This window comes from Psychrobacter sp. CCUG 69069 (genome assembly GCF_021023115.1).
Classification (GTDB): Bacteria; Pseudomonadota; Gammaproteobacteria; order Pseudomonadales; family Moraxellaceae; genus Psychrobacter; species Psychrobacter namhaensis.
Window position 1 is genome coordinate 173,015 of sequence record NZ_QQAI01000002.1, and the last position, 100,629, is coordinate 273,643.

The 100,629-nt window shown below is 45.6% G+C and carries 86 protein-coding genes, 2 tRNA genes and 1 riboswitch; of the genes, 30 read left to right on the forward strand and 58 right to left on the reverse strand.

The features are described 5' to 3' along the window. Positions 1-232: 232 nt before the first annotated feature. Positions 233-853, forward strand: a complete 621-nt coding sequence (locus DVY93_RS02650) for a thiol:disulfide interchange protein DsbA/DsbL (protein ID WP_193005844.1) — start codon at positions 233-235, stop codon at positions 851-853. A gap of 166 nt (positions 854-1,019) precedes the next feature. Here DVY93_RS02650 and yjgA read toward each other — a convergent pair whose 3' ends face one another. The 8 genes from yjgA to mazG all read right to left on the reverse strand — a co-directional run bounded on the left by yjgA (position 1,020) and on the right by mazG (position 8,738). After that, on the reverse strand, positions 1,020-1,532 hold the full coding sequence (yjgA, locus tag DVY93_RS02655; RefSeq protein WP_198334561.1) for a ribosome biogenesis factor YjgA: 513 nt from the start codon (positions 1,530-1,532) through the stop codon (positions 1,020-1,022). A 57-nt stretch (positions 1,533-1,589) separates the two neighbouring features. Then, positions 1,590-2,558, reverse strand: a complete 969-nt coding sequence (rapZ, locus tag DVY93_RS02660) for an RNase adapter RapZ (protein WP_230708871.1) — start codon at positions 2,556-2,558, stop codon at positions 1,590-1,592. A gap of 58 nt (positions 2,559-2,616) precedes the next feature. Continuing rightward, positions 2,617-3,516, reverse strand: a complete 900-nt coding sequence (gene panC / locus DVY93_RS02665) for a pantoate--beta-alanine ligase (protein WP_230708873.1) — start codon at positions 3,514-3,516, stop codon at positions 2,617-2,619. Positions 3,517-3,552: 36 nt separating this feature from the next. After that, positions 3,553-4,353 (reverse strand): 3-methyl-2-oxobutanoate hydroxymethyltransferase, encoded by an 801-nt coding sequence (gene panB, locus DVY93_RS02670; protein ID WP_230708876.1) that lies wholly within the window; start codon positions 4,351-4,353, stop codon positions 3,553-3,555. Positions 4,354-4,543: 190 nt separating this feature from the next. After that, positions 4,544-5,095 carry a 2-amino-4-hydroxy-6-hydroxymethyldihydropteridine diphosphokinase gene (gene folK, locus DVY93_RS02675; RefSeq protein ID WP_230708995.1) on the reverse strand — a complete coding sequence of 184 codons (552 nt, stop codon included), beginning with the start codon at positions 5,093-5,095 and terminating at the stop codon, positions 4,544-4,546. A gap of 69 nt (positions 5,096-5,164) precedes the next feature. Continuing rightward, positions 5,165-7,327, reverse strand: coding sequence for a polynucleotide adenylyltransferase PcnB (pcnB, locus tag DVY93_RS02680; protein ID WP_230708878.1), 2,163 nt, complete (start codon positions 7,325-7,327; stop codon positions 5,165-5,167). Between the two features lie 165 nt (positions 7,328-7,492). Further along, positions 7,493-7,888, reverse strand: a complete 396-nt coding sequence (locus tag DVY93_RS02685) for a ComEA family DNA-binding protein (RefSeq protein WP_226949466.1) — start codon at positions 7,886-7,888, stop codon at positions 7,493-7,495. Then, on the reverse strand, positions 7,872-8,738 hold the full coding sequence (gene mazG, locus DVY93_RS02690) for a nucleoside triphosphate pyrophosphohydrolase (protein WP_230708880.1): 867 nt from the start codon (positions 8,736-8,738) through the stop codon (positions 7,872-7,874). The genes DVY93_RS02685 and mazG overlap by 17 nt, the downstream gene beginning before the upstream one ends. Positions 8,739-8,870: 132 nt before the next feature. Between mazG and DVY93_RS02695 the strand changes: the two genes are divergently transcribed. Then, positions 8,871-10,358 (forward strand): phosphomannomutase CpsG, encoded by a 1,488-nt coding sequence (locus DVY93_RS02695; RefSeq protein ID WP_193005837.1) that lies wholly within the window; start codon positions 8,871-8,873, stop codon positions 10,356-10,358. 157 nt (positions 10,359-10,515) lie between these two features. Here the strand turns inward: DVY93_RS02695 and DVY93_RS02700 are convergent, their stop codons facing one another. The 13 genes from DVY93_RS02700 to sdhC all read right to left on the reverse strand — a co-directional run bounded on the left by DVY93_RS02700 (position 10,516) and on the right by sdhC (position 28,805). Continuing rightward, complete coding sequence (locus DVY93_RS02700; protein ID WP_230708882.1) at positions 10,516-11,928, reverse strand: UDP-glucose/GDP-mannose dehydrogenase family protein; 1,413 nt, start codon at positions 11,926-11,928, stop codon at positions 10,516-10,518. A gap of 53 nt (positions 11,929-11,981) precedes the next feature. After that, entirely contained in the window at positions 11,982-13,658 is a 1,677-nt protein-coding gene (gene pgi, locus DVY93_RS02705) for a glucose-6-phosphate isomerase (protein ID WP_230708884.1), read from the reverse strand. Between the two features lie 3 nt (positions 13,659-13,661). After that, positions 13,662-14,534: a UTP--glucose-1-phosphate uridylyltransferase gene (locus tag DVY93_RS02710; protein WP_230708886.1), complete on the reverse strand. Its 873-nt coding sequence runs from the start codon at positions 14,532-14,534 to the stop codon at positions 13,662-13,664. 57 nt (positions 14,535-14,591) lie between these two features. Then, the gene (gene galE, locus DVY93_RS02715; protein ID WP_230708888.1) at positions 14,592-15,668 is read right to left on the reverse strand and encodes a UDP-glucose 4-epimerase GalE; all 1,077 of its coding nucleotides are present in this window, start codon (positions 15,666-15,668) and stop codon (positions 14,592-14,594) included. Positions 15,669-15,763: 95 nt separating this feature from the next. Next, entirely contained in the window at positions 15,764-16,639 is an 876-nt protein-coding gene (sucD, locus tag DVY93_RS02720) for a succinate--CoA ligase subunit alpha (protein WP_198334571.1), read from the reverse strand. Positions 16,640-16,775: 136 nt separating this feature from the next. Further along, positions 16,776-17,942, reverse strand: coding sequence for an ADP-forming succinate--CoA ligase subunit beta (gene sucC, locus DVY93_RS02725; protein ID WP_193005831.1), 1,167 nt, complete (start codon positions 17,940-17,942; stop codon positions 16,776-16,778). A gap of 157 nt (positions 17,943-18,099) precedes the next feature. Next, positions 18,100-19,554, reverse strand: coding sequence for a dihydrolipoyl dehydrogenase (lpdA, locus tag DVY93_RS02730; RefSeq protein ID WP_230708890.1), 1,455 nt, complete (start codon positions 19,552-19,554; stop codon positions 18,100-18,102). A 256-nt stretch (positions 19,555-19,810) separates the two neighbouring features. Further along, entirely contained in the window at positions 19,811-21,052 is a 1,242-nt protein-coding gene (odhB, locus tag DVY93_RS02735; RefSeq protein ID WP_198334573.1) for a 2-oxoglutarate dehydrogenase complex dihydrolipoyllysine-residue succinyltransferase, read from the reverse strand. A 140-nt stretch (positions 21,053-21,192) separates the two neighbouring features. After that, a complete protein-coding gene (locus DVY93_RS02740) occupies positions 21,193-24,078 on the reverse strand; it encodes a 2-oxoglutarate dehydrogenase E1 component (RefSeq protein WP_230708892.1) in 2,886 nt (961 codons plus the stop codon). 855 nt (positions 24,079-24,933) lie between these two features. Further along, on the reverse strand, positions 24,934-25,644 hold the full coding sequence (locus DVY93_RS02745) for a succinate dehydrogenase iron-sulfur subunit (protein WP_193005827.1): 711 nt from the start codon (positions 25,642-25,644) through the stop codon (positions 24,934-24,936). Between the two features lie 211 nt (positions 25,645-25,855). Further along, entirely contained in the window at positions 25,856-27,706 is a 1,851-nt protein-coding gene (gene sdhA / locus DVY93_RS02750; RefSeq protein ID WP_193005826.1) for a succinate dehydrogenase flavoprotein subunit, read from the reverse strand. A gap of 305 nt (positions 27,707-28,011) precedes the next feature. Then, positions 28,012-28,416: a succinate dehydrogenase, hydrophobic membrane anchor protein gene (gene sdhD / locus DVY93_RS02755; protein ID WP_227670216.1), complete on the reverse strand. Its 405-nt coding sequence runs from the start codon at positions 28,414-28,416 to the stop codon at positions 28,012-28,014. 2 nt (positions 28,417-28,418) lie between these two features. Beyond that, complete coding sequence (gene sdhC / locus DVY93_RS02760; RefSeq protein ID WP_193005824.1) at positions 28,419-28,805, reverse strand: succinate dehydrogenase, cytochrome b556 subunit; 387 nt, start codon at positions 28,803-28,805, stop codon at positions 28,419-28,421. A 1,015-nt stretch (positions 28,806-29,820) separates the two neighbouring features. Here sdhC and gltA point away from each other — a divergent pair. Then, positions 29,821-31,101: a citrate synthase gene (gene gltA, locus DVY93_RS02765; RefSeq protein ID WP_230708894.1), complete on the forward strand. Its 1,281-nt coding sequence runs from the start codon at positions 29,821-29,823 to the stop codon at positions 31,099-31,101. A gap of 152 nt (positions 31,102-31,253) precedes the next feature. Here gltA and DVY93_RS02770 read toward each other — a convergent pair whose 3' ends face one another. Continuing rightward, positions 31,254-32,207, reverse strand: a complete 954-nt coding sequence (locus DVY93_RS02770) for a hypothetical protein (protein WP_230708896.1) — start codon at positions 32,205-32,207, stop codon at positions 31,254-31,256. Between the two features lie 63 nt (positions 32,208-32,270). Further along, positions 32,271-32,792, reverse strand: coding sequence for a type IV secretion protein Rhs (locus DVY93_RS02775; RefSeq protein ID WP_230708898.1), 522 nt, complete (start codon positions 32,790-32,792; stop codon positions 32,271-32,273). Positions 32,793-33,221: 429 nt separating this feature from the next. Between DVY93_RS02775 and DVY93_RS02780 the strand changes: the two genes are divergently transcribed. Both DVY93_RS02780 and ribBA read left to right on the forward strand, forming a co-directional pair. Further along, positions 33,222-34,511 carry a replication-associated recombination protein A gene (locus DVY93_RS02780; RefSeq protein ID WP_230708900.1) on the forward strand — a complete coding sequence of 430 codons (1,290 nt, stop codon included), beginning with the start codon at positions 33,222-33,224 and terminating at the stop codon, positions 34,509-34,511. Positions 34,512-34,855: 344 nt separating this feature from the next. After that, on the forward strand, positions 34,856-35,968 hold the full coding sequence (gene ribBA / locus DVY93_RS02785; protein WP_230708910.1) for a bifunctional 3,4-dihydroxy-2-butanone-4-phosphate synthase/GTP cyclohydrolase II: 1,113 nt from the start codon (positions 34,856-34,858) through the stop codon (positions 35,966-35,968). Positions 35,969-36,096: 128 nt separating this feature from the next. Here ribBA and DVY93_RS02790 read toward each other — a convergent pair whose 3' ends face one another. The 6 genes from DVY93_RS02790 to DVY93_RS02815 all read right to left on the reverse strand — a co-directional run bounded on the left by DVY93_RS02790 (position 36,097) and on the right by DVY93_RS02815 (position 41,855). Continuing rightward, a complete protein-coding gene (locus DVY93_RS02790) occupies positions 36,097-36,588 on the reverse strand; it encodes an acyl-CoA thioesterase (protein WP_230708912.1) in 492 nt (163 codons plus the stop codon). 51 nt (positions 36,589-36,639) lie between these two features. Beyond that, positions 36,640-37,617, reverse strand: a complete 978-nt coding sequence (locus DVY93_RS02795; RefSeq protein ID WP_230708914.1) for a hypothetical protein — start codon at positions 37,615-37,617, stop codon at positions 36,640-36,642. Positions 37,618-37,673: 56 nt separating this feature from the next. Beyond that, positions 37,674-38,618: a uroporphyrinogen-III synthase gene (locus DVY93_RS02800; RefSeq protein ID WP_230708916.1), complete on the reverse strand. Its 945-nt coding sequence runs from the start codon at positions 38,616-38,618 to the stop codon at positions 37,674-37,676. A 141-nt stretch (positions 38,619-38,759) separates the two neighbouring features. Next, complete coding sequence (gene hemC, locus DVY93_RS02805; RefSeq protein WP_230708918.1) at positions 38,760-39,794, reverse strand: hydroxymethylbilane synthase; 1,035 nt, start codon at positions 39,792-39,794, stop codon at positions 38,760-38,762. A gap of 191 nt (positions 39,795-39,985) precedes the next feature. Beyond that, positions 39,986-40,723 carry a LytR/AlgR family response regulator transcription factor gene (locus DVY93_RS02810; RefSeq protein ID WP_193005815.1) on the reverse strand — a complete coding sequence of 246 codons (738 nt, stop codon included), beginning with the start codon at positions 40,721-40,723 and terminating at the stop codon, positions 39,986-39,988. Between the two features lie 244 nt (positions 40,724-40,967). After that, a complete protein-coding gene (locus tag DVY93_RS02815; RefSeq protein WP_230708920.1) occupies positions 40,968-41,855 on the reverse strand; it encodes a histidine kinase in 888 nt (295 codons plus the stop codon). A 377-nt stretch (positions 41,856-42,232) separates the two neighbouring features. On the opposite strand from DVY93_RS02815, the gene argH reads away from it, so the two are divergent. Both argH and DVY93_RS02825 read left to right on the forward strand, forming a co-directional pair. Then, complete coding sequence (argH, locus tag DVY93_RS02820) at positions 42,233-43,606, forward strand: argininosuccinate lyase (RefSeq protein ID WP_230708996.1); 1,374 nt, start codon at positions 42,233-42,235, stop codon at positions 43,604-43,606. A gap of 188 nt (positions 43,607-43,794) precedes the next feature. Further along, positions 43,795-44,085, forward strand: coding sequence for an oxidative damage protection protein (locus tag DVY93_RS02825; RefSeq protein WP_230708922.1), 291 nt, complete (start codon positions 43,795-43,797; stop codon positions 44,083-44,085). A gap of 106 nt (positions 44,086-44,191) precedes the next feature. Here the strand turns inward: DVY93_RS02825 and phoU are convergent, their stop codons facing one another. The 5 genes from phoU to pstS form a co-directional block, all read right to left on the reverse strand. Then, a complete protein-coding gene (phoU, locus tag DVY93_RS02830) occupies positions 44,192-44,974 on the reverse strand; it encodes a phosphate signaling complex protein PhoU (RefSeq protein WP_193005812.1) in 783 nt (260 codons plus the stop codon). A 101-nt stretch (positions 44,975-45,075) separates the two neighbouring features. Next, positions 45,076-46,011 carry a phosphate ABC transporter ATP-binding protein PstB gene (pstB, locus tag DVY93_RS02835; RefSeq protein WP_404671911.1) on the reverse strand — a complete coding sequence of 312 codons (936 nt, stop codon included), beginning with the start codon at positions 46,009-46,011 and terminating at the stop codon, positions 45,076-45,078. A 94-nt stretch (positions 46,012-46,105) separates the two neighbouring features. Beyond that, the gene (gene pstA / locus DVY93_RS02840; RefSeq protein ID WP_226949471.1) at positions 46,106-47,020 is read right to left on the reverse strand and encodes a phosphate ABC transporter permease PstA; all 915 of its coding nucleotides are present in this window, start codon (positions 47,018-47,020) and stop codon (positions 46,106-46,108) included. 81 nt (positions 47,021-47,101) lie between these two features. Further along, a complete protein-coding gene (gene pstC / locus DVY93_RS02845) occupies positions 47,102-48,055 on the reverse strand; it encodes a phosphate ABC transporter permease subunit PstC (protein ID WP_230708924.1) in 954 nt (317 codons plus the stop codon). 177 nt (positions 48,056-48,232) lie between these two features. Continuing rightward, entirely contained in the window at positions 48,233-49,402 is a 1,170-nt protein-coding gene (gene pstS, locus DVY93_RS02850) for a phosphate ABC transporter substrate-binding protein PstS (RefSeq protein WP_230708926.1), read from the reverse strand. Between the two features lie 302 nt (positions 49,403-49,704). Next, positions 49,705-49,849, forward strand: a riboswitch (TPP riboswitch). Positions 49,850-50,096: 247 nt separating this feature from the next. On the opposite strand from pstS, the gene thiC reads away from it, so the two are divergent. Further along, positions 50,097-52,223 (forward strand): phosphomethylpyrimidine synthase ThiC, encoded by a 2,127-nt coding sequence (thiC, locus tag DVY93_RS02855; RefSeq protein ID WP_230708928.1) that lies wholly within the window; start codon positions 50,097-50,099, stop codon positions 52,221-52,223. A gap of 98 nt (positions 52,224-52,321) precedes the next feature. Here the strand turns inward: thiC and DVY93_RS02860 are convergent, their stop codons facing one another. Both DVY93_RS02860 and DVY93_RS02865 read right to left on the reverse strand, forming a co-directional pair. Further along, the gene (locus DVY93_RS02860; protein WP_193005638.1) at positions 52,322-53,212 is read right to left on the reverse strand and encodes a fructose bisphosphate aldolase; all 891 of its coding nucleotides are present in this window, start codon (positions 53,210-53,212) and stop codon (positions 52,322-52,324) included. Positions 53,213-53,395: 183 nt separating this feature from the next. Next, complete coding sequence (locus DVY93_RS02865) at positions 53,396-54,250, reverse strand: EamA/RhaT family transporter (RefSeq protein WP_230708930.1); 855 nt, start codon at positions 54,248-54,250, stop codon at positions 53,396-53,398. Between the two features lie 382 nt (positions 54,251-54,632). On the opposite strand from DVY93_RS02865, the gene DVY93_RS02870 reads away from it, so the two are divergent. Genes DVY93_RS02870 through DVY93_RS02880 form a run of 3 tightly spaced genes read left to right on the forward strand, consistent with a single transcriptional unit; the run spans position 54,633 to position 58,118 of the window. Next, the gene (locus tag DVY93_RS02870) at positions 54,633-56,537 is read left to right on the forward strand and encodes an ABC transporter ATP-binding protein (protein ID WP_198334588.1); all 1,905 of its coding nucleotides are present in this window, start codon (positions 54,633-54,635) and stop codon (positions 56,535-56,537) included. 54 nt (positions 56,538-56,591) lie between these two features. Next, positions 56,592-57,482, forward strand: a complete 891-nt coding sequence (locus DVY93_RS02875; RefSeq protein WP_230708932.1) for an alpha/beta fold hydrolase — start codon at positions 56,592-56,594, stop codon at positions 57,480-57,482. Between the two features lie 18 nt (positions 57,483-57,500). Beyond that, the gene (locus DVY93_RS02880) at positions 57,501-58,118 is read left to right on the forward strand and encodes an alpha-ketoglutarate-dependent dioxygenase AlkB family protein (protein ID WP_230708934.1); all 618 of its coding nucleotides are present in this window, start codon (positions 57,501-57,503) and stop codon (positions 58,116-58,118) included. On the opposite strand, the gene DVY93_RS02885 is transcribed toward DVY93_RS02880, so the two are convergent. The 3 genes from DVY93_RS02885 to DVY93_RS02895 all read right to left on the reverse strand — a co-directional run bounded on the left by DVY93_RS02885 (position 58,111) and on the right by DVY93_RS02895 (position 61,275). Continuing rightward, positions 58,111-59,115, reverse strand: coding sequence for an NADP-dependent oxidoreductase (locus tag DVY93_RS02885; protein WP_230708936.1), 1,005 nt, complete (start codon positions 59,113-59,115; stop codon positions 58,111-58,113). The two genes, DVY93_RS02880 and DVY93_RS02885, sit on opposite strands and share 8 nt — an antisense overlap. An 87-nt stretch (positions 59,116-59,202) precedes the next feature. After that, positions 59,203-59,961, reverse strand: coding sequence for an endonuclease/exonuclease/phosphatase family protein (locus DVY93_RS02890; RefSeq protein ID WP_193005644.1), 759 nt, complete (start codon positions 59,959-59,961; stop codon positions 59,203-59,205). Positions 59,962-60,162: 201 nt separating this feature from the next. Continuing rightward, complete coding sequence (locus DVY93_RS02895; RefSeq protein ID WP_198334591.1) at positions 60,163-61,275, reverse strand: AOC03_06830 family ribosome hibernation factor; 1,113 nt, start codon at positions 61,273-61,275, stop codon at positions 60,163-60,165. Between the two features lie 804 nt (positions 61,276-62,079). Here DVY93_RS02895 and DVY93_RS02900 point away from each other — a divergent pair. From DVY93_RS02900 to DVY93_RS02920, 5 genes are all read left to right on the forward strand, one after another. After that, the gene (locus DVY93_RS02900) at positions 62,080-64,281 is read left to right on the forward strand and encodes a M3 family metallopeptidase (protein ID WP_230708938.1); all 2,202 of its coding nucleotides are present in this window, start codon (positions 62,080-62,082) and stop codon (positions 64,279-64,281) included. Then, complete coding sequence (locus DVY93_RS02905) at positions 64,282-64,539, forward strand: YheV family putative metal-binding protein (protein ID WP_230708940.1); 258 nt, start codon at positions 64,282-64,284, stop codon at positions 64,537-64,539. 140 nt (positions 64,540-64,679) lie between these two features. Further along, positions 64,680-65,228 (forward strand): hypothetical protein, encoded by a 549-nt coding sequence (locus DVY93_RS02910; RefSeq protein WP_230708942.1) that lies wholly within the window; start codon positions 64,680-64,682, stop codon positions 65,226-65,228. 27 nt (positions 65,229-65,255) lie between these two features. Beyond that, positions 65,256-65,819: a hypothetical protein gene (locus DVY93_RS02915; protein ID WP_230708944.1), complete on the forward strand. Its 564-nt coding sequence runs from the start codon at positions 65,256-65,258 to the stop codon at positions 65,817-65,819. 146 nt (positions 65,820-65,965) lie between these two features. After that, positions 65,966-66,880, forward strand: coding sequence for a haloalkane dehalogenase (locus DVY93_RS02920; RefSeq protein ID WP_230708948.1), 915 nt, complete (start codon positions 65,966-65,968; stop codon positions 66,878-66,880). A 122-nt stretch (positions 66,881-67,002) separates the two neighbouring features. Here the strand turns inward: DVY93_RS02920 and pnp are convergent, their stop codons facing one another. The 14 genes from pnp to tpiA form a co-directional block, all read right to left on the reverse strand. Then, entirely contained in the window at positions 67,003-69,105 is a 2,103-nt protein-coding gene (gene pnp, locus DVY93_RS02925; protein ID WP_198334597.1) for a polyribonucleotide nucleotidyltransferase, read from the reverse strand. A gap of 707 nt (positions 69,106-69,812) precedes the next feature. Further along, positions 69,813-70,079, reverse strand: coding sequence for a 30S ribosomal protein S15 (gene rpsO / locus DVY93_RS02930; protein ID WP_045443035.1), 267 nt, complete (start codon positions 70,077-70,079; stop codon positions 69,813-69,815). Positions 70,080-70,445: 366 nt separating this feature from the next. Next, on the reverse strand, positions 70,446-70,619 hold the full coding sequence (locus DVY93_RS02935; protein ID WP_230708950.1) for a hypothetical protein: 174 nt from the start codon (positions 70,617-70,619) through the stop codon (positions 70,446-70,448). 157 nt (positions 70,620-70,776) lie between these two features. Further along, on the reverse strand, positions 70,777-70,938 hold the full coding sequence (locus tag DVY93_RS02940) for a hypothetical protein (RefSeq protein ID WP_230708952.1): 162 nt from the start codon (positions 70,936-70,938) through the stop codon (positions 70,777-70,779). Positions 70,939-71,017: 79 nt separating this feature from the next. Continuing rightward, positions 71,018-71,542, reverse strand: a complete 525-nt coding sequence (locus DVY93_RS02945) for a type 1 glutamine amidotransferase domain-containing protein (protein WP_230708954.1) — start codon at positions 71,540-71,542, stop codon at positions 71,018-71,020. A 351-nt stretch (positions 71,543-71,893) separates the two neighbouring features. Continuing rightward, positions 71,894-72,979 (reverse strand): tRNA pseudouridine(55) synthase TruB, encoded by a 1,086-nt coding sequence (gene truB / locus DVY93_RS02950; protein ID WP_230708957.1) that lies wholly within the window; start codon positions 72,977-72,979, stop codon positions 71,894-71,896. 9 nt (positions 72,980-72,988) lie between these two features. Continuing rightward, entirely contained in the window at positions 72,989-73,378 is a 390-nt protein-coding gene (locus DVY93_RS02955) for a ribosome-binding factor A (RefSeq protein ID WP_230708960.1), read from the reverse strand. Between the two features lie 202 nt (positions 73,379-73,580). Next, positions 73,581-76,307 (reverse strand): translation initiation factor IF-2, encoded by a 2,727-nt coding sequence (gene infB / locus DVY93_RS02960; RefSeq protein ID WP_198334602.1) that lies wholly within the window; start codon positions 76,305-76,307, stop codon positions 73,581-73,583. 151 nt (positions 76,308-76,458) lie between these two features. Then, positions 76,459-77,943, reverse strand: a complete 1,485-nt coding sequence (gene nusA, locus DVY93_RS02965) for a transcription termination factor NusA (RefSeq protein WP_193005658.1) — start codon at positions 77,941-77,943, stop codon at positions 76,459-76,461. Positions 77,944-78,047: 104 nt separating this feature from the next. Beyond that, positions 78,048-78,548 (reverse strand): ribosome maturation factor RimP, encoded by a 501-nt coding sequence (gene rimP, locus DVY93_RS02970; protein ID WP_193005659.1) that lies wholly within the window; start codon positions 78,546-78,548, stop codon positions 78,048-78,050. Positions 78,549-78,993: 445 nt separating this feature from the next. After that, positions 78,994-79,070 (reverse strand) — tRNA-Met (locus DVY93_RS02975). Between the two features lie 123 nt (positions 79,071-79,193). Continuing rightward, positions 79,194-79,278 (reverse strand) — tRNA-Leu (locus DVY93_RS02980). A 142-nt stretch (positions 79,279-79,420) separates the two neighbouring features. Then, on the reverse strand, positions 79,421-79,729 hold the full coding sequence (gene secG, locus DVY93_RS02985; RefSeq protein WP_025652589.1) for a preprotein translocase subunit SecG: 309 nt from the start codon (positions 79,727-79,729) through the stop codon (positions 79,421-79,423). Between the two features lie 180 nt (positions 79,730-79,909). Beyond that, on the reverse strand, positions 79,910-80,722 hold the full coding sequence (gene tpiA, locus DVY93_RS02990; protein WP_230708962.1) for a triose-phosphate isomerase: 813 nt from the start codon (positions 80,720-80,722) through the stop codon (positions 79,910-79,912). A 318-nt stretch (positions 80,723-81,040) separates the two neighbouring features. Between tpiA and pilB the strand changes: the two genes are divergently transcribed. The 4 genes from pilB (at position 81,041) to coaE (ending at position 85,921) form a co-directional block, all read left to right on the forward strand. After that, a complete protein-coding gene (gene pilB, locus DVY93_RS02995; RefSeq protein ID WP_230708966.1) occupies positions 81,041-82,750 on the forward strand; it encodes a type IV-A pilus assembly ATPase PilB in 1,710 nt (569 codons plus the stop codon). A gap of 222 nt (positions 82,751-82,972) precedes the next feature. Beyond that, entirely contained in the window at positions 82,973-84,196 is a 1,224-nt protein-coding gene (locus DVY93_RS03000; RefSeq protein WP_230708969.1) for a type II secretion system F family protein, read from the forward strand. Between the two features lie 7 nt (positions 84,197-84,203). Next, positions 84,204-85,106, forward strand: a complete 903-nt coding sequence (locus DVY93_RS03005) for a prepilin peptidase (protein ID WP_230709000.1) — start codon at positions 84,204-84,206, stop codon at positions 85,104-85,106. Positions 85,107-85,234: 128 nt separating this feature from the next. Continuing rightward, on the forward strand, positions 85,235-85,921 hold the full coding sequence (gene coaE / locus DVY93_RS03010) for a dephospho-CoA kinase (protein ID WP_230708971.1): 687 nt from the start codon (positions 85,235-85,237) through the stop codon (positions 85,919-85,921). Here the strand turns inward: coaE and rlmB are convergent. Both rlmB and ppnP read right to left on the reverse strand, forming a co-directional pair. Beyond that, complete coding sequence (rlmB, locus tag DVY93_RS03015) at positions 85,884-86,654, reverse strand: 23S rRNA (guanosine(2251)-2'-O)-methyltransferase RlmB (RefSeq protein WP_193005664.1); 771 nt, start codon at positions 86,652-86,654, stop codon at positions 85,884-85,886. The two genes, coaE and rlmB, sit on opposite strands and share 38 nt — an antisense overlap. 223 nt (positions 86,655-86,877) lie before the next feature. Further along, complete coding sequence (ppnP, locus tag DVY93_RS03020) at positions 86,878-87,213, reverse strand: pyrimidine/purine nucleoside phosphorylase (RefSeq protein ID WP_193005665.1); 336 nt, start codon at positions 87,211-87,213, stop codon at positions 86,878-86,880. Between the two features lie 686 nt (positions 87,214-87,899). On the opposite strand from ppnP, the gene recN reads away from it, so the two are divergent. From recN to DVY93_RS03055, 7 genes are all read left to right on the forward strand, one after another. Continuing rightward, positions 87,900-89,579 (forward strand): DNA repair protein RecN, encoded by a 1,680-nt coding sequence (gene recN, locus DVY93_RS03025; protein WP_193005666.1) that lies wholly within the window; start codon positions 87,900-87,902, stop codon positions 89,577-89,579. A gap of 118 nt (positions 89,580-89,697) precedes the next feature. Beyond that, the gene (locus DVY93_RS03030) at positions 89,698-90,261 is read left to right on the forward strand and encodes a YqgE/AlgH family protein (protein ID WP_230708973.1); all 564 of its coding nucleotides are present in this window, start codon (positions 89,698-89,700) and stop codon (positions 90,259-90,261) included. Positions 90,262-90,311: 50 nt separating this feature from the next. After that, entirely contained in the window at positions 90,312-90,851 is a 540-nt protein-coding gene (gene ruvX, locus DVY93_RS03035) for a Holliday junction resolvase RuvX (protein ID WP_230709006.1), read from the forward strand. An 87-nt stretch (positions 90,852-90,938) separates the two neighbouring features. Further along, positions 90,939-91,418, forward strand: a complete 480-nt coding sequence (locus DVY93_RS03040) for a hypothetical protein (protein WP_230708974.1) — start codon at positions 90,939-90,941, stop codon at positions 91,416-91,418. A gap of 75 nt (positions 91,419-91,493) precedes the next feature. Further along, positions 91,494-91,820: a sulfurtransferase TusA gene (gene tusA, locus DVY93_RS03045; RefSeq protein WP_230708976.1), complete on the forward strand. Its 327-nt coding sequence runs from the start codon at positions 91,494-91,496 to the stop codon at positions 91,818-91,820. A gap of 59 nt (positions 91,821-91,879) precedes the next feature. Further along, positions 91,880-92,818, forward strand: coding sequence for a site-specific tyrosine recombinase XerD (gene xerD, locus DVY93_RS03050; protein WP_230708979.1), 939 nt, complete (start codon positions 91,880-91,882; stop codon positions 92,816-92,818). Positions 92,819-93,103: 285 nt separating this feature from the next. Continuing rightward, complete coding sequence (locus DVY93_RS03055) at positions 93,104-93,712, forward strand: class I SAM-dependent methyltransferase (RefSeq protein ID WP_230708981.1); 609 nt, start codon at positions 93,104-93,106, stop codon at positions 93,710-93,712. 84 nt (positions 93,713-93,796) lie between these two features. On the opposite strand, the gene lptG is transcribed toward DVY93_RS03055, so the two are convergent. Together lptG and DVY93_RS03065 are read right to left on the reverse strand one after the other, a co-directional pair. After that, positions 93,797-95,005, reverse strand: coding sequence for an LPS export ABC transporter permease LptG (gene lptG, locus DVY93_RS03060; RefSeq protein ID WP_230708984.1), 1,209 nt, complete (start codon positions 95,003-95,005; stop codon positions 93,797-93,799). Continuing rightward, positions 95,005-96,282 carry an LPS export ABC transporter permease LptF gene (locus DVY93_RS03065; RefSeq protein WP_230708987.1) on the reverse strand — a complete coding sequence of 426 codons (1,278 nt, stop codon included), beginning with the start codon at positions 96,280-96,282 and terminating at the stop codon, positions 95,005-95,007. Before DVY93_RS03065 ends, lptG begins: the two co-directional genes overlap by 1 nt. Positions 96,283-96,886: 604 nt before the next feature. Between DVY93_RS03065 and DVY93_RS03070 the strand changes: the two genes are divergently transcribed. The 3 genes from DVY93_RS03070 (at position 96,887) to sstT (ending at position 100,468) form a co-directional block, all read left to right on the forward strand. Beyond that, positions 96,887-98,545 carry a leucyl aminopeptidase gene (locus DVY93_RS03070; RefSeq protein ID WP_198334615.1) on the forward strand — a complete coding sequence of 553 codons (1,659 nt, stop codon included), beginning with the start codon at positions 96,887-96,889 and terminating at the stop codon, positions 98,543-98,545. A gap of 36 nt (positions 98,546-98,581) precedes the next feature. Further along, positions 98,582-99,058 (forward strand): DNA polymerase III subunit chi, encoded by a 477-nt coding sequence (locus tag DVY93_RS03075; RefSeq protein WP_230708988.1) that lies wholly within the window; start codon positions 98,582-98,584, stop codon positions 99,056-99,058. Between the two features lie 207 nt (positions 99,059-99,265). Next, a complete protein-coding gene (sstT, locus tag DVY93_RS03080) occupies positions 99,266-100,468 on the forward strand; it encodes a serine/threonine transporter SstT (RefSeq protein WP_193005676.1) in 1,203 nt (400 codons plus the stop codon). 67 nt (positions 100,469-100,535) lie between these two features. Here the strand turns inward: sstT and DVY93_RS03085 are convergent. Further along, the coding region (locus DVY93_RS03085) for an IS3 family transposase (RefSeq protein WP_230709008.1) at positions 100,536-100,629 on the reverse strand (94 nt) is incomplete at its 5' end.

Here is a 100,629-nt window from a genome sequence, read left to right on the forward strand (position 1 = left end):
CAGGCTTAATCAAGGCAAGAGACCGTAAGAAATGTACCTTAAATAATAGCTCACAGCTTTACAACCATCAGTTAAGAATCGGATTCACAAGCGCATAGGTTTTACGTTATCATAGGCAGCACACTATTATCGTTTTGATACGCTGTTTATCGCTCGATAATACTTGACGCTCTATCGTTTATGCATTTAAAACCCTAACGAACCCTAAGTCTTCACACCTCAAGGATAAAGTATGAAACGTGTCATCACACTGACTGGTCTGGCCATGGCCATTGGACTTGCCACTATGGGCGCACAAGCTGCGGACTATGTCGCTGGAAAAGACTATCGCGTGCTAGACAATCCAGAAAAAATCAGCGGTGATGCTATCATTGTTCGTGAGTTTTTCTGGTACGGTTGCCCCCATTGTAATGTTCTTAATCCGCATATGGAAAAATGGGCAAAAACCAAAGACAAAGATGTGGCATTTTTTAAAACGCCAGCCGCGCTTAATCCTGTTTGGGAAGCCAACGCTCGTGGCTTTTATGCCGCTCAGCTACTAGGGTATGAAGACAAAACGCATGACGCCCTATTTGATGCCATTCACAAAGATGGCAAAAAGCTGTTTGATCAATCCTCATTAAGCAAATGGTACGCATCAAAGGGGGTTAATGAAAAGAAATTTAACAGTCTTTATAACTCATTTGCTGTGGGGACAAAGATCGGCCGCTCACAAGCAGGGGCTAAACGCTACCAGCTTTCTGGCGTACCAGCAGTAGTCGTCCAAGGCAAATACGTGGTGACTGGTGAAAGTGCTAAAGTACCCAAAGTCGTTGATTATTTAGTCGATAAAGCCCGCGCTGAAAAGAAATAATCCAGCCTTCCTCAAGTACTTGAGACGCGTTTATCAGCCAAGGTCAAAAAAGCCAATCATTCAATGATTGGCTTTTCGTATTTTAGTACACCAGCAACAGTCATGAGGTCATTTGGCTAAATCGCAAACCAAACCACCGTATCATCTAATCACTGCCGTTTTATCGCTACTTCTTTAATTGCGATAAAATAGCCACTTCACGAATATAACTCGCCAAATCTTCTTTTGACTCTGCCATGAGCTCATCATCTTGCGTGTGTTTGGCGTATTCAATCCATAGCAGCAATTGATACATACTGTTGTGCTCAGAGGCTTTGTACTGCTTGACAAACTGTTTGAGCGTTCCTTCATCATTGATGTTGAGGCGCTCATACCAGCTTTCTATCTTTGAGATTTGCTCTTTTGGAAAATACGCATCAAACAACGCTTTTACCAATTCGTGGCGATTTTCTTCGCTGATAAGCTTGCCGACCCGCTTGGTCTGGCGATTACGCGCATTGGCACTGGTAATATCAGCCAACGCCATCAACTCTGCCATAAAATAATCACTAGCTGGCAAGTTTTTTAGCTGTTTTTTCGATAAGCTGGCAAGCGGTATCGATAATTGCTGCAAGCGCTCATGGGCTTTTTTGAGTTCTGTGCGCGAAACGCGCATATCCTGTTCTGACCAGTCAATCATAAAAGCTTTCCAAAATAATAAATAATAAAATTAATAGTTTTTGATGACTACCAATAACTACCAACGATCTTTTTCACGGTGCTTTGCCAATACTTTTATACCTTGCGGCATAGCATCGGCAAGACGACGTTGTAAATTATCGGTGATGAATACTGAACGATGCTTACCACCTGTGCAACCAATCGCCACTGTCACCGTGTGACGATTATTGTGTAAAAACTCTGGTAACCAGCGTGTTAAAAATTTATCGATATCATCCGTCATCTCCGCCACTTCTGGGCAATCTGCAAAAAAGGCGGCAACTTCTGCATCCAGACCTGTCGCCGTGCGTAGCTCAGGATTCCAATGCGGGTTGGGCAAAATCCTCACATCGAACACAAAATCAGCATCGATAGGACTGCCGTATTTAAAGCCAAAAGACAGCAAGTTAATGACAATCTGATTGTCGACGCCGACATATTCACGCAAGTTATTTTTTAACTGGTGGATATTGAGATTGCTGGTGTCAATTCTGATATCGGCGTATCCGGCGATCGGTTCTAACAGCTCACTCTCTTTTTTGATCGCCGCAGGAAGATTAAAAGCCACATACTTTGCGATGTCGCTATTCTCCTCTTGCAACATCAAAGGATGTACACGGCGAGTTGCACTAAAGCGTGCTATCAACGTACTCTCTTGTGCCGTCACGTATATCATATTTACCGCATGTGTCCCATATGTCTGTCTTAGGGACTCATGCATCTCTGCAAAGCTGGACAGATCAGCACGTGGTGTGCGGATATCGACGCCGAGTGCCACACGCCGAATCCCACTTTCATTGACCAGTTTATGGGCAGCGCTGAGTAATAAAGATAACGGCAGATTATCAATAGAGTAATAGCCTAGATCTTCTAACACATTCAGTACTGAGGTCTTACCTGATCCTGACAGACCGGATACGACTAAAATACTGAGCGTATCGGCAGGTGCGGATGTGTTTGCGACCTGCCTGTCCTGATCGTTACTGTTATCCTGACTTACGTCCATGATCCACCCACCCTAGTCCATTGCATCCTGCAAGTTACTCTGTCACAACGACTGATTTTTACCACTCACTGACTAACTGGTTATCTAACAAGCGTGCCCGACCTAACCAAGCAGCAACCAGAATAATCAAATTCTTATTTTCTGCATTAAACATCGCACCAGTATTAACCAGCGAATCTAGCGCGTCGGTTTTTATGTCTAGATAATCAATCGTAAAGCCTGCATCAGTGATACGGTTGCGAGTTTCTGTTAATAAGGATTCAACGGCTTGCTGACTGTGCGCATTATTTTTTAACTGCTGGGCCAAATGTTGTAGCTCTTGATGTAACACAGGTGCTATTTGACGCTCAGCTGCACTTAAGTACTGGTTGCGCGATGATAACGCCAATCCATCAGCAGCACGAACAATAGGGGCGCCAATAATCTCAATGGGATAGCTCAAATCACGCACTAATTGCTTGATAATCGCTAACTGCTGATAATCTTTTTGTCCAAAAACAGCAACATCCGGTTGGACGATATTAAACAACTTAGAGACCACAATACCAACGCCATCAAAATGTCCAGGACGCGACTGACCACATAACTGTGTCGTAATAGCACCAGCCAGCACAGACGTCGGTGGTGGCAAGACAGGATACATCTCATCGACAGTGGGAGCAAAAACATAGTCGGCATCTACCGTTGCCAGTTTTGCGACATCCTCATCTAGCGTACGTGGATAGCTATCAAAGTCTTCGCCCACGCCAAACTGAGTGGGATTGACAAAGATACTGACCACCACGATATCAGCCTGCTGCTTGGCAATTTTGACCAGCTCAAGATGGCCATCATGCAGATTACCCATCGTTGGCACTAAAGCGATACGCGTAGGGCTAGCCTGTCTGTCATTTTGTATACCACGATAAGACTGCAAGGCTGTGCGCAGTGCTGAGATGTGCTGATAAATCATTGGCATGGTTCAATATTCTTCTATTTCAAATCTTGCATCAGATTAGCTAAATTGGTGCTGTTCAGTGGGAAAAGAGCCTTCGCGTACGGACTGCTGATAAAGCATGAAGGCACCCTCGATGCTGCCTTCAGCATTACGCTCATCCGTCAAAAAATCATGTACAAAGCGTGGGACACGGCCATGGACCATGCCCAGCATGTCATGCATCACCAGTACTTGACCATCTGTGTCTGCGCCAGCGCCAATCCCAATCACAGGTACGGCTACCGCCTCTGTCACTACTTTAGCAAGCTCAGCTGGCACGCATTCTAGTACCAGTAATGCTGCACCAGCAGCGACGACCGCTTTGGCATCCGCTAGTAACTTATCAGCCGCTTCGTCACCGCGACCTTGGATTTTATAACCGCCAAAGACATTGACCGACTGCGGCGTCAAGCCTAAATGCACACAAGTTGGCGTGCCCGCTTGTGCTAAGGTCGTGACGAGTTCACAAAGCTCACTACCACCCTCGACTTTAATCACATGGGCGCCGGCTTGCATCAACCGGCGACTATTGGTCACGGCTTCTGGCAGCGTCACATAACTCATAAAGGGCAGGTCCGCTAAAATCAATGCGTGCTTATTACTACGGGCAATATTGGCAGTGTGATAAGCCATATCGTCGACGGTCACGGGCAACGTTGAATCGTGACCTTGTACCACCATGCCCAAACTATCACCAATTAAAATCGTATCAATCTGCGCCTTGTCCATCATTCGTGCAAACATTGAGTCATAGCACGTCAAGCAAGTAAACTTGGTACCGTCTTTTTTAAATTTGTTTAAAGTAGATAACGTCGTCATATGACCCTCAATTAATCTGTGCTGCCTTAAACTATCAATATCCTAACTGTAGGCGGCTTACTTTAAAACCGATACAGCGCGACTGGAATGTATTTTCTGTCGCTTCTGTGATAGCAGTCGAGCGTGGCTACTAACATATCGATTTTATTTCGAACGGACTATAGCATTTTTCCTACGATTAAAAATCTGATCAGAGGCTTGATAACCGTTTTAAGTCTGTCCAATCTGTACTCTTTGGATATTCATCTATTGGCTTTCCTGCGATGGTTAGAGTTGGCGCCAATTCTAAGAGCGGTATCAATACAAAATTACGCTCAGGCAATCCAGCATGCGGTATCGTTAGCTTAGGATCCATCATTTGTGTGTCGCCGTACAACAAAATATCCACATCAAGACTACGCTCGCCCCAACGTCTCAAGCGCGCACGCTTTGCTTGTTGTTCTAACTGCTGGCAAAACGCAAGTAACTCAAACGCTGTCAGCGTCGTCTCAAAACCAGTCACTGCATTGATAAAATCAGGCTGATCTTGCGGCCCCATAGGTGCTGATGCATAAAATGAAGACACGCTCACTTTTCGTATCTGCTTATGGTCTTGCATGCCTGCCACTGCTTGCTGCAAGTGCTCTATAGGTGAACCCAGCTCATTAGATAGATTACTACCCAAGCCGACATAGCAGGTTACCCAAGTACCATTAACCGCACTACTACCGCTAACGGAAGCGGGTTTTTTGTTGCCAGGCATGGCACTATTATCGAAGCTACTCATCGTTTTACCACCTTACTCACCTATCTGTACTCTACACTAATAACATTACGCCTTATCAGTGCTGGGTTGGCGACGGCGACGCTTTGATGGCACAGGGCCTTTATTGCCGTTCGCCTTTATAGCCGCAGTCTGAGTACGAGCCGCTTGATTGGTTTTAGCAGATTTTGCGGTGGTTGCTTTGGCGGATTTTTTAGCGTCAGCTTTATCAGTCGGTTGCACCGCGGGCTTAGGTTGCTTTTTTGCATACTTCGTAGGCGTTTGCGCTTGCTTGTCATCACCTGGCGTCTCGACACTGCTCGTACTATCGACAGAGGGCTGACGACGGCGGCGCTTATGCGGAATCGGCTCGTTATTCATGCTGACTAGTGCAGGCGATCTTGCTACCGAACGCGTCGTAGGTGCCGGTTTAGCCGCTGACTGCTGGTCGTTAGACAACTGGGCAGTATTTGAGCGTTCACTTTTAGTAGCAGATTTTGCCATCTGACTATTTGGCTCTTTTTCAGCCGGTGCCTGCTGAGTGGCTGCTTTTTTCTGCGTGGCCGCCTGATTACGCTTGGGCTGTGAGTCTTTGTCATTAGGTAGTTGCTTTTGCAGCGGTGGTACGACTTTTTCATGCTCTATGACAAACAAGGGCGCAGGCTTTGCATCACGGCGTTTGTTTGCCGATTGGTTACTGCTAGCTAGAGACAACTGCTGTAGCTGAGCAAGCTCACTACTGTCTTGTTTTACCTGCTGCGTCATATGCGCTTTGCTATCATTACGACTAGCGTTAGATTGGCTTGCAGCGCGGCGACGGCGTGCTGGGACATTTGCTGGATCGTTTAGCATTGTCTGTTTATTCCCACTCTTCTCCATACTATCCTTAACTTGGTTTGGCTTTGTACTGCTTTGATGAGAGGTGGAATTATCAGTGGTATTTACTTCTGGTTTTTGCCGATTGCGACCACGACCACGCTGCCCCTTTTTATAAGCGCCTCGGCGAATATTTTCATCAAACTCATCAATCGCTTGCTGTTGTTCTTGTTCAGACAAGGTCTGATACGTTTGCCACCAGTCGCCCATGCCATTGGTCGACTCTGACAGGGGATGCTCGGCATCACCGCACTGCTCACGCAATAACAAAAAGTCAAAACCCGCTCGGAAGCGTGGGTGCTCAGAGAGTTGGACAATTTGTTTGCTACGCGGGGCGGCAAGTCTCGGCTGCAATATCCAGATATCACGAATAAACTGCTCAGCAAATTTAGGAATCGCCGTCTTAATACGTTGACGATCAATGACTTTGGTAGCGGCATGCATCTGTGCTTCAGCGAACGGCATATTGCGCTTTTTGGCTTTTGCCAATTGATGCAAGTAATTTTCCCACAATAGCGCCGCATAAAAGAACGCAGGATTGATGCTCTTGCCCGCCGCAATACGTTTGTCGGTATTAATCGCTACTTGGTTCACTAAGGCGCTTGGCTCAGACGGGGGATAAATGATTAAGCTATCAATCGCACCCGACTCAAACAATAATGGCAATAACGGCACCAGATAGCCGCCCGTAAACATTTTTTGCGTCTCATCATAGAGACGATGCGGCGATATCTGCTCAAGCAGCGCCCAATTACCATCATGAAACTGCGATGCCAGCGCGTCATCAAATTCAAAGCCCAACTTGGCTTTAAAACGTAGCGCACGTAACAACCGTACTGGATCTTCTTCAATCCGTACAGGCGCGTTGCCCAACAGACGAATGATTTTATTATCAATGTCTTCAAGCGCACCGCAAAAATCGTGAACCACCCCTTTGAGCGGCTGATAATAAAGCGCATTGATAGAAAAGTCGCGACGAGAGAAATCTTGTTTGATGTCCCCCCAAACGTTGTCACGCAGGATCATACCGTCTCGATTGGTATTGGCATCACTGGTTGGTGGGCCACGAAAAGTCGCCACTTCAATCAATTCTCTGCCTGAATACACATGCGCTAATTGAAAGCGGCGACCGATAATACGGCAACGCTTACCAAAAACATCTTTGATTTCATGCGGCTTGGCGTCGGTGACGGCATCAAAGTCTTTCGGGCGTAGACCCAATAAGGTATCGCGCACACCACCACCGACGATATAGGCATCAAACCCAGCTCGGGTCAATGTGGCAATCACTTCAGTAATGGAATTGGGTAATTCAGATTTATTCAGTTCTAACTGCTTGGCGGCACGCTCGGCCATGCATCTACTCCTCGCCGGTATTCTTTGACCACCTCTGACGAACACAGCGTTTATCAGGCGGATGTACCTGCTAGTTTAACAAATTTTGGGCGTGCTGGGTGTGTTATGACATCTACTTACGTGCTATTTTGTCAATATTGGGCTGATTGCTGCAAAATAGGGCGATCAATCCTGCACGCTTAAACGTTCTCGATTTTTCTCGACGGTTTTTGTACCGATCCCTTTGACTTTTGTTAATTCATCGACGGTTTTAAAATCGCCAAACATCTCACGGTATAAAACAATTGCCTGTGCTTTACTGCTGCCAATACCGTTTAAAGACACCAACTCACCTTCGCTAGCACGATTGATGTTGATGATCTTTTGCTCACGCGCTTGTATGGCTGACGCTTCTTTTGCGAGCAAATAGTCATAGGCACGCTGAGGACTATCGAAACAGGGCGCAGCGTTAGCACTAATAGGCATCATAGTGACGCATATGAGTCCCACAAGACCAAGAGCCATGGTGAGTGTCACCGTCGTTGTTGAGCTAACAGACGAGGCTTTATGATGAACGTTCATGTCGTTTGGCCGCTTCCCACAATGCATCCATCTCTGTGATATCGCTGTCCTCTAAACCCTTGCCAGCCACTGCTAGCTGCTCTTCGATGTAACCAAAACGTGATTTAAACTTATGCACGCAGGTCAAGGTGGCGGTTTCTGCATCTAGGTTCAGTTTACGAGCGACATTGACGAGCGCGAACATACAATCGCCCAGCTCTTTTTCTATTTCTCTGATGTTGGCTTTGATTTCAACGTTGGACTTATTTGTGAGCTCAGCCTTTAACTCAGCAACCTCTTCATCCAACTTATCAAAAGCCCCGCTGACACCGTCCCAATCAAAACCCAATGCTGATGCCTGCTTTTGTACATCCTGTGCTTGCATCAAAGCGCTACCTGCTTTGACTTCATCTAAACGGCGTGGCGTTTTGCCGCGTGCTAGGCGGGCTTGCTGCTCCTCTGCTTTAATCTCATCCCAGCGTACTTTTACCGCAGCATCATCTTTGAGCGTTTCGGCTTCAAACACATGCGGATGCCGGCGAATCAGCTTCTCTTGTAAAGTGGTAATGACGTCCTTCATATCAAAGCGGCCTTGCTCAGCGTACATCTGACAATGAAAAACCACTTGCAGTAGCACATCACCAAGCTCACCTTTGATATCCTCATCGTCATCGCTCTGGACAGCCTCGCCCAACTCATAGGCCTCTTCAATGGCATACGGAATTAAGCTATGATTGGTCTGTTTTTTATCCCATGGGCAATCGGCACGCAGCCGCGCCATCAACGCTAGAAGATCTGCCAGTTGCCCGCTTGCGTCTGGCGTCCCTTGCGCGGGTTTGGGTGCTTTAGTGGTATTGTCTATTGTACTCATAAGGGTTGCTCTTATAATTTAACGTTTTTTCAGACAGTTAATGATAGTGTATCATTGAACCCTGATAGACTTATCATTGTGCTATTTACTTCTTCATTTTACCATTGCTCACACGCAAGGAAACTTATCATTATGTCCACTTCAGCGAACACTGGCTATCAACCAGCAGCGGAATTCAGTCCCATTACTATCGATTCGTTTAAGGCTTATGATATACGCGGTGAGCTTGGGGTCAATCTCGATGAAGACATTGCTTATCGTATAGGACGAGCCTTTGCACAGATATTGTCTAGGCGCTATGACACCATGGCTGACACCCAAGCCAGCGACATGAGCAGTCTACAGCCTGTTATCGTTATTGGTAGCGATATTCGCCATTCAAGTGAACCATTAAAACAGGCCACTATTACTGGTATGCTAGACGCTGGCGTTGATGTCATCGATTTGGGTATGACCGGTACAGAAGAGGTGTACTTTGCCACCAGTCATTATAAAGCGTTAGGCGGCATTGAAGTCACAGCAAGTCACAATCCCATTAATTACAATGGCTTAAAGTTGGTGAAAGAGTATTCAAAACCAATCAGCGCCGATGATGGTTTGGCAGAGATTCAAGCACTGGCAGAGTCTGGATTGTTTACTACGGATAAGCCATCCGGCAACTTGCAGCTATTGACAGATAAAAGCCCTTATATCAATCACGTGATGAGCTTTATCGATACTGATAAACTCAAACCGCTAAAACTGGTGATTAATTCAGGCAATGGCAGCGCGGGTCCCGTGGTTGATTTATTGACCGACAAGCTGAGACAAGCGGACGCACCAATTGAGATCATTAAACTCCATCATACCCCTGATGGTAGCTTCCCTAACGGTATTCCCAATCCAATGATTGCAGCCAATAGAATCGCAACTCAGCAAGCCGTGTTAAAAAACAATGCCGATCTTGGTATTGCCTTCGATGGCGATTTTGACCGTTGTTTCTTGTTTGATGAAAATGGCGAGTTTATTGATGGCAGCTACGTGGTGGGTATGCTGGCACAAGCATTTTTGAATAAATACCCAGCTGAGTCGATCGTCTATGACCCAAGAGTGATCTACAATACCGAGGCGGTGGTTAAAGAATACAAGGGTAAGGCCGTTATCAGTAAGTCTGGACACTCCTTTATCAAGCAAGTCATGCGTGATTCTGGGGCGGTGTATGGGGGCGAGATGTCCGCTCATCACTATTTTCGCGACTTCTTCTATTGCGACAGCGGTATGATTCCATGGCTACTCACCATTGAGTTATTGTCTATTACAGGTAAAACATTGTCTGAGTTGGTCACAGGCTATATCCAAGCTTACCCCAGCTCGGGCGAGCGAAACTTTCGCCTCACCACTCACGATGCGCCCACCATTATTAGCGCTATTGAAAGTAAGTTTGGCCCAGAAAACCCCACTAAATCGACACTGGATGGCCTCAGTCTCAATTTCGGTGATTGGCGCTTTAACTTACGCGCGTCGAATACTGAACCGCTTATCAGGCTCAATATAGAGAGTCGCGGCGATGCAGCATTGTTAGCCACCAAGACTCAAGAGATTGAGCAGTGGTTGGCAGCACAAGGAGCCATACCAGCTTAAAGTTATACAGTCAGTTCAAGATAAAAACCCTTTAAACAGTATTTTTAAGATGAATTGGCTAACTAAATTATTAAACGGCTATGTTTAGTTGCAAATAAAAAAGGCTCGCTAACGGTTATTAGCGAGCCTTTCTCAATCAAAGCAGGGTTTGACGGGATTATTTAGACCGACCAATCCCCATATAGTCGCCTACTAGGTGATTAATTTGCCGCCGCGTCAACGCATTTCTCGCATCAAATATTGGCATCGCTTGCTGATTGATTTTTGCAATATCCAACTGCTCTTGTGGTGCCCAGCTCATAATAAAAATGGCCTGCGCCTCATTAAGCTGCTGGTAAGGGCTGGCAATCAATTCAAGCAGGGGTTGCTGCGGATAGAGCGCTGCAAGTTCAGGTTGTGCTTTATCACTATAAACCAAAGTACGAATATTATAAGACCATAATAACGCTAATAATGGATGAATGGCGGAGCCCGCCGTACGCCCTGAGCCTGTCTTATAACTACCACCCCAGATCATCACTGTTCTGTTGTCAATAAAACCATTAAAATACTGCCAAAACTTACGGAATATCAGCTCTTTTTGGTCTTCATTGATGTGCATAATCGAGTGCAATAGCGGCATGTCTAAACTGTGAGAGGCGCTTGATTGCTGTAGTTTAGACAACTCAGTCGGTAGCGTGTTACCACCAAACCCCCAACCCGCTTGTAGGTAACTGCTGCCCACCCGCTCATCTAAGCCCATGATATGGCTCACTTGCTTGATATCCACCTGTTGGCTATCCGCCAAACGTGACATCTCGTTCATAAAGCTCACGCGCGTCGCCAGCATCGCCATAATACTACTACGAGCAAACTCTATCGTGGCGATATCAGTGTAATGAGCAGCGCGCGCATGCTGCATGATAGGCTTCAATACCTCTAAGTGCTGGCTACTGTCCGCTGTTTTTTCACCAAGTAACCACAATGAAGGGTTTAACATCGAGCTATAAGCATCGCCATCTTGTAGGAATACAAATGGTATATAGTATACCCACGCACGCTGCAGGCGCTGAGCCAGTGCTGTGACACGGCCCAGCTGCTCAATACCGCTCATAATTAGCGGTGTTGCTTGCTGATGACTGTGGTTAAAAGCAGTAACCCAGCTATCTTCCGTCCATACTGACTGAATACTGTTTAAAAATAACCAGTACAGCGCAACGGTTTGCGGCTCATCACTATCACTATTTTCGTCAACATCACCGCTGTTATCACAATTTGGCTTTTCATAGCGCTGTATGAGCTTGTCGGCATTATCTGGCAACGCGTGACTAACAATAATATGCTGTTGCTCGTACATTTGCCATAGTGCTTGTAAATGATGCTCAAAGCCATACTGCTGTATCTGTTGCTTTAACAAAGCGCTATCTGCATACAAATGAATACGCTGACCCAAGCTTGCCAGTACGACCGCACTGGTAATGGCTTCAATACTATGTCCGACGAGTACGCAGACGCTAGCGTTCATAATAGAGTTGTTAAGCGGATTCGCTTTAGATTCGTCGTTTTGTTTGTCTGTGACATCAGCGCTCATGCGGTTACCTTTTAATATTATTCACGTATCAGCATCACTACTCAGCATCACCACTAGGAGAGCCGTTTAATGTGCCGTAGCAACTGATCGGTGGAGGTATCAAACCGTCCTTCGTCAACCTCATACTGCATGGCATCATGCACAGACTCCGCCATTTGTTTGCCCATCTCAACGCCCCATTGATCAAATGGATTGATATCCCAGACACTGGCCATGACATACACCTTATGCTCATAAAGCGCAATCAGCGCCCCTAAACTATGCGGGGTGAGCTCATCGATCAGTAATGTGGTTGACGGCTGATTACCTCGGTAGTACTTATACTTGTCTGCCTCAGAATCCGCTTTAGCACAAGCGATATCTGCAACGGCAGTATTACCAAAGGCCAATACTCGGCTTTGTGCCAGACAGTTGGCTAAGGACAATTCATGTTGCTGCTGTAATGGCGCGTTTGGTACCTTATCACTATAACGGCGTACACAAGCGATAAAATCACAAGAAACCTGCTGTGTGCCTTGGTGTAGCAGTTGATAAAAGGCATGCTGGGCGTTTGAGCCAATCTCACCCCACAGAATTGGGCAAGTATCGTAGTCAATGTGATTGCCATGCTGGGTAACCGACTTACCGTTACTCTCCATCTCAAGCTGGGTTAAGTAGCTCGGTAAATAGCTTAAACGGCCATCATAAGGCAACACGGTATGAGCATTCACCTGTAAAAAGGTACTGTTCCATACGGCAAGTAAACCCAAAAGCACGGGTAAGTTCTCTGCAAAATCGGCCTTAGCAAAATGCTCATCCATACTGTGAGCACCGCTTAATAGCTCCTTGAACCTAGGCATGCCAATCCGAATGGCAATCGCCAGTCCAATCGCTGACCATAAAGAAAAGCGACCACCGACCCACTCCCAAAGCTGCAACTGATGCTCAGGATGAATACCCCACGCATTCATTTTTTCACTATTGGCCGAAATACCAATGAAGTGCCGACGTAATACGCTGTCTTCAGTACCCGCCCGCAGCTTGGCAGTAGCAAGCAACCAGGATAATGCTGTCTTAGCATTGGATAACGTATCCACCGTACCAAAAGACTTGGATGAGATAATAAATAAGGTCGTCTCAGGATTGAGATATCTGAGCAGGTTATCAAGCTGGGTGCCATCCATGTTAGAAACAAAATGCACCTCAATCTCTGTATCCGCCCATTCATCTAGGGCCCTAGTCGCCATGAGCGGTCCAAGGTCAGAGCCACCAACTCCAATGTTCACCACATCCGTAACGGCTTTACCTGAAAATCCACGCCACGTACCATGACGAACACGCTCGGACAATCTTGCTACCTGCGCCAAGCTATGATGCACGTCAGCCACTACATCTTGACCCTCGACCTTCAGGGTTGCTGTGTCTGGTAGACGCAGCGCCGTATGGAGCGCCGCACGCTGCTCACTGGTATTTACCATAGCGCCTTGCATAAGCGCCTCAACCCGCACTGACAGCTCACAGCTCACAGCTAGCTGCAACAGAGTGTCTAGTACCTGCTCATCGATACACTGTTTACTATAGTCCATATAGAGCGCGCCTGCCTGCGTACTAAAGCGCGTAGCACGATTGGCGTCTTGTGCGAACAAGGAGGCCAGTGACCATTGCTGCTTAGCCAGCATTTGTAATTGCTGCCAGTGTTTAGAGCTGCGAGCGCTGATAAATCCTTTTTTGTTATCCTTTAACTCATCCATCAGCTACTCTTCATCCGCTAATTGCTGCTCGGCAAAGTAAATAAAGGCTTGCATATAAGAGCGCATATCACCTGCATCATAGCTATCACCGCGCATGGTTGTTACGTTTACGCCATACTTACTAATCAGTGCATCAATGGCATCGGTGAGCTGTATCTCGCCGCCGACTGAGGCAGTCGTATTGGCCAAATAATCAAAGATCTGGTTGCTAAACACATAGCGCCCTACCACTGCCAGCTTTGAGGGTGCCTCTGCTAAGCTGGGCTTTTCGACAAAGCCTGCCACTTTAAAGCTGACATTCACATCCGCTTGGTCATCCACATCGCTAGCACCGCTCAGCTTGGCAATACCGTATTTATGGACATCCTCATCTGCTACTTTATCCACCAATATTTGTGAATGGTTGTCTTTATGAAAAGCCTCAATCATAAAGGCCAAATTATCGGTCGCAGCATCGGTCGTAAATGGATCGAGTACCACATCCGGTAATAGCACGGCAAAGTCATGCTCACCAATGATGGGGCGCGCTGCCAGCACCGCATGCCCTAAACCTAACGCTTTACCTTGACGTATCATGGACACCGTCACATCATCTGGTAGCCAATTTAAACTACCCGCCAGCTCGTTTTTGCCTTTATGACGCAGCTGGTTATCCAGCTCAGCATTGACATCAAAGTAGTTTTCAATCGCGCTTTTTTGCGCGTGACCGACCAAGACAATGTGCTTAATACCAGCAGCAATCGCCTCTTCAACCACATAGTGTATGGCAGGACGATTGCCTAATGGCAGCAGCTCTTTGGGCACTGATTTAGACAGTGGCAACATACGGGTGCCAAAGCCTGCGACGGGGATGACAGCGTGCGTGATTTTTTTCATAGTGTTTAGGCTGTTTTAAAGTAATAGTGAGATAAGTTTATATCTTATAAAGCTATACTAAATAGTGGCATAACCATTCGGATTCATACTCTGCCAACGCCAAGTATCTTGACACATATCAGTAATAGAGAGATTTGCTTGCCACCCTAATAATGTTTTCGCTTTATCAGCACTGGCATAACAGCTGGCAATATCACCTGCACGGCGATCGACAAACTGATAAGGAATAGGCTTGCCAGTCACTTCAGTAAATACCTGCAATAACTCTAGTACAGAGGTGCCTTTGCCAGTTCCTAGGTTAATCGGTAAGAAACCTACTGAGCCTTTTTTATTTACACTGGTTTTATCTATATTGTTTTTTTCTGGACTTCTTGCTTGCTCTAGATAATTCAACGCAGCCACATGACCTTGAGCCAAATCAGTAACATGAATAAAGTCACGGACACCGGTTCCATCTACAGTAGAATAATCATTACCGAAGATACTGAGCTTATCAAGTTTACCAACGGCTACTTGGGAGATATAAGGCATTAAATTGTTCGGGATATCATTAGGGTCTTCACCAATCTGCCCTGAGGGGTGCGCACCTACTGGATTAAAGTATCTGAGAGCAATTAAATTCCACTCATCATCGGAGACTGCTAGGTCTTCTAAGATATGCTCGACTGCAAGTTTGCTTTGCCCGTAAGGATTGGTACAAGAACGCGGGGCAGTCTCATCGATAGGCAAGGTATCAGGATCGCCGTAGACCGTAGCGGAGGAAGAAAAAACGAGGTTTTTGACATTATGAGCTGCCATGACTTCTAATAAATTAATGGTACCACTGACATTATTGTTATAGTAAAGCAGCGGCTTGGCTACTGATTCGCCAACGGCCTTTAACCCTGCAAAGTGTATGACACCAAAGAAATTATGGGTAGAAAACACTTGTTTCAATGACTCTGTATCGCGGATATCCCCTTTGATGAAGGAGATAGGCTGTCCAATCAGAGTAGAGACACGGTTGATCGCTTCACGGCTACTATTAGATAAGTTATCGTAGACTACGATATCATATCCTGCTTCATGCAATGCGATACAGGTGTGGGAGCCAATATAGCCTGCGCCACCAGTAACTAATATCTTGTTTTTCATAATATTATTTTCAGTACAAAAAAAGACACCCCATTGTAGAGGTGCCTTCTTAATATTTCAATAGAGTTTTGGTAGTTAATCGGCTTTTGCCTATCTTACCAGCCTGTCACTTCTTTTAGCTTGTCGCCAAGCTTAGATGGGTCACGCGTGTATGCAATACCTGCATCTTCAAAGGCTTTGAATTTTTCTTCAGCAGTACCTTGACCACCAGAAATGATCGCGCCAGCATGGCCCATACGCTTACCTTCTGGAGCAGTGACACCTGCGATATAACCAACCACTGGCTTAGTGACATGATCTTTGATGTAAGCAGCAGCTTCCTCTTCAGCCGTACCACCGATCTCACCGATTAAGATAATCGCTTCGGTTTGTGGATCGTCTTGGAACAATTTTAACGCGTCGATCTGGTTCATGCCAGGGATAGGATCACCACCGATACCGATACAAGTAGACTGACCAAAGCCAAGCTTAGTGGTTTGTGCAACGGCTTCATACGTCAATGTACCAGAGCGTGAGATGATACCCACTTTACCTGGCTGATGGATGTGGCCTGGCATGATGCCGATTTTGCATTCGCCTGGCGTGATAACACCTGGGCAGTTAGGACCAACAAGACGCACGTCGCCTGCAGCTTCAAGATAGCGTTTGGCTTTTAGCATATCGAGAGTAGGTACGCCCTCAGTGATCACAACGATCAATTTGACGCCTGCATCGATTGCTTCAACGATAGAGTCTAGTACAAATGGTGCTGGTACATAGATAACTGAAGCGTCAGCTTGAGTGGCTTCCATGGCCTCACTCATAGTGTTGAACACTGGCAGACCTAGGTGCGTTTGACCGCCTTTACCTGGGGTCACACCGCCAACAACTTTGGTACCGTATTCGATGGCTTGTTCAGAATGGAACGTACCGTTTTTACCAGTGAAACCTTGTACCAATACTTTGGTATCTTTATCGATTAATACACTCATTATTTTTTCCTTTATTCGGTTGTCTTGTGATAGCAACTTGATGGCGTATCGATCATTTATGAATGACGATTCATTTTTTGCCAAAAAGTTGCTATTACGCTTTGACTACTAGGCTTAAGCAACTATTTTTATAGATTTACGCTTTAACAGCATCGACAATTTTTTGAGCCGCATCAGACAAGCCTTGAGCTGAAATCAATTTCAGACCAGACTCTTCTAGAATTTGCGCGCCTTTCTCAGCGTTGTTACCTTCTAAACGGACAACAACAGGTACTTTTACGTCAACTTCTTTGATAGCAGCAATAATGGCTTCTGCAATCATGTCACAACGTACGATACCACCGAAGATGTTGATAAGAACGCCTTCAACGCTGCTGTCTTCTAAGATAATTTTGAACGCTTCAACAACGCGATCTTTAGTTGCCCCGCCGCCAACGTCCAAGAAGTTAGCAGGCTTGCCGCCGTACAATTTGATGATGTCCATCGTCGCCATTGCAAGACCAGCGCCGTTTACCATACAACCGATGTTACCTTCTAGAGCAACGTAGTTTAGGTCAAACTCAGCCGCTTTAAGCTCACGCTCATTTTCTTGGGTCTTGTCTTGTAGCGCTGCGATTTTTGGCAGACGATAAAGGGCGTTTGAGTCGATACCGATTTTGCCATCAACACAAACAATCTCGCCATTTTCACGAACCGCTAGTGGGTTGATTTCCATTAGCGCAAAGTCGTTTTCGACAAAGGCTTTATAAGCGCCAGTCATCAATTTAACGAACTGGTTGATTTGCTTGCCTTCTAAGCCTAGTTTGAACGCGACATCACGCGCTTGGAAAGGCATCAAACCAACTAAAGGATCAACATTTACTTTAAAGATTTTTTCTGGCGTGTTGTGCGCCACTTCTTCGATATCCACACCACCTTCAGTCGATGCCATGAAAGTCACGCGACGAGTCGCCCGATCAACCACTGCGCCAAGATACAGCTCAGTTTGTACTGGGTACATATCTTCTGCAACCAACACAAAGTTCACTGGCTGACCATCAGCGTCAGTTTGGAAAGTTACTAGGTTAGTACCGATAAGCTCTTCAGCAACTTGCTTCGCTTCTTCACGAGTTTTAACCAGTTTTACACCACCAGCTTTACCACGACCACCTGCATGTACTTGCGCTTTGATAACCGCAATATCAGTTGGCGTTTTATCAAAAGCCGCTGCAGCTTCGTCGCCATTATGGGCAATGATGCCTTCTTGAATAGGCAATCCGTAGCTTTTTAATAGCTCTTTTGCTTGATACTCATGTAAATTCATTGATTGTATCCTTTATTTTTTACAATTAATAAAAAGTGAAAACAAATGCGCCGTCTATACATGCTAGCTATACATCTGGCGCACTTATGACCGTAGCGATGACTTTGATAGCGACGCTACGATCAGGTTATAAGTCGGTACTTATTACAATAACTACTTATTTCTTACGCTTTTTACGCTGGATGGCGTGAATAGCACGGCCATCTGCAGATAGTGCGGCTTCATGCACGGCTTCTGAAATGGTTGGATGGGCAAACGTCATAAGCTGTAAATCTTCGATACTAGAGACAAACTCCATCGCGATCATACCTTGATGGACGATGTCACCTGCGCCCGCAGAGATAGCGTGCATACCTAATAGGCGATCTGTCTTGGCATCGGCAACGACTTTGATAGAACCTTGCGCTTCGCTTTGAGCGAGTGCACGGCCGTTAGCCGCTAAGTTAAACGAGCCTGTTTTAACTTCATAGCCAGCATCGCTAGCTTCTTGCTCAGTCAAACCAACCCATGCAATCTCTGGATGCGTATAGATAACGTTGATGATCGTATCATAATTCACTTGGGCTTTTTCGCCATGAATACGTTCCACCGCCATCATGCCCTCTTCCATCGCTTTATGCGCAAGCATCGGACCACGTACCAAATCACCAATGGCGTAAACACCATCAAGGTTGGTTTTGCATTGATCATTCACATCGATAAGACCACGTTCAGTCAACGTGATACCACTGTCATCGCCAAGCAGTTTTTCAGAATAAGCACGGCGGCCAACACAAACGATCAGCTTATCAAAGCTCTCCTCGCTCGACTCACCTTTATTTTCGCTAGTGACAACCACTTGATCGCCTTTGACTTCAGCGTTGGTGACTTTGGTATCGACACGGATATCGAGACCTTGCTTTTTCAGCATTTTGCCAGCTTCTTTTGAGATGTCTTTGTCAGCGGCGGCCAAGAAGCTTGGAAGCGCTTCATATACAACAACTTCCGCCCCTAAACGACGCCATACTGAACCAAGCTCAAGACCGATCACGCCCGCACCGATCACGCCTAAACGCTTAGGTACTTCTGTGAAATCAAGCGCGCCTGTAGAGTCAACGATGCGATCGCCGTCAGTTTTGGCCACAGGAATCTCGATTGGTACAGAACCTGCCGCTAAAATCACGTTTTTAGCAGTGATGGTGGTTTCGCTTTCGTCTTCTAGAGCGGTAAACTTCACTTTTTTGTCAGTGCCTTTACCGTCAACCAATGTGCCCCAGCCTTGTAGCCAGTCAACGCCATTGCCTTTTAATAACGCTGCAACGCCGCCAGTCAATTGCTTAACAATACCTTCTTTACGCGCAATCATCTGCTCGATATCAATGGCGACATCGCCTGTGCTGATACCATGTTCAGCAAGGTCATGCTTAGTCGCTTCATAACGATGCGAGCTGTCAAGTAGGGCTTTTGATGGGATACAGCCAACGTTCAAACAAGTACCGCCAAGTGCAGGCTCGCCTTTATAAACACGTTTTTCGATACAAGCAACGCTCATACCCAACTGACCTGCACGGATAGCCGCTTCATAACCACCAGGACCGCCGCCGATGACGACTAGATCATAATTGTCTTTCATAGTACGTTCCTATTTCAAATTTTACTTATTATTGACACTGAGGTTTGTCTCATTCATGAATAGATAATCTCTGCAGTTAGTAGTTAATACACTACCTTAGCAAGAGACGCTTTTTCATTCAAAAATGACTACCCACAACAGTGACCAAATTAATTTAATACGCCAACTAACTCATTGACTGTTAAATGGCTAGAACTCACACCTATACCAAAGTTAAAAAGCTTGTATCAGCGATTGCCAATACAAGCTTAACAGCTTACAGGTCTAGTAGTAACATGGCTGGATCTTCAACCAGCTCTTTGATCGTTACTAGGAACTGTACGGCTTCTTTACCATCAATCATACGATGGTCATAAGAGAGTGCAAGATACATCATTGGTAAGATTTCAACTTTACCATCGACTGCCATTGGGCGGTCATTGATAGCATGCATCCCTAGAATAGCCGTTTGGGGTGGATTCAAGATAGGCGTTGACATCAATGAGCCAAATACACCGCCGTTTGAAATGGTGAATGTGCCACCAGTCATATCTTCTAGTCCAAGCTTGCCTTTTTGCGCCAAGCCACCAAGCTCACGGATACGGCTTTCGACATCTGCCATGCTCATGCGATCGGTATCACGCAATACAGGAACTACTAAGCCGCGATCTGATGATACGGCAACACCGATGTCATAAAAACCATGATAAACAATGTCATCGCCGTCTAGTGAAGCATTCACTGCTGGGAAGCGTTTTAGTGCTTCTGTCGCCGCTTTCACAAACAATGACATAAAGCCTAGACGGACGCCATGACGCTTCTCAAACTGCTCTTTATACTTAGCACGCATGTCCATCAATGGCTTCATGTTAACTTCGTTAAACGTTGTTAACATCGCTGTATCTTGTGACGCTGACAATAAACGCTCAGCAACACGCTTACGCAGACGAGTCATTGGTACACGTTTTTCAGTACGCTCACCCATTGATTCAGCCACTGGGCGGCCGCTATCAGACTTAATGCTACTGTCCGCTTTCAATGTTGGGTTTGCCATATCAGTCTTAGTGACACGACCACCGCGACCGCTACCTTCAACTTCTTTAGGATCTACGCCGCTTTCTTTCGCCGCTTTACGTACTGCTGGGCTTTGATCTTTGTGATCGGCTTCGTCTTTTTTATCTGTTGCTTGTACAGGCTCGCCACCATCGGCTGCTTGTTTTGCTTGTACAGGCGCTGCTGGTTGGTCTGGATCTACAGCAGGCGCAGAATCTGCACTGGCGCTGGCACCCGCTTCAAATTCAGCGATAAGCTCATCAGACAAAACCGTATCATCAACTTGCTTAACGATTTTGGTCACGACACCATCATCCGGTGCAACCACTTCTAATACAACTTTATCAGTTTCAATTTCAGCCAATAGGTCATCACGATTTACTTGTTGACCTTCAGTGACATGCCATTCAACGATCGTGCCATCGGCAACCGATTCTGGAAAAACGGGGGCTTTGATATCAGCCATCGATATACTCCTTAGATTTGGATATTCATATGTATATTATTAAGTCGTGATAGGCAGTCAGTACCATTTTAAGGGGTCATTCTTAGATGGTTAAAGGATACTGACTGTCATCGCCTGATTCATTTATCTTGTATAGCCTGTTACTTAGACAACTCATCGACACTAATGCCAAGACCACCAGCGATCAACGCTTGCTGCTGCTGTGCGTGTAGTTTTGGTGAGCCTGTCGCAGGTGCTGCACTAGGAGGACGTGCCACCGGCTCCATGACTTTTGCCTTGGTTGGATGCGGTACGACGATACGGAACATGTGCGGTGCCAAATAATACCAAGCGCCTTGGTTCAGCGGCTCTTCTTGCGTCCAGACGATCTCAGCTAAGTTACTGTATTTCTCAATCTCAGCAATCAAACGCTTCTCTGGCAACGGATAGAGCTGCTCGATACGAACGATAGCGACATGGTCTAAACCTAAGGCACGACGCTGCTCCAATAAATCATAATAAACTTTACCGCCACATAGCACCATGCGAGTTACTTTGTCTGCGTTGTGCTCATCCATCTCTGGCAACACGGTTTCAAATTTACCGTTAGCCAATTCTTCTAGATTCGATGTTGCCAATTTATGACGTAACAAGCTCTTCGGTGACATAACAATCAACGGTTTACGAATTGGGCGTACCGCTTGACGACGCAGGGCATGATAAATTTGCGCCGGCGTGGTTGGCGTAATCACTTGCATATTGTCTTCAGCACACAGCTGTAAGAAGCGCTCAAGACGGGCAGAAGAATGCTCAGGACCTTGACCTTCAAAGCCATGTGGCAATAGCATGGTCAGACCACAAACACGTTGCCATTTGGTTTCGCCACTTGAGATAAACTGGTCAATAACTACCTGTGCGCCGTTAACAAAGTCACCAAACTGCGCTTCCCAAACGATCAATGCGTTTGGTACTGTGGTGGCATAACCATATTCAAAGGCTAACACCGCTTCTTCTGACAACAATGAGTTATAAGTCGCAAAGCGCGCTTGCGTCTCACTCATATGAGCCAATGGCACATACATGCTGCCATCATTCACATTGTAGATTTCACTATGACGATGTGAGAACGTACCACGGCCGACATCTTCACCAGTAATACGTACTAGCACCTCATCGTTATCTACGAGTGACGCATAAGCTAACGTTTCAGCTGCACCCCAGTTTAAAGGCTCTTCGCCAGTTTGCATGGCCAAACGCTGCTCTACCATCTTCTGGACTTGACGTTGCAGCTTATAGCCTTCTGGCATTTCCGCCATACGACGTCCATAACCTTTTAGCGTCTCGATATCGACACTGGTATCCCATTCATCGACTAAATCATGACCTAGATAAGGCTTCCAATCGACAAACAGGGCTTCATTAGGCTCACTGACTAGCGAATTGGCCACATAATCACCGCGGTCTAACGATTCGCGATATTCATCTTCGTACCGTTTTTCTTCTTCTGCATTCAATACACCATCTTCAATAAGCTTTTGTGCGTAGATAGTGCGGGCAGTCGGTAATTTTTTAATGACCGCATACATTAGGGGCTGAGTCGCTGATGGCTCATCCGCTTCGTTATGGCCATTACGGCGATAACAGAACAGATCAATAATAATATCTTTACCAAACTCATGACGGTAGTCTAACGCCAATTGAGCGGCGAACACGACGGACTCAGGGTCATCACTGTTTACATGCAAGATAGGGGCGTGAACCATTTTTGCCACATCAGTACAGTACTCAGTTGAACGAGCATCGTCTTGACGGCTGGTGGTAAAGCCAACTTGGTTGTTAATAACAATATGTACCGTACCGCCTGTGGTATAAGCGCGGGTTTGTGACATCTGGAAAGTTTCTTGAACCACGCCTTGACCAGCAAAGGCGGCATCGCCATGAATGACGATTGGCAATACTGAATTGCCATCAGTCTTGTCCATTAAACGATCATCATTACGACGAACCTGACGTGCGCGCACTGACCCCTGCAATACGGGAGCGACAATCTCAAGATGTGATGGGTTAAATGCCAACGCTAAATGCACCTCACCGCCTGGTGTCATCACATTAGACGAAAAACCGTTATGGTATTTTACATCGCCTGAGCCTTTTTCTGGCTGTACTTTACCGTCGAACTCATCAAACAAATCCGCTGGATTTTTGCCTAAAATATTTACCAACAGGTTGAGGCGTCCACGGTGGGCCATACCAATGACCATCTCTTTGGTACCATAACCGCCAGCACGTTGAATGATTTCATTGATAGCAGGGATAAAGCTTTCGCCACCCTCTAGACCAAAACGCTTAACACCTGTGTACTTACGCGCCAGATATTTCTCTAAGCCTTCTGCTGCTGTGAGACGCTCTAGAATAGATAAACGTTTTTCTTTATCAAACTTGATATACCCTAAATTGCTTTCTAGATACTTTTCCATCCAGCGTTTTTCGGTGCTGGTGGTGACGTGCATGTACTCGACGCCAATATGACGGCAGTATACCCGCTCCATGATTTCGATAATTTCACGTAACGGCGCTTCATCCTTACCAATATTTAAATCATTGGTCGGAAACACGGTATCAAGGTCGGCTTCTGAGAGATTATGATAAGCAAGGGTCAAATCTTCCACTTCTGCCCGTGGATGTAGATCTAACGGATCCAGCTGGGCGCGGCGGTGACCACGGCGACGATAGGCGGATATTAGCTGTTGTACGCCCATTTGCTTGGGATCAGCACAGTCAGCGGCATGGCTAACAGTGGCGTCCGTATTTTGCACACCACCCTTATTGGCGGTCTGGTTACGGGCAAGCAATAAAAACTGGTCTTTAATAGCATTATGCTGAGCATCGTTTGGCGATTTGTACTGTTCAAAATACGCTTGCCAATCTGTATCAACGCTATTAGGATCGTTTAAGTATTGCTCATAAAGAGCTTCTACATAGCTGGCGTTATCAGCAGCCAACTCTGTATGTCCTAGGCTCGCGGCTTCTTTAGTTATACTATTCATAATAATCGTCTATTTGATAGATAAATGAATGGAATCGTGCTTATTCTTGAGTAATCTGTTGTATGTTGACCGGTACTATTAATCACTATTCGATAAAAAGGGCTTACTTCTATCGATAACTGACTACGATAATAAATTATGCTGAACCGTATTCAGTAAGCGTTATTGCCATACTTCTACAAAAAATACTGCTATTTGTGAACGTTCAGTTTTCTAGTCAGACTCGTTTCACAACATTAATTTATATATACTACCGTCAGTCATAACCAAGTTATTCATAATGCGTTATGAGCAAATGAGCAACGATGTCAGCTAGCCTATAAATTGGCTATTTTTGCTGAAATTCTTTGTCATTTCTGAGACATTACTACTTTTTAGTCAAGCATACATTGCTGTATAGAATAGCACGCCTAGCTTTTGTGCCATAGTTTGTTTGTTCAATACTAGGTATTTACGTAATGAATATCTACTATCATTCTAATCGCATTATCACACACTTGGCTATTTTGGTGCTGTTATTTCGTTCAATAACAAGGACTGAGTCATCAAAGTATCGCGTTCGCATAACTGGGCGGTATTCTAACATTTAACGTGGTCAATATCTCTTGGTGAATCATATTTTCTCATGCAAGTATATCGCTTGCTTGATCATATATCATGTGTTCTTACATACGACCAACGTATTGTTAGTACAGCATTACCTACGCTACTGGGCATTGTTTTCATCTATAAACCCTGCCCCAAGCGAATGAAAAGATTTGAACCCTCTTAAAATTTTGCTAATAAAAAACACCACCCAATCACTAGGTGGTGTTTTTATATAGTATCTGCAAAAAATGCTGCAACTATAAACGATTAACCCGCTTGATCAATAAGCAGGCTGCGTAGATGGCCAATTGCTTTGGTTGGGTTCAAGCCTTTTGGACAAACTGATACACAGTTCATGATACCGCGGCAACGGAACAAACTAAACGGATCGTCTAAACGAGCCAAGCGCGCTTGCGTGTCGCCATCACGGCTATCAGCAACGAAGCGATAAGCATGCAATAGCGCTGATGGACCTAAGAATTTATCAGGGTTCCACCAGAACGATGGGCAGCTGGTTGAACAACATGCACACAAAATACATTCGTACAGACCGTTTAGCTTTTCACGCTGTTCAGGTGATTGCAAACGCTCGGTTGGCGGTGCTGGCTGATCATTGATTAAGTACGGATGTACTTTTTCATACTGCTCATAGAATTGGTTCATGTCGACAACCAAATCACGAACCACTGGCAAACCCGGCAGGGGACGCACGGTTACCTTTTCTGGCAAGGTATTCATGTTGATTAGACATGCCAAACCATTTTTACCATTGATGTTCATGCCATCAGAACCACAGATGCCTTCACGGCAAGAGCGACGGAAAGTGAGTGTTTCATCTTCCTTTTTTAGGCGTAATAACACGTCAAGCAACATACGATCTGACTCAAGAAGCTCAATCGTATACGTTTGCATGCGTGGCGCTGCGTCCAGATCAGGATCGTAGCGATAGATTTCGATGGTGCGAGTACCTCGGCTCATAATGCTAAACTCCACACGTAGGTGATGGCGGGCATACAAAGATTGCAACATAGTGACGCTGACTATCCATCAATACTGATAACCAGTACCAAATACTGATGAGTAGTCTAAAAGCGCTGGCATGAGCATGTAGCTGGCGGTCACCTTTTTAATAAATTAATTAGGGATAAAACGTTTACGCTGTCTTATATATCAGGCGTACAGTCTAGAATTAATAGACGCGAACTTTTGGCTCGATATAATCAACAGTCAATGGCACTTTGCGAACTGGCTTATAAATAATCTTGTTGCCTTCAGAATACCATAAGGTATGCTTCATCCAATCGTGATCATTACGGCCATTTGGTGCATAGTCGTCATCTTCTGGGCGATCGTAATCAGACACACTATGAGCGCCGCGGCTTTCATGACGCTTCGCGGCAGAGATCATTGTCGCTTTTGCTACTTCATATAAGTTAGCAACTTCAAAAGCTTCAATACGTGCTGTGTTAAACACTTGTGATTTATCTGCCAAGTGGATTTTTTCGATTTTTTCACCCAGCGCTAAAATCTTCTCAACGCCTTCGTCCATCATCGCTTGCGTACGGAACACACTAGCATGTGCCTGCATGGTCGCACGGATCTCGTCTGCGACGTCTTGCGCATTGTAGCCTTCAGTTGACTGCTGCAGCTTGTCTAAACGGCGCACGGTAAAATCAAGTACGCGAGGATCTAGGGGCTTGTAGTTATGATCCGCATGGTGGAATTCATCAACGATGTGTTTACCAGCCGCGCGGCCAAACACCAATAAATCCAGCAGTGAGTTGGTACCTAAACGGTTGGCACCGTGAACACTCACGCAAGCACACTCACCAATAGCATAAAGTCCTTTGATGACCGTTCCTTCTGCATACAACCCGTCTTCATCAGTGCCAGCTTCTAGATTTGGCACAACCACTTGGCCATGAATCGTCGTTGGAATACCGCCCATCATATAATGAATGGTTGGAATAACAGGGATAGGCTCTTTTGTGATATCGACATTGGCAAAGTTTTTACCAATCTCAAATACTGATGGCAGGCGCTTCATGATGGTCTCTACCCCTAAATGGGTCATATCCATTACGATATGATCGGCATTAGGACCACAACCACGGCCTTCTTTAATTTCTTGGTCCATAGAACGTGAAACCAAATCACGTGGTGCCAAGTCTTTTACCGTTGGCGCATAACGCTCCATGAAAGCTTCGCCATCTTTATTACGTAAGATCGCGCCTTCACCGCGGCACCCTTCCGTTAATAGGACGCCAGCTCCGTGAACACCCGTAGGATGGAACTGCCAGAACTCCATATCTTGCAATGGAATCCCTGCGCGAACCGCCATACCAATACCGTCACCAGTATTAATATAAGCGTTGGTAGAGGCAGCAAAGATACGACCTGCACCACCTGTCGCTAGGACAGTGATCGGCGACTGGAACACAGCAATCGTACCCGTTTCTTGCTCAATCGCCACAACGCCATTGATGTTACCAGCTTCGTCTTTGATCAAATCAAGTGCAATCCACTCGATAAAGAACTCAGTACCTTGCTCAAGGTTCTTTTGATATAGCGTATGTAAGAGTGCATGGCCAGTACGGTCAGCAGCAGCGCAAGCACGTTGTACGGCTTTTTCGCCATAGTTTGACGTGTGACCACCAAACGGACGCTGATAAATCGTCCCATCTTCATTGCGGTCAAACGGCATGCCCATGTGCTCAAGCTCATAGACCACTTTTGGCGCTTCACGGCACATATATTCAATGGCGTCTTGGTCACCTAACCAATCTGACCCTTTAACAGTGTCATAAAAGTGAAAGTGCCAGTTATCATTGCTCATATTACCCAAACTTGCACCGATACCACCCTGAGCTGCGACGGTGTGCGAACGCGTTGGGAATACTTTGGTCAGGACTGCAACCTTCATGCCCGCTTCAGCCAAATGTAGTGAAGCACGCATACCTGAGCCGCCACCACCAACGATGACAGCATCATAGTTGAGGGTTTTGATATTGCTAATGGTATTATCTTGTCTTGTTGCCATTACGGTTTTCCTAATGCCTGTGAAGTAAATACAAGAGTTGCCTAAACCAGTCTTTCTGCTAACGTAGCGACGTACGGCTGCTACCACCCACACAGCTTAACTGTTCTTATTCAGACAACCTGCAACCACTTACTAAAATTTGCATATTCATCATGATGTTGTGGTGAATCTATTACCCAGCACGATCGGATGAATCTTATATGACTGTTGACCAACTGCATTTAAAGACCTAAGCCATAAATAAAGCGGACTTAACAGTCGGTCATTAAAAAGATAAAAGTATCACGTTTAGGGTAGTCAACTCGTTAAATAGCAACGACACTGAAGCCTGTACCCCAAAAAATCATGATGCCCCAAAATAGAAACACTAAGACGGCGATAATCATTAAGGTCTGTAGCACCAAACGTAGTCTTGGTGCGCTTTCACCCATCTTGCCAGACGTAATGTAATCGGTAAATACCGTCCACATACCAACCCAAGCGTGACCAGCTAATGCCAGTACAGCCACTAAGCTAAACAGACGCATTGGCAGACTGGTCATAAACGATGCCCACTCAAGATAAGTGACATCACCATGGGTCAAAAAGAAACCCAGCAACACCACACTATAAACGGCTAAAACGACAGCACTAATGCGCTGGACAATCCAATCGCGTGAGCCTGAGCCTGTCAGACCAGTCGCACTTTTGATTCCTGAATCATTTTTAATCATTAGAACATCACCCATACAAATGACGCGACAATTAGTATCGCTGAAATCACAAAACTGGCCATAGAGGCAGCGCGGCCAGATTTTAGCTCTTCAGTCATGCCCATATCAGCAAATAAGTGCTTGATACCCATCACAAAGTGATAAGCAATCGCTGCAACAAAAATCCATGCTAAAAAGCGCACAAGTACGTTGTCAAATACGGTTGCAAAACTCTCAGGCGATGCCAATGAGTTTTGTAGTAACCACAACATGACAGGAATCAATAAAAATAAAATAATGCCAGAGATACGATGCAGAATTGAGGCGATCGCAATCGGTGATCGGTTAACGCTAATCACTTGGCTTAGAGGCAGATCAATAGGTCGGTTGCTTTTCACAGCGGGCATCCTTTTTGCGGTTATACTCCTGTATCTGCTATCAACGCTTAATATCAATGGTGTCAATTAAGCATTGAGCAACACACGAGACGAATAAAGTAAGGAAGAGCTAGCTGACTTCGTTTAGTTTGCGCTAAATATGAAGAAACGATCAGGGGATACAGAGTATTGATAAACTGTTTAATATTGCTCGTCAAATTGACAGGTCAATAAAACAACCCATCTATTATACAACAAAGAAAATAAACATGAGTAAGATCGATTAACTAGTCTATTTTTACTGGTGATATCAAAAAAGATAACGTTACGCTGTCATCTGTATCGACATCAACCTTAGGCTAAGTACTTAAAAATAGAACAGTTAACAAGAACATTCGAACCTGAAATAAAGGTTTTTATCTATCAAGACATCATTGAGTCGTAACCCAGTACGAATAGTGAAGGCTCTAAACGACACTATATCATGACCACTTATCAATTCGCACAAAGCTAGTGCCAGTTAAGTGCCTCTAATTATAAAATGACTGGACGATAATTACAAATTTATCCCTTAAGTAGTAAAAGACAAACACTGAGTCAACAAATAAATAGAAATAGGCAAGCCTGCGGGCCTAAAAACCCTTAGGATTGCTAGAATTTACCCCCTATTTGTTTTGTCCGCTACTCATGCTCTGTCTGTTTTTGCCACACATTTTCGTAAAAACTGTCTTCTTATTCTGGGAAAATCCTTCAAAGACACCCTCAATAATGTAGTCTCACTTACTGCTACAAAAAGCAGGTTTTTTAGTAAAATAACCAAACAGACATATTTTGATACAAAAATTACAGTGAATAAACACGACTAAACCGTGCCAATAAGCGGCATTGTGATGAAAAGTCTTTTCAAATCATAAGGAATTACTGCTAATATACCCTGCGTATCAAATGTGTTAAACACTTTTTGACCATTTGACGAATGCTGACGCGAGGGTATGCGTCTATAGCAATTTTATTCTAACAAGCTAAAACCAATGGAGAGCAATTTATGGCTGACACTAATGCCAAACTAACCGTAAATGGGGAAGCGTACGAACTTCCTATTATTAAAGGTACTTTAGGGCGCCCAGTTATCGATATTGCTGCTTTACAAGATTCAGGATTTTGGTCTTATGACCCTGGTTTTAAAGTAACGGCTCCTGTTGAATCAAAGATTACCTACATTGATGGCGGTAAAGGCGAGTTACTACACCGTGGCTACCCTATCGATCAGCTAGCAAACAATGCTGAATATCTAGAAGTTGCTTATGCGCTGATTCATGGTGACCTGCCTAACAGTGAGCAAAAAGCAGACTTTTTTGAAAAAATCCGTAAGCATACTGGTGTTCATGACCAACTGCGTAAGTTCTTTGAAGGCTTCCGCCGTGATGCGCATCCAATGGCGATTATGGTTGGTGTCGTTGGTGCCTTATCCGCGTTTTATCATGAAGACCTAGATGTGAGTAACGAAGAGCATCGTGAAATCACTGCTATTCGTCTAATTGCTAAGATGCCAACGCTTGCTGCGATGAGTTATAAATACTCACAGGGCGAACCGTTCATGTACCCACGCAATGACTTTAGCTATGCTGAAAACTTCTTATACATGATGTTTGCGACGCCTGCTGATGTGGATTACAAGACCAACGATGTCATCACCCGCGCAATGGATAAAATCTTCACCTTGCACGCTGACCATGAGCAAAACGCATCAACGTCTACTGTCCGCCTAGCGGGCTCTACTGGCGCCAACCCTTACGCTTGTATCGCTGCTGGTATCGCAGCCCTTTGGGGACCATCACATGGCGGCGCTAACGAAGCCGTTCTTGAGATGCTAGATGAAATCGGCTCTGTTGAAAATGTGCCTGAGTTCATGGAAAAAGTGAAGAGCCGCGAAGTGAAGCTCATGGGCTTTGGTCACCGTGTTTATAAGAACTTTGATCCACGTGCTCAAGTCATGAAAGAAACTTGTGACGAAGTACTCGCTGCTCTCGGCATCAATGATCCTAAGCTTGAACTTGCGATGGAACTTGAAAAAATCGCTTTAGAAGATCCGTTCTTCATCGAGCGTAACTTGTATCCAAACGTTGATTTTTACTCTGGCATCATCCTAAAAGCCATCGGTATTCCAACGTCAATGTTTACGGTAATCTTCTCACTAGCCCGTACGTCTGGTTGGATCAGCCATTGGTTGGAGATGCACAGTGCACCGTTCAAAATCGGTCGCCCACGTCAGCTATACACTGGTGAAACGCGTCGCGATTTTGTAAAAACTGAAGATCGTAAATAAGCAAAAATAATCCTCGCTTAATAAAAAATCCCGCCAATGTGCGGGATTTTTTATTGTCTGATTTTTAATGCTTTAGCGCTTTGACCATCATAGTCTTTGCTCAAACACAGTTTCTATTCAACTGTGGCTGGTCCAAGCTTTATCTTGATGAACTATTGAAACGTTCTTAACGTCTGCTCATATTTAGCGATTTGCTCATCATAGTCTTCAATCGTGTCGTTAAATTTTGCCATAAGCGCTTCAAACTCTTTTTGTTGATCTACTTTCATCTGCTGCATATCAATCACTTGCTGAGCCTGTATTTGCTCCCAGACTTGATGCTGAATAATCAGCCGTGCCAACGCAGGACTCTTGGCACTCACCCGTCCAGCAATTTCTGCATGTTCAAACAGTTGCGGCACTAATGTCGCGATATTAAGCAAGGTGTCGACATCTTCTGCACTAAGCGGGGTCGTCACCGGTTGATAGAGCGCTTCCATTGCTTGCTGGTAGCGATCAATAATTTGATCTTCCGTTCGCATAATGGGTTTGCGCGGCTCTAGGCTAATACGCTTTAATACAGTTAAATCACGCTCTCCAACTTCCGTACTGGTATTGATATCAACCTCAGGAGCAGCGTTAGCGTCACTGTCTGTAGCAACAGCCTCTTCTGCATTCGCGGGCGCTATTTCCGCCACCTGCTCCGAATTGCTACTATCAGCATCGACAGTGGCCTCAGTTGTTAACAACAAATTCTCACTGTCTGACGCATCAGCGGCTTGCAGCGATTCATACTCTGCTTGTAGACGGCGCTGTAATCCTTGTACTTGCGCGACGTATAAAGGCTGAAACTGCTCAATACGCGCTGCAGCCGAATCACTTTGCGGCATAGGCTTGCTGTCCTCAGCACTCGTTTTTTCCGTGCTCTGACTGTCCTCTGGCACAGGCTGAGTGTCTGACTGCTGCTGACAGCCGGTCAAAAACAGTATTCCGGTTAGTGTGACTGCAAGCCAAGTCGGTGATTGACGAAAACTGGCAGCTTGATTGAGACGCAGGTTATTGACCACACCTTTATTCGCTTTATGGCTAGCGTCAAGCGCAGACTTTGCTGGCGAAAATTTAAACATGAGAGTAGCTATCCTTGTTAAGGCAAATTATTAAACACTAAAATGATCGCGACCACGCATTGCTCATTGGTTTGACACCGCCTTATCGACAGCGTTTACCCTTAAAAACGGTATGCAGGCCTCTAAGTCTTGACAGTCCTGTCCCCGCTGACGACGGATAAAATAGTCCTGTACCATGCGTGCTTGCTGCTCAACACCATATTTAAAAAACGACTTTCCTGTCTCGAGCACATAGTCATAACGGCGATCAATAAGCGCGCCACGCACTACTTTTATACCTTGCTGCAACTGCCACACATGGGTTAATTCATGTATCAGCCAACTTTTTTTGCTAAGAGACGCGTGGCTAAAATCCACAAGCCAATCTGCTGGATGAAAGTAAATATTGCCATTCGGACTAACCGCATAGTTTTTCAGTACCCACCACGCGGTTTTTAGCTGCACTTCATCAAGGTGAATACTGTCACCGAACACCGAACGTGCCAACGCTTTTTCACCATCACTAAGTAACCGTGAGTGCTGCTTTGCACCTTTTGACGGTAAACAACGATGCGCCAAGCGTTTAAAAATCGTTTGAGACTTCATTCACAAAACACCTTATGCTTAATGGACTGTTTGCAAGTCGTTACGCTTATTAAAGGACGTTTAGTAGTAGCAGTAGAGCATTAATAGGGATAAAACTTAAAAACCAAAGTGTTTGCTACATAAAAAATATTTGGGACATAAGCTGTACACTTTGCTGATTTTTAATAACGTAAATCTGCGTTAGCCTAGCCTGTACAGTATTGATAACCGTGATTGGAGATGGTGATTGATACAAATTAGCGTACTTTTCCTACTGATGTCTAATGTTATTATTGACCATTCTGTTTTTACCAGTGCCGCTTTTTTGACCCAAAAATCTGTTTTTTAGTATAAATAACAAACTTAGTGGGCAGCTTATTTATAAAAATGCTGCTCAAGCCCCGCTGTTAGAATGATGGCGCGCTGTTTTATTTCATAATAGAGAGTCCTATGCCCCCTAACTTTCATGCCGACACGCCCCTTGCCCAACGTATGCGCCCTACGACGCTTGATGCCATCATTGGCCAAACGCACCTTTTAGCCGCTGGCGCACCCCTACGACGGTTGGTCGAACAAGGACATTTGCCCTCTATTATTTTGCATGGCGAAGCAGGCATCGGTAAAACAACCATTGCCATGCTATTGGCTGACGCGGTTGGCAGACCTTTTCATGCGCTCTCTGCCTTAAATACTGGGGTTAAGCAGTTGCGTGAGGTGTTAGACCATAAAGATTCATTGAGCTTTGAATCTCCTGTGGTCTTTATCGATGAGATTCACCGTTTTAATAAAGCTCAGCAGGATGCGCTATTGGGTGCGGTAGAGTCTGGCGATATTACCTTAATAGGCGCGACCACTGAAAACCCTTCCTTTAGCGTCAATAATGCGCTGTTATCACGCTGCCAAGTGTATCGTCTCGAACCGTTAACGTCTGAGCAAATCAGTGCGGTGTTACAACGAGCACTATCAGAAGACAATGTGCTTAAAAAACTGAAAATCGATTTACAAGCCCAAGATACCATCAGTCAGTTGGCTCATGGCGATGCGCGAAAAGCACTGAATGTGTTAGAGCTTGCGGTGCAAACCGCTGATGCGCAGCACTCACCGCTTGTCATTGATAATGAGCTGGTCGGCCGCGTCGCACAGACCGCGTTGGTTCGCTATGACAAAGATGGCGAGCAGCATTACGATATCATCTCGGCCATGATAAAGTCCGTACGCGGCTCCGATCCAGATGCTGCGCTATATTGGATGGCGCGGATGCTGGTTGGCGGTGAGCCTGCTGATTTTATCGCGCGGCGCTTGGTGATTTTGGCCAGTGAAGATATTGGCAATGCCAACCCCAACGCTCTACTTCTCGCCGATGCCGCATTGCGTAGTGTACAGTCCATTGGTATGCCAGAAGCGCGTATCATTTTAGGGCAAGTGGTGGTCTATCTTGCCACCAGCGCCAAAAGCAATAGCACTTATAAAGCCATTAATGCCGCGATGGCGTTGGCAGAAAAAGACGCATCGCCCGTTCCCCTCCATCTGCGTAATGGCGTGACCAAGCTCATGCGCACTCAAGGCTACGGTCAGGGCTATGCCTACCCACACGATTATCCCAATCATTACTATCCCCAAACGTACTTACCTGATAATTTATTAGGGACAAGCTTTTACACATTTGCGGACAATCAGCGGGAGCAACACAGCAAGCAATTTATGAATTGGCTAAAAAACCAAGCCGCAAGTAATGACTAATGTATTAGGACGTGTTGAACATTCACAAATGAGCACTACTGATTGCTAAAACTGGGGCTTAAGACAGCTGTACCGATCATTGATAAAACTTATGACGATTTTTTAGCGTCTAACCCTTATAGTTTAGAGATGAAGCAGCACGCTTGGGTAAAAAGCGTTAAAATGTCACCACAGAGGTATAGACAAGTAATGAGCGATGAGCGTCGGCAGTTGCTTGCTTTCATTACCACGCGCTTTGCTTAACCATAACAGCGCTTTTTGCCATCTACTGCTACAATAGGCAGATAACGCTTTATATTCCAAATCACACCTATCTATAAATAATAAAATATTGAGACTTACCTATGAGTTTACATACGATTCCTGAAATTATCGAAGACATTCGTGCTGGTAAAATGGTCATCTTGATGGATGATGAAGACCGCGAAAACGAAGGCGACATCATCATGGCAGCGACCCATGTGCGCCCAGACGACATCAACTTTATGATTACCCACGCGCGCGGCTTGGTCTGTTTGACCTTATCGCAAGCACGTTGCCAGCAGTTGGCATTACCACTGATGTCTGATCGCAATGAAGCAAAATTTAGCACCAACTTTACCGTGTCCATTGAGGCGGCGGAAGGCGTCACGACTGGTATCTCTGCCGCCGATCGCGCGCGCACCATTCAAGCTGCGGTTTCTTCTTCAGCAAAACCTGAAGACATCGTGCAGCCTGGGCATATCTTTCCCATCATGGCTCAAAATGGGGGCGTCCTACATCGTGCCGGTCATACGGAAGCCGGTTGCGACTTGGCACGACTAGCAGGCCTTGAGCCCGCAGCGGTGATTGTAGAAATCATCAACGCTGATGGTACGATGGCACGCCGTGATGATCTTGAAGTATTTGCACAAGAGCATGGTATCAAAATGGGCACGATTGCTGACCTTATTAACTATCGTATTGCCAATGAGCAAACGGTAGAAGAGATTGAGACCCGTCCTTTTGAAACTGAGTATGGCACCTTTACCTTGCATCGTTTCCGTGAGTTTGGCGCTGATGAGACGCATTTGGCCTTGGTCAAAGGTGATGTGAGCGAAGGTGTCAGTACTGTACGTGTACATGGCTTCCATCCGCTGCGCGATTTATTCGCTGCCAAAAACGATACGACAGGCCGTAGCGGCTGGAGTGTGCAATCCGCGTTAGAAGAGATTAGCGCGTCAGATCGCGGTGTCCTCGTATGGATTGGTAGTCATCAACCAGTGGATCTGGGCGATGCGCTAGATAAAGCCTCAGACAATCAATCACTGTCCACCATTACACAGCAGCCGTATCGCAGTATTGGTGTGGGCGCACAAATATTACGCCACCTTGGGGTACGTGATATGCGCTTACTATCATCTCCGATGAAGTTTTATGCGTTATCAGGCTTTGATCTAAACGTGGTCGATTTTGTTCATGCGCCAAAGCAGGATTAATATTTAAACCGCTGGCTGATTCAGTGCCAGCGTTAGTAGTATCACTGACATAAAAAAGGCACGCTAGCATAAGGTTAGCGTGCCTTTATATTGTTAGGTGAATACTGTTAAGTGATAAATACTTCTTTTTAACCCTTAGGCGTGTGCTCGACTGTCGCCTCTAATGCCAGTAACCGTTCACGTTCATCCTCTGTCCACGGCAGCTTACTTTTTCCATCACTGTCTAAACGCACCACCACCGCTTCAGCCGTTGCGACGATGGCTTTTTGGGCGCTGCTATAGTAGCCATACTCCATCACAATGCTAGTATTGCCTAAACGCTGACAACGCACCCCTAATAACAAAGTATCAGGATAAGTCACTGGGCGTAAATATTGGCAACTTGATTGCGCCAACACTGTGACCATACTGCCATCAAACATGCCAAGTGCCTGCAAATAGCTAATACGTGCTGATTCTGCATAACGATAATAGACCACGTTATTTAAATGATTAAAGGCATCCATCTCACCCCAATGAATGGGCTGGGGATGAATAACAGGGAAATGCGCCAATTCGTTAGGGCAATGACTGCTTGAGACAGCAGTGGTTGCATTTTCTGACTGTTTAGGACTCTCCATAACTTAATCTCTCTTATTTTTTGGGTCAATAAATCTGGCAAACAACGACCATTAACGTTGAGGTTTGTCTAAAATCTGAGTAGTTAACAGTGGCGTTGGTTTTGGCGCATTGGCAATCAGTCGATCTAACCAATCTATGACTTCTGAGATGTCAGTGGGAGCAGCTTTGGTTGATAAATTATTATCATGAGATTTGTTCGCTATGCCCGCCGACGTTGAACGAGATGTTTTTTCACTATTAGCCGTAGCGGCTTTTGACCCAGTTACTGCTGATGTTGATTCTTGGGTAACTAAGGTTTGCAGCTGTTTTCGCGCTTGTCTCAAATAACCAATTAACGGCTCTCGTTCGCGCATATTGCTGGCTTGACTGGCCAGATTCAATGTCATAATAACTTCATGAATCATCAGTTGCCTGCGCGTTAGGCTCACATCACTGTCAGTGTTTTGAGACTGTGTCGCAGCATGAGTAAAACGCTCGTGACTGTGCAAAAAATCTTGAATATTTTGTATGGCGAGGTTGTGTAGTTGCCAAGGACTGGGCTGCGCGCTTTTTGCCTGCAAGCGCTCAATGTCTTTTGTTAAGCTTTGTTTAATCACGACGGTTAGCGCTGGGGCGATCTCATTACTGCTTTGTGACAGCTGCCAATGTAGTCCTCGCAACAAATCTATCGCTGCACTATGGTTATTATCGGCCAGTAATCTATCAGCGGCTTGTATTTGAATACGCAATAAATCCAACTGGTTTTGCGCTTGACTGCTGGCCGCCGCTCTAGGCTCTGGCAACGTCTGCTGACTCATAGCAAACAGTCGATCATCCATCTCATTGAGTCGGCTGACGACTTGTTCATTACTTTGCAAACGCTCATTAACATGATGCTCAAAACGCTGTTGGCTGATGTATAGCCATAATAACGCGGCGATAAGCAAAAAAATAACCAACCACTGCAGCCGCAACAAAAACACCGTTGCTTGCCGGCGCTGCTGAACAGCAGACGGATCCTTAGATAACGATTCAGAGTTTATTGGCATAAGACAGTACCGTTATGGATAGGTTTAAACATAGTGAAGTCAATAATGGGAAAATGTTAGTTTGTAGCATTAATAGCAGCGAGAATGGTTTCTGGCGCCAAATCTTCTACCCGCCAGTGACTTAACTGCTGCTCTGCCACCATGTTGGCTAAGCGCTCCCCTAACACTACGTAGGCAAAATCTGACAACGTAAGTACCTTATGTGGTTCTACACTACTCGCAGCCACACTATCTGACTGCGGGGTTAAAGGTGTTGCCGCGGCTGTAACAATCGCTGTCCAATGCTCAAAGGCCGTACCACTACTAATAACCACAATTGGCTTTGACTGTTTGGGTTGTTTTGAGGGAGCGACAACCTGCGTGGATCTGTGCAGCAAAAATTCTTGTCGCCACTGCTGATACTGAGTCGCCGCCTCAGTAGGCATGGTGCGCTCATACCAAGCAATACTATCAATATGCACACCGCGTGCCTGTAATGTATCGACCAATAATCGTCGCCCGCCAAGGCCACGCCAGATCAGTAGTTTATCACCTGCTTGCAGAGTTTTAATCTCAGGCATGGCCAGCATGCCTTCATTATTGGCAACTTCAGGCTGCCGTACTCTATAGCTTGTCGTATCTAATTTGGCACGACTCAGTACCGCCGCGGTTGCTGCCCCAACGGCAATGATAGGGCTGGGTGTCTTCAACGTCTCAAGTTCTGTCTCTGCTTCCTCAGCGGTACTGCCCTGCGATTTGAGTTCACGCACAAGCGATTGCCAAACCGCTAAACCGGCAGCCGCCGCGGTGGGACTCACGATAACGAGCGCCTTATAGTCACCCGTTAACCATTGACGCATTAAGGTTCTATCATTATCGGTTATTGGCCGCGATTGCAGCGACAACATCGGCATATCAACCACTGTCAGCCCTGCAGCTTGTAGATGATGCGTTAGTGGTGCTGCACGCTCTAGCGGGCGAGTGTTGATGACCACTTGCGGCAACGATAGTGATTGATCCATTGCTTGGCTTTTTTGCCTAGACTTGACGTAAGTTGACGACATAGATATACCATGAAAAACGCTGATAAAACTGACTTAACCACAGACCAGTAGAGGTAACAGCTGGCCTATGGTTGCTCAAATAGTTGCATCATTTATGCGTTATTCAGGATGATAGATCGCTGCTAAAATATCCCCAGCACCATCGGCAAGCAGCATGTCTGCAACATCAATACCAAGCTGGTTGGCCTGCGCTTCTTGCTCGTCTTGTGTGCCGATCAATGTGACCCGCTTTTCGGCTTTTAGCAGCTTACTGCCGTCGGCTTGACCCACCCGGCCCCGTAACCACAACACATTGCCGTTATCGTTATTACCATTGTCACCGTTGTGATCGTTATTGGCATCGGTTTCGTCAGCCATTTGCAAAACTGCATAAGCTGCGATCGGCACTTGACACCCACCCTCTAAGTGACGGTTTAGCGCGCGCTCAGCGATGAGACGAATACGAGCTTTGTCATCATTAAGCGGTGCAAGCAGTTTTAACACCTCATTATCACCGTCACGGCATTCGATCGCCAAGGCGCCTTGACCAACCGCTGGCAGACAAGCATCAATATCAAGCTCTCCGCGTATCCGCTCGTCCAGCTCAATACGTTGCAGCCCGCTGGTTGCTAGGATAATAGCATCATACTCGCCAGCATCTAGCTTACCCAAGCGGGTGCCAACATTACCGCGCAAGGTCTTGATTTGTAAATCTGGACGATACGCTTTAATTTGACACTGGCGGCGCAAACTTGATGTCCCAACCACTGCCCCTTGTGGCAACGCATCGACACTATCGTAAGTATTGGAGACAAAGGCGTCTGTTGGTGAAGCACGCTTGCAGTAGACCCCAAGCGTCAAGCCTTCAGGGAGCTGCATGGGCACATCTTTTAACGAATGTACCGCAATGTCTGCTTGTTTGTCGTACAACGCTTGCTCAAGCTCTTTGACAAATAAACCTTTACCGCCGATTTTGGCCAAAGGTGTGTCCAAAATCTTGTCACCCTTAGTGACAATTTTTAGCAAGTTGATCGTCAGCTCAGGATAAAGTGCCAATAAACGATCACGAATGTGCTCAGCTTGCCATAATGCCAAAGGGCTCTGGCGCGTGGCGATGTTTAAAGTGGTCAAAGCAGGTTGCTGCGGATTGCTCATAGAAAGCCTCAATAAGTTCGATACTGTAGCGTCAGTACTTAAATGTCAGTCATCAAAAACAGCGCAAATTTGCCACAAAAAATGGCGATAAGAATCATTTACCGTAAATGCTGACGCAAAAAATACCCTTATTTAAGCATAAATAAGGGTTTGATGATATGGCGTGATTATTTCGTTATTAATACAGTCAGTTACATGCTTTGAATCTTATCGCGTAATGCTGGCAAGTGACGGCGGCTCACTGCTAACGCCTCGTTAATACCTTTAAAGCGTATCTGATACTGTCCCCCATCTAATGTCTCTAAAAAGTCCAAAAAACTGAGGTTGATGATGGCGTTACGGTGTACACGAAAGAGGCGATCGCCAAACTCTTGCTCAAGCTCTTTTAGCGTCTCATCAATCAGCACTACACCATCTTTGTGGCGTACTTTGACATACTTTTGATCGGCGGTGAAATAATAGATGTCTTTTAGCTTAATCAGCTCAACACCGCGGTGAGTACGGGCAGCGATGTGTTCGCGTACTGGGCGTGCCGTTGGGTCTTCAAGTTTACGGATCTCATTTAACTGCGCGGCATTTAGGTTTTTTGCTTTATCCAGCGCCTCCAGTAACTCGTCTTTATTCGCAGGCTTTAATAAATAACCAATGGCGTTGGCCTTGAGCGCTGCGATCGCATAGTGATCATAAGCGGTGACGAATATAATCGCTGGTGGGTGCTCAAGCTTAGCAAGCTCTTGCGCACAGCGTACCCCATCCATCTCAGGCATGCGAATGTCTAATAAGATAATGTCTGGCTGCTGAATTTTTACAGCGACAATGGCTTCTGCCCCTGTTGTTGCTTGTGCCACCACTTGGTGACCTGATTCTTGTACAATCCTGACCAAACGCTCACGCGCGAGCGGTTCATCATCACAAACTACGATACGCATGCAAACTCCCACCTTAGGACAGACTTAATATGTTTTTAATAGTATTAACATTTATCATCCATCACTTAGCGTAAAAACATTTAACTATTTAACAAAGTTAACCATCCCTCTATTAACCTCTATACATAGTTCTATGTGCCGACTACTGATGTATTGACTGTTATATTTAACACAGTGCAATAAGTATGCCATGCTTATTTATTCGAAGCAGAAAGGGGAGAAACGAGCGCTAGTAAACCGGTCGTCATAAACCGACGTCATGAAGCGGATAATTGATGATGGTGATGATTTGGGTGGTGGTGACCTTACTTTTGATATTAGCGTTTTGACCAAAATAGGCACGTAAACGCTCAGCTTGAATATAAAAATCCATGTGCTGGCGCAGCTCATGATTGATGATTAAAGTCTTTTTGGGCAGCTCGACAGCAATTTTAATGGCGACCTGATGCTGCTGCCACGTCACTTTAATACTGATATAAATCGTCTCTGTGGTCATCTCAACCACATTCAGCAGCATTTTTTCTAGGACGCTTTGTAGGGTTAAGGCAGTAATAACCATGTCATACATGGTATTTTCATCAGGCAGCTGCCAGCTCACCTCAAGCTTGTCTGCCAAACGGCTAGACTCAATCGCCAAATAATGCTCACAAAGCGCAATTTCCTCTTCAAAGCTGATCTCACGCTCACCACTAAAACTGGCACGAAATAACGCGGAAACATGCTGCAATAAAGCGGCTGCTCTTGCTGGGTTGGACTCAATAAGTGACACAAGCGTGTTCAGCGTGTTAAAGAAAAAATGCGGTGCCATACGGGCTTTAATCACATCATTCTGCGCGCTTAAATTACGCTCAAATGACTGCTTTAGGGCGTTTAACTCACGATAGCGACGTAAGAAGTACAGTAAAAACACCAAGGTAAAACCACCGCTAAACATCGCATCAAATAAAATATTTACTATGAACGTTTGACGGTCGTACTCAAACCAGCCCACATTAATCATAATCAGCATGATCAGCGTCATTGAGATGACAGAGGTAATGATTAATAAGGCAAGGACATACATACTGACTCTGGGTATGCTCATCCTTTTAAAGATCGGACGCAGATAATCAATGAGATATAAAGACGGCATAATGCTTAACACATTTTGAAGAAACCTACTCAAAAGCTGAATCAAAATATCTGACCAAGTCGCGATGTCATAGCGATTCGTCACCGTCACAAATAACGACCAAAAAAAGATGTATATCAACCACTGCCAAGGCTTCAAGACCTCCATGAGCTTGGGAATAAAAAACTCTAAGCGCTCCGCTAGTAAGGCAACCTCATCCTTTGCTATACTTGAGCTCTTATTCTCTTGACTTGTCTTGTACCGATATGAATGCCAATTCTTCAAACCCTAGTAATCCCAAATCAAATGTAAACGCATCTGCCACTGATTCTAGCACAGATGCCTCTATAACAAATAACGCTGCACAAAACAGTCCTACAAGCAGTCAGGGCCAGCAGATGTGGGGCGGACGATTTAGTGAGGCGACTGACAGTTTTGTGGCCGCCTTTACCGCATCCGTTGGTTTTGACCAACGTTTTGCCCGTCATGATATTGAAGGCTCAATTGCTCATGCGACCATGCTCGAAAAGTGTGGCATTTTAACTGCTGACGAAGTGGCCACTATCGTGGATGGCCTACAGCAAGTGTTACGCGAAATTGAAGCGGGTAAGTTTAACTGGTCAATTGCCCTTGAAGACGTACACATGAATGTCGAATCACGTCTCACGGACATTATCGGCGCGGTTGGCAAAAAACTGCACACAGGGCGTAGCCGTAACGATCAAGTCGCTACCGACATTCGTCTCTGGTTACGAGAAGAAACGGACAATATTATCGCACTGCTAGTACGCCTGCAAAGCGGTTTGCTTGATTTGGCTGACAAGCACACCGATACCATTATGCCAGGCTTTACCCATCTACAAACCGCGCAGCCCGTGAGCTTTGGTCATCATGTCATGGCATGGTTTGAAATGCTGTATCGCGATACTGAACGTCTCGTCGATGCACGCCGCCGCATCAATCAGATGCCGCTTGGTAGTGCAGCCCTTGCTGGTACGACTTTTCCTATCGATCGCACCATTACCGCTGAGCTGCTAGGTTTTGAAGGCATTTGCCAAAACTCGCTTGATGCAGTCTCAGATCGTGACTTTGCGATTGAATTCACCTCAGCCGCTTCTATCCTCATGATGCATATGTCACGTATGAGCGAAGAGATTATTCTGTGGATGTCAGCACAGTTTAATTTTGTACAGATACCAGATCGCTTCTGCACTGGCTCCTCTATCATGCCGCAAAAGAAAAACCCTGATGTGCCAGAGTTGGTACGCGGTAAAGCGGCCCGTGTCTTTGGTCAACTCATGACCCTGCTGAGCTTAATGAAAAGCCAGCCCCTTGCCTACAATAAAGACAACCAAGAAGACAAAGAGCCACTTTTTGATTGCGTGGATACCTTAACGGGTTCGCTATTGGCCTTTGCTGATATGCTACCAAATATCACCCCAAACATCGATGCCATGCGTGACGCTACCATGAAAGGCTACGCAACCGCGACTGATTTGGCTGATTATCTGGTCCGTAATGGGGTGGCGTTCCGTGATGCGCACGAAGTGGTCGGCAATGCGGTCGCTTTAGGGATCGCCGAGGGCGTTGACTTAAGTGATTTGTCTTTGGCCCAGCTACAACAGTTTAGCGATGCGATCGGTGATGATGTCTTTGACTACCTAACATTAGAAGGCTCATTGGCAGCGCGTGACCACTTAGGCGGCACAGCGCCCAACCAAGTCAAGCAGGCTGTGGTCAATGGTCGCGCGCGCTTAAAAGCGTTTGCCTGATATCTTGGTGAAGAAGTTTGCCTGATACTTTGATAAAAGCACCCGTCTAAATAGCGGGTGTTTTTTATTGGCAGTCACGCTATCACACGTTATACCAGATACCCTTTGCTAAATCTGCCAAGACCGTTATCATAGATGAATATGACCATTTAATTTGACACCTTAATACAACGAATAAGGACTGCTTTATGACTGAGACATTTAATCCGCAAGCCAACACGGTGTTTTGCCGTAAATATAAGCAAGAATTACCAAAGATGCCGCACCCACCTTTTCCTAACAAAAAAGGTCAAGAGTTACAAGAAACGGTATCGGACAAAGCCTGGAAAGAATGGCTTGAACATCAGACCATGCTGATTAATGAAAACCATTTGAGCATGATGGATCCTGAGGCCAAAAAATTCTTAACCGAACAACGCGATAAATTTTTGGACAACGAGGATTATGAGCGTGCCCAAGGCTGGACGCCAGAAGCCTAACCGTTGATTTTTGTTTTTTACTATCTAAAAAAACGCGCTATATCGATATCGCGCGTTTTTTATTTTGCCAAAAATATCTGTGCTCGAATGTTAACAAGAGACTTTTTTATTCCTCATCACTGTCTGACGACTCAAAATCAGTCGCTGACATGGCGGTCACGTGACGGGCGGCTAAGCGATCATTGGCTTCTTGTACCGCTTTTTCGACCAGGGCATAGTCTGAATGACGCACATCTTGACCGCTAATATAGTTAATCACCAATTCAGCCACGTTTTGGGCATGATCGCCAATACGCTCAAGCGCACGCAATATCCACATAATGTTAATCACTTTTGAGACGTGCCGAGAGTCTTCCATAATATAGGTCATCAAAGCACGAATGGCCGATTGGTACTCATCGTTGACCACGTTATCATTACGCATAACCTCAAACGCTTGCTCAGCATTTGACTGACTAAACGCTTCGAGCGCGTTGTGTAGCATGAGACGAACTTGGTTGCTTAAGTGCTGAACTTCCGCGTAACCATAAGAGGATTTGCCTTGCGCCGAGATTTTACTGGCCATCTGGGCAATTTTAACCGCTTCATCCCCAATACGTTCTAAATCCACCACGCCTTTACTGATGGACATCACCAAACGTAAATCGCTGGCAGCTGGCTGACGTTTGGCAACCAGTAACAAAATGTGCTCATCCAGCTCCACTTCCATCCGATTGATATCAAAGTCCATATCGATCACTTCTTGCGCCAGCGCCTCATTTTTATCAATAAGTGCATGGATCGCTTTGGTGACTTGGTTGGCCGCGCTATCGCCCATGTACAAAAACAGACGGATGGCTTCATCAAGATCTTGATCAAAACTTTTGGAGATATGCTTATCACTTTGCATAAGAGGTATTCCCTAAAATCCATATTTTGGTGAAACGGTATATCTTTTAAGTTGAACCAGTGACAGGCGCTGGATACTGGTTAACAATAAGACGCTCAATATTAGCCATAACGACCCGTAATATAGTCTTCCGTTGCGGTTTGGGCAGGCTTGGTAAATATCTGATCCGTCTCTCCCATCTCAATCATGTCACCCAAATACATGTAAACGGTGTAGTCTGACACACGGGCGGCTTGTTGCATGTTATGAGTGACAATCGCAATGGTGTAGTCCTGTTTTAAATCCTCAATCAGATCCTCGATAGCACCAGTCGAGATAGGATCAAGTGCTGACGTTGGCTCATCGAGTAACAACACTTCAGGCTTGGTTGCGACACTACGCGCGATACACAGGCGTTGCTGCTGCCCACCTGATAAAGACAACCCAGAGGCTTTTAGCTTGTCTTTTACCTCAGGCCACAATGCCGATTTCTTTAATGCCCACTCCACACGATGATCCAGCTCAGACTTGCTCAATTTTTCATAGAGGCGTACACCAAACGCGACGTTGTCGTAAATTGACATCGGAAACGGTGTGGGTTTTTGAAAGACCATGCCAACCTGCGCGCGTAACAAGTTCACATCGACGTCTTTACCCAAGATATTTTTGCCATCCAAATTGATAGTGCCTTCTGCGCGCATACCGGGGTATAGATCGTACATACGATTAAATGTACGTAATAATGTCGACTTACCGCAACCTGATGGCCCGATAAAGGCGGTCACTTTTTTGTCTGGAATATCAATATTGATGTTTTTTAGCGCTTGAAAGTCACCATAATAAAAACTTAGGTCACGAATCTGCATTTTTGCAGCTGGCATGTTTTTAGGAATGTCGTGGCAGGTTTGTTTGGTTAAGCTGGCAATATCTGGTTGCTCCATCTGCGAGCTAGTAGCCATAGGTCTATTTAATAGACTGCCTTTTGTCTGATCGCTTGTTGTCTCATTGAAGCGATTAACAGTCGTTTTCGTACGAACTTTGCTGATGACGTCATTCATAGTTTTATCCAACCTAGCTCTATTAAAGCTCATATAAGTTCAAGTAAATGCTCGATGTCATGGGATGTATCGTCAGATTTATTTGGTCTGACTGCTATCTACTTTGGCTGCGACCACCAATGAATCTTGCCAAAATATTTAGTACCAAGACAGAGGTCGTGATAAGGAGTGCGGCCGCCCACGCCAATGTGTGCCAGTTGTCATAAGGACTCATTGCAAACTGATAGATGGTATTGGGTAAGTTGGCAATGGGCTGACTCATGTCGGTACTGAAATATTGATTGTTCAACGCGGTAAACAGCAAGGGCGCCGTCTCACCAGTGATTCTGGCAAAGGCCAATAGCACCCCCGTGGTGAGTCCTGCACGCGCCGCTTTAATAGTTACCTGCGTCACCATTTTCCATTTAGGCGTGCCGAGTGCATAGGCCGCTTCACGAATACTGTTGGGCACTAGATTGAGCATATTTTCCGTGGTACGCACAACCACGGGAATCACAATCAGTGCTAATGCCAACGCGCCTGCCCAGCCAGAGAAGCTTTGTCCCTTTACCATTAGTGCATAAATAAAGAGACCAATCACAATCGAGGGTGCAGAGAGCAAAATATCGTTTAAGAAGCGCGTCACTTTGCCAAGCATACTGCCTTGAGAAAATTCAGATAAATAAATACCTGTCATCAATCCAATCGGCGCGCCGATAAATAATCCTGAAAAGGCCAACATGATAGAGCCGACAATGGCGTTACGTAAACCGCCTGCACTCATAGGCGGCGGGGTGTCGGCCGTAAAAACAGGCAGCTGTACGATGCCTTGAAAGCCTTCGATAAACAACGTAAACAAAATCCAAAACAACCAAAACAACCCAAAAACCATCGCCGACATCGCAAAGCCTAGACCGAGCTTATTGGCCCAGCGGCGCTTGTTATAAAGGTGTTTGTTATAACGTCCTTCAAAACTTGTCTTCACTGGTAACGGCGCATTGATCGTGTTGGTTGCATTGTTAGCAGGCATCATATTTATTTCCCATGTCTTTTATCACTCTCTCTCAAAGTCTGTCGAACCTAAATCAAACCTAAGAAGTCCATCTCAGGCCTATCGATTGCCCGCTTTATTATCCATGCGCATCAGCATCAGCTTAGCCAGAGACAGCACGATGAAGGTAATGACAAATAGGATTAGACCTAAGTGTAGTAAGGAAGCCAGATGTAGCTCACTGGACGCTTCTGCAAACTCGTTGGCCAAGGCCGACGTAATCGTCACCCCAGAGGTAAACAGACTTGGACTGATATTAAAGGCGTTACCAATTAAGAAAGTCACCGCCATCGTCTCACCCAGTGCACGGCCTAAACCCAAGATCACACCGCCGACGACGCCCGCTTTTGTATAAGGCAGGATAATTTTAAACATCACTTCCCACGTCGTGGCACCCATACCGTAAGCCGACTCTTTGAGCAGGTCGGGTACGACAGAAAAAACGTCCCGCATGGTAGCGGCGATAAAAGGAATAATCATGATGGCGAGCACCAATGACGCGGTAAACATCCCCAGTCCCATTGGCGCACCTGTAAAGAGCTTGCCGATAATAGGCAAAGGCCCTACGTGCTCAATGAACCATGGCTGAATGTGATCGCCAAAAAAAGGCGCAAATACAAACAATCCCCACATACCATAGATGATAGAGGGAATGCCTGCCAATAATTCAATGGCGATACCGAGTGGTTTCTTTAAGAACTTTGGGCACATCTCGGTCAAAAATATCGCGATACCAAAACTGATTGGCACAGCGATAACAATAGCAATAAAAGAGGTGACTAACGTGCCGTATATAGGCGCTAGTGCACCGTATTCATTGCCTACCGTATCCCAGTTATTACTGGTATAAAAGCCCAAGCCAAACTCTTGAATGCTCGGCCACGCCCCGATGATTAAGGAGACTAAAATGCCGCCTAAAGATAAAAGCACCAGTAGGGCAAAAGCCTTGGTAGCGTTGACAAACAGCGTGTCGTAACGTTTTTGTTTGGCCAGTTGGGACCTTAAGTCATTCATAAGTGTCTCAGCATTGAATAGAGTGAATTCAAAAAACCAGTGTGTTCATTCAGTTTTATGACAACAAACTTCAAATGTTCTTTAAATTTGCTGTGATAAAACCCCTCAAACCACTACCGAAGAATAGTGATTTGAGAGGAAAATGAGCAATTATTAACAATAGATAGAATAGTGAAGTTACTGCGCAGGCTTATATACCGGCTGTCCATCACTGCCCTTTACCTCGTTCCACTTTTCTTTGAATAAAGCCACGGCGGTATCAGAGAAAGGCACATAATCTAATGCCATAGCGTCATCATCGCCTTGGGTGTAGGCCCAATCAAAGAAGTTCAATACACCAGCGACCTGCTGTGGATTCTCTGGCTGCTTGTGCACCAAGATGAAGGTTGCAGCAGCGATTGGCCATGCTTGCTCAGTCTCAGAATTGGTGATGACTTTATAAAAGCCTTCTTGTTGTGACCAGTCGATATCACCCGCTGCGGCAAAAGTTTCTGCAGAGGGTTGTACGAAGTTGCCAGCTGCGTTTTTGAGAGCCGTGTGTGACATGTCGTTTTGCTTAGCGTAAGCGTATTCCACATAGCCGATCGAGTTTTTCATGCGGTTGACGTAGCTTGAAACGCCTTCATTACCTTTGCCGCCAGCACCAGTAGCAGACGTCGGCCATTTGACTGTCTTATCAACGCCAACCGTGTCGCTCCAGTCTGGTGAAACTTTGGCAAGGTAGTCAGTAAAGTTAAAAGTCGTACCTGAACCGTCTGAGCGGAATACGGTGGTAATCGCCGCATCAGGTAAGCTCAAATCTGGATTCAGTGCTTTGATGGCAGGGTCATTCCAGTTATTGATTTTACCCAAATAGATATTGGCTAAAGTTTCACCATCCAATTTCAGCTCGCCTGGCTCAACACCATCAATATTGACAATGGGTACCACGCCGCCGATGACCGTTGGGAATTGAATAAGACCCGCTTCATCCAGCTCTTCAGGTGTCAAAGGCGCATCAGACGCCCCAAAATCGACTGTTTTTGATTGAATTTGTTTGATACCACCAGAAGAACCGATTGACTGGTAGTTAACTTGACCACCAGTCGCAGCGTTGTAGTCGTAAGACCATTTGGCGTAGATAGGCTGCGGGAATGAAGCCCCTGCCCCAGTGATATTCATGGCGATATTTTCAGCAGACTTAAAACCTGTGCCAGCAGCAGGGGTTGCCTGAGTCTGAGTGGTGGTTTCCGTGGTTGTGACAGCGCTGCTATTATCAGCAGCTGGCTCTGACGTATCGGTCGATTTGTTACACGCCGTCAGTGCTAAGGTACAGCTGACGGCCACTGCTAATAACGAATAACGCATGTAGGACTCCTGAAGTTTAACAACGGTACAAAAAGGCATTGTGTGCGACATGGGAGCTATGTTGCCAAATCTTTATGACAGTTTAATGACAACCTCTTGAATCTTTCATGCGCTTTACATAATATTTGGATACCCTACCTACCGTCTATTCAAGTAGATCCTTGCCCTCACTGGTCACTCACTGGTTCTAAGGGCTTATAGTCGTAGAAACATCAAACTGCCAGTATAAAGCCTGACATTTCTGGCCAAATACCATTAGCCGTTAGGATAGAATTTTGCTAGTATGGAGAGGATTTACAACACTGACAGACTCGGGGTGCGGTGTAGCATTGGCCTACTTTATTAAACTTGCTTTCTTAAAGTAGTCGCCTTGATACATTCGCTGAGAGATCACCCGCCGAACCTGATGCGGTTAGTACCGACGCAGGGAAGTCTTAAGCACTTTGTTATTTATGACAAAGGACGCGTAGAAATACATTTGTATCATCACTACTGTCTTAATATGCGTAACGCATGTCCAGATACGAGAGAGGATATAAAGCTGCGTCCAATATTTGATGACCATCACCTGTGACGATATTTTTTGGTCGCAGCCGTGTACTCATAATATAAACTTGTCTAGATGATGGAGACTTGCCCCCGCAGCTACTGGCGGTGTTGCTTTTATTCAAAAACCAACACGCTAGGACAGCATATGACTATCTCAGACACCACCGCAATGACACAACAGGCTCAAACGCCTAACCCAGCCCATCACACACCGCTTACGTCAGAGTCCGCTGACGCCACCACTGTCAAATCAGACAAAAAAGCAGACGCTCTAAAAACGCCTGCCCACCGCGCGGCAAGTGACGCACGCTTCGAAGAAGACGCCCGCGACCTGCATCGTATCCTACCTGCCTCCCGTAAGGTCTATATCGAAGGCTCAAGACCTGATATCCAAGTACCCATGCGTGAAATCAGCTTGGCTGATACCCCTGTTGGCGGCACCGGTAACAAAGATGGCGAACATAACCCACCGTTTTATGTGTATGACACCTCAGGCGTCTATACCGATCCCAATGTTGATATTGACCTCACACGCGGACTGCCAAAGCTGCGTGAAAACTGGATAAATGAGCGCGGTGATACCGAACAACTAAGCGGGCTGTCTAGCTCATACGGGCAAGCGCGTGCTCGCGATATCAGTACGGCCAATCTAAGGTTTGCTCATATCGATAAACCACGTCGCGCTAAAACGGGCGACAGCTTGTCAGGAAATGTCACGCAAATGCACTACGCGCGTCGCGGCATCATCACTCCTGAGATGGAATATATCGCCATTCGCGAGACACAAAAGCAGCATGAGCTGACCGACATGCGCCAACATGATGGCGAGAGCTTTGGTGCCAACACACCAAAAATCATCACGCCTGAATTTGTACGCAGTGAAGTGGCTGCTGGACGCGCCATTATCCCAAACAATATCAATCACCCTGAATCCGAACCCATGATCATCGGACGCAATTTTTTGGTCAAAATCAATGCCAATATTGGCAACTCAGCGCTTGGCTCTTCTATCGATGAAGAAGTCTCAAAAATGACGTGGGCCACGCGTTGGGGCGCGGATACCATTATGGACTTATCAACGGGCAACCACATTCATGAAACCCGCGAATGGTTGATTCGTAACTCGCCAGTGCCGATTGGTACCGTACCGATTTATCAAGCATTAGAAAAAGTCGATGGCGTGGCAGAAGATCTGACGTGGGAAATATTTCGTGACACCTTGATTGAGCAGGCAGAGCAAGGAGTGGATTACTTCACCATTCATGCTGGCGTACTGCTGCGCTATGTGCCGCTCACTGCCAAACGCTTAACAGGTATCGTCTCACGCGGTGGCTCTATCATGGCACAGTGGTGCTTGGCCCATCATAAAGAGAGCTTTTTGTACACACATTTTGAAGACATTTGCGAGATCATGAAGCAGTATGACGTGGCGTTTAGCTTGGGTGATGGTCTGCGTCCCGGCTGCTTGCAAGACGCCAATGATGAGGCGCAATTTGGCGAGCTACGGACACTTGGCGAATTGACCAAAGTGGCATGGGAGCATGACGTACAGGTGATGATTGAAGGCCCTGGTCACGTGGCGATGAACCGTATCAAAGAAAATATGGATTTGCAGCTTGAGCTGTGTGCAGACGCGCCTTTTTATACGTTAGGACCGTTAACGACTGATATCGCCCCCGGTTATGACCATATCACCAGTGCCATAGGGGCTGCGATGATTGGCTGGTTTGGCACAGCGATGCTCTGTTACGTCACGCCAAAAGAGCATTTGGGTCTGCCCAATAAAAAAGACGTCAAAGACGGTATCATCACTTATAAGATTGCGGCCCACGCAGCCGACCTTGCCAAAGGCCATCCCGGTGCGCAGGCGCGTGATAATGCCTTGTCTAAAGCACGCTTTGAGTTCCGCTGGGATGATCAGTTCAATCTGGCGCTTGATCCAGACACCGCACGCGAATATCACGACGAAACGCTACCAAAAGACGCGCATAAGTCTGCGCATTTTTGCTCTATGTGTGGCCCAAAATTCTGCTCGATGAAGATTACGCAAAACGTGCGCGAGTATGCAGCGGGACTGGATCAAGAGGTGGCTAATAAAAAGGTAACGCCGCAAACGGGTAATTTGACCGATGCGGACCATCTGATCAAAGAAGTGGATACTGAGCTTGTCGGACAAGTGGGTGCGGCCAGCGCTGAAGAAATACGTCAAGGTATGGCAGAGATGACTGCAAAATATAACAAGGAAGGACGTCAGTTATATAAAGAGGTGTAAGCTTAATAACCTATACACTTAAAGCAAGAAAAGCCCTACTATTTAAGTATTTATGCACTTATTTAGTAGGGCTTTTTATACTGCTTTATGGGTGACTACTACACTTTTGATGCCTGATAGATTTCTTCGATTGAAGTTGTGATGGTCTCAGCAAACTCATCATCGCTTTGCTGACGGCTTAAGCCTTCAGTAAAAGCACGGGAGAAGCTCGCAATCATACCTGGGTTTTGTTTGAGCTTAGCACACGCCTCACTACGGCTGTAGCCACCTGATAGCGCCACTACTTTGAGCACTTTTGGATGATCAACCAGCGCTTGGTAAAAGCCTGATTCTTCCGGCAGTGTCAGCTTTAACATCACTTGATGATCATCAGTTAAGCGTTCCAGATTACGCAAGATATCTGCCTTTAACAGCAGCTCACAATCGTGCTTTTTGGCACTGTTAATATCCACTTCTGGCTCAACGATTGGCATCAAGCCTTTTGAGAGTATTTGCTTTGCCACATCAAACTGCTGCTGCACGACCAGTTCAATACCATCGGCGCTTGGCTCGTAAATCACAGAGCGCATTTTGGTGCCAAATACAGGATAGTTTTTTGCCTTATCTAATAGCAAATCTAAATTTGGCATCGGCCGCATGACTTGTACACCGCTCATTTTTTCAGCCAGACCCTTATCCACTTTTAAGAACGGCACAATGTTTTTGTCTTCCCACAGATAGTTGGCCGTCGGTTTACCGTTGACTTCACGCTCCATGGTGTCTTCGAATAAAATCGCCCCAAGCACCCGCTCACTATCAAAAGCATCACAAGTCATAATACGGGCACGCATCTCATGCACCAAGTCAAACATTGCTTCGTCGTTATCATAATCAGCACTACTCACACCATAATTTTCTAGGGCTTTTGGTGTGCTGCCGCCGCTTTGATCAAGTGCTGCAATGAAACCTGAACCGTTTTTTATGCGCTGTAATTGCTTTTCGTATTCCATTGAGTGGGCATCCTATTTTTAGTTATTGAAATCAAACATCATAAAATAAACAGAGTCTTGTCAGCCTAAACCAGCCTTACTGCTTATAGATAACCTTATCATAGGACGCCCTCCCTGCCTATATCTGATACGTTAAAGCTTTTGTAAAACTGCTTACCTCTGCCAGATTTTAAGCGAAAATCATCAAACCAAAAACAGTACGCCCACACAGCCAATCGCGAGTAATAGGCCGATGACATTCATACGGTTTAGGGTTTCTTTAAACACCCCGACCCCAATCAATGTAGCGACCGCGATGACCCCCACATTCATACCCGTAAAAACGATACTTGGAGACTCGGACAACACTTGATGCGCCCGCACATAAGCATAAATATTTCCCATGTTAAGCGCGCCTAATAATAACCCCGCTACCAGCGCATTCCCCTGCCAGCGCACCCGAGTGATGAGCAGGTAGATCAACAACAACAGCCCTGCCAAACCAAAACTGACAAATAACGTGAGTGGAAAGGCCGCGCCCTGCTTGGCAACTTGCTTAAATAAAATATCGATAACGCCATAACCCGCCCATACGCCAAACAACCAAAGCGGTGTACGTTTGGCGTCTTTGCTAATATCAGCGTGCTCTTGCTGTGGACGATAGATCAGCGCTCCTAGTGCCAAAAACCCTAATACCAGTCCCAACACACGCGTACCCGTCAGCAGCTCACCAAACAATAAGAAAGCGGCCACGATCGGAATGATCAAAGATAAACGCTGAGCGGCATCGGTTGCGACCATACCGACCGCCTCAATGGCGCGCCCAAGGACGATAAACACAGCTGGCAGCAGCACAGCAAGCGCGATAATAATACCCCACGCATCGCCAAGCGTCCTCACTGCGCTGACATCGGGTTTTAGCAAAAACCAAGTCAGCAAAAACGCGACGGGATAACCCGCGACGATGGTTTGGCGTATATCCACCTCTTTTTGTCGTAATATTTTTAGTAACACGGAAACGGCGACACTGCAAAGCACCGCTATCGTTAAATACATCATGCGCTTCTACCTTTTGCTTTTTGCACCGCAATTTTTGCGGATTGACTATCCTCATGTTCAGAGTAAGAGGCTAACTCTACTTAAGCCAAGCCAACGTTCTATCTATCCATGACTGTAAACAGATAGAGACACTTAAACAGATTGAAATCAGAGAATGTAACAAAGTATGTCTTACACAGCAATCTATTTATTGGCTTTTGTCTTTCGGATAATAACAAGGGCTTGTGACTACAACGGCAGCGGTCAAATTACAATTAGCATGCAGGTCTAATTGCGAATTTTGCTAAAATAGTGCGCAACCCTAATAACAACAGTAAAGATTCAAAATAACGAGTAATGTCGTTGATTTTGGCGTACTGCTATTGATGTTTTATGACTGCCTATGAATGCTCTATTTCGCTTTTTTGAAAACCGCTTACCTGCGTTTCCTGAGACACCCATGCCGCTGCCGTCACCTCGTGATGGCATGCTAAAATTTATGTGGGCGTGTACCAAGGGTTTACGCGGCTGGCTATTGTTGTTCATGATTTTGTCTGCGGGTATCGGTATCTATGAGGCAATGTTGTTCGCTTGGATCGGTAATATCGTCGACTGGCTGGGCGTTTATACACCAGAGAATCTATGGCTAGAAAAAGGCGACATGTTGCTCTTGATGCTGGCGGTCATGATCCTGAGTCCCATATGGATTGCATTGTCATCATTTGTACATTTTCAGACCTTGCAAGGTGTGTTTCCAATGCAGATGCGCTGGCGTTTTCATCAGCGCATGCTTGGACAATCGATGCAGTTTTATCAAGATGAATTTTCAGGGCGCGTCTCAGCCAAGGTGATGCAAACCGCGCTGGCAGTTCGTGATACGGTGATGACCGTGACCGACATGTTTATGTATGTCACTGTCTATTTTATCACCTCAGGTGTCATCTTATTTAATCTCGACAGCCTGTTATTAATTCCGTTTATTGTTTGGCTCATCTTAGTTGCGCTCACTATTTGGTACTTTATTCCCAAACTCAAACAAACGGCCATTGTACAAGCAGATGCTCGGGCGTTAATGACGGGCCGTATTACCGACGCTTATGCCAATATCATGACAGTTAAGCTGTTTAGTCACTCGCGCCGTGAGCTGAGTTATGCCAAAAACGCCATGGGGCAGTTTTTAGGTACCGTTCATGCACAAATGCGCTGGGTCAGCTATTTAGAAGTCTCGACCCATCTTATCAGTGTGATTTTAGTCAGCGGCACGGTGGGTATTGGTTTGTATTTGTGGCAACAAGGAGCGGTTGGTGTGGGCGCGATTGCTGCCGCAACAGCGATGGCCCTACGTTTGAATGGTCTGACGCGCTGGATTATGTGGCAAACCGCCAGTCTATTTGAAAGTATCGGGACGGTACAAGATGGCATGCGCACCTTATCCGCTCCGCAGACGATCATGGATAAACCAAATGCGCCTGCCTTAAAAGTCACGGACGGTCATATCGTCTTTGATCACGTTGATTTTAGCTATGAAAACGACAGCGATGATGTTAAGGGCAAACCTGCCAATACCATCAATGCCCCAGCGTCACCTAACACTATCAAACTGCTCGATAACTTCTATTTGGACATCAAACCAGGAGAGAAGATCGGCTTGGTGGGGCGCTCAGGCGCAGGAAAGTCTACTCTCGTTAACTTATTATTGCGCTTTTTTGATGTGGATAGCGGTAAAATCCTGATCGATGGACAAGCCATCGATGAAGTCACTCAAGAGTCGTTACGCCAACAGATCGGTATGGTGACCCAAGATACCTCCTTATTGCATCGCACGGTCCGTGAGAATATCGCTTACGGTCGTCCTGATGCGACCGATGAGGAGATTATGATGGCCGCCAAACAAGCCCAAGCTTGGGATTTTGTTAAAGACTTATACGATGATAAAGGCAACACTGGTCTCGATACGCAAGTGGGTGAACGCGGCGTCAAACTCTCTGGCGGGCAACGTCAGCGTATCGCGATCTCACGTGTTATGCTAAAGAACGCACCGATTTTGCTGTTGGACGAAGCCACCAGTGCACTTGATTCTGAGATTGAGTTTGCCATTACAGAGAGCCTAAATGATATGATGACGGGCAAAACGGTTATTGCAATCGCCCATCGTCTTTCTACCATTGCCGCACTTGATCGATTGGTGGTCATGGACAAAGGGCATATAATCGAGCAAGGCAGCCATGATGAGCTATTGTCACTAAACGGTGTCTACGCACGGTTGTGGCAACGTCAAAGTGGCGGCTTCTTAGGAGAAGACAGCTGACTAACCACCGTCAACTCTCATTAAAAAAGTCATTCATAAGGACGTGTTTATTTTATGGAAGCATTTACAAACCGCATTCATCTTAGTGGTAAACAAGCGCGCTACTATGATCTAAACCAGCTGACTCAAACGTCACATTCCGGCACACGCACACGTGTCCCAGCGCATTTTTATGCGGGCAACAGCTTTACCGTGGGCACTTATACGCCACTATTAAGTAAACTGGCGACGGGCTTTGATATAAGCTCGCTTGCCCTACGCGGCTATTGGTACGATAAACCGCAAAACCATCGCCTCACACGCGAGCAAGATGCGGATATTCTTATTGAGTTTTTAGAAAAGACACAGGATAAGCCTGTCGTTGGTATTGGCCATTCACAAGGCGCAACTGCCACAGCGATGGCCGCCGCCAAACGCCCCGAGCTATTTTCACAGCTCTATTTGATAGAGCCTGTGACCTTTACCAAAAAACAAGCGACGCTGTATAACTTGCTGCCACGTAAGCTTTTGCTGGGCCGCGAGCCATTCAAGAGCACCCGAGCCAAACGATCTATCTGGTCAGACGTCAATAACTACTACGAGCATCTGCGCCGCCAACGGGCTTACAGACGTATCAGTGACGACCACTTACGAGTGTTTGCAGAACACAGCTTGACCAAAAACCCCGATGGCAGCTATGGGCTTACGTTTGCGCCAGAGCAAGAGCTGGCCAACTATTTTGCCGCGCCGCATATCGATGCAGCCCTTAAGCAGCTCAGTTGTCCGTATACTCTGATCACTGGCAAGCCAACTTTATTTATTAATGCAAAAGTGCGTAAACAGTGGCAAAAATTTGTGCCTGACAAAAGCATCATTTCTCTCCCAGACTATGGTCACCTGCTGCCGATGGAAGCGCCTGAACGGTGTGCACAAGTCATCATCGATCATTATGAAAACAATAAATAAGCATAGATAAGCCTAGCCATGACCGATCTTTTTGCTCCAGCTCCCACAGACAACTTATTGCCTTATGATGGTGAGGTGAATGATCTGGGTTTTGTTATGGATAAACCTAATGAGCTGTATGACACCCTTTTAACGGAGCTGCCGTGGCATGCTGACATCGTCACACTATTTGGCAAAACCCATGTGACGACTCGCCAAATCGTCTGGATGGGGGCAGATGATGCAAGCTACCGTTATTCAGGGCAAGCGCGTCGCGCCATACCATGGTCAAACACCGTAGTCACCGTAAAACGGTATGTTGAGCAAGCCCTGTTAAAAGTGGGAATTTCAGCGAATTTTAACTCTTGTCTGCTGAACTACTATCCTTCTGGTGCGGACGGTATGGGGTATCATGCGGATGACGAAAAAGAGCTGGGGAATCAGCCAATCATCGCCTCTTTATCACTTGGCGCCACGCGCAAGTTTGTCTTTAAGCATAAAAAAACTCAAGATAAAGTCGAGCTTTATCTTGAGTCAGGTCAGCTGATCGTCATGCATGGCAATACTCAAACCTTTTGGAAGCACACTATCACTAAGACTAAAACCGTCGCGGCGGGACGCATCAGTCTCACCTTCCGGCAACTCTCCTTTAACTAACTTTCAAAACGATTTTGCCAAAAGCATCACCTTTTTGTAGCTCATGATGAGCCGCCACCACGTCCAATAACGGGTACGTTTGCTGAATCTTTAAGATCAGCGTACCATCAGCAACGAGCTGTAAAACACGCGCCATATCTTGGCCACTACGCTGCGCTTTGTAACCCGCCACGTCTAAACTTTTTTGCGCGCCTGCTTCTTTGAGCTTATCGACCCAAATGGTTGGTAACACATTCACGCGCCCACCAGATTTAAGCACACTCAGCGCACGAACGCCTGCCTCACCGCCCACCAAGTCGAGCAGCACATCAGCTTGCAACTCAGGAAAATCCCCATCCTTGGTATAATCGATCCAGCCTGTCAGCTGTGACTTATCTACTAGCTCATCGAGTTTGGCATATTTTTCTGGCGAGCAAATGACGGTGACTTTATTATTATTTTTAGTGACTTTATCCATTAACAACTGAATCAGTAAATGGCCGACCCCGCCTGCTGGCGCATTTATCACGACATGCTCATCGTCTTTAATATCAGCAAAATCCACAAATTGTAGGGCGGTTTGGCCAATACAAGGCAGCGCACCCGCCTGCTCCAAGCTGACAGTCTCTGGAACTTTTGCCAACAGCTTGGCATCGACTGCCACGTACTCGGCATAACAACCCCCATTAAAAGTCAAAGCTGCCACACTGTAGCCAATCGCAAACTGCTCGCTGTTACTGCTCACGACCTCGCCTGCCACGTCAAACCCTAAAATGGCAGGCTGGCCTTTGTCGAATTTTTCTTTTTGAATATTGTCTGCGCCCCAGCCCTTGCCCTGGCGGGTTTTATAATCGACGGGGTTGATACCGGCGTAGGCGACTTTTATCAACACCTGATCATCCTGTAATTCAGGAATATCGACACCCTCCTGATACTTCATCACCTCAGGTTCACCAAATTCACGTATGAGTACGGCGCACTGGCTCGTTGGTAGTGGCTTGTTAGAAAGAGTAGACATCGTTATATATCCTTATAGGTATCTGTTACTTTGTTATAAAACCACCACGATAATCTAGTGGCTATTTTGGTACTTTTTTAAATTCTGTCATACCAGCGCCAGCTCCGCACTGATGGGCAAGTGATCTGATAATGTCGACCATGGCTTACCCGTGTGTACCCACGCGTCTTTAACTTTTAGATTACGTATATAGATACGATCTAAACTCAGCACAGGCAGTTTGGCTGGGAATGTCGGCGATAGCTTGCCGTGACATTCTTTAAAGGCCTCGGTCATACCCAAGCTGGTGGCAAGCTTATCGCAAGACATCTTTTTCCAATCATTAAAATCCCCAGCCAAGATCAATGGCTGGTCTCTGGCAATCTCGTTGCGAATATAATTGGCAATGGCTTCATATTGCTTGATACGATCACGCTCAAACAAATTCAAATGCGCACACAACACGACTACAGGCCTATCCCACCCTACTGGCTGCACCTCACAATGCAAGACCCCGCGCTGCTCAAGTTTATTGACGGTGATATTGACATTGTGCTTTGGGTCTAGAGGAAAACGGCTGAGCACCGCGTTGCCATGATGACCATTTTCATACTCTGAGTTTTTACCGTAGCTGTTTTGCAATTGTAGATACTCACCAAACCATTCATGTTGTGATTGGTCGGGGTATTCATTGTATTGCAGATTGCGCTTGAGATTTTGACCTTGCACTTCTTGCAGACACAGCACATCAGAGCCGATGATATCAAGGGCTTGGGCGATACCTTGAAGTTTCACCTGACGATTCATAGGCGACATGCCTTTATGAATGTTGTAGCTGGTTAGGATAAAAGAGGAGGTATTAGTCATAATGTTATTAGTCATAAACTCAGTATTTATAGCATAAGGGTTGATAGCACTTCATCAAAATGATGATCAAAAGTAAATAAAAGTATAGAGGCCATTGATATAAAAAGAGCATTGATTCTTATCGAAACAATGCTCTCATATTATACCTATATTCTCTCAATGGCTAATTCGTCATTAACCATCATTCATAAATAGTACCAATTAGTAGCGAGTCACCAGAGCAATCGGTTGATCTTCACCCATGATATCTTGGGGCATAAATACCGCCTCACCGCCATTGTGAATCACATGCTCAATGATTTCACCAACAGCATCATCGGTGACGCCTTCTGCGCTAGCGTCGTCTGCCATACTCAAGGTTTGCGCCTTTTCATCGATCGTGGCAGGCTGCATATAGCCACGACGGACATAGAGCGTCTCGCCCGCTCCTTGGAAAGCACTGCGATAAATTTCTTGTAAATCAGTCTGTAACATACTGGCGCCGCGAGCTTTATCAATCTCTCCCATGGCCGCTTGATGTAACGACGTACGATATCCTTCTACCGCTTCTTGGACGCTATCGACGATATGCTGAGCGTTACCATCGTCTAAATTGGTCGCATTTGAGACGGTGGCAATGATGTTATCTGGACGGTCACAGACTTCTTTATAGTAGCCAATGTTTTTGGCATCACCGACGATGACGAGAGGCATTTTGTGCTCGCCCCACAGCTCTTGGACACTTTTATCTACTTGGTTAAAGAACTCTTTTAAATGACTGCTTTCATTATTCGATGAGCGATCAGAACCCCCATCTCCGGTTGTGTACAGACCATTGTTCTCGATAGGGAACTGGATGTTTTCCATATTGTTTTGGATATCATCATCTTTATCGAACTCTCTAATGACGCGATCATTGGATGCTTCGATTAAGCGCGCATTATCACGCGTCAACACGACCGTGTAATAGTGCACCGAACTTGCCATATCACGAACCAAGTCACGAGTCGCAAAGCGATTTGAGATGATCACCCGCTCTTTTGTATCAATTGGCATACGAATGATTTGCACATCATCAGTACTCGCAAATATCGCTAAGGTATCAAGGTTATAGTTATGATTAAGCTCATTGGTCTTAGCATGGATATTGTCTAAAATTGTAGTCGCCGTCCGTTTATCATATTCGTTGGTCAAACGTTCTTCGACTACTTTTAATTGGTTTTTTAGGGCAATTGGATCTTGATCGTTGGCAGGATGCTCACGATGCGTCTTAACAAAGATACTTACCGCAGGATTGGCTTTGGTCTGACGTAAACTTTTGAGAGTCGCTTTCATATATAGTGCTCCTTGTTTTATTATCATTTACTCTTAACGTTATAATTTTTCTGTGTGTTAATTTTTTTGGTTAGCTACCACTTATCATTGTTAGGTTTAGAAATAAGTTTCTGTCCTTCTATTTATTGATAAATACTTATTGATATTTTTTAATCCTTCCTTGTTTATCTGACCGCTGATATGACACGTGATAATGACACTCTTTATGATGTTACTGTCTTTTCACAATCCCTTCTTTTAACAATGCTTTTTGAATCACGCTATTTTTTAACGGCAGTGTTAGTAAACAGACACTGTTAGTATTTGAGTCAGTGGATTATTTTCGTATTCCATTACAATGATGCTAACAGTTGAACCTAAGCCGCTGTAGGGTTAATTTGCAAGCAAATGATAGCGCTTTGTAAGTAGAACAAACTATATTGTTAAAAGATCGATCTAGCTTTTTTGGCGCTTTTTTGTGCATCAATGCTCACTCTGCTCCGACATTGGCCTGATGCAGGTTGCATTCTTGCCAAATGAACCCATCTTTTATATACCTAATACGTAAAACTGTCGAAGATAAAAGAGATCAGAATCATTGTGCGCTATGTGTTCCGGCGGTAAGCCAGTAAGCTAAAACGTTTCACTTTAAAATGTACAGTGCTGCTGAGAATGATTTTTCGACGCCTCTTGTGTGCATGTAAAGCGTAGAACAAGTAGGGACATTCATCAGTCAGATGCGCTTCTTTTATTTTCAACTACCTATGTGTGACACCTTATTCAATAATAACCTACTCACTTATGACTATACTATCGGATACCTTTATGAACTCTATTTCTCCAGACTTACACCTCGTTGATTTTGCCAGTGCAACGCCAAAAGCCTTACAAAATGAAGTCCTCAACGCGATCAATGCTGCCAATGCGTTTTTAGACAAAATGAGCGCAGCAACAGACCAAAGTAGTGATACGGTTGACATCAGTGCCGAACAAGCATTAGCGGATGTGATGACTTTTGATCATATGAATGTGGCATTGGATCGCAGCTGGGGTATTTTGTCGCACTTAAATAGTGTCATGAGCAACGATGAGACCCGTCATGTACATCATGAACTGCTACCGAAGCTATCTGCTTATGGCACACGTGTGGGACAGCATCAGCCGTTATTTAGCCGTTACCAAACGATCATTAACGATGAGACGTTTTTTGCCTCGCTGTCACCCGCCCGTGCGCGAGCGGTTGAGCTTGCGCTAAGAAGCTTTGAGCTATCAGGCGTGGCATTGCCTAAAGCTGAGCAAGAAACATTTGCGGCGGTTCAAAGTGAGCTGTCCACGCTGTCAGCGGCTTTTTCTGATCATGTTTTGGATGCCACGCAAGCCTATGCGTTACCGCTGAATGATAAGCAGTTAGCAGGTCTGACCGAAAGTGGGCTCGCTTTATTGGCAGATGCAGGCGAACAGTATAAAGCACGCGCGCTTGCCTGCGGTGCACTGACACAAGATGAAATCGATGCGTTGCCAACCCCTTATTATGTGGCAAGCTTAAACATACCTGTCTATCTTGCTATCATGACCCATGCGGACGACCGCAGTCTGCGTGAAACGTTATACCGTGCTTATGTCACTCGCGCCTCTGAGTTTGACACACACACCAACAGCAAGGGCGAGTCGCTAAACAATGCTGATATCATGAGCCAAATTCTGCAACTGCGTGAGAAAAAAGCCCAGTTATTAGGGTTTGGTAATTATGCAGAGGTGTCGTTATCGACAAAAATGGCAGACAGCGTGACAGAAGTTGAAACTTTCTTACGCGATTTGGCAGCGCAAGCCACTCCGACGGCTGAACAAGATTTGGCCCAATTGCAAAAGTATGCCAGCGATTATGGTATTAGTGAGTTGCAGCCATGGGATAGCGCTTATCTTGCTGAAAAAGTCAAGCAAAGTGCGTTTAGCTTGTCGCAAGAAGAAATTCGTCCCTACTTTCCACTACCAAAAGTCATTAGTGGCTTATTTGCGATTGTAGAGCGTCTCTACGGTATCAAAGCACAACCACAAAGCATCGATGGTACAGATAGCCAACCTGTATCACGCTGGCATGACGATGTCCATTTTTACCAGTTGTTCGATGCAGACGATCACTTCCTCGGCGGTTTTTACTTTGATTTATTTGCCCGTAGTGGTAAACGCGGCGGCGCTTGGATGAATGGCTTTCAGGCGCGTTATCGCTATGAGGCCCAAGACCATCAGCAACTGCCGGTTTGCTTTATGGTTGGTAACTTCACCCCAGCCCTAGATGGTAAGCCAAGTTTATTAACTCACGATGAGGTACTGACCTTGTTCCATGAATTCGGTCATGGTCTCCATCATTTACTGACGCAAGTGTCCGTTGGTGATGTCTCTGGTGTCAATGGTGTGGAGTGGGATGCGGTCGAGTTACCCAGTCAGTTTATGGAAAACTGGGCGTGGGATGCAGAAGGTATAGCGCTTATCAGCAGTCATGTCGGAACCGGTGACGCTTTGCCCAAAGACAAGCTTGATGCGCTATTGGCCGTGAAGAACTTCCAAAGCGGTATGCAAACGCTGCGTCAAATCGAGTTTGCGCTGTTTGACTTATTGATTCATGCGCACACGCCAGCGCTGGATTACGAGGGTATATTAGCAACACTAAATTCAGTGCGTAGCGATATCGCTGTTATGCAGACACCGGACTATAACCGCTTCGCCAATGGTTTTAGCCATATCTTTGCAGGTGGCTATGCGGCAGGATATTACTCCTATAAATGGGCAGAACTACTCTCTGCCGACGCCTTTAGCAAATTTGAAGAAGACGGTATTTTTAATCCAATAACGGGTAAAGCGTTCCGTGACACCATCCTGTCAGTGGGTGGTAGTTTCCCTGCCAAGACCAATTTTGAAAACTTCCGTGGTCGTAGTGCCAGTATAGATGCCTTGCTGCGTCACAGCGGTTTTGCTCACGCTAATAATACCGAGACTGCAGCCGCCCACGCTTCTCATGAGGAGGGCTAAATGCGCTATCAATCTCCTCGCCCCAAGCGTCAATTCTTAGCCGGGGTTCGCTGCCCCAAATGTCAGGCAATGGATGCGGTGGTGCAAGTCAACATCGTGACGCCTGCGCCTGATGAGTATATCGAGTGCACGCAATGTGGTCATACAGAGCATCGTCCCGACCCTGATACCATCAGTGCCAAAAACCGTCTTGAGGATCAGCTGACTCGTGATGCGATGACTACTGGTACCAGCGGTACAGTGAAGTTTAAGCCTTAAAAAGCCACCGTTAATGTGTTCAATCTCATTAACGCTGTGACCCTTAAGGTAACTTAAGCCTATCTAGCAATAGATAGGTTTTTTATTTTGAGTTTGCTATAGTATGTCTACTTACATTTTTGACCCAAATCGACCATCGTATGAATCGTAAAAAAATGCGTCCCCGCTCCACCCAATCATCAGAAAAAAATACTGCCAACCTCCGCCAAAAATGGTGGCTGCTTGCGGTATTGGTCGCGCTATTGATCGGTTACTTTGCTTGGAAAAGCACCACGCCTGCGACTGATACCCTTCCTATCAAGAGCTCATCCTCAAAAACTGAACAAACCAAAGCAGCGCCGTCTGCTACGCCATTAGATAATGAAACAAACGATACGACATTCAATGAAAGTGCGGCGCTTTCTGCCACTTCAAGTAGTCAAACACTTGATCCCAATACTAGCCGTCAAGTACTTGACGCCGATGCTATCTTAAACGCGCCATTGCCAGAAACGGACAGTCTCGCCAAAGAGGAGATTGATCGCTTAGAAGATGAGCAACGACGCTTGGCAGAACAAGAAAAGCTGGCTGCTGAACAATTAGCGATGAATAAACAATTGACTGCTATGAAAGCCGAGCAAATTGCGCTACTTGAACAACAAATTGCAAAATTAGAAGCGGATAATACCGATCAGGCTGCGATAGAATAAACCCATAACGTTTAGAAAGGGCTGGTGATGGCAACGCTACAATTAACACACGCCCCTATTTTAAATAGCAACGCGCAGCTGCTTATCCTGCCAGTGAATACAGCCGGTATCCTTTTAGATCCTGTCCTTACACGAGCTAAGACCTTATTTCCCGATAATTACCAACGCTACTATCGCGCGTGCCGTGATGGGAGTCTAAACATCGGCAGTTGTATGCTGCACAAACGCTCACGTGAGCAAGCTGGACTTGGGATCAGCAGTAATGGCAATCAACCCAGTCACATTGCCAATCTTGTGATATCCAATCATCCGTATCATCCCGCACGCGCGCGTTGGCTTACTGCCGCGTTACTTGACTTGCAACAACAACTTTTTTCTCTCGTTCGCTATCAAAGTATTCGTAGAGCGGCTCTATTTGCACGCCCACTTGTTTTTGATCATACGCGCGACCACACCTCAGACGTCCCTAACCTCACAAACCCAGCTCCTTTGGACTGGCATACAGATACTTTGCCCTTATTGATCCAATATCTGCAAGTGTTACCTAAGTTGTCTATCGATGTGTATGTACCCAAATCTATTGAGTTTTAACGTCACACAGCTTTTTTTCTGAGGCACAACACGATCTTGAAGACCCAAAAAACTGTGTCATCGATAATGGCTTCAATGCTATGCTAATTGTTGTTTTTTGTTTGAAAATGCACGATTACTATTCATCATCAGGATAAGGATACCCTATGAAAACGCTTAGAACCCCCGATTCATGTTTTGCAAACCTGCCCGATTACAACTTTGCGCCCCATTATTTGATGGTCGATGACAGCGAGGGTGGAGAACTGCGTGTACATTATCTCGATGAAGGTCCAAAAGATGCCGATCCTGTGTTGTTGCTGCATGGCGAGCCTTCATGGTGTTATCTTTATCGTAAGATGATACCGGTACTGACAGCAGCCGGTCACCGCGTAATTGCGCCAGACCTCCCCGGCTTTGGGCGCTCAGATAAGCCTGCTGATCGTCACGACTATACCTATCAGCGCCATGTCGACTGGATGCAGTCCGTACTTGATCAGTTAGATTTAAAAAATATCACGCTCTTTTGTCAAGATTGGGGTGGTCTGATTGGTTTACGACTAGTGGCCGAAAACCCAGACCGATTTGCTCGGGTGGCAGCGGGTAATACCATGCTCCCTACGGGTGAATACGACCCAGGCGACAGCTTTCGCCAGTGGCAGCAGTTCTCACAAGAGACGCCGCAGTTTCATGTCGGCAAAATTATTAATAGTGGCACCACGACCGAGCTATCGCAGGCAGTTATTGACGCTTACAACGCCCCATTCCCTGATGAGTCGTACAAAGAAGGGGCAAGACAGTTCCCGATACTGGTCCCGACCACCCCCGATGATCCTGCCTCAGCAAAAAACCAAGCCGCTTGGGGTGAGCTTGGCAAATGGAACAAACCTTTTATCACGCTGTTTAGCGACTCCGACCCCATCACGGCTGGCGGCGCACGAATCATGCAAAAACTGATACCAGGTGCCGAAGGTCAAGAGCATACTACTATTGCCAACGGTGGTCATTTTCTTCAAGAAGATCAAGGCGAGAAAGTAGCCGAATTGCTGGTTAGGTTTATTGCTGACAATCCTAAGCGTTGAGCTGTAAAGGCACTGTCCGCAAAGGACGACAAAATTAACACCCATAAAAAAACCGCTTTGAGCACACATCACGAGCCTCTCAAAGCGGTTTTTAAATACCTAGACTTAACCAATTGTTAAAATTAGTTTTGCTCGATACCTTTCATCGTGAGCTTAATACGACCACGGTTGTCGACGTCTTGAACGAAGACTTTAACGATTTGACCTTCTTTTAAATAGTCTGATACATTTTCTACGCGCTCTTCTGCGATTTGTGAGATATGTACCAAGCCATCAGTGTTCGGTAAAACATTAACAAAAGCACCGAAATCTACGATACGAGCAACCGTACCTTCATAGGTCTTGCCAACTTCAACTTCAGCAGTCAATGCTTCGATTTTGCCGATAGCGGCTTTAGTTGCTGCTTTGTTTTCACCAAAGATACGAATCGTGCCACCATCATCGATATCGATGACCGCGCCCGTCTCTTCGGTTAGCTGACGAATCATCGCGCCGCCTTTACCGATCACATCACGAATCTTATCTGGGTTGATTTCGATAACGGCATAGTTAGGGGCATGCGCGTTGATTTCAGTACGGCTTGCTGGCAATACTTTGTTCATGGCATCCAAGATGTGGATACGACCTGCATGGGCTTGCTTAAGCGCTTGCTCCATAATATCAGGCGTGATGCCTTCGATCTTGATATCCATCTGTAGTGCAGTGATACCGTCTTTAGAACCCGCAACTTTAAAGTCCATATCACCAAGATGATCTTCATCACCTAAGATGTCTGACAAGACAGCGAAACGCTCGCCTTCTTTAACCAGACCCATGGCGATACCGGCAACTGGTGCTTTTAATGGGACACCAGCATCCATCAATGCCAAACTGGCACCACAAACAGACGCCATAGAAGATGAACCATTTGATTCAGTAATCTCTGATACCACACGAATCACATATGGGAAGCGTTCGCTGTCTGGTAGCATGGCTTCTACGCCGCGGCGCGCTAGGCGACCATGACCAATTTCACGACGTTTTGGAATACCTTCACGGCCTGTTTCACCAACAGAGAAATGCGGGAAGTTATAATGCAGCATGAAATGATCACGAATCGTACCACTGAGTGAGTCAATCATGTTGACATCACGGCTGTTACCAAGCGTGGTCGTAACCAAGGCTTGCGTCTCACCGCGAGTAAACAGCGCTGAACCATGGGTATAAGGCAGGACACCGACTTGTACATCAAGGGCACGAACGGTTTCAAGATCACGTCCATCGATACGTGGCTTACCTGACAGGATATTGTCACGAACCGTACGATATTTAAGGTCGTTATAGATTTCTTTTAGCTCAGAAACAGTATCAGCATAGTTTTCTGATTCAGCATCACCAGCCATCGTATCGATAATCGATTGCTTAATCTCATCAAGCTTAGTGTAGCGCTCTTGCTTATTGGTCGTGGTATAAGCGTCAGCCACTTGCGCACCGAACTGCTCTTTCATACTGGCCTCTAAAGCTTTATCACGCTCAGGGGCCGTAAATTGCTGCTTAGCCGTACCAACTTCTTCTGCCATTGATGCAATGTTATCAATGACGATTTGCTGCTGCTGATGACCGTACAACACAGCACCTAACATCTGGTCTTCTGACAACTCTTTGGCTTCTGATTCAACCATCAATACCGCAGACTTAGTACCAGCAACGACTAGATCCAAATCACTGCTTTCAAGCTGCTCAAGCGTTGGGTTAAGGACGTATTCACCGTTAATGAAACCAACACGGGCACCCGCAATAGGACCATTAAAAGGCGCATCAGAAATAGCCAAAGCCGCTGAAGCACCAATCATTGCGGCGATGTCTGCAGACTGACTTTTGTCAGATGACACCACGGTCGCTGTGATTTGAATTTCGTTCACATAACCTTCTGGAAATAGTGGACGAATTGGGCGATCAATCAAGCGTGAAGTTAAGGTTTCAAACTCGCTAGCACGGCCTTCGCGTTTACCATACGCACCTGGGATTTTACCCGCTGCATACATTTTTTCTTGATAGTTTACGGTTAGAGGAAAGAAGTTTTGGCCTTCTTTGGCTTCTGATTTTACAACAGCAGCGACTAGTACAGTGACGCCGCCCATGTGTACTAAAATAGAGTTGGCTTGACGTGCAACGCGTCCTGTTTCGATAACAACCTGTTGGTTACCGTACTGGAATTCACGCTTAATGGTGTTAAACATTGTCATATAATATTCCTAATGTTGACTGACAAAAGTGATGGCCGCATTATGAAAAGCGGACATCTGTCATTAAAATTCTTTGTATATAACCGCTCATTGATAGCCCTTCCTGTTAGAAACACATCAATGAGGATCAATACCGTTACTCAGTTATCTATATCTGTGATAGACATCATACTATTCTATATATTTGGTCGTTCAATGTCGGTTTTATTATAAATACTGCCAAAAATGACTTCGTGGCAAAACCACCCCTCTATGGGGCTTTTTAACCGCTAAATTTCTTAGATTTGTCATTGTTAATCTGTAGTGAGTCACTATAGACGGATAGTCGCTGTATAAACGGTAGCCCTGCTGTAAAATTACAAGATATTATTTTACAGTGATTTATAGGCGTTGACCAATTAATTGCAAAATAGCCCATCTAATAGACGATATTCAGACGTATTGAAGTAAAAAAGCGTTAACTTCCTCGCTATCTGGCCAACTAACTATCATCTAGCAAATAGATCCAGTATCTCAGGCTATGGGGCTTACCATCCAATATTGACAAGCATAAAAAAACGGCGTGAAACTATTCCACACCGTTTTTAGAAGCAATCTATTGTACTAATATCAGCAAGCAAGTCCTAAGCGGTGTCGCAAAAAAACTGAAACGGTGCCACATAACGGCAGCTTTAGCTTTAGAAACCACTCGTCCCCTTGTCGCTATATTAACGACGTAGACCTAACTGGCTAATAAGGGTGGTATAGCGACCAAGGTCTTTACCTTTTAAGTAATCAAGTAGTTTACGACGGGTATTAACCATACGGATTAGACCGCGACGGCTATGATGGTCAGCTTTGTGCGCTTTAAAATGGTTCTGTAGATCATTGATACGAGCACTTAATAACGCTACTTGCACTTCTGGTGAGCCAGTGTCGTTTTCGCCGCGCTGGTATTGAGCAATGATTTGTTCACGATCGGTATTAGTTAGCATAAATATCTCCGGCAATGCTAAAAACTTTAAGGCAGACTCTCATTGAGTCATTTTTAAAGCAATAGAATAGTAAATAAAATAACTTGCACGCCATTCAGGACAACCCTGCATTACTAGAGTTGACCTAGTGTACGACAAGTTCGGTTAAAAATAACGCCACTTAAATCTTCAGATCAATGCAGTATAACTATTAACGCCAGCACCTAAATGAGGGCGGGCTTAGATATAACTTAGGACCTAAAATCTAATTTAAATGTGGCAGCAATTATAGCAAAAAACTGCTGAACTAGCAGCAGTTTTTCATAATACTTGAAAGATTATATTTAACTGTTAAAAAGGCATCAGAGACAGGTATTTTTTGCTTAATTATTTGTTGGTATCATCTTCTGTAGCGTTGCCACCCAGCTCTTTATCTTCAAGCGGCGCAGTAGTGGCCTCAGCCAAACTATCAGGAGTCCGATCTTCACGAGGATTAATATCTTCTGCGAGCTGTTGAATCTCTTTTTCTTGTTCGTCTTTATTGTTAGATACGTTACTCATAATGACTCCTAGATCGTTATTATTAAGCGGTTTCTTTTATTTTTTAATATTAAGACTAGTTTTTAGTAAGCATCAAAATACACACTTGCTGAATCTCTACACTTTTGAGCTTAAAGCCAACTAGCTTGTGTAAGAGGCGACTGTCTTGTTTAAGATGCTATTTGTCTTCTTTTGCACTCTTTAAGTTGTCAGCGATGCGATCTGCTGCTGCGTCAGTGTCTTCTGTATGGTTGTCTTCTGTCTGACTCTTAAGTGCAGCAGTAGCAGACTCCGCACGTTGTTGTTCTAGTTTGGTATCATTTGGATTTGAATTAGCCATGGTAGTGTCCTTATTGTTAACTATAAACATTTTAAGTGAGTGTGGGAGGTGATTTCATGCTGTACAGCCGTCAAAGCGTTTAAGAAAGTGCTTTATCAATCGCTTCAACGAAGTTTTTAATATCGTCTGGATTACGTGAGGTAATCAAATTACCATCTACTTGTACGGTTTTATCCACAAATTCTGCCCCAGCATTTTCCAAGTCGGTTTGTAGCGAGTGATAGGCAGTCAATGTTTTGCCTTTGGCAATTCCTGTATTAATAAGTGCCCAAGGCGCATGACAGATGGCAGCCAACAATTTTCCTGAATCATTGATACCATTGATAATACCGTGAGCCTCTTCGTTACCACGTAGAGTATCAGCATTAACCGTTCCACCTGGCAGCACTAACGCATCATAATCACTAACCTTTGCGTCTTTTGCAAAAATATCAGCAGTAAAAGTATCGCCTTTATTGACATCCTGCTGCATCGCTTGCACTTCTTTGTCTTTATTAGTAGTAATAAGAATCGTTTTATAACCTTTGTCTTTTAACTGGTTATTAACGTCTTCATATTCTGCTTGCTCAAAGTGGTTGTAGAGTAAAAAAGCAATCGTTTTCATAATATCCCTTCTTCTTTATAGGTGAATCGGTTATAAGCTATTTTTTATTAGATTTTTTATTAGATAATTATTTTCATTATTGTGTAGTTATAATTATTATTTAAAATAAATTTTTGCAAAATTCTTTTAATTATCAGATCCCATCCTTTGAACAAGTTTCCTTTTTTTCTTTTTTAACTTCCTACTATAATTATTTTTTATCCAGCTTTCCCTCGCTGACTTAATTAATGTACAAAAAAAACAGGTTCTGCCATAGGCGAAACCTGCAATAAAATGTGACGATATGTGATTAGTGTAAACTGTTAGTAAGCTGTCAAAAGAGGAAAAAAAGAGGGGTTTAACCAAGCGCTCCTAACGTTGGATCAGCTTTTTGGGCTGTAATCGACCATTGAGACTGACCGCACCTAGACCAAGAAATTGCCCACCTTCATCTACCAAGCGTATATCCACAGGGATTTCGTGCGCTAATAATGGCGTTTTGTCTGTCCTGCTTTTAGCATCAAGGTTATCATCCACATCCGTAGCCGCTTCCATACTTGGATGAGCGATTTCGTCTTGCTCACTAAGTGTCTGGCTAGCAATACTTTTTAACACGTAATCTTTGAGATGAGCTGTTAGCTGTTCAAAGACGTTTAAGCGTTGGCCCATATGTACGCGGACACACTGTTCAGTGGTTAATGTCAACTCAGCGTCAATATCGATGCAAGCATCTACTGGCAGCAGGTGTCCTTGTCGCTGAGCAAACGCGGTTTCTTCTAACGCTGCTAGCGTAATGGCATTCTCAATTTTAAAGTTGCCCACTTGCGTACGTCGTAACGCAGTCAAATGCCCAACTGTGCCCATTACTTTAGCGATATCCTCACCCAGTACGCGCACGTAAGTACCTTTGGTGCAAGTCACTGTCAATTGAATCTGCTCGTCATCGATTGCTCTCAAATCTATTGCTTTGATCACAATGTCTCTTGGCGGACGCTCTACCTCAATACCAGCGCGGGCATACTCATACAGCTTTTTACCGTCTTTTTTTAAGGCGGAATACATCGGTGGTATCTGCTGCTGCGCACCTAAAAACTGCTGTGCCACTTTATCTAACAAGGCGTCGTCAAACTTTGGAATAGAGGCTTGCGCGACGGTTTGCCCATCTGCATCCCCCGTATCTGTCTGACTGCCGAGCAAAATAGTCGCTTGGTAAGATTTATCGGCATCTAGTTGGTAGTGGCTAAATTTGGTGGCCTCACCCATACAGATAGGCAACAGACCAGTCGCCATTGGATCAAGCGTGCCCGTGTGGCCTGCTTTTTTGCTGTCATGGTTCGGTGACTTAAACAGATACTTCACCTTTGACACTACTTGTTGCGAGGTCATACCTTTGGGCTTATCTACTAAGATAACACCAGAGACTTTTATTTTATCAGCTTGCTTGGGTGATGTAGACATAGTGGATGCTTACTCGTCATTCTCATTTTTTTCTGTCTTAGTGACTGCCTGATTAATCAGATCCATCATGTAATTACCACGAGCGGTGACTTCATCATAGTGAAAACGCAAGCGCGGCGTCGTACGGGTCTTTAGACTGTGGCTTAGCTCAGTACGTAAAAATCCTGCTGCTTTGTTCAGTACCTTAACACTCTCTTCGTGGTTGGTCTTGGTCATCGCATCGTTGAGCTCAGGCTCCATGATGGTGACATAGACATCGGCATAACCCAAGTCTGGGCTAACCTTGACGCTCGAGATAGTGACAAAGCCAGTCAGACGAGGGTCATTGACTTCATCACGAATAAGGACAGCAAGCTCACGCTGAATCTGATCGGCTAAGCGTTGTAAACGTTGGTTCATGTTATTACCTTTATTTGATAGGGCTTATTTTTATTGATATAAAATTCTGTGTATTAATCAGTTTAGTACTGATATTTGCTAAAAAAGGCCTAGCAGGATGTACCTGTTAGGCCTAAGTACAGCTAGATATTAAAGGACAATCTCATATACTCAGCGGATTAAGCACCTTGTATGATGAGATAGCCCATATCGAACAGTCGCTTTAGATCGTACGTGCGAACTCTTGAATTTCAAAGACTTCGATTTTATCACCGGCTTCAACATCATAGCCACGAACCGCTAGGCCACATTCCATACCCGTACGTACTTCATTAACGTCTTCTTTATAACGACGTAGTGATTGCAATTGACCTGTAAAGATAACTTGGTCTTCACGCAATACGCGGATAGGTTTGTTGCGATAGATAGTACCTTCGACCACCATACAACCCGCAGCAGCACCAAACTTACTAGAACGGAATACTTCACGAACTTCGGCAACGCCAAGAATCTTCTCGCGATGTTCCGGAGCCAGCATACCGCTCATGGCTGATTTCACATCATCAATTAAGCCATAGATCACACTGTAATAACGGATATCCATGTTGGCAGCATCTGCTTTACGGCGTGCGGTCGCATCGGCACGAACGTTAAAGCCCAATAACACCGCTTCACTAGACTCTGCCAGAGTGACGTCAGACTCAGAAATCGGACCAACACCTGAACTGATCACTCTCACTTTAACTTCGTCAGTGGACAGCTCATTCAATGCCGCCAGTAACGCTTCAAGCGAACCACGGACATCTGTTTTCAATACGATATTTAAGAATGAGACATCGCCTTGGGCCATCTGATCGAACATGCTCTCTAAACGCATGGCATTTTGACGCTCAAGTTGACGCTCACGTTCACGGTTGGTTCTAAAGTCAGCCACTTCACGTGCTTTTTTCTCATCGGTCACAACTAAGAACTCGCTACCAGCCGCTGGAGTTTCAGGCAAGCCTAAAATCTCTACAGGGATAGAAGGACCTGCTGTTTTAACCCGTTGACCATTTTCATCCGTCAGCGCACGAACTTTACCGTAATGCTCACCAGCAAGAACCAAGTCGCCTTGCTTTAGTGTACCCTTTTTAACGAGGACACTAACCACAGGACCACGGCCTTTTTCTAATCTTGACTCGATGACCACACCTTGGGCAGCACCATCTAATGGCGCTTCTAGTTCCATCAGTTCAGCTTGTAGACTAATGAACTCTAATAAGTCATCAATACCTTCACCCGTTTTGGCTGAGATACGCGCCATTGGTGTGTCACCGCCCCACTCTTCTGAGACGACTTCTTTTGCGGTCAATTCATTAAGAACACGGTCAGGATCAGCACCTGGCTTATCCATTTTGTTAATCGCAACGATAATGGGTGTGCCAGCAGCACGTGCATGATCAATGGCTTCTACTGTTTGCGGCATCATACCGTCATCAGCAGCAACCACCAATACAACAATATCTGTCGCTTGTGCACCACGTGAACGCATCGCACTAAAGGCGGCGTGACCTGGGGTATCAAGGAAAGTAATTACGCCGCGATCGGTTTTCACATGATAAGCACCGATATGCTGAGTAATACCACCTGCTTCACCTGTCGCAACTTTTGTTTCACGAATTTTATCAAGTAATGAGGTTTTACCATGGTCAACGTGACCCATAATAGTCACGACTGGCGGACGTGTTTGCACGTTACTGCTGCGCTCATCAACCGCGTACTGCAGATCATCTTCAACCTTGGTATCACTGACCGGAACTGGATTATGTCCCATCTCTTCAACAAGCAAGCTTGCTGTCGCTTGATCGATCGTATCTGATTCACGTGCGATCTCGCCCATTTTCATAAGCAATTTGGTCACTTCACGCGCTTTAACCGCCATACGCTGAGCAAGATCCGCGACTGTAATGTGCTCGCTAATCTCAACATCATAAACGATTTTTTCGACAGGTTTTTCGAACTTATGCTGTGATGCTTGCGTTGAGCGCAAACCGTTTTTACGGTTTTTGATCTCACGCTCATCTTGATTCTTACGGCGACGACCACGAGTACCAGTACTGCTCGCACCGCGTTTGATTTCACGACGTTCTTTTTCAAAAGACTCTTCTAACGCATCACCGACCAGACCTTCTGCCAACGGCTCGTCTTTACGAACTTCAGCAACAGGCTCACGGTCAGTATATTGACCCGCCATTTTACGCATTTGCTCAAGCGTACGTTTTTGTGCTTCTTCAGCTTGGGTACGACGTGTTTCTGTTTCAATTTCACGTAGACGGGCTTCTTCTTTCTCACGCGCTTCGCGAGCTTTACGCTCTGCTGCCGTCTCAACTTTTGGTTTTGTCGCAGCGACTTTTTTCTTGGGTTGGTCTTTTGGCTTCACTTCAACCTTGGCTTTACCACCTTTTTTCACAACCACTGAAGTCGAGATATCGTCGTTCTTATCATCTGACTTTTTGCTAGAGCCTAAGCTTGCACGCATTGCTGCTAAGGTTGCTGCTTGACGTTCTTCAGCTTTTTTCTTAGTCGCCGCACGCTCTTCTGCGTCTTTAGCAGCACGTTCTTGCGACTCAATCATCGCTTGCTCACGCGCAGCCAATTCTTCAGCCATTTTTTCTGGATCAGGCTTTTCAAACACTTTCTTTTTACGCACTTCCACATTGACGCTCTTAGATTTACCTGAAGAGCCGGTCACGCGCGCGGTGCTAGTCGTCTTAGATTTAAGACTAATACGACGCTTTTCTTGCTGACCATGACTTTGCTTTAAATACGTCACCAACTTCTCTTGCTCAAGCTCGGTGACTAGGTCATCCTCTGCGCGAGCAGGCAGTCCAGCATCTACCAGTTGCTGTTTTACAGCACTTGGAGTTTTGCCTACCATATCTGCCAGTTCTTTGACGGTCTTATCTGCCATTTATTATCACCTACTGTCTATTATTTGCTATATGTTCAATTCAGTTGTTGGCCACAAATGATTGGGGTAAGGCTGGCATCTGTACTGCTTGCATACCAGCGCTTTATTCTCGATAGCATATCACTAAAAGACAGCGATATGCAGTTACCGCTTATTCATTGAACCAAGATTCCCGAGCTTTCATGATGAGTTTTCCTGCGGTTTCGGAGTCTAATCCTTCGATATCTTCTAGATCGAAGACGGCTTGTTCTGCCAAGTCATCAACGGTAATAATATCTTTTTGTGCCATTTTATAGGCCCAGCTTACCGTCATACCTTCAAGCTCTTGCAGCTCTTGACTTGGCTCTTTCATGTTCTGTTGTTTGACCAGCTCATCAGCGATGACCACTTCTTTAGCACGCTCTTGAATCATCTCGATCGCTTCGTCGTCTAGGCCTTCGATATCATAAAAGGTTTCAACGGGTACGTAAGCCACTTCCTCAATACTGGTAAAGCCAATATCAACAAGCGCTTGAGCTAAGTCTTTATCTACTTCTAAACGTTCATAGAATAATTCAATGAAGGCTTTAGATTCATTTTCTTGACGTTGCTGATACTCTTCTTCTAACATCATATTTAGCTTATAGCCCGTAAGCTCAGAAGCCAAACGTACATTCTGGCCTTGTGAGCCAATCGCCCGCGCCAACTGATCATTGGTGCTAAAGATGATATCAGCCGTTTGGGCATCTTCATCTAAAATAATGCTGCTGACGTCCGCTGGTTCTAAAGCGCTAATGATAAATTGGGCGGGATCATCCGACCAAACCACCACATCAATACGCTCACCATCAAGCTCTTGCTGTACCGCTTGGATACGCGTACCACGCATACCAATACAAGCGCCCACTGGATCAATACGATGATCATTGGTTTTCACTGCTATTTTAGCACGAGTACCCGGCAAGCGAGCGACATTACGAATCTCAATGATTTGCTCTGCAATCTCAGGCACCTCTTTTTGCATCAATGCTGATAGCATTTCAGGATGCGTACGAGACAGCAATAATTGGGCGCCGCGGTTTTCACGGTTCACATGATATAAGATGGCATTGATACGAGACTTGGCACGTAGTTGCTCACGCGGTAGCATTTGATCACGTGATAAATACCCTTCTGCATTGTCACCTAAATCGATGATATAACCATCGCGTGTCTGTTTTTTGACTTCGCCATACATCATCTCACCAACACGTGGCTCAAAAGCATCGGCTACTAGCGCACGCTCAGCTTCACGAATTTTTTGGATAATGACCTGTTTGGCTTGCGTCGCGGCAATACGTCCAAACTCAATGGATTCAATCTGCTCTTCTTTGACATCACCGATTGACCATTCATCTTGATCAAGGTCGGTAATGGCGAGCTGACAAGCAGGCATTTCGTGATCTTCATCAGCAACCACTGTCCAATAACGATAAGTATCATAATCGCCAGTTGCACGGTCGATGGCAACCCGCACGGCCACTTCTGGCTGTTCGGTATATACTTTTTTCTTAGTCGATACCACCAAAGCGTCTTCTATGGCTTCAAAGATATCTTCAGGATTTAAGCCCTTTTCATTACTGACAGTTTCTACTACCGTTAAGATTTCACGACTCATGCTATACCTGTCCTATCATTTTTTAATTGACTTAAATTTTATCATTTGTGTGTTGCTATTATATTTTCATTATCCGCTATTGGGAGCGTATGCATCCTAATAGACTAAACCTCTGAATAAACCAGATTGGCTTTATCAATATTACTCAATGCAATCTCAAACTGCTCACCATCACTTGACGTCAGTTTCAAAGACGTGGCATCGATACTGTCTAAAGTGCCAGTTGCTTTACGGCGTTTTTGATCGCCTTCACCAATGGCTTGTATCAAACGTAAGCTCACGGTCTGACCAACATAAGCGTGCATTTGCTCATCTGAGAAAAAAGCACGATCAAATCCGGGTGAAGATACTTCTAAAATGTACTCACCAGCGATAGGGTCATGAACTTCGAGGATACCACTTACTTGGTGGTTTACCGCAGCACAGTCTTCGATGGTAACTTGCTTATCTTGAGCTTGCTCTTCTGGCAGTGCCTCAATATAAATACGTAGCAAAGAGCGACGGCCTTGTGGCGCAAATTCTATGCCCCAGAGTGCCACATCACAGGCGGCTACCGCAGGGGCAATAATATTGGTCAGTTCTGCAACTTTGGTCGAAAGCTTCATAATCTATTTATATTTTCCTATTCAGTATCTATCGTACTTGGTAAACCGTCTCAAGTTTTTACTTGGCTGTTATTTACTCTTACCCTTAGTATTCACTTGCTCTTAGGAGTTACGGTTACTATTGTATGGTAAATCATAATAATGTGTTGTGCATTTATATAGGGATGAGCCTAAAAAACATCAAGCTCAGCCAGACAATGCTTTTATTATTCATAAAGCAGTACTATCGATAAAAGAGTAAGGAATAACAGATAGTGACGCTTAAGAAAAATCGCGTTAGTAGCGGCAAGTGACGGAGAGTATTGTACTCTATAGACCTAGAGCTTAGCACAAGTAGGATAGATACCGCGATAACACTGACCATCAGATACAAAAAAACCCACAAACATAATGGTGGGCTAATCGTTACTGACAAATTTAGTATACAAAACATCAGTATAAAAAGTGGTAGCGGGGGCTGGATTTGAACCAACGACCTTCGGGTTATGAGCCCGACGAGCTACCAGACTGCTCCACCCCGCATCAATCTAGAACGCATATTATAGGGAGGTTTTGTAGAAGTGTCAATACTTTTTTTAAATAAATTATAAAACAAGTATCTCTGCTAAAAAATCCAACCTGACGCTATGCTACGTCTATAAAACTTGGTGCGATTGGGGGGACTTGAACCCCCACAGCTTGCGCTACCACCCCCTCAAGATGGCGTGTCTACCAATTCCACCACAATCGCATTTTACTACTCTGTGATCTAGTCGCTAATCTACGGTAAATGACGCTTAAGGTAGGCATCTATAGATCAGGACTTGCGAAAACAGGAAAGCATTGTAAATCTAACCTAGCAAAATAGCAAGCACTGCCTGCTTAAAAGACCGTTACTGAGGATTCTGTGTCAATGGACGCGGGGTTTGGGGGGCCGAAACGGGTGCATCTAAACGGAACTGATCTTCGGCTTGCTTACGAGCGTGAACCGCGAGCGTCATACTGGTGATAAAAAATATAACGGTGAGCACCGCGGTCGCACGCGTCAAGAAGTTGGCAGTCCCTGCGGCACCAAATACGGTGCCTGATGAGCCAGCACCAAAAGAAGCTCCAGCGTCTGCCCCTTTACCATGCTGTATTAAAATCAAGCCGATCATGGCAATCGCCACAATAATATGCAGGGCTAATATAAACGTAAACATGGTGGCCTCTTTTGCCGCGTAATGACGACTGATAACGGAAAATAAATCTTAAGGTTAATAAGGATAGTCATCAGCGTGTCATCACGCTGAATCGACTATATAAATAAGGCGCATTGTACATGATTACAAGGGCACTGTTAAACCTACTTTTGCCAACTGATAAAGACACTGATAGTCACACTAAGCGTTCACACGATTAAAGGCATTAGCGATCGCCAAAAAACTCTCCGCCTTCAATGAAGCCCCACCAACCAATGCCCCATCAATCATCGCATCTGCCGCAAAGCTCTCTGCATTATCGGCATTGACACTACCGCCATATAATACGGTAATCGCCTCTGCTGTATCAGCAAGGCCTGCCACCTTTTGCTTAATATGCTGATGGGTTTTGCTGACCTCTGCCACGGTAGGCACTTTGCCAGTACCGATTGCCCATACCGGCTCATAAGCGATGATAAAGCGCTCAGACAATGATGAAATAAGTTCTGGCTGCTGAATCAGTAAATCCTTAATGACCGCTAACTGAGCATCGATAACTTCAAGGGTTTGCTGATCATCGTACTGCGTTTGCGTCTCGCCAATACAAAGTACCACACCCAAATTTTGGGCAAGAGCATGAGATAGCTTCTGCACTAGGCTATCATGAGACTCTTTGTGATACTGGCGGCGTTCAGAGTGACCTACTATCGTCCAAGTCGCACCGGCATCTGCCACTTGCTGCGCTGAACAATCCCCTGTATACGCGCCAGTACTCGCACTATGGCTACTGATATCTTGCGCCGCACACAGTACTGAACTATTCTTTAGACGCGTACTGACAGCCGCCAAATGGATATAGCTTGGTGCCACCATTAACTGGCAGCGACTGTTGGGGTGTTCTGTATCCGCTTGCTCTTCAGCATTGATCGCAGTCAATAGGTCATCCAACAACACGTTGACGTCGTGGCTCGTTGCTGGATTCTGTTTCCAATTGCCAATTACCCAAGCTTGCATACTCATCTACCTTGTTTCATGTATTCATGCCAATTCGGCTAATATGCGCGCCAGTATAACAAATAATTTACAAGTGCTATAGTATGGTGCTCCAGAAACAAAACAGACGCTAACAGCTAGAGTCGACTGATATTTGACTCAGCGGTGATTCTTTGCGGATGAGCCGTTTAATAGTCTAACTAAAAGCCTTTAAACTAAAGTAAAATAAAGTTCTATCTTACGACGTGAATGAGCAGTCTATTAGATAGAAGCTCAATATAGATAGTATGTAAATTTCAAGCAACAGTGCAAGGTACTTGGTATCAAGGAGAGGTCGTAATGTCTATCACAACTGGTAAATATGGTGGTTTAGCGCAGCAGCTCATCAACGAAGGTGTCGTTAGCGAAGCCCACATGAAAACGGCACAAACTGAGTCTGCGCAGCAGCAAATAGGGCTAGTGCCGTACCTAGTAGACAACAAACTGGCTGATGCTTCTCAACTTGCTCAAATGCTATCACAGGCCTTTGGCGACCCTTTATTCGACCTGGACGCACTAAACCTCGATGTCATTCCAAAAGACTTAGTGGATGAAAAAATTGTTCGTAAGTTTAATGCGTTGCCACTGTTTAAGCGCGGCCAGCGTTTATTTGTCGCGTTAAGTGATCCGACCCGTATCGATGCCATCGATGCCATTGCTTTTAATTCTCGCCTGTCTATAGAAACCATTGTCGTCGAAGAAGACAAGCTAAAAAGGCGTATTGAAAGTATTTACGCTGATACCATGCAAAACTTTGACAGCTTCTCTGACAGCGATTTAAACGTTGGGTTTGAAGAGGGTGAAGAAGACGAAGGTGAAACCAAACTCACCGATAGTGTCGATGAAGCACCAGTGGTAAAGTTCGTCAATAAAATGCTGGTAGATGCCATTCGTATGGGGGCATCAGACTTACATTTTGAGCCGTATGAAAAAACCTATCGCGTGCGCTTTCGTGTCGATGGCGTGATGCAAAAAATGGCCAACCCGCCCGTACAGTTGGCTGGGAAAATCGCCGCACGTCTAAAGGTGATGTCACAAATGGACATCTCGGAGCGCCGCGTGCCGCAAGATGGACGTATCAAACTAAAACTGTCTAAAAATAAAGCCATTGATTTTCGGGTCAACTCTTTACCGACCTTGTTTGGTGAAAAAATTGTTCTGCGTATTTTGGATCCCTCATCAGCCATGCTCGGTATTGAAGCATTGGGGTATGAGCCTGACCAAAAAGAGATGTTTTTAGAAGCACTGCATAAACCGCAAGGCATGCTCCTCATCACAGGTCCTACCGGCTCGGGTAAGACCGTCTCTCTTTATACGGGTATCAATATTTTAAATACGGGGGCAACCAATATCTCAACCGCCGAAGACCCAGTCGAGATTAACCTAGAAGGCATCAATCAGGTCAACGTCAATCCTAAAGTGGGGTTGACCTTTGCCAATGCGCTCAAGTCCTTTCTGCGACAAGATCCTGATATTGTGATGGTTGGTGAGATTCGTGACCTTGAAACGGCGGAGATTGCGATTAAAGCTGCGCAGACAGGCCATATGGTACTTTCTACCTTGCACACTAACTCGGCACCTGAGACCTTGACGCGTCTGCGTAATATGGGTGTGGCTTCCTTTAATATTGCGACGTCAGTCAATTTGGTCATCGCTCAGCGCTTAGCACGCCGTTTGTGTAAAAACTGCAAAAAACCTATCAATGTGCCTCGGCAAAGCCTGCTTGAGCTCGGTTTTCAGGATGCTGACTTGGACAATACAGACAATGTGATTTATGAGCCCGTCGGCTGTAACGAGTGCCGCGAAGGTTATAAAGGGCGTGTGGGTATTTACGAGGTGATGAAAGTCAGTCCAGATATTTCGCGAATTATCATGGAAGACGGTAACGCTATAGACATCAAAGACGCGGCACTCAAAAACGGCTTTCGGGACTTGCGCCGCTCTGGCATTTTAAAGGTACTCCAAGGTGTCACCAGTATTCAAGAGATGATGCGGGTCACCTCTGAATAGTTGTCATTTCAAAGTAAAAACAACCTCACCGTTTGTGAGGTTTTAGTGGTATCAGCGCTGACTTTTATGCGCCAGCCGTCACCTCGACCAGATGTACTTAAAAATAAAACAGATGGACACTGGTTTTTTACGCTAAAATAAAGTAGACGCACTAAACATTATTGGCTAACTGTCCGTTCATACTAAGTAATGTCCAATGAGACAGTTTTTGAGGGTAGTAACATGGCAAAAGCTAAGACCGATATGCTGTTAGACTTTGTCTATGAGGGGGTAAACCGGCGCGGGCAAAAAGTGAAAGGGGAAACCACCAGTCGTAGTTTAGAGTTGGCCAAAGCAACCTTGCGTAAACAAGGTATTACCGTCAAAGGCATTAAGAAAAAGCCCAAACCCCTCTATACCTTCAAAAAATCCATCAAACCTATTGATATTGCTATTTTTGCTCGGCAATTGGCCACAATGATGAAAGCGGGCGTACCACTGACCCAGTCTTTTGAGATTGTCGCCGACTCCCTTGACAATCCAAGTATGAAAGACTTGGTGCTGCAAATCAAAGCCGATATTGAAGCAGGGGGAACTTTTGCGTCTGCGCTACGTAAACACCCTCGTTATTTTGATGACCTCTTTTGTTCACTCGTAGATTCTGGTGAGCAATCAGGTGCGTTAGAGACTATGCTCGAACGGGTTGCTACCTATAAAGAAAAAAGCGAGTTACTCAAAGCGAAAATTAAAAAAGCCATGAAATACCCTATTGCGGTTATTGTGGTAGCCATCATTGTTACCATCATTTTGCTCATAAAAGTAGTACCAGTGTTCTCAGACCTATTTGCGTCCTTTGGCGCAGAGCTGCCAGCGTTCACGCAAATGGTGGTGGGTATGTCTGAGTGGATGCAAGCGTGGTGGTTTATTTTGATCGTCGTCATTGGCGGCGCCATTATCGGCTTTGCAGAAGCCAAAAAACGCTCTAAAAAATTCCGTGATTTTTTGGATCGCGTGGTATTAAAAGCACCGATATTTGGCAATATTGCTTATCAAGCCGTCATTGCCCGTTTCGCTCGTACGCTGTCTACGACTTTTGCTGCGGGTGTACCACTTATTGACGCCTTAGACTCGACTGCGGGGGCGGCAAATAATGTGGTATTTTATAACGCCATTCAGCAAATTAAAAATGATGTCGCGACCGGTCAGCAACTACAGTTCGCCATACGCTCAACCAATTTATTCCCAAGCTTGGCCATTCAAATGGTCGGGATTGGTGAAGAATCTGGTAGCTTAGAAGAAATGCTAGACAAAGTGGCAGTATATTACGAAAACGAAGTCGACAATGCGGTGGATGGCTTAACCAGCTTAATGGAACCACTGATTATGGCGGTATTAGGGGTATTGGTCGGTGGCTTAGTGATTGCTATGTACTTGCCAATATTCCAAATGGGCTCAGTGGTAGGATAACGATTTGATGCAATTTATACAGTTACTCCAAGACAATACGGCGCTAGCTTTGGTCGTGTTTGGTCTACTAGGTCTTTGTGTTGGCAGCTTTTTGAACGTGGTGATTCACCGTATCCCTCTGATGATGGTCTATAGCTGGCGGCAAGAGTGCAGCCAGTTTATGACTGAACAAGCAGACATGCCGCGTAAACATACCCTGCCCCTTGCTAGTATTGTCACAAACGATCAACCTATTACTTTGAGCCGGCCAGCCTCACGCTGCCCGCACTGCGCGCATAAAATCAGATGGTATGAGAATATCCCCTTAGTAAGTTGGTTGCTACTACGCGGGCGTTGTTCAGACTGCAAAGCTACTATCGGTCTGCGCTATCCTTTGGTTGAGCTGACCACTGCGCTGCTATCGGTGCTGGTTATTTATCAATTTGGCGTTAATGCTACTGGCTTGTCAGCATTAGTCTTAGTATGGACGCTCATTGCTTTAACAGGCATTGATTTTGATACGCAGCTCCTACCCGATCGCCTCACCTTTCCTCTAGCGGGTTTGGGCTTGGCAGTCAATTCACAAGGTTTGTTTGTCTCTTCCACTCAGTCGATCTGGGGGTTATTGCTTGGGTTTTTATCGTTGTGGATAGTGGTTAAGGTGTTTTACCTAATTACTAAAAAACACGGTATGGGACAAGGGGATTTTAAGTTATTGGCCGTGCTGGGCGCTTGGCTTGGGCCACTGATGCTGCCGTTGATTATTTTACTGTCATCCTTGCTAGGGTCTATCGTTGGGCTTATTTTAATGAAAAAACAGGGTGAGAGTCGACCTTTCGCTTTTGGTCCTTATATCGCGATTGCTGGTATCATTGCGTTATTATATGGCTCAGATATCGTCAGCTGGTATCTTGGCATGTATACTTACTAAAACGCTTTGTTTAAGTGCCTGTTGAACACACGTCAGAGCGCTCCCCTATAAGTCAACGAATAGCCAGCACAATATTCGCTCACTTTAACACTGTTATCACTATACTATCCGTCAGATAAGTCACCATTATGTCAAAAAACAACGCTTCACCTTATTCTCATGAGCCACAAACACCCCAAAAGAAAAACAAGACATTAGTAGTCGGATTGACAGGGGGTATCGGTAGCGGCAAATCCGCTGCCAGTGCTTGGTTCGCTGAGCAAGGCATCGATATTATTGATGCGGATGTCATTGCCCATGAAATCGTTGCAAAAGGCAGTCCGACCTTACGCAAAATCCAAAGAAAATTTGGCGACTGGGTATTAAATGGTGATGGATCGATGAACCGAGCGGCGGTAAGAACGCACGTTTTTACCCATCCTGAAGCACTGATTGAGTTAGAAGCAATCACGCATCCAGCGATACGCGAGACGGCAAAATCTCAGTTGGCAGCGAGCACATCACCTTATGTCGTGTTGTCAGCACCCCTGCTCATTGAAGCTGCAGAGGCAGGGCTTGCTAATTTATGCCAACGTATTTTAGTGATGGACGCCACCGAGGACACGCAGCTGGCGCGTGCCAGTCAGCGTGATGAGCAAAGCGTACAGAAAATTAAAGCCATTATGGTGAATCAGCTGAGCCGTGAAGAGCGCAACCGTCATGCGGATAACGTCATACTCAATGAGAGTGACCTTGACGCTCTTTACTTACAATTAGAACCGTTGCATCAAGAGTATCTTATACTTGCCCAGCAGCTAAAGTACGCTGTCGATTGACCTCGTATAACGCCATACCCGTGGCAACACTCACATTGAGACTTTGTAGGTTGCCATGCTCATTCCCTGACATGGGGATATAAACCAGCTCATCACAGCTCTCGGTGGTCAGGCGGCGCATGCCCTCTCCTTCTGAGCCCATAATGATCGCCGTCTTACCAGTCAAATCGGCGGCATGTATCGGTTTGGCATCAGCACTCAGTGCGGTACCGAAGACAAACACGCCTGCCTGTTTGATTTGTGCTAGCGTACGGGCCAAATTGGTGACGCTGACAATCGGCATCATTTCTGCCGCGCCCACGGACACTTTGGCCACGGTTGGCGTCAGGCTTGCTGCATGATGTTTTGGACAAACGACTGCATCCACACCCATCGCCACAGCGGTACGCAAACAAGCCCCAAAATTATGCGCATCGGTGATTTGATCGAGTACCAACAGTAAGCACTGCTCACGTCCGGCAATCGTGTCAAGCAAGCCTTCATCAGCGAAGCCCAACGGACGAGCATGCAGTACGACGCCTTGATGTTGCGGGCTACCACACAACTGAGTGAGCTTATCTTTTTGCGCCGACTGAATACTGATACCATTGGCATCAGCTTGTGCCATGATGCTCTTTACGTGGCTATCGCTCTCGCGCCCTTGCTGTACAAATAAGCTCAGCCCATCAAGAGGGCGATGGTCAAGTAAGGCATCAATCGCGTGAATACCATAAAAATAAATGGGTTTTGCCATAATAGGCCTACTGAATATAAGTGGATATCGCGCAATGCGACAAAGTAAAAAGAGGGTTAGCGGTAATTGTACCAACTAATCGATGACTGGTTAGCAAAAATGTCAGCCAATAAAAAAAGAAATAAACAACACCAATTCGATATTGTTTATTTCTTGAGGACTTTATGGCTAGTATGGGACATCAATGACGTAAGCGTTTAACGCCCTATTACTGTCAGTTCTATCAGCCTTCTAAATGGCAAATATACTGAACAATTTCTTCGGTGCGTAGATTAAATCCACTATTCCCTTCGACCACGAATGACTGGCCAGCACGATAATAGCTGAACTCTTCATCACCATTTATTTTCACCTCACACTCACCGCTGATGATCTCAATACGTTCAGAGGTGTTGGTACTAAAATGATAATGGTCGACCAAATTATCACAAGGCAAAATAACGCCCAACGTTTTATGGCGACCGTCCTCAAACATGATGGTATGGCTGGAACAACGACCATCATAAGATATTGTCGCCTGGGCATTGACGGTAACATTCGTAAATTGCGCCGCTGTCATAGTGGCTTCCTTATCAAATAATTATGGCAAAACTAAAAAATAAGTAACTGACTTCAGTCAGCTAGCGTGTGCATTTTAAAGAAGCGCGCGGGCTTAGATGCCGCTTGCTTTTATGTGAAACACCTATGCTTTAATCATAGAGGCAGGTTCTATGAAAACATACTGATACAAAGACTCAGTTGCATACCCTTCTAATTTTACGAGATTATGACTCGTTGTCATATAGAAGGATGCATAAATCCAGTGGTAAGAGTTTATCATTATGTGAGATTATGCTACCACATTATATCTATAAAGTTTGTTAAAGCGACCAGTAAATTCTACTTGTGGTTCAACTTGTGATGTTTGACTCACAGAGTTTTTAAGGAGCTGTGTTACTCAGGTGCGTGCCTTATGTAAGACGGTACTATCGCTGACTGGCTAAATTTGTACATCGTGTAGATCACATCATGCTGACTAAGAATGGCCCCTCTTTGAGGATTTTATGGTAGTCTTATTACGTCATTTTATCTTATTCATTGCCTTTAGTATTTGTATTTAAAAGTATTTAACACCATAATATTTGCCAATCCCATGTATCTATTTATTCCGATTAATTGACTCATTTTATTCTTTTATTCATCCTATTTTAGATGTGACATGCCAGCCTTCTACGTGAGGCTCCTTGTCTGTCATGAGAGGCGTTGATGCTCGTATCATTAACTTTACATCAATTTGCGTTAATCGCTCAGCATGAGCTGAATATTGCTGGAGGCTTTAATGTCATCACCGGTGAGACGGGTGCTGGCAAGTCATTATTACTGGATGCGCTTTCCTTATGTGCAGGCGAACGCGCAGATAGCGCGATGGTCAGGCATGGCGCCGCGCACGCAGATATTTATGCGCAGTTTGATGTAGAAAACAATGCTGTTGTTGCTGATTGGTTTGCAAAAAATGACAGACCACTAGAAGAGCCTGAAGTGTTGATTCGCCGGCAATTGAGTAACACTGGCCGCTCAAAAGCGTGGTTAAATGGTACGCCGGTGAGCCTCGCTGAATTAAAAAGTTTGGGGTCATTACTGGTTAATATTCATAGCCAACATGCCCAGCAAGCCTTACTCAAGCCGCAGTTTGTGGTGCAATGGCTGGATGAAATGGCGCAGATATCCCCTCTTGCTGCGCAAACCGCAAGCAGCTATCAGCAGTATCAACAGCTTAAACGTCAGGCTGATGATATCGCCAGCCGTGAATCGCAACGCCAAGATCGCATCCAACTGCTACAAAGCCAACTTGCGGATATTGCGCCGTTACTGGCCGTTGACTATACAGATGTCGAAGCGGAGCACGAAGAGCTGTCTAATATTGAAGCGCTGATGACGGAGGCCAGTCATGGTTTGCATCTACTAGATAATGACACCGACGAACCAGATGTCATGACCCTGCTAGGACAAGCGATCAAGCTCTGTGATCATCAAATAGGCGTCAGCCAAACCTTTGAGCAAGCGTCTGAGCAACTGCATTTAGCACAGCAGCAAATTACGGAGGTGACGGCGTTACTCTCAGACTATGCAGAGCAGCAACTGCCTGACCCTGAGCGCTTGCAAACACTAGACAGCTTAATCAGCCTAGGGCACCGATTATCGCGCAAGCATAATTTGCCAGCGGGCGCATTGATTAATGAAGCACAGAGCTGGCAAGCGCAGTTAGAACAACTAGAAAACGAGCCCAGCAGTGACGCGATGGCGTCGCAAATCGAACAAGCTTGGCAAGACTATGTGGCGTTGGCCACACAATTGAACAAGGCACGCTCGAAGGCCGCGCCAGTCGTCAGCAAACAACTGATCAAACAGCTGCAGCCCCTCGCCCTACCCAATGCGCGCTGTGAATTCGTCTTTACCAAAAAAGCCGGTCCGAGCCAGTATAATGCGCAAGGCTGTTTTGATATTGACTTACTATTTAGTGCCAATGTGGGTATGCCGATGCAGCCACTACATAAAATCGCCTCCGGGGGTGAGTTGTCACGCATGGCGCTAGTGATGCAAGTCATGCAAGCGACCAATGCCGACAACAATGCCGCCAAGCCCATGCTGGTATTTGATGAGGTGGATGTCGGTATCAGTGGTGGCACTGCACAAGTGGTCGGTGAGCTATTACGCGCACTTGGGCAAACGCAGCAACTGCTCGCCATTACCCACCAAGCACAAGTGGCCGCGCAAGCGCATCAGCATATCTTGGTACAAAAACATCATCAAGAGCAGACAGAGAGTGAGCTGTTAATATTGACAGACAATGCGCAAGTCGATGAGCTGGCACGCATGTCAGGCGGCGTCACCATCACTGACGTCACTCGTGATCATGCCCGTAGTTTATTGACCGATGTTAAATAAAAGTCAGTTGCCTCAACTAACGATCTAGCCACTGATAAATATTTGCTTTGGTTGATTTTCTACTCATTATCGCCATATAGTGGTCTCTCACCTTTATTATTAGGTTGCGTTTGTCTCTATGTCTAAAGCTAATTTGACCCATCACTTCTTAATCGCGGCGCCAGAGCTATCAGACCCAAGGTTTGAGCAGGCCTTAATCTATATTTGTCGTCATGATAAGCATGGGGCACTAGGTCTTATGATCAATCGTCCGCTAGAGCAATCTCGCGTGGGCAAACTCTTAGAAGACTTAAATATTGAGGTGACTGACTCGCAAGTGATGGAGGATCTGGCATTAGAAGGTGGGCCTATGTACCCTGAGGTTGGCTTTGTCTTGCACACAGGTCAGCCAGAATGGGCCTCTTCTTTTGCTATTTCAGAAAATGTCTGTATTACGACAAGCCAAGATATTCTTAAACGGATCGCGGCAGGTCAAGGTGTGGGTCATTATCAGCTGTGCTTGGGTCATGCCAGTTGGGGCCAAAAACAGCTTGAACGCGAATTAGATAGCGGCGACTGGCTGGTGTGCCCAGCCGATTTGAATTTGTTGTTTGATACACCGTTTGAAGAACGTTGGCAGATTGCCGCTGACAAGATTGGCGTTAATTTTGACTATCTTAGCAGCGATATCGGACACGCTTAATATCGTATTCTCTATGAATACAGACATAAAAATAGGTAACATCCTTTATGATGGTAGATCGTACTCCTATAACAGATAGCGACGATAGCTCAGAGATGGGGGCTAGTAGCATCGCTGCACCAGCCGTCAAACCGCATCTGGTCTTGGCCTTAGATTATGGCGTCAAAAAGATGGGCATGGCGCTGGGTAATACCATTACCGAAACCGCACGTGCCTTTGATATCCTAGCGATGAACAATGGTCAACCAGATTGGGACAATTTACTGGGCATTATTAAAGTGTGGGGCGTGGCAAAAGTGGTGGTGGGGTTACCACTGAATATGGATGGTAGCAGCTCCATGCTCTCAAAACGGGCACACAAATTTGCCCGCCGCTTAGCCCATAGAATCATGGAGCAGCATTTACCAGTAACGGTATCTCTGTGTGATGAGCGCTTAACCTCAGTCGCTGCCAGGGAAATAGCGTGGGAAAACGGCTGGATTAAGCATGAGCGCGCGCCGATTGATGACATCTCTGCGTGCATCTTGATGTCGACCTATTTTGCTGATCCTAATACCAGTCTTGCCATTGATGCCATCAAAGCAGATTAATTGAGTGACCAGTTTTTCTAACGTTCCACTACAACACGGCTATTTTCTGATAGGTCGTAACTCTAAACGGATACATGACTGATTACTATGACCACTGTCTCAGACCAATCCTTGCAAAATAAGTCGCAACACGGCTTTGCCCCGCTTGCCATCGCTCGTATTAAAGGCGCCCAGCGTGCAAACCAGATAGCGATTTATCTCATTTATGCTGCTCTCTTCGCTTTTGTGGTCTTTGGTACCATTGCCAGTATTAAAGCGTTCCATGACAATCAGCTGCTTTATCAATTGTTTTATAATTTGCCCTATGCGTTGGTCGCGCTCACGATTCCTATTACTGTTTATGATGCCTTAGTCATTTATCGTTATCGTCTGAACCAACCATCGATGATTGCGCTGAGCATTGGCGTGTCGACCATTATATTGATCGGTGGGTTATTATTTGCCGACACGGTATGGCTCGGTCTAGCGTCTTGGCTGGGTGTGGCGTTTTTGTTCAAAGTGACTTTTAAGCGCTTCTTTAACTATTTAGAAGTGCAAGAGGAATCTGACATTGTCGAAGAGACATAAAGTACGCGCCTAAAAGCACGTCTGTGCATTACTCTTGTATTTTAAACTTAACTTTATTGATTCAAAATTACCATTATGACTACTTCTATCACGCAAACGGCTATCAACCATCATTTAGACACTCAAGGACTGATCTGTCCTGAGCCGGTCATGATGCTGCATCGCACCATTCGTCAAGCGGATGGCGGTGATGTGATTGAAATACTGGCGACCGACCCTGCCACCACCCGTGATATTCCTAATTTTTGTCGTCATTTAGGGCACACGCTTGTCCAACAAGAAACCCTAGCTGACGACGTGAGCTTGGATATAGATCCTGATGAAATCATGGTCGCTGGCGATAATGATGAGCCTACGAATGGCACGCTTTATCGTTATTTGGTTAAGAAAAAAAACGCGTAACCTTTTCTTTCTGACGTTGATTTACTGTCAATTTTTAGCCATCCTCTGAGTATTGTCTTATGAGTCGTGATCGCGCCGTACAACAGCGACAACCGAAAGCCTTGGCAGTAGATGATGAGCCTAGCTACATGACTGAGTTTCGTCAAGCTATGCTGGCGCGTGGTCTGGCGACACGTACTCGTAATGCTTATGTCCGTGATTTGCGCGCTTGTGAATTAACCAATCCTATCGCTTTGACCCGCTGGCAGCCTGACGATGTGCTGCACTGTCTCTCCTTTGTTGCGCGGGACGGCAAAACCCCACGTACCCAAGCGCGCATGCTCTCAAGCCTGCGTCAGTTTTATTTATGGATGATCGTTAGCAATCTGCGTGAAGACAACCCCTGTGAGCGTATCAAAAGTCCAAAGCTTGGTCGTCCGCTACCGAAAGATTTGAGCGAAGCGGATGTCGATAATCTACTCGCTGCACCCGATACCAGCACCGCCCTCGGACTACGCGACAAAGCCATGCTAGAGGTGCTCTATGCTTGCGGTCTGCGCGTCAGCGAATTGATTAATCTGTCACTTGAGCAAGTCAATCTCAATTCTGGCTGGTTACAAATCACGGGGAAAGGTAATAAAACGCGACTGGTGCCCTTAGGCGAATATGCTAGCGATGCGCTAGAAAACTATCTGTCTCATGGGCGTGGCGATTTGATTGCGCACTTAAAATCAGGTAATTGCCAAGCGGTGTTTTTGACCGCGCAAGGTGGCTATATGACGCGGCAGAACTTTTGGTACTTGCTCAAAAAATACGCCAAAGTTGCCAGTATTGACAAAGAGCTATCACCGCACACCTTACGGCACGCCTTTGCCACTCACCTGCTAAATCATGGGGCAGACTTGCGTAGCGTGCAATTGTTATTGGGGCACAGTGATCTATCAACGACGCAAATTTATACCCATGTGGCAACGGCGAGGTTGCAAAAGTTGCATGCTGAGCATCATCCGAGAGGGTGAGAACCGTTAAAACGAAGCACTGCTTCGTTAGGTTCGCAAGAGAAAATCCCTTACAGAGGACTTTTCTATAAGTGTCCTTTGCGTCTAACCGTCCCGCTCAGAGTGACAGATACAAACAACAGGCGCGATTGGCTCTTCTTGCATTTGTAGAAATACAATTCTCTCAATCCATAGCTGCAAACTTGCCCTTTTCTCGTTACAATACCCTTAATAACGTGCGTCATGATGTGCCCACTGTCTGACTGGCAGCGCACCACCTTTTACTTATCTATATTTGAGAATCCCATGAGCCATAGACCCCCTGCTGACTTATTAAAAAACGCCGAACACTGGCGCGAAGACATTCACTTTCGCCAAGACGTGCTGGGTAAGCCATTTGACTTTTCGACCACGTGGGGCATTTTTTCGCCACAAAAGCTCGATGATGGCAGCCTGATGCTGCTCGATTATGTGGACTTTCAAGCGGATGATGATTCGATAGATTTGGGCTGCGGCTATGGTGTGCTTGGTATGACAGCCGCGCGTGAGTGTCCAAACGGTCAGCATACACTGATTGATAAAGACTTTATGGCGGTAGAATATGCGCGCCGTAACTGCGAAAAAAACGGTCTAAAAAATGTCGATGTGCATTTATCTAATGGCTTTAACCATGTGGCAAAGGACAAAGACTTTAGCCTCGTCATGTCAAACTTGCCTGCCAAAGTTGGCAAAGAGCAGCATTACTTATACTTCCTCGATGCCTATGCGCGAATGCGTCAAGGCGGGCGTTTTTATGTGGTGACGATCAATGGTCTGCGCCAGTTTATGAAGCGCTCATTTACCGAAGTGTTTGGCAATAGCGAGAAAGTCAAACAAGGCAAGACTTATACGATTACCATGGCCACCAAAGATTAACTTTTTGACGGCCTAAACGTTTAAAAACCGAACAAGCAAAAGCCCGCCAAAACACAAATATTTTGGCGGGCTTCTTTATGGCTACTACATTTGCCGCTTGAGTAAATAACCACCCAATACCGCACTAACAACAATCGGTAACAGCACCATAAATAACGGCGAAAATCCAGTCGCGAGCGAGACAAAGCCCACCAAGTCTTGTACATAACTGAACAGCAAGCCAAACAGTAATGCCACGACGATACGCAAACCCAGACTGTGCGTTCGTAGCGAACCAAACACGAATGAGCAAGCCACAATCACCAAAGATAAAATAGACAACGGCGATAACAGCTTTTGCCAAAATGCCAACTCATGGCTCAAAGAGCGTTGACCTTGCTGACGCATAAACTGACGATGCTCATACAACTGAGTCAATGACAAATCCTCTGCCTTGCGCGTGAGTAAATACACAGACTCAGGGGCAAATGGCAGGCTTAACGTATCAGATGGTGAGATGGCTTGGCTACTGTCAAACCCTTGGTTGATGGTGAGTTTGGTCATGTTGTTCAGCTGCCACTCGTAACGATACTGCTCGCTCGGTTTGCTGTTATTAGCATCTATAGGTTCGCGGCCGATATACTGCCCACCTTCAGCGTGGACGGCCGTTTGCAAATTCCCGTCATTATCTAAATGCCAACGCTTGACTTCACCGATATTGCCTTCGACATCAGCATAGTCGATATACAAAATATCGCTGCCATCAGGCTTGGTATCGCCACCCTCTGAGCGCTCAAAGCGCGGCTGCAGTGTCCAATAACCGCGTACCGACGTGACCAACGAACTGCTGTCCTCCTCATTAATCTCTTTCGCCAACTGATTGGAGTGCGGTAAGACAAACTGATTGATAGCCAGCGCTAACAGGACAAAGAGCAAAGCAGGCTGTAGCACCCAGCCGACAATACGATACACGCTCACTCCAGCGGCGCGCATCACCACCAGCTCACTTTTATTGGCGAGCAAACCCAAGCCTACCACCGCGCCAAGTAACGCACCCGTTGGGATAAACTGCTCTAAAAAGTAGGGGGAGCGATAAAAGATATACTTGATCGCCTCACTCATCGTGTAGCTCTCATCTAACGAATCAAGCTCTGATAAATAAGAGAAAACCAACTGTAACGCCCACAGACCTAAGACCGCGGTGATAATAGCAAGCAGCGCGTTGCGTTTGACATAACGACTCAGTACTTTTAAGTTGGTCGGTTTTTGCGCAAGCTGATCAGTAGCCGGTGATTTTGCAAATAAAGAACGCATTAAGACCGCCCTCCTTGTGAGCCACTGCTTTGATGATCAACAGTCGGTAAAGGGTCGTTTTCTGGTTTGCGAAAGCGCAACCGATGCTGTACGCGGCTTCCCCAGTTCAGATAAAGCGCCAACGCCATAAATCCTACAATAAACCACGCATAGGCCCACACACTGACACTGCCTTTACTGACCGCATTTTTGAGCGAAATAATACCCAGCGCGCAGCTAACAAATAACAAAATAGAGGGAAACAGACGCAACCAACGGCCTTGGCGGGGGCGCACTTGTGCCAGTGGCACCGCTAGCATAGGTGCAAGAATCATCAACCAAGGTAGCGCCAAGCGATAACCAAGCTCACCTTGAGCGGCACGCAACGCATTGTCACTACTCGCTACTTGCGCACTACCAGTCGCTGTCTGCCACAGTGGTCCAATCGCTTGAGTCTCAATATTGTCTTCTGTGATGACTTCTTTCGATGATTCAATCAAGGTGATTCGATAGCGATCAAAGCCCACTTGATTATATTTTAGACTACCGGCGGCGACCTCATAGCGGCGACCTTGGAATAAGTCTAACTGGGTCACACCGCTATCACCTGTGTCTACTTGTTCAGCGCGTTTGGCTAAAGTGATGGTGTCTTTACTGATAGCGTTATTGTTGACCCGCGCGTTTGGCAACTCTGGAATATTTAGTTGCTCGGCAGTCTCGGGATCAATATGATTATTGACATCAACAGCGGTACTTTTATCAGCGGACCCTTTTGAGTTCGGTTCAGATTGGATGAGGATCACATCTTGCAACTGCTTTTTATCATCGCTCAAACTACCCACATACAAATGATAATTGCCGCTACTGATAAACTCATTGGGACGAATTAAGTCAAAGGCACTGGTCAACGCTTGCTGCTGCCAAACTGCCTCAGATGAACGCACGCCCCACGGTTTACCGACGATGGACAGCGCCGCTTCACCGACAAACAGTACCAGTATCAGGGGCGTCATCAAGCGGGCAAGCTTACCCCGCGACACGCCGCTGGCATTGATCACTGCCATCTCTTGATCCACATACAAGCGCCCAAACACGAGCATTAATGCGATAAAAAATGCTAACGGCAGGATTAACTCTAAAAAATACGGCAAATTATAACCAATAATCGTAAATAACAAGCTGATATCTAGGTTGCCCTCTGCCGCAATACCAAAGTAACGGATCAACCGCCCGCCAAGCATCATCACCACTAAAAACCCCAATACCAAGGCGGTCGTTGAGGCAACTTGTTGAGTCATGTAGCGGCGTAATATCACAATAGGCACTCTTAAAAAAAGGTTGGTATTCGCACGATTCATCGCAGGTTTATTGATCGGCTACGGGCAGACTCAAGCACAATCTATAACTCCTATCAACACAGAGCTGTTCTAGCAGATAGTTAAACAGGCGTAAAAACAACTGGGCTACTAAGTAGCCACACCGTATAAACATTAGCGATAAAGATAACCGCTAATCCTAGCATATTTTGGTAAAAAATGGCTGTGAAATGTGTTTGAATCATTGCTTACATTTTACTGAGAACATCATAAAAATAACCGATAGTAAGTGTCATAAAGCCCGCTTAAAACATACACTACACTAAGTGACGCGAGTTTTTTCTGTTAGATTTTTACTATATTTACTGTAGAAAGATTTGTTTACCCTTCTTATCATTGACCACGAGAAGAATAGCGTAAATTGGCATAGCAGACTTGCTCGAATGTATTAGCTAAGGCGTGCTCACTGCGCACCCACCTCGCAATATGCTACACTACGGTGGTGGCTTAATAAGTCAAATGATTTAACAGAGATAACCCATTACATAAATTCTGCTATTTTCATAACTCTAATAAGGATAATTATATGAATATTAAATTAACCCAAAATTTACCAAAAACGCACACGCAAAAAATACTCAAAAAAGAAGCCAAAAGCAAAGACGCGGCCTGCCTTGTCGTCTTAGTCGATGATAAGAAAAATATCTTGGCCGAATCAGTCTTAAGCGATTACCAAACGCGCATTGAGCAATTGATTGAGGTATCCCACTTTAATGGTAAAGCCTGCGAAACTGTAGCTGATTATGCCTTAGCGGGTGACAAAAAGACCACGAAGCAAAACCCAGTACAGCTATTGTTGGTGGGTGTTGGTAGTCTTGATAAGCTTAGCCAAAGCGGATTGCAAAAAATTGCCAATACCATTTATCAAAGCACGCAAAAACGCGTCGACTCTATTACCGTTGCTTTGGATGATGCCTTAGAAGACAATCAATTTGGCCAGTTTGCGCTTAATTTATTGGCAGCGAGTTATCGTTTTGATAAATACAAGTCTGAGCAAAAAACGCCTGTGTTAACCGATATCTACTTACTGGCTGATAAGTCATTGCAAGAGACGCTAGCGTTTGCTCAAGCGGTCTTTGCTGGCCAAAGCCTGACCCGTGACGTTGCTAACGAGCCAGGTAACATCTGCTTCCCAGCTTATATGGCAGAACAAGCGCAAGAACTGGCAAAAACCTATCCTGACCTCTTAAACGTCACGGTACTGGGCGAAGATGAGATGTCAGCGCTGGGTATGGATTGCTTCTTAGCGGTAGCGCAAGGCTCTACTAAAGAAGGCAAGCTTGTCTTGATGGAATATCAAGGTAAATCAGCATTTAGTGCCAATGCTAACAACGCTAGTAACGCGACTAACAGCGCAAAAGCGACCGGTGGCCTAAAAGCACTGGCGGATAAATTGCCGACGAAAAAAGCGTCTAAAAAGGCAAGTAAAAACAGTGATACCACTACGGACGTTGCTAATGACGACGCACCTATCGTCTTAGTCGGTAAAGGGGTTACCTTTGACTCAGGCGGTATTTCAATCAAACCAGGCGCGGCCATGGATGAGATGAAGTTTGACATGGGTGGTTCAGCCTCAGTCCTAGGTACGATTAAAGCCTTGTGTGAAGCGCGTCTACCGATCAACGTCGTTGGTGCGCTTGCTTGTGCGGAAAACATGCCATCAGGTGATGCCACCCGTCCTGGTGATATCGTCAAAGCCATGAACGGCAAATCAGTGGAAATCTTAAACACGGATGCTGAAGGTCGCTTGGTACTGGCCGACACACTATGCTACGTGCAGCGCTATCAACCAAAAACCATTATTGATGTTGCTACCTTGACCGGTGCCTGTGTGGTTGCTTTAGGGCACGTACGCTCAGCGGTGTTTAGTAACGATGAAGACGTATTGTTTGATCTTGAAAATGCCAGTAATCTATCAGGCGATCTCATTTGGCACATGCCAATGGATGATGAGTATCAAGCACAGCTTGACTCACCCATCGCTGACATGCAAAACATTGGCGGAAAAGGCGCAGGCTCTGTGACCGCCGCGTGCTTCTTGTCGCGTTTTGTCGAAGAAGGTCAAGCGTGGGCACATTTAGACATCGCTGGCACGGCGTGGAACTCAGGTAAAGATAAAGCCGCAACCGGTCGTCCTGTCCCCCTATTTATGCAGTATTTAAAAAACAGTGTAAATATGGCTTAATGAACTCATGAAAAACCACTTTATGACAATCATTTTATGAACATTAGCTTTTATGTTTTAAGCGAGAGTAAAGCCCAAGATTTCTTGGGCTTTATTTGTCAGCTGACCCAAACCGCGCTCAATAAAAGCTCTCAGTCTGTGCTGATACTGGTAGAAGATGAGACACTACTGTCGACGCTTGATGAGGCCCTATGGGCACAAGAAGCGACAAGCTTTATACCGCATCAACGCCTTCTAGGCGCTCATACTGAAGCCGCTGATCCTGATATCGCAGACACTCACAAAACATTAGCGCCTGTTTTGCTTGGCAGTCATATGCCAGCCGATTTTAGAGGTATTGTACTTAATACTACGGTGCATCCTGTCACAAGCGTGATGGCAGCAGCCACCAATGCACAGCCTACTCGGGTGCTTGAGCTGATAAAACCTGATCCTAACAGCGTGCAAGAAGGTCGTCACAAGTACAAAGTTTATCAACAATTGGACTATGAGCTGACCCACTTTAAAGTTTAAAAGATACAGCTTTAAAACGTCTGTATTTTAAAAAAAGCCGTCCAGTTTCCCTCATACCAAGTCCTACGCTTTTTTTCTGAGTCCTATCGGCCTAAGCAGGTAGGGGTTAGAGGTAGGCGCTTATCTTAAAAAATGCTACCATCCATCGATTCTTTGTCTATTTTCGTTATAAATTTCTTATTTATTGACTAACTCGAGGGTGTATAGATGCGTTCATTGATTGCGATGTACCAGCGTATAGGGCTGGTACCGCTGATTATTATTGGTTTGGTACTGGGTGTGATAATTGGTTGGCTAGCACCAAGCATCGGTATTGCATTGGGACTGTTGGGCACACTGTTTGTTGGCGCGCTAAAAGCAGTTGCACCAGTATTGGTATTCGTTTTGGTCATGGCCGCCATTAGCCAACACCGCAGTGGTAATGAAGTTTATGTCAAACCAGTGCTTATTATGTACATGTTTGGCACTTTTTTGGCGGCGCTCACCGCGGTAGGAGCCAGCTTTTTATTCCCAACTGAGCTGGTCTTAGTAAATGCGACGATTGAGCAGGTACCACCAGCAGGCCTCAAAGAAGTGTTGACTAACCTGCTTATGAATTTGGTTGCCAATCCGGTTAGTGCGATTGCTGAAGCCAATTACATTGGTATTTTGGCATGGGCAATTATCATCGGCTTTGCTCTACGTCAAGCCAGCGATACCGCGCGTGCCGTGGTCAATGATTTTTCTGATGCCATCTCACAAGTGGTGAAATGGATCATTGCCCTAGCGCCTTTTGGTATCTTAGGTTTGGTCGCTAATACCGTCGCTGAGACAGGCTTTGCCTCTCTAGCAGGGTATGCGCGTATTTTATTAGTACTGGTCGGTTGTATGCTGTTCATTGCTTTAGTTGCCAACCCTATTATCGTACTGATCAAGACAGGCAAAAATCCTTATCCACTGGTATTCACCTGCTTGCGTGAATCAGGGATTACCGCTTTCTTTACTCGCAGCTCAGCGGCCAATATTCCAGTCAACATGAACCTTGCGCGCAAACTGGGCCTACACGAAGACACGTATTCGGTGACGATTCCACTTGGCGCAACGATTAATATGGCGGGCGCGGCGATTACGATCAATGTGTTAACGCTTGCAGCAGCGCATACGCTCGGTATCGAAGTCTCATTTGCATCAGCGCTTTTATTGAGCCTAGTCGCAACGATCAGCGCGTGCGGAGCGTCTGGTGTTGCTGGTGGTTCACTGCTCCTGATTCCATTGGCGGCAAGCTTGTTTAGCATTCCAAATGACATTGCCATGCAAGTGGTGGCGATTGGCTTTATCATCGGTGTCATTCAGGACTCGGCCGAAACAGCACTGAATTCATCAACTGACGTACTATTCACAGCAGCAGCGGATCCTACTTACTCGCGTTAATCTTCAAAAATTTTACAAACAAAAAAGGGCTAATTGAACTGACCCCCAAATGTTGGACGGTTTAAGTTTATATCAAGGACTGAGTTCTGTACTGCACAGGACTCAGTCCTTTTAGTTTCACTTGAATACGCTCATGATTGTAATAGTGCATGTACTCATGA

Bases quoted from the DNA above. Each gene is read 5' to 3' on its own strand.
- DVY93_RS02650 (WP_193005844.1), top strand. From the start codon at position 233: ATGAAACGTGTCATCACACTGACTGGTCTGGCCATGGCCATTGGACTT.
- yjgA (WP_198334561.1), bottom strand. From the start codon at position 1,532: ATGATTGACTGGTCAGAACAGGATATGCGCGTTTCGCGCACAGAACTC.
- rapZ (WP_230708871.1), bottom strand. From the start codon at position 2,558: ATGGACGTAAGTCAGGATAACAGTAACGATCAGGACAGGCAGGTCGCA.
- panC (WP_230708873.1), bottom strand. From the start codon at position 3,516: ATGCCAATGATTTATCAGCACATCTCAGCACTGCGCACAGCCTTGCAG.
- panB (WP_230708876.1), bottom strand. From the start codon at position 4,353: ATGACGACGTTATCTACTTTAAACAAATTTAAAAAAGACGGTACCAAG.
- folK (WP_230708995.1), bottom strand. From the start codon at position 5,095: ATGCCTGGCAACAAAAAACCCGCTTCCGTTAGCGGTAGTAGTGCGGTT.
- pcnB (WP_230708878.1), bottom strand. From the start codon at position 7,327: ATGGCCGAGCGTGCCGCCAAGCAGTTAGAACTGAATAAATCTGAATTA.
- DVY93_RS02685 (WP_226949466.1), bottom strand. From the start codon at position 7,888: ATGAACGTTCATCATAAAGCCTCGTCTGTTAGCTCAACAACGACGGTG.
- mazG (WP_230708880.1), bottom strand. From the start codon at position 8,738: ATGAGTACAATAGACAATACCACTAAAGCACCCAAACCCGCGCAAGGG.
- DVY93_RS02695 (WP_193005837.1), top strand. From the start codon at position 8,871: ATGTCCACTTCAGCGAACACTGGCTATCAACCAGCAGCGGAATTCAGT.
- DVY93_RS02700 (WP_230708882.1), bottom strand. From the start codon at position 11,928: ATGAGCGCTGATGTCACAGACAAACAAAACGACGAATCTAAAGCGAAT.
- pgi (WP_230708884.1), bottom strand. From the start codon at position 13,658: ATGGATGAGTTAAAGGATAACAAAAAAGGATTTATCAGCGCTCGCAGC.
- DVY93_RS02710 (WP_230708886.1), bottom strand. From the start codon at position 14,534: ATGAAAAAAATCACGCACGCTGTCATCCCCGTCGCAGGCTTTGGCACC.
- galE (WP_230708888.1), bottom strand. From the start codon at position 15,668: ATGAAAAACAAGATATTAGTTACTGGTGGCGCAGGCTATATTGGCTCC.
- sucD (WP_198334571.1), bottom strand. From the start codon at position 16,639: ATGAGTGTATTAATCGATAAAGATACCAAAGTATTGGTACAAGGTTTC.
- sucC (WP_193005831.1), bottom strand. From the start codon at position 17,942: ATGAATTTACATGAGTATCAAGCAAAAGAGCTATTAAAAAGCTACGGA.
- lpdA (WP_230708890.1), bottom strand. From the start codon at position 19,554: ATGAAAGACAATTATGATCTAGTCGTCATCGGCGGCGGTCCTGGTGGT.
- odhB (WP_198334573.1), bottom strand. From the start codon at position 21,052: ATGGCTGATATCAAAGCCCCCGTTTTTCCAGAATCGGTTGCCGATGGC.
- DVY93_RS02740 (WP_230708892.1), bottom strand. From the start codon at position 24,078: ATGAATAGTATAACTAAAGAAGCCGCGAGCCTAGGACATACAGAGTTG.
- DVY93_RS02745 (WP_193005827.1), bottom strand. From the start codon at position 25,644: ATGAGCCGAGGTACTCGCACCATCGAAATCTATCGCTACGATCCTGAT.
- sdhA (WP_193005826.1), bottom strand. From the start codon at position 27,706: ATGGCAACAAGACAAGATAATACCATTAGCAATATCAAAACCCTCAAC.
- sdhC (WP_193005824.1), bottom strand. From the start codon at position 28,805: ATGCCCGCTGTGAAAAGCAACCGACCTATTGATCTGCCTCTAAGCCAA.
- gltA (WP_230708894.1), top strand. From the start codon at position 29,821: ATGGCTGACACTAATGCCAAACTAACCGTAAATGGGGAAGCGTACGAA.
- DVY93_RS02770 (WP_230708896.1), bottom strand. From the start codon at position 32,207: ATGTTTAAATTTTCGCCAGCAAAGTCTGCGCTTGACGCTAGCCATAAA.
- DVY93_RS02775 (WP_230708898.1), bottom strand. From the start codon at position 32,792: ATGAAGTCTCAAACGATTTTTAAACGCTTGGCGCATCGTTGTTTACCG.
- DVY93_RS02780 (WP_230708900.1), top strand. From the start codon at position 33,222: ATGCCCCCTAACTTTCATGCCGACACGCCCCTTGCCCAACGTATGCGC.
- ribBA (WP_230708910.1), top strand. From the start codon at position 34,856: ATGAGTTTACATACGATTCCTGAAATTATCGAAGACATTCGTGCTGGT.
- DVY93_RS02790 (WP_230708912.1), bottom strand. From the start codon at position 36,588: ATGGAGAGTCCTAAACAGTCAGAAAATGCAACCACTGCTGTCTCAAGC.
- DVY93_RS02795 (WP_230708914.1), bottom strand. From the start codon at position 37,617: ATGCCAATAAACTCTGAATCGTTATCTAAGGATCCGTCTGCTGTTCAG.
- DVY93_RS02800 (WP_230708916.1), bottom strand. From the start codon at position 38,618: ATGGATCAATCACTATCGTTGCCGCAAGTGGTCATCAACACTCGCCCG.
- hemC (WP_230708918.1), bottom strand. From the start codon at position 39,794: ATGAGCAATCCGCAGCAACCTGCTTTGACCACTTTAAACATCGCCACG.
- DVY93_RS02810 (WP_193005815.1), bottom strand. From the start codon at position 40,723: ATGCGTATCGTAGTTTGTGATGATGAACCGCTCGCGCGTGAGCGTTTG.
- DVY93_RS02815 (WP_230708920.1), bottom strand. From the start codon at position 41,855: ATGCCGTCTTTATATCTCATTGATTATCTGCGTCCGATCTTTAAAAGG.
- argH (WP_230708996.1), top strand. From the start codon at position 42,233: ATGTGGGGCGGACGATTTAGTGAGGCGACTGACAGTTTTGTGGCCGCC.
- DVY93_RS02825 (WP_230708922.1), top strand. From the start codon at position 43,795: ATGACTGAGACATTTAATCCGCAAGCCAACACGGTGTTTTGCCGTAAA.
- phoU (WP_193005812.1), bottom strand. From the start codon at position 44,974: ATGCAAAGTGATAAGCATATCTCCAAAAGTTTTGATCAAGATCTTGAT.
- pstB (WP_404671911.1), bottom strand. From the start codon at position 46,011: ATGAATGACGTCATCAGCAAAGTTCGTACGAAAACGACTGTTAATCGC.
- pstA (WP_226949471.1), bottom strand. From the start codon at position 47,020: ATGCCTGCTAACAATGCAACCAACACGATCAATGCGCCGTTACCAGTG.
- pstC (WP_230708924.1), bottom strand. From the start codon at position 48,055: ATGAATGACTTAAGGTCCCAACTGGCCAAACAAAAACGTTACGACACG.
- pstS (WP_230708926.1), bottom strand. From the start codon at position 49,402: ATGCGTTATTCGTTATTAGCAGTGGCCGTCAGCTGTACCTTAGCACTG.
- thiC (WP_230708928.1), top strand. From the start codon at position 50,097: ATGACTATCTCAGACACCACCGCAATGACACAACAGGCTCAAACGCCT.
- DVY93_RS02860 (WP_193005638.1), bottom strand. From the start codon at position 53,212: ATGGAATACGAAAAGCAATTACAGCGCATAAAAAACGGTTCAGGTTTC.
- DVY93_RS02865 (WP_230708930.1), bottom strand. From the start codon at position 54,250: ATGATGTATTTAACGATAGCGGTGCTTTGCAGTGTCGCCGTTTCCGTG.
- DVY93_RS02870 (WP_198334588.1), top strand. From the start codon at position 54,633: ATGAATGCTCTATTTCGCTTTTTTGAAAACCGCTTACCTGCGTTTCCT.
- DVY93_RS02875 (WP_230708932.1), top strand. From the start codon at position 56,592: ATGGAAGCATTTACAAACCGCATTCATCTTAGTGGTAAACAAGCGCGC.
- DVY93_RS02880 (WP_230708934.1), top strand. From the start codon at position 57,501: ATGACCGATCTTTTTGCTCCAGCTCCCACAGACAACTTATTGCCTTAT.
- DVY93_RS02885 (WP_230708936.1), bottom strand. From the start codon at position 59,115: ATGTCTACTCTTTCTAACAAGCCACTACCAACGAGCCAGTGCGCCGTA.
- DVY93_RS02890 (WP_193005644.1), bottom strand. From the start codon at position 59,961: ATGACTAATACCTCCTCTTTTATCCTAACCAGCTACAACATTCATAAA.
- DVY93_RS02895 (WP_198334591.1), bottom strand. From the start codon at position 61,275: ATGAAAGCGACTCTCAAAAGTTTACGTCAGACCAAAGCCAATCCTGCG.
- DVY93_RS02900 (WP_230708938.1), top strand. From the start codon at position 62,080: ATGAACTCTATTTCTCCAGACTTACACCTCGTTGATTTTGCCAGTGCA.
- DVY93_RS02905 (WP_230708940.1), top strand. From the start codon at position 64,282: ATGCGCTATCAATCTCCTCGCCCCAAGCGTCAATTCTTAGCCGGGGTT.
- DVY93_RS02910 (WP_230708942.1), top strand. From the start codon at position 64,680: ATGAATCGTAAAAAAATGCGTCCCCGCTCCACCCAATCATCAGAAAAA.
- DVY93_RS02915 (WP_230708944.1), top strand. From the start codon at position 65,256: ATGGCAACGCTACAATTAACACACGCCCCTATTTTAAATAGCAACGCG.
- DVY93_RS02920 (WP_230708948.1), top strand. From the start codon at position 65,966: ATGAAAACGCTTAGAACCCCCGATTCATGTTTTGCAAACCTGCCCGAT.
- pnp (WP_198334597.1), bottom strand. From the start codon at position 69,105: ATGACAATGTTTAACACCATTAAGCGTGAATTCCAGTACGGTAACCAA.
- rpsO (WP_045443035.1), bottom strand. From the start codon at position 70,079: ATGCTAACTAATACCGATCGTGAACAAATCATTGCTCAATACCAGCGC.
- DVY93_RS02935 (WP_230708950.1), bottom strand. From the start codon at position 70,619: ATGAGTAACGTATCTAACAATAAAGACGAACAAGAAAAAGAGATTCAA.
- DVY93_RS02940 (WP_230708952.1), bottom strand. From the start codon at position 70,938: ATGGCTAATTCAAATCCAAATGATACCAAACTAGAACAACAACGTGCG.
- DVY93_RS02945 (WP_230708954.1), bottom strand. From the start codon at position 71,542: ATGAAAACGATTGCTTTTTTACTCTACAACCACTTTGAGCAAGCAGAA.
- truB (WP_230708957.1), bottom strand. From the start codon at position 72,979: ATGTCTACATCACCCAAGCAAGCTGATAAAATAAAAGTCTCTGGTGTT.
- DVY93_RS02955 (WP_230708960.1), bottom strand. From the start codon at position 73,378: ATGAACCAACGTTTACAACGCTTAGCCGATCAGATTCAGCGTGAGCTT.
- infB (WP_198334602.1), bottom strand. From the start codon at position 76,307: ATGGCAGATAAGACCGTCAAAGAACTGGCAGATATGGTAGGCAAAACT.
- nusA (WP_193005658.1), bottom strand. From the start codon at position 77,943: ATGAGTCGTGAAATCTTAACGGTAGTAGAAACTGTCAGTAATGAAAAG.
- rimP (WP_193005659.1), bottom strand. From the start codon at position 78,548: ATGAAGCTTTCGACCAAAGTTGCAGAACTGACCAATATTATTGCCCCT.
- secG (WP_025652589.1), bottom strand. From the start codon at position 79,729: ATGTTTACGTTTATATTAGCCCTGCATATTATTGTGGCGATTGCCATG.
- tpiA (WP_230708962.1), bottom strand. From the start codon at position 80,722: ATGCAAGCTTGGGTAATTGGCAATTGGAAACAGAATCCAGCAACGAGC.
- pilB (WP_230708966.1), top strand. From the start codon at position 81,041: ATGTCTATCACAACTGGTAAATATGGTGGTTTAGCGCAGCAGCTCATC.
- DVY93_RS03000 (WP_230708969.1), top strand. From the start codon at position 82,973: ATGGCAAAAGCTAAGACCGATATGCTGTTAGACTTTGTCTATGAGGGG.
- DVY93_RS03005 (WP_230709000.1), top strand. From the start codon at position 84,204: ATGCAATTTATACAGTTACTCCAAGACAATACGGCGCTAGCTTTGGTC.
- coaE (WP_230708971.1), top strand. From the start codon at position 85,235: ATGTCAAAAAACAACGCTTCACCTTATTCTCATGAGCCACAAACACCC.
- rlmB (WP_193005664.1), bottom strand. From the start codon at position 86,654: ATGGCAAAACCCATTTATTTTTATGGTATTCACGCGATTGATGCCTTA.
- ppnP (WP_193005665.1), bottom strand. From the start codon at position 87,213: ATGACAGCGGCGCAATTTACGAATGTTACCGTCAATGCCCAGGCGACA.
- recN (WP_193005666.1), top strand. From the start codon at position 87,900: ATGCTCGTATCATTAACTTTACATCAATTTGCGTTAATCGCTCAGCAT.
- DVY93_RS03030 (WP_230708973.1), top strand. From the start codon at position 89,698: ATGTCTAAAGCTAATTTGACCCATCACTTCTTAATCGCGGCGCCAGAG.
- ruvX (WP_230709006.1), top strand. From the start codon at position 90,312: ATGGTAGATCGTACTCCTATAACAGATAGCGACGATAGCTCAGAGATG.
- DVY93_RS03040 (WP_230708974.1), top strand. From the start codon at position 90,939: ATGACCACTGTCTCAGACCAATCCTTGCAAAATAAGTCGCAACACGGC.
- tusA (WP_230708976.1), top strand. From the start codon at position 91,494: ATGACTACTTCTATCACGCAAACGGCTATCAACCATCATTTAGACACT.
- xerD (WP_230708979.1), top strand. From the start codon at position 91,880: ATGAGTCGTGATCGCGCCGTACAACAGCGACAACCGAAAGCCTTGGCA.
- DVY93_RS03055 (WP_230708981.1), top strand. From the start codon at position 93,104: ATGAGCCATAGACCCCCTGCTGACTTATTAAAAAACGCCGAACACTGG.
- lptG (WP_230708984.1), bottom strand. From the start codon at position 95,005: ATGCGTTCTTTATTTGCAAAATCACCGGCTACTGATCAGCTTGCGCAA.
- DVY93_RS03065 (WP_230708987.1), bottom strand. From the start codon at position 96,282: ATGACTCAACAAGTTGCCTCAACGACCGCCTTGGTATTGGGGTTTTTA.
- DVY93_RS03070 (WP_198334615.1), top strand. From the start codon at position 96,887: ATGAATATTAAATTAACCCAAAATTTACCAAAAACGCACACGCAAAAA.
- DVY93_RS03075 (WP_230708988.1), top strand. From the start codon at position 98,582: ATGAACATTAGCTTTTATGTTTTAAGCGAGAGTAAAGCCCAAGATTTC.
- sstT (WP_193005676.1), top strand. From the start codon at position 99,266: ATGCGTTCATTGATTGCGATGTACCAGCGTATAGGGCTGGTACCGCTG.